The following is a 115343-nucleotide window of genomic DNA, read 5'->3' on the forward strand; positions in this document are numbered from 1 at the left end:
TTGTTGTCGACATATAGATCCATTAATGCGATGAAAGATGGCGGATTTAAGTCCGGTATTTACAATCTTGCATCTTCGGGGGAGACCTCGTGGCATGGCTTTGCCAGCTACCTTATTGAAGAGTTCAGGTCTCAGCTCGGAGATGATGCAGGTCGAGTGATCGTTAATGAAATTAGTGAAGTAACCACTGACTTTTATAAGACTGATGCAAAGAGGCCTGCATACTCCAAACTGGACGCCTCAAAATTTGAAGAAGCTTTTCAGGTGCGCATGCCTGACTGGAAATACTCATGTCGCTTATGCATTGCCGATGTAGTGTCAAGCTTGATGAGATAGCCACTGATCAGTCGCTAATTAACCTCCCTTTTAATGTTTCGATGCTTGCTGAGCAAGGAGTTATGTCTGCTGTTGTACTCAAAGCAGGAGGGACTTGTGGTTGAGTATGCTGTAGATTTGTATATGTTAAGTTGTTGAGCGGCGATTAGTTAAGGGCTTTTAAGCGCATGAGGAGTGTCAATACCGAGGGCGATGCTTGCAACCTTTCTGTGTCATGTGTGGTATATAACCCAGACTATGAATTGCTTGGTAAGTGTCTTATTTCTTTGTCGGAGTCTATTCGCCTACTTGGGGTTAGCGCCAGAGTTTTTGTCGTGAATAATTCCGAAAGCGATGCTCTGGAGCTAGAATCTTTTTTGCAGAGCTTGGGGAGCAAATGTTCTTTTCCTTTGGAGCTTGTTTCCGGGCATGGCAATGTTGGATACGCTCAGGGAAATAATATTGTTCTAGATAAGATTAAGTCAGAATATCATCTTATACTAAACCCTGATGTTGTTCTGGCTTCGGGCGCGCTGTCTAGAGGCTTGAAGCAATTGACGGGCGACTCAAGTCTGTCGCTGGTGGCTCCAGCTTCGTATGATTTTTTTGGTGGGCCCATACAGTACCTATGCAAGCGCTACCCATCCTTCCTGGTCCTTTTTCTTCGGTTTATTAAGTCGCCGTGGTTAAACGCTCGTTTTAGTCGCGCACTATCAGAGTATGAATACAGACACGAGACTGACTCTGGAGTCAGTTTTTCTCCCGAGATAGTCAGCGGCTGCTTTATGTTATGTCAAACTTCAGCTTTGAAGAAAGTTGGCGGTTTTGACGAGCGCTTTTTTTTATACTTTGAGGACTTTGATCTATCGCTGAGGATGGGGAAAGTTGGTAAAGTGGTTTATTTGCCGGAAATGAAAATTCAGCATTATGGGGGAGGCGCAGGGCGTAAAGGATGGAAGCACGTTAGGATGTTTATCGTATCTGCTGCTAAATTTTTCCATAAGCACGGCCTAAAGTGGATCTGACCTTATCAATTTTGGGGAGTAGCAATGCTTACTGCGATCATTCTCTGTGGCGGCTCAGGCACGCGCCTTTGGCCATTATCCAGAGAAACCTATCCTAAGCAGTTTTTAAGTTTGGCGGCTGATGGCAGTCTGTTGGCTGAGACAATCGCCCGAGTGGCGGCGGTTGATAGTGACGCTCATTTAAGCGTGGTCTCCAACGAAGATCATCGCTTCCTGGTGGCGGCTACATTGCAGGTGCAGTGTCCGTCAACAAAGAAAAATATCCTTTTAGAACCTTGCGCTCGCAACACTGCGCCGGCTATCGCATTGGCTGCGTTGGATGCTTTGGCGTCGGATGCGCAGGCGGTATTGTTGGTGTTGCCAGCGGATCATGTTATTCGCAATGTGCAAGCATTCGCTGATGCAGTACGCACTGGTGAGCAGGCGGCTGCGCAAGGGAAGTTGGTGACCTTTGGTATCGTACCGGATTCCCCGCATACGGGTTACGGGTATATCAAAGCGGATGTTGGCGACAAAGACTGGGCTCCGGTGGAGCAGTTTGTTGAGAAGCCGGATCTGTATACGGCCAAGAGTTACGTGGATTCTGGAAACTATTTCTGGAACAGCGGCATGTTCATGTTCCGTGCGGATCGTTACTTGGAAGAGCTGAAAAAGTTCCGGGCGGACATCTACGAGGCTTGTGCTAAAGCTTATGCTGGCAAGTCCTCTGATTTGGACTTCGTGCGCGTGGATAAGCAGGCTTTCTCTGATTGCCCGGATGACTCCATTGACTATGCTGTGATGGAAAAGACGTCCGACGCAGTAGTGATTCCTCTAGATGCGGGATGGAGCGATGTGGGCTCCTGGTCGACGCTGTGGGAGATTCAAGATAAAGACGCATCCGGCAATGTGTGTCGCGGCGATGTAATCACGGAAGACGTGGAAGGCTCTTATATCCATTCCGAAGGTCGCCTGATCGCAGCGATTGGTCTGAAGAATCACGTTATTGTTGAAACGGATGACGTGGTGCTGGTAGCTGACAAAGAGCGTGTGCAGGATGTTAAGAAGCTGGTGGCGCAGGTCAAGCAGCAGAACCGCGCTGAGCACCGCTTCCACAAGAAGGTGCACCGTCCCTGGGGGACTTACGAGGGCATCGCGATATCCGATCGCTTCCAGGTGAAACGCATTGTAGTGAATCCTGGCGGCACGCTTTCCCTGCAAAAGCATCATCATCGCGCAGAGCACTGGGTGGTAGTGAAGGGAACCGCAAGCGTCACCCGCGGCGATGAAGTCATGCTATTGAGTGAAGATCAATCTACCTATATTCCGTTAGGCGTTGTGCATCGCTTGGAGAATCCAGGGGTGATTCCGCTTGAGCTCATTGAAGTGCAGACAGGAAGTTATCTCGGTGAAGATGACATTGTGCGCTTTGAAGATACGTACGGACGATCGTAAGCCAAGACTGAAGCGCACCAGAGGGTGCGCTTTTTTACTATCTACTCAATAGTCGCAGCTCAGTGGCTGCCCAGGCATTCCTGCACTCTCTTCACCATTCCCCGATAGTAGTCTGAATACGTTGTGTATTCGCTTCCCATGGGATCTATTTCAGTGATCGCCAGGTTGGGGATTGTAAAAAAGCGGTCTATGGCTGAGGCTCGATACTGTGGCTCGACCACGATGCAGGCTTGCAAAGAGATAGCTTTGGCCTTGATATCCGAGAGATGGCGGGCGCCAGGAGAGGTTTCAGGTTGCAGCGCCACGACATCCACGACATTCAGACTTAACTCATTGGCGAAATAATTAAACCCATTGTGATAGGTAAGCAGGTTCCTGTTATTAAGCTGCTGCGCAGCCATTTGCGAAGCGTCAGCCAGCTCCCGCATCTGTGTTTGATATTTTCTAGCCAACGCCTGGTAATCGGCGCCGATGGGGTCTATCCGGGAGAGCGCTTCCGCCAAATCCAAGGCGATGGCGCCAGCTACATTCGCGCTCAGCCAGACATGAGGGTCGTGCGCTCCATCGTGGCTGTGATCATGGGAGTCGCTGTGTTTTGACTGATTAAACGCCAGCAGTAGCGTATCCTGGCTGCTCTCCAGATAACTGAGGGCGTCCACTTTCTCCAGCTGTATGTATTTCTCCAGGATTTTCGGAAGAAATCGCTCCAGCTCCGGCCCCACCCATAGAAACACGTCCGCCGCCTGCAGCCGTCGCGCATCGCTGGGTTTGAGCTGATACATGTGGGGACTGGCCATTGGTGGGAGCAAATAGTCCACTTGCACGGCGTCGCCGAATGCTTCATTGACGATCAGGCTCAATGGCTTGATTGACGTGAGTACTTTGATTTTTTCTCCCGCTTGAACGGGCATGGTGAAAAGGCAGAGCAATAACAGCGCCTGGAAAAATTGCGATAGCGAACGAATGATTAACTGCATGACTTTTGAATGATACGGCGTTACGCCTTGAGAGTTTCTGGAAAGGTTATAACATAACATTATACAAATAACCCGAGGCATTTGATAGCTATTGCGCTAAACTCTGCGCGAGTTTGATAAAATTGGTATATGCTTGTCTTAGAACGAAAATCAAGGGAATAGAATACTATGCCTCCAAAATTTGGTGCTCGCAGTGGCATATTGACGTTAACCATAAAAGACAAAGCAGTGCTTTATGCTGCTTACATGCCTTTTGTTCGTAATGGCGGTCTGTTTATTCCTACCTCAAAGAACTATCAATTAGGCGATGAAGTCTTTCTGTTGTTGAATCTGATGGATGAGCCGGAAAAAATTCCGGTGGCGGGTAAAGTGGTCTGGGTGACGCCCAAGGGCGCCCAGGGAAACCGTGCAGCCGGTATTGGCGTGCAGTTTAACAGCGATGATGAGACAGCGAAGAACAAGATCGAGACCTATCTTGCCGGAGCGTTGAACTCCGACCGCCCGACGCATACTATGTGATTGCGCGCCGTTCAGTTTATGCCGGAGGCCGGCTGATTCGGCCTCATGCTCTGAGCCAATTCCTTTTTCTACAGACCACACTTAAAGATGTTGATAGATTCCCATTGTCATTTGGATCGTATTGATCTGTCCCAGGCCGACGGCGATTTGACCGTCGCTTTGAACCAGGCGCGAGCGCGTGGTGTCTCCGGTTTCCTCTGTGTTGATATCGATCTGGATAACTTCAATGACGTCTACCGTATCGCCCAGGCTTACGACGATGTCTGGTGTTCTGCGGGCGTTCACCCATTAGCCAAAATGAACGCGGCGGATTTGAGCACTGATCACCTTACGCAGCTGGCGATGTCCGGCGATAAGGTGGTAGCTGTTGGCGAGTGCGGGCTGGATTACTACTACGATCAGAACAGCAAAGCCAACCAACAGGAAATGTTTGAAAAGCAATTGAGTGTGGCGTGCGATATCGGCAAGCCGGTCATCGTGCATACTCGGGAGGCGCGGGAAGATACGCTTCACCTGTTGAGAAAATACTCAGCTAAAGGACTGCAGGGGGTTTTGCATTGCTTCACCGAAAGTTGGGATATGGCGAGAGCCGCGTTAGATCTGGATTTCTATATTTCGTTTTCCGGCATTATCACCTTCCGCAATGCGGAAGAGCTGCGAGAGGTGGTCAAGCAGACGCCGATAGAGCGCTTGCTGGTGGAAACCGACTCTCCTTATCTGGCGCCTGTTCCTTATCGAGGCAAAAGCAATCAGCCCCAGTGGGTGGTGGAAGTTGCTCAATGTGTGGCGGATTTGAAGGGGTTGTCTTTGGATAAGACGGCGCAAGCGACCACCGACAACTTTCATCGCTTATTCAAAACGCGACAAAGCGCTGAGGGTAGCTGAAGTACGCCATGGATGAACTGACCCTGCAACTTCCCCATATTAAACTGGCGGCATTACGTTGGGGGGAAGGGCAGCCGAATAAAATTCTGGCGCTGCATGGGTGGCTGGATAACGCCGCGTCATTTTCCTTTCTGGCGCCTCGTTTAGCCGCTGCTGGCTACGAGGTCGTCGCTGTGGATCTGCCTGGTCACGGCTACAGCCAGCATCGACCACTCGGGTCCAGCTACCATTTGCTGGATTATCTCCATGAGGTGGATCAGGCGCTTATCGCTCTCGGATGGAATCGTCCTATTTTGTTAGGGCATTCATTAGGAGCGGTGATCAGCTCGTTATATGCGGCGGCGGCCCAGGATCGTATTGCCCGTTTGATACTGATCGAGGCCTTGGGGCCGGTTGCTGCGACTCCCAATGAAGTTCCCGCTAATCTAAGTAAAGCCTTGGCCAAAACCCGCACCAAATCAGGTCAGAAAAAGGTCTATTATACCATTGAGAAATTAGTGGAAGACCGGCAACGCGGCTTTGGCGGGCTGTCGGCGGAAGCCTCCCGCATTCTGGTGGAGCGTAACATTCAGCCGGTGAGGGACGGCTGGGTATGGCGTACGGATGCGCGCTTGCGTTGGCCCTCATACTTACGTTTCAGTGAAGAGCAGGTGAACGCTTATCTGCGCTCCATTTTGACGCCAACTTTGCTGGTGGCGGGGGATAAGGGGTTTATTTCGCTCGATTCTGAGAAAAATGCGAGGATTGAGGCCTTGGCGGCGGCGAGAAAAGAAACTCTTCGTGGCGGTCACCACTTGCATATGGATGGAGATGTCGACGGTCTTGCGCAAATCATCGATGATTTTTTGGGTTGATCCTGGACGCATACGATACGGATAAATAATGAAGAAAAAAGACAGTTTGCGCTTGTTGTGGGTCCTTTGGGCGGCGTTTAGCCAGATGGCGATCGCGGTCGCAGGAAGTCGCGTGGAGGATTTGTTGCCTCTGTTTCCGCTGGCGGACGTGGTTGGCGATCGTGCGGTGAATGCGCCAGAGTATCGCTTGGCGACAGGCCCGTTAGCGTCTCTCGGCAGCGTCGCGAGACCAGAAAAAGAGGAGCGGGTTAGCGGTCAACTGACGCAGAAGTCATATGAGATTCCCCAGGTGCATGAACCCAGGGAGGTGATGCAGCATTATCTCAAAGCGCTGCAGCGACTGAATGCGAACATTTTGTATCGCTGCGAAGGCCGCGATTGTGGGCGCAGCAATGATTGGGCGAACGTGATTTTCAAGCGTTCTTATCTGTATGGACTGGATGATTATCAGCAGTACCTTGCCGCCACCTTTCAGGCGCAGGACGCAGCTTATGCGGTGGCGATTTATACGGTGCGCCGCGCCAACCAGCGAGTGTTTGCGCATGTGGAGCTGGTTGAGCTGAACAACGCTGAAGTCGCTATGCAAGCGCGCAAGCGGGAGCAGATCACCATTGACGAAGCTGATCTGGAGCGACCGAGTTCTTTGAATGGCAAGCTGGGCGTCTGGCTGAGCAAAGTGAGGGCGAATCCTGCAGACTTCCAAATATTTATCGCCTCTTATAGTCACTCATCAAAGCGCACGGACGTTGAAAATTATGAGCACGCCGCCGACCTTGCTCGCAGGTTTCGCGTGTATTTAACGCAGCAGGCGATTCCCTCCGGCTCAATTCGCCTCATTGTGATAGGGCCTTTTGCGGATGAAGAGGATTTTGCGGAGAGCGCCAGTTATCTGGAGATACATACGGTTGATGCGGTCCCCTGAGCGCATAACCAAGACTTGGAGCGAATGATCGGCTATGGCGGCGAAAACAGTTGCGTTGGTGTTGGGTAGCGGTGGCGCGCGCGGATATGCGCATGTTGGCGTGATTGAGGTACTGCTGGAACGCGGCTATAACATTGTTGCGCTCTCCGGGTGCTCAATGGGGGCGTTGGTTGGCGGCATCTATGCGGCGGGCAAGCTGAGAGAGTTCAAAGACTGGGCTACCGGGCTGGATCAGTTTGACGTACTGCGCCTGCTGGATATTTCCCTGTCTTCCCCTGGCGCCATTCGGGGAGAGAAAGTCTTTTCCGTGGTGCGGGAGTTGATTGGCGACATTCGTATAGAAGATTTGCCCATCGCTTACACTGCCGTAGCTACAGATCTGCTGCATCAAAAAGAGGTGTGGTTTCAGGAAGGGCCGTTGCATCAGGCCATCAGGGCTTCAGTCGCTATTCCCAGCCTGCTGACTCCTGAAATCATTAAGGACCGCGTCCTGGTAGACGGTGGTCTTTTGAACCCCTTGCCGATCATTCCCACCATCTCCGCTCACGCCGACTATATTATTGCGGTCAATCTCAGTTATTACGATTATCAGGCTGAGAAAAAACTCTATGAAAAAACGGAGATCAAACAGGATCGCCGATTTGAGGAATGGGTTGCGGGCGTGTGGGAAAAAGCCTCGCAGTTCTTTGATCGGGAAGAAGAGGCGCTTTCCGATGCGGCAGCTTCACCCCCTGGCGCGCCAGCGATAGGCGAGCCCACGCCGAACAGCGCTGGCGGCGCGGAGGCGGTGAGTGCTGAAGATGAAGCGTCGACGGACGGCGCTATGGAAACGCGACTCAGCCTGGGCAAGTTCGACATTATGAACTTGTCTTTCGAGGCGATGCAGAGTTCGTTGACGCAATACAAACTGGCGGGATATCCGCCGGATATTCTGATCAATATTCCCAAGGGCGTATGTCGTACCTTTGAGTACCATAAAGCTCCGGAATTAATTCAACTGGGCCGGGAAATCGCCGAGCGCACCCTGGACAAACTCGCCAAAGAAGGCAAGTTAGAGGGGAATGGCGTTGAATCCGGTTAGGCGCGGCCGCCAAGCGTCGCTATAATAGGGCTCCATTTTTTCTGAGGTGTGCTGTGTTCGAACCAGAGTCTTTTCTGCAGTTGCAGACAATTCGTGATTTTATTCGTTATGCCTGGTCCCGTTTTAATCAGGAAGAACTGTTTTTTGGCCATGGCACGGACAACGCCTGGGACGAGGCGGTGCATCTGGTGTTAGGTTCGTTGCACCTTCCCTGGGACGTGGACGCCAGCATGCTGGACGCTCGTCTTGTGGATCACGAAAAGCTGGCCTTGGCCGAAGCCATCGGCAAGCGCGTGCTGCAGCGTATTCCCACGCCATATATTCTGGGCGAAGCCTGGTTCATGGGATTACCGTTTCATATCACTCAGGACGTCCTGATTCCTCGCTCTCCCATTGCGGAGCTGCTGGAAAATGATCTGCAACCCTGGCTTGAACAACCGCCGCTACGTATTCTGGATTTGTGCTGCGGCAGCGGCTGTATTGGCATCGCGGCGGCGCACGTATTCCCTGAAGCGGAAGTCGTACTGGCGGACATCTCCCCGCTGGCTTTAGAAGTGGCGCGTAAAAACGTGGCGCGGCATCACCTGGGGGATCGCTGTAAAGTAGTGGAGTCGGACATGTTCGACGCGCTGCATGGCGAATTCGATGTGATCCTCACCAACCCTCCATATGTCGACAAGCCGGATATGGACAGCCTGCCGCCGGAATATCTGCATGAGCCCGAGCTGGGGCTGGCTTCCGGGGCGGATGGTCTGGACGCTGCGCGGATTATTCTCGCTCGTGCCGCAGACTTCTTAAGCGATGGCGGGTTCATGGTGTGTGAAGTCGGCAACAGTATGGAAGCGCTGCAGAACTCCTACCCGGAGATCATGTTCATCTTCCCTGAATTCGAGAATGGCGGAGACGGCGTTTTCGTCATGACTAAAGACGATTTGCTCGGCTGTCGCGAACTGTTATAGGCGACGGCCGTCGATTAAGTTTCAAATTGCAAAAAGTGATATACCCCTATGTCTGGAAATACATTTGGCAAGTTATTCACGGTCACGACCTTCGGCGAAAGTCACGGCCTGGCTCTGGGCTGCATCGTTGATGGTTGCCCTCCAGGATTGCCGCTGACGGAAGAAGATCTGCAGGTTGACCTGGATCGCCGCAAGCCGGGAACCTCCCGCCACACGACGCAGCGCAGAGAGCCGGATCAGGTGCGGATTCTGTCGGGCGTATTCGAGGGTAAAACCACCGGTACGCCGATTGGTCTGTTAATCGAAAATACCGACCAGAAATCCAAAGACTATTCCAACATCAAAGACCAGTTCCGTCCGGCGCATGCGGATTACGCCTACTGGCACAAGTATGGCGTGCGCGACTATCGCGGCGGCGGCCGCAGCTCCGCTCGCGAGACCGCCATGCGGGTGGCCGCCGGGGCGATCGCCAAGAAGTTCTTGCAGACTGTCTATGGCGTTCGCATTCGCGGATATCTGTCTCAGCTGGGACCGATCAAAGTCGAGAAAGTGGACTGGTCTATCGTCAACGACAACCCTTTCTTTTGTCCAGATGCGGATAAGATTCCGGAAATGGAAAAGTACATGGACGCCTTGCGCAAAGAAGGCGACTCCATCGGCGCTAAAATCACCGTGGTCGCCGAAGGCGTTCCTCCCGGTTTGGGAGAGCCGATTTTTGATCGTCTGGATGCGGATCTGGCGCATGCTCTGATGAGTATCAACGCGGTTAAGGGCGTCGAGATAGGGGCCGGGTTTGACGTGGTCGAGCAGAAAGGCACGGAGCATCGTGATGAGATGACGCCGGAAGGCTTCCTGAGCAACAACGCAGGCGGCGTGTTAGGCGGCATCTCCAGCGGCCAGGACGTAATCGCTCACATGGCGCTCAAGCCGACTTCCAGTCTGCGTCTGCCGGGCCAGTCCATCGATGTGAATGGCGATCCTGTAGAGGTGATCACCACCGGGCGTCACGATCCCTGTGTGGGCATTCGCGCCACGCCGATTGCGGAAGCCATGATGGCCATGGTGTTGATGGATCACTTGCTGCGTCATCGTGGACAGAACGCGGACGTTAAAGTGGACACGCCTGATATCGCCGCCATTGCGCGGACGAAGGCGCAAGACTAAGCGACGCGTTGTCGTCGATATCCAGATACAGGCAAGGCGCATGAGGCGATTGTTCCTGCAGGGAAGTCAGGAGCCGCTAACGCCTCAGCGCTCAATTGCTTCCGGAATGTCGGGGCCTGTGCGCCCCGGTCAGCCTTGATAAAAGGATGACGCCTAAGGTTGAAAGTATTGGCGCGGCTTCTCATTGCAGAGTCTGCGTCTTGTCATCAGTTGTAACCTGACAAACGGATATCTCGTGACCAGAGAGCCCATATGGAAGCTCGCGGGCTTCTACTTTTTCTATTTCGCCCTGGTGGGCGGCATCTCGCCTTACTTCCCGGTTTATCTAGAGCATGTCGGTTTCGATGCGCTGGAGGTCGGGCAGCTCATGTCCATCCTCATGCTGACCCGTATCCTGGCGCCGAACCTGTGGGGCTGGATTGCGGACGCCACTGGCAAACGGCTTTTAATGATCCGTATGGGCAGCGCCTGCGCCACCTTCTTTTTCGCTGGGTTGCTGATCATTCAGGGCTTCTGGTGGCATGCGCTGCTGATGACTTTGTTTAGTTGTTTCTGGAATGCGGTGCTGCCGCAGTTTGAGGTGGTCACACTGCATAACCTGGGCGACGAGAGGGCGCGTTACAGCTCTGTGCGTCTTTGGGGCTCCATTGGCTTTGTCGTCTCCGTCACCAGCTTCGGCGCTCTGTTCAACCTGTATTCGGTGGCGTTGTTGCCTTGGCTATTGCTGGCGCTTTTAGTGGGTATTTTCCTTAGCGCCTGTATTATTCGCGGCGATACCGGCAAGGTGGAGTCAGCGGGGTTTACCGGCTTTCTGGGGCTGTTGAAGAATCGCTCGATTCTGTTGTTTTTCTTTATCGCCTGCCTTGGGCAGATTTCTTTCGGCCCGTTTTACACCTTCTTCAGTATTTATCTGAAATCGCTGGGCTACGACATGACCATGATCGGTCTGTTCTGGAGCGTGGGCGTGGTGGCGGAAATACTGTTGTTTTCCGCGATGCATCGCCTGCTGGGCCGCTATTCGCTGTATGTCATCGTAGTCAGCTGCCTGTTGCTGACGGCGCTACGCTGGTCGGGGGTGGCGCTGCTGGCGGAGCACTGGTGGGTGCTGGTGTTGACTCAGGCGCTGCACGCAGCCAGTTTTGGCGGTTTGCACGCCGCTGCGATTGAGTTTGTCCATCGCGCTTTCCCTAAAGAATATGCGGGGCAGGGACAGGCGATGTACAGTGCGGTCAGCTTTGGCGTTGGCGGGGCGATTGGCGCCAATGTCAGTGGCGCGATTTATGATCCCCTGGGCGCTACCTTTACCTTTCTCGCCGCCGCAGGCGTTTGTCTTCTCTCTGCAATAATTTTGATACTTAAACGCCGTAATCTTGGTTCGTTATGGGACTGACCTTCCGCTGCGTTGCGCAGCCTGGGCTGGCCTTCCTCTGAAGTGACGCCAAGGCCGCCGCCAATTATCTCCGATGCGCTGATGGCTGGCGGATAGTCGTATTGCAGGGGGCGGGAGGAAGTTTCTACTATTTTTATCAGCCTGACGGAATGGCGTTGAAACGGGCTCGCGATTAGCCGTGAGCTTTGACTTGCATCAACGGCGCTGACAGGTCGCCGCTCTACACTGGGCTAACGGCTGTAAGCAGTCGCCCTGGAATAGAGCGCAATTTTTTGCTGTGAAGTTTCAGATATGGCAATAAAATACTTCTGCCCAGCAGGGAGTTTGTTGTCGCCGGGACAGGGTAGTTACGTTCAAACCAATCAGGAATATTTGGGTGATTACTATGCAATCATACTTCGGGAACTTTGCTGACCAAGCAAAACACATGTATGAACCGGTTGGGAAAATCGGCTCTCTGGTTGTGTCCAACCTGGAAAGAGTAGCTGAGTTCCAGATGGATGCGGCCAAGTCCTACGCAGACTTGACCATGAAACAATGGAAGGATATCGCAGACATCAAGGATGTGGAGTCTCTGAAAAACTTCGCCGCCGGCCAGGCGGAGCTCGCCAGCGAAATCAGCAAGAAGTGGGTTGAAGACATGAAAGTGCTGGGCGACATGGGCATTGAGTTCAAAGACGAAGTTGAAAAAATTCTCGCCACCTCACGCAACGGCGCTGATAAACCAGCCGGTAAAACCGGCGCCTGACAGCGAATCATAGACTTTCCAAGATAAACGCCTGTCCCGCAGGCGTTTTTTCATGAGTCTGGCCGGTTCCGCGCCCGGAGTAGTTGGATTCCGGCCGACTCCTTAAGTCATTTTGGCCAGGGGGAAATGGAAATAATGAGCGACGACAAGGGAAGCGTGGCCGGTAGAGCGCTGCGCAGGGTTTTTCACGCGGTTAATACTTCCTCGGAAAATTACAGAAACTCTCTGCAGGATTTTTTAAATAAGAACTGGGACGTCAATGACGCCCAAGTGTCGGCTCTGATGGATATGCTCGGCTCCTACAGGGACATCGCCGAGCAACTGGCGCTGCATCCGGTGCGTCTCGCCGGCAAGGAATTTGAATTGGCGAAAGGGCATGTGTCCCTGCTGGGCGGCAGCCTGAAACGTCTTCTTGGCAAAAAGCCGGACCCGATCGCCATACCGGAAGATGGCGACCGCCGTTTTAGCGATCCAGAGTGGAACGATAACGTTCTTTTCGATTACCTCAAACAAGCCTATTTGTTGAACTCCAAGGCGGTGTTGGATCTGGTGGATACGCTGGAGGATTCCGGCAATCACACACACGATCAATTCATGTTCTACACCCGGCAGCTGGTCAATGCGCTGGCGCCGACCAACTTCTTTCTTACCAATCCCGAAGTGCTGCGGAAGACGCTATCCAGCGGCGGCGGTAATTTATTGGAGGGCATGAAGAACTTTTGGGAGGACTACAAGAAGAATCCCAATCTGCTCAATATCTCCATGACGGACTTTTCCGCCTTTGAAGTGGGGCGCAACGTCGCCACCACGCCGGGCAAGGTGGTCTATCAGAATGACCTGATGCAGCTGATTCAGTACGCGCCCACCACAGAGCAGGTGTATAAGACGCCGCTGCTGATTATTCCGCCCTGGATTAACAAGTACTACATTCTGGATCTCAAAGAGAAAAACTCGTTGATTAAATGGATTGTGGATCAGGGGCACACTGTATTCGTGGTGTCCTGGGTCAATCCGGGCCCGGCTCTGCGGGACAAGACGTTTGAGAGCTATATGGTGGAAGGCGCGCTGGCCGCCATGGATGCGGTGGAGAAAGCCACTGGCGAGAAGGAGATGAACGCCATTGGTTATTGCGTCGGCGGCACCTTGCTCGGCTGTACCTTGGCGTATCTGGCGGCGAAGAAGCAGACCAAGCGCATCAAGTCGGCGACTTATCTGACGACGCTGCTGGACTTCACTGATCCAGGTGGCATTGGCGTGTTCATCAATAAGCACGCGATCAGCGGCATAGAAAAGCAACTGGATAAAGCCGGCTATTATGACGGTCGCGCCATGGCCTTCAGCTTCAACATGCTGCGGGAGAACGATCTGTTCTGGTCTTTCTTCGTCAATAACTATCTGAAAGGGGAAAAACCGGCGGCATTTGACTTGCTCTACTGGAACTCAGACAGCACGAACTTGCCGGCGGCCATGCACAGCTACTATCTGCGCAATATGTACCTGGAGAACAAGTTGATGGAGCCGGGCGGAATTTCCCTGATGAATACCCCCATTGACCTGCGCAAGATCAAAACGCCGGCCTTTTTCCTCTCCACCATTCAGGACCATATCGCCAAGTGGAAGACCACCTATGGCGGCGCACGCGTGCACTCCGGTCCCACGCAATTCGTATTGTCCGGTTCCGGGCATATCGCTGGCGTGGTGAATCCCCCAAGTGCGGAGAAGTATGGTTTTTGGACTGGAGACCAGCTACCCGACGACCCGGATGACTGGTTCGCCATGGCGGAAAAACACAAAGGCTCCTGGTGGCCCCATTGGAGCGAATGGATGCAGCCTTTCACCGGAGAAAAAGTAGCGGCCCGGGTTCCAGGAGACCGCGAACTGGCCGTGATCGAAGACGCCCCGGGCACTTACGTGAAGCAGCGCATCGCCGATGTAATCGGGCATTAAGGCGCTGGCGGCGCTTCACCCTGGAGCTGTCGAAGAAAAGCTTCCGCGACCCTGCTCAGGGTGCGTCGGGAGTCGTAAATGACGCCGAGCTTGCGATAGAGATTCGTCTCCAGCGCCAGCTCGGCGACGCTGTCGTCGAGCATGGAGTCCGGCAGTACGCCCCAGCCCAGTCCCACCGACACCATCATCTTTATCGTCTCCAGATAATTAGTAGGCATGGAGGTCGCCAGCGGCAAAGACTGTCCGGCGAACAGCGATGAAATCAACTGAAACGTTACGGTGTGCGGCGCTGGCAGCAGTGCGCGATACTCTGCCAGATCGGACAGTTGTAAGTCAGTGTTGTGAGTGAGAGGGTGATCCGGCTCCGCCACGAAAACCAGGCGGTCCAGCCAAAGTTCATGGGCGGTGAAGGGCGCTTTTACCTGCTCAGGAAGCGTGACCAGCGCCAATTGCACCGATCCCGCCAATAATGCCTGCTCGGCGTCCTCCGAGGCTAAAAACTGCAGATCGAATTCCGCTTCCGGGTGGGCGCGGGAAAAGCGTCTGATTTCCTTTGGCAATCTGTGCAGTCCGATATGATGGCTGGTGGCGAGGTGCAACACCCCGGCGACGCTGCTGTGAAGATTGAGGATTTCCGCCTGCGTGTTGTCGACTTCACGCAGTATCGTCGCGGCGCGTTGGCGTAACAACTTTCCAGCGTCGGTCAATACCGCCTTGCGTGGCAGACGCTCAATCAATGGCGTGGCGAAATGCTGCTCCAGATTGGCCAGGCGCTTTGATACCGCAGGCTGAGTGACATGCAGCAATTCCGCGGCTTGTGAGAATGAGCCCGTATCTGCGATAGCCATGAAGGTCTTCAGATCGAGTAAATCCATGCTATTCCGTTTGGTTATGGAAAATATGAAAAATATGAATTGGATTTATTCTAACCTGAATACTAGCATTGCCGATACATGTCGCCCCATGACGTCGTTATCAACGGATGAGCGTGGAAGTGGCGACCCGGACGCGGATCAAGACGCAACAAAGTCCGGATAACAAATTCAAAAAGCGATGAATACTCTGAGGTAACTATCATGGCGGGCAAAACCCTCTACGACAAATTATGGGATTCCCATGTAGTGAAACAGCGCGACGACGGCAGCGCGCTTATCTATATCGATCGTCAATTACTGCACGAAGTTACCTCGCCCCAGGCGTTTGAAGGATTACGTCTGGCGGGTAGAAAACCCTGGCGCGTGGACGCTAACCTGGCGACGCCGGATCACAACGTGCCCACCACGGAACGCAGCGCCGGCGTACAGGGCATCGAAGACCCCATCTCTCGTATCCAGGTGCAGACGCTGGACGAAAACTGCGAAGAGTTCGGCATCGTTGAGTTCAAGATGCTGGATAAGCGTCAGGGCATCGTGCACGTCATTGGGCCGGAGCAGGGCGCGACCCTGCCAGGAATGACTATCGTCTGCGGCGATTCTCACACCTCGACCCACGGCGCTTTCGCCGCATTGGCCCATGGCATCGGCACCTCGGAAGTGGAGCATGTGCTGGCTACCCAGTGTCTGGTGCAAAAGAAAATGAAAAACCTGCTGATCAAAGTAAATGGTCAGTTGTCTCGCGGCGTCACCGCAAAAGACGTGATTTTGGCGATTATCGGTGTAATCGGCACGGCCGGCGGCACCGGATACGCGATGGAGTTTGCCGGCGAGGCGATAGAAAGCCTGTCGATGGAAGGACGTATGACCATCTGCAACATGGCCATTGAAGCGGGCGCGCGCGCCGGACTGGTGGCGGTGGACGACAAGACCATCGAATATGTGAAAGGTCGCCCTTACAGCCCTAAAGGAGATTTGTGGGATAAGGCCGTCGCAGCATGGCGCGACTTGAAAAGCGACTCCGACGCCGTATTCGATAAAGTCGTTGAATTGAACGGCGCTGACATTGAGCCGCAAGTAACTTGGGGCACCTCTCCGGAAATGGTCGCTGGCGTCAACAGCAGCGTTCCCGATCCGGAAAAAGCGGAAGACGCCACCGCCAAAGAAGGCATCAGCCGCGCTTTGAAATATATGGGCTTGCAAGCTGGCGCCGCGATTACCGACATCAAACTGGATCGCGTCTTTATCGGCTCTTGCACCAACTCGCGAATTGAAGACCTGCGCGAAGCCGCAGCAGTCGTCAAAGGCCGCAAGGTCGCCGCCAATGTCAAACAGGCGTTAGTGGTGCCAGGCTCTGGACTGGTGAAAGAGCAGGCGGAGCAGGAAGGCCTGGATAAAATATTTATCGAAGCGGGTCTCGAATGGCGCGAACCAGGATGCTCCATGTGTCTGGCCATGAATGCGGATAAGTTGGGGCAGGGCGAGCACTGTGCGTCCACCTCCAACCGTAATTTCGAAGGCCGTCAGGGCTTCGGCGGTCGGACCCACTTGGTCAGTCCCGCTATGGCCGCCGCTGCGGCGGTGTTCGGTCATTTTGTTGATGTCAGAGAGCTGATTTAAGGAGCGCCCCATGAAGAAATTTACTCAGGTCACAGGTGTGGTGGCGCCCATTGATCGCGCCAATGTCGACACCGATATGATCATTCCGAAGCAGTTTTTGAAATCCATTAAACGTTCCGGCTTCGGTCCGAATCTGTTTGATGAGTTGCGTTATCTGGATGAAGGGCAGCCTGATGCGGATTGCAGCAAGCGTCCGATCAACCCGGACTTCGTGTTGAACCAACCCCGTTACAAGGGCGCGAGCATCATGCTGGCCCGACGTAACTTCGGCTGCGGGTCCAGTCGCGAGCATGCCCCTTGGGCGTTGGACGACTACGGATTCCGCGCGGTGATTGCGCCCAGCTTTGCGGATATCTTCTTCAACAACTGTTTTAAAAATGGCTTGTTGCCTATTGTTTTAGATGAAAAAGAAGTGGATAAGCTGTTTGAGGAAACTTTCGCTGAGGAAGGCTATCAGCTGACCGTGGATTTGGAGCGCAAGAAAGTTATCAAGCCAGACGGGACTGAATTGTCATTCGAAGTGGATGAGTTCAGGCAGCACTGTTTATTGAAAGGGCTGGACGAAATCGGCGTCACTCTGGAAGACAGAGAAGCGATTGCTGCGTATGAAACACGCCGCAAGGCCGAGGCGCCTTGGATGTTTTTAGGCGTGCAGTCCTAGTCGACGACTGGTCCATATTTGCGAAAAGACATTAATACAAACTCCAGAGATTGAACATGGCGAAACAAGTACTGATTTTACCTGGCGATGGCATTGGGCCAGAGATTGTGGCTCAGGCGCGCAATGTATTGGATGTGGTGAACAACAAGTTTTCCCTGGGCCTGACTTTCACTGAAGGTCTAGTGGGGGGCGCGGCCATTGACGCTACCGGCGTTCCTTTGCCGGAAGAGACGCTGGCCGCTGCAAAGGCGGCTGATGCGATTCTGCTGGGCGCAGTGGGCGGACCCAAATGGGACAAACTGGACATGGCGATTCGTCCAGAGAAAGGATTGCTTGGTCTGCGCAGCGGACTGGAGCTGTTCGCCAACCTGCGTCCGGCCATTCTGTATCCGCAGTTGGCGGAAGCCTCCTCACTGCGTCCAGAAGTGGTCGCTGGTCTGGATATTCTGATCGTGCGCGAGCTGACCGGCGGCATCTATTTCGGTAAGCCCCGTGGCGTTCGCACGCTGGAAAACGGTGAGCGCGAAGGCTACAACACCTACGTTTACAGCGAGAGTGAGATTCGCCGTATCGGCCGCGTGGCGTTTGAAGCGGCGCAGAAGCGCAATAAGCGTCTGTGTTCCGTGGACAAGGCCAACGTACTGGAAGTCACCGTGCTTTGGCGCGAAGTGATGGACGAGCTGGCGAAGGAATATCCGGATGTGGAATTGAGCCATATGTACGTGGACAACGCGGCTATGCAGCTGGTGCGCGCGCCGAAGCAGTTTGACGTGATCGTCACCGGCAACATGTTCGGAGACATCCTGTCTGACGAAGCCGCCATGCTGACTGGCTCCATCGGCATGCTGCCATCCGCGTCGCTTAATTCGGCGGGCAAGGGCATGTACGAGCCTTGTCACGGCTCGGCTCCGGATATCGCGGGACAGAACATGGCCAACCCCCTGGCGACTATTCTTTCAGCAGCTATGATGCTACGCTATTCTCTCGCTGCGGAAGACGCGGCGGCGGCGATTGAGCAAGCGGTCAGCGACGTGCTGGACCAGGGGTTAAGAACCCGCGACATCGCCGGCTCCAGCGGAGAGTCCGTTTCAACTCAGGCAATGGGCGAAGCCGTGGCGAGGGTCCTGGCGGATCGCTGACCCGCCAAGTCGCACTCATACATCTGAATCAGGGGGAGTCGCCAATTCTCGGGGCTTTCCCAGTCCGTCAGCATCATTCATTGAACGCATAGAGGTCTTGAAGCAAATGAAGAAAGTGGGTCTGGTAGGATGGCGGGGCATGGTAGGCTCCGTTTTGATGCAGCGCATGCAAGAAGAGAACGATTTCGCGCACATCGATCCGATATTCTTCACCACATCCCAGGTTGGTCAGGCGGCGCCTGACTTTGGCAAACCCGCGCCAGCGTTGAAAGACGCTACCTCCATTCAAGACCTGAGTGAAATGGACATTATTATTTCCTGCCAGGGCGGGGATTACACCAATGACGTGTATCCGCAATTGCGCGCCGCTGGCTGGAATGGCTACTGGATCGACGCCGCTTCCGCATTGCGTATGAAAGACGATGCGGTCATCGTGCTGGACCCGGTTAACCGTAAAGTTATTGACCGCGCTATCGATCAAGGACGCAAAGACTTCATCGGCGGCAATTGCACCGTCAGCCTGATGTTGCTGGCCCTGGGCGGTCTGTTTGAGCAGGATCTGGTTGAGTGGGTCAGCCCGATGACCTATCAGGCGGCCTCTGGCGCTGGCGCGCAGAACATGCGCGAACTGATCAAGCAGATGGGCTCCGTTTACGACAGCGTTTCTACTGAACTGGCCGACCCCGCCAGCTCCATTCTGGAAATCGATCGTCTGGTAGCGGAAAGAATGCGCGGCGGCGAATTCCCTGTGGATCAGTTTGGCGTGCCGTTGGCCGGCAGCCTGATTCCCTGGATCGACAAGCCCATGCCTTCCGGCCAGAGCAAAGAAGAGTGGAAGGCGCAGGCGGAAGCCAACAAAATTCTGGGCAGAGAAGGGGCGCCGATTCCTATCGATGGCCTCTGCGTACGTATCGGCGCCATGCGCTGCCATAGCCAGGCGATGACGATCAAACTGCGCAAGGATGTTCCTCTGCCGGAAATCGAGCAGATGCTGGCCACGTCCAACGACTGGGCGAAAGTGATTCCCAACGACCGCGACATCTCCATGCGCGAGCTGACGCCGGCGCGAGTGAATGGCGGTCTGGATATTCCGGTTGGCCGGTTGCGCAAGCTGAGCATGGGGCCAGAGTATCTGGGCGCATTCACTGTCGGCGACCAGTTGTTATGGGGCGCAGCCGAGCCGTTACGCCGCACGCTGGCGATTTTACTGGGTAATATCTGACCTCTGGGTTTTGCGACGGCGCCGGTTTTTTGACGCAATCGGTGCCGTTAAATCTGGAAAAATTTGCATTCGTCGTTACAATACCGCTCAAGTGAAAGGCTTATTCCGATTCGCTTGAGCGGTAATCCCGCCTGACTCGGACGGAGTTATCAGTTTCCGAATAACTACCTCCGCCTTTGTTGCTCATTTCCATCTCTGGACTAAATTTAAGTGTGTGATGGCCGATATGGCTTTTTTACGCAAGCGCTTATGACGCATTATCCGCTTCTGGAGTTGGGGAAGTGGTTGATCTGCATGTAAATTGATCAACCAGACAGGCTTGTATTAAAAATCATCCGTTTGGCCGTTTTGAATAGGCCTAATTTCTTGTAAAAATGCAGGACCTAATTAATACTTAGTAGCAATATTGAAAGTTTATTCTAAACATTCTCAATCAACTGAGATTTTTAACGACATTTGACGCCGTCAGATAACCTCGGGCGGCGCCGGAAAGCTCGGCGCGCCACCTGAAGAGGTGAAGAATTAATAGAAAGGAAAGACGCTATGGTTCGCAAACTCGCGATTGCAGTATTAACAATGTCCGCGCTTTCATCGGGGGTGGCTAAGGCGCTAGGGTTAGGCGAAGCAAAAGTTTATTCATCGCTCAATCAACCGCTGAACGCGGAAATCGAGCTGGTCAGCGTTCGTGATCTCACCGAGAGCGAAATTTTGACGAATCTGGCCTCCCGGGAAGCGTTCCAGCGCGCCAACCTGGACCGGGTGTATTTCCTTTCGGATTTGCGCTTCAAAGTTTTATTCAAAGACGGCAAGGCTTATGTGCGAGTCACCAGCTCCAAGCCGGTGCGCGAGCCTTATCTGAATTTCCTGATGGAAGTGACTTGGCCTAGTGGACGACTGTTGCGAGAGTACGCGCTGCTGATCGATCCGCCTACGTTTAGCAGCGAGAGCGTGAAGCCTGCGCAGGTTGCGCCGGCCAGAACCACCACTGCCAGTGCGCCTGCTACGACAACGCGTCCTTCCACTTCAACGACCACTACCAGAACTACCGCTCCTTCCTCCTCGTCCACCTACGATGCGCCTTCTACTTCAGGGTCTTATGGACCAACAGGCGGTGACGACACTTTGTGGGAGATAGCGCTGAAAACCCGTCCTGACAGCAGCGTGTCGCCCCAGCAGATGATGCTGGCGATTCAGGATTTGAACCCGGACGCTTTCTTCGACGGCAACATCAACAAGCTGAAATCCGGTCAGGTATTGCGTATTCCTGACAAAGAGCAGGCCCAGCAGCGCAGTAACCGCGACGCGGTGCGTCAGGTCAGCCTGCAAAACCGCGAGTTTGCGGAAGGGCGCGCGCCATCTACCCGTCAGGTGGATGCGTCAGGAACCGGTCGCAATCAGACTGGCTCCGCCGCGTCGCAAACTGACGAAGACAAGTTGAGAATTATCGTCGCCAAAACTGGCGAGAATGCCTCTACGACGCCTGAAAAAGCGGGTGACTCCACAGGCTCTCGCGGCGGCACTTCGAAGACTGCTGAAGAACTGAGTCTGGCGCAAGAGAAACTGGATCAGGTCTCTCGCGAAAACGAAGACTTGAAGAGCCGCATGGAAGACCTGCAGAGTCAGTTGGAGACAATGCAGCGTCTGGTGTCGCTGAAAGATGACCAATTGGCGGCCATGCAATCGAAAGTAGGCGAAACTGGCGGCGATACTACTGCGCCGACGCTTCCCGAAGAGCCTGTTATGCCCGGCGATGAAGGCATGACTCCAGGGGAAGAGCCCATGACGCCAAGCGAGCCCTCCATGGGCTTGGGTGATGAGCCATCCACGATGGGAGAAGAGACGCCAATGTCTCCCGGCATGGAGACTCCAGAAGATCAAACTGGCATGAATACGCCGGAGACGCCAGAGCCTGTTGCGCCCGTCACGCCGACGGAGCCTGAACAGCCTCCTGTCGTAGTAGACAAAAAGCCGCCAACGCCAGCAGTTACCGAGCCGACGCCACAGCCTGAGCCGGAAAGCTGGATCGACATCATCAAGAATAATGTGATTTACCAGGCCGCTATTGGCGGCGGCGCGGTCCTGTTGTTACTGATTCTCTGGTTGCTGGCCCGTCGCGGCGGCAAAAAAGAAGCGGAAGCGGATGACGACGCTCTGGATATCGCAGACCACGATAATTTGGCGCTGGATTTGGATATCGACGCGGAAGAAGGCGAGGGCGAAACCAAAGTCGGCGGCGATGATCCCATTGCGGAAGCGGACGTGTACATCGCGTATCAGCGTTTCGATCAGGCAGTGCAAGTGCTTGACGCCGCACTGGAAGAGAATCCCAACAATCAGGAATATCGCCTGAAGTTGTTGGAAGTGCTGGGCGAAGCCAAAGAAGGTGCGCGCTTCAACGAAACTTATAACCATCTGCGCGAAGCTGGCAACACTGGCGTCGTGAACCGCGCGGATGAAATCAAATCCCGTTTCTCCGACCTGGATGACGAGCCAGGTTTGTCCTTGGACGATCTGGAAAGCCAGCTGCTGGGCGGTGATGATTTCGCCTCTTCAACAGTGGATGAAGACGAATTGGATTTGGATCTGGACGCGAACCTGGATGCGACAATTCCCAGCCAGCCTGCCGCACTGAGCGAGCCTGAAGAGCTGGAGCCCGTCGAAGAAGCCGAAGATAACCTGGATATCGACTTTGACCTGAGCGAAATCGATCTGGGCGAAACTGACAAGGAAGAGGTTGAAGAATCGAAAACTTCATCCGGTTATGACAAAGGCATTGATTACGTTTCCAGCAAAGCGCCTGCTGAGGAAGAATCCCTGGAGGACGCTTTCGAGACGGCGGATGTTTCTCTTGAGTCCTTAGAAGAAGACGGCTTTGAGCTGGCGGACGCTGAAGAGCTGGAGTCAGATTTCGAGCTGGACACCGTTGGCTTGGACGATGATCTGGAGACGCTGGATCTGGAGAGCGACCTCAGCGACGAGCTGCTGGATATGGATGCGCCCGCTGAAAGCGATGAGCTGGACGAAACCCTTGATCTGGATATGAATCTGGAAGAGGAAGAACCCTCTCTGGATCTGGATGACAGCGATCTGGATTTGTCACTCGACGAACAGCCTGCAGAAAGCAAAGACTTCACCGGCGCTGAGCTATCCAGTGATGTGGCGGAAGAATTCGTGCAACAGGTTGATGACTTGGAAGACGAACTGCCGGATTTGAGCGCGTCCTTCGACGAAGAGCCGAAAGCGGACGTCGCTGCAGAGCTGGATACGGATCTCGATTTTAATCTGGATGATGACTTTGGCGACAAGACCATCGTGCAGCCGCAGGAGCCTGCCCCGAGCGTCGCGGCGGAATCGAAACCCGCAGCCAAAGAAGGTATGCAGGACGAGTTCGTGGAAGAGCTGGAAGAAGATTTCAACTTCCTGTCCGACACCGACGAAGCCGCCACTAAACTGGATCTGGCCAGAGCCTACATCGACATGGGCGACCGTGAAGGGGCTCGCGACATCCTGGAAGAGGTTGTCGAAGAAGGCAATAACGACCAGAAGCAGGAAGCCGCTTCCTTGCTGAAGAGACTTGCATAATTCCGCTACTTTCCAATAATGCTGCCCTCATGTTTTGAGGGCGGCTTATGAATCCAACCAGTTCGAACCAGTCATTGTACCCACTTTCCAACGATCTCTTGCCGGATACCGGGCGCGTTGCGCTGGTGTTGGGCTACGACGGCTCCCGTTATCACGGCTGGCAGGCGCAGAACTCCGGCGTACCCTCCGTGCAGGCGGAAGTAGAGGCTGCTTTATCAAAAGTCGCAGACCATCCCGTTAGTGTCGTATGCGCGGGGCGCACCGACGCCGGCGTTCATGCGGTGAACCAGGTCGTTCACTTCGTGACGAAGGCGCAGCGCAGCCCGTATTCCTGGGCGATGGGCGTCAATCACTTTTTGCCGGCGGATGTATCCGTGAGCTGGGCGGGCGCGGTGTCAGAGAATTTTCATGCCCGCTACACCGCGACCTCACGCAGCTATCGCTACATTATCTACAACCATCCGATTCGCCCCGCGTGGCTCAATCGCAACGTTACCTGGAACTACCGTCCTCTGGATGTGGAAAGCATGGCCGCCGCCGGCGCGCATCTGATCGGCGAGAATGACTTCAGCGCATTCCGCGGTTCCGACTGTCAATCCAAGACGCCTTTTCGCAATCTGACCCGTCTTGAAGTGAGCAAGGTCGGCGACATGGTTGTGATAGAAGTGGAGGCGAACGCGTTTTTACACCACATGGTGCGCAACATTTCAGGTACCTTAATGGCGGTGGGGACAGGCAAGAAGCCGTCAGACTGGGTCGCGGACGTGCTGGCTTCCAAGAAGCGCTCAAAAGCCGGAGTGACGGCTCCGCCTTTTGGGTTGTACCTGACGTCTGTCACCTATCCGGAAGAGTTTGCGATTCCTTCGTTGCGGAAAGGGCCGTTTTTTCTCGGCGCCTGATTTCCTCGATTTCCCGAAGCCGCTTTAACTCGCTATAATCCCAAGCCTGTTATGCGCCGCCGAATCGCTGACTTGAACTTTTCCGGAAAAACGAAGAACAGCATAAAAAAGGAAGAGATAAAATGAATGCCCGCAACAAGCGCGTTCGCTGCAAAATCTGCGGCATCCTCGAGCTGGAGCATGCGCTGGCGGTCTCCGACGCCGGCGGCGACGCCATAGGATTTGTTTTTTATCCGCCCAGCCCCCGATACATTGATCCCGCCGCAGCCAGCCGCATTATCGCCCAACTGCCTCCCTTTATTTCTACTGTTGGTCTCTTCGTCAATCATAGCGCGGAGCAGGTGAGGGAGATTTTGAATGTCGTCCCTCTCGATGTGCTGCAGTTTCATGGCGATGAAGATAACGATTTTTGCCGCAGCTTTTCCCGTCCTTTCTACAAGGCCATTGGCGTGGGCGATGAGACGGACGTGGTTGCGGAGGCGGCTAAGTATCCGGATGCAGCGGCCTTATTGTTTGATACCCATGACCCGCAATTACGTGGCGGCACTGGAAGAGTTTTCGACTGGTCCCGCATTCGTCATGAGCTGGGCAAGCCGGTGATTCTCGCTGGCGGCCTGAATCCGTCCAATGTGGCGGAAGCTATTCGCACTGTCAGGCCCTATGCCGTTGATGTCAGCGGTGGCGTCGAAGCAAGCAAGGGCGTGAAGAGCATTGAATTAATCCAGGAATTTATAGGTGAGGTATATCGTGAGTACGAGGTTTGACGCTGAAACGCTGGCCAATATTCCGGACCATCGCGGCCACTTCGGTCATTACGGCGGCCGATTCGTATCCGAGACGCTCATGTCTTCGCTGTTGGAGCTGGAGCAGCATTACGAAAAATTGCGTATCGATCCCAAGTTCCAGGAAGAGTTCGATGCGGATCTGGCCGACTACGTCGGTCGTCCTTCTCCGTTGTATTTTGCGGAGCGTCTAACCAGGCAGGTCGGCGGCGCCAAGATTTATCTGAAACGGGAAGACCTGAATCACACCGGCGCCCACAAGGTAAACAACACCATCGGTCAGGCGTTGCTGGCGAAATACCTCGGCAAGCCGCGCATCATTGCCGAAACCGGCGCAGGCCAGCACGGCGTCGCCACGGCCACCGTCGCCGCCCGTCTGGGGTTGAAATGCGTGGTCTATATGGGCGAAGAAGATGTGCATAGACAGTCTTTGAATGTCTACCGCATGAAGCTTTTGGGCGCTGAAGTGCGCCCGGTCACCAGCGGCACCAAAACCCTCAAGGATGCGATGAACGAAGCCTTGCGGGACTGGGTGACCTACGTCGACGACACTTTCTACATTATCGGTACGGTGGCGGGCCCGCACCCATATCCCAAGCTGGTGCGGGAATTCCAGTCCATTATTGGTCGTGAAGCGCGCCTGCAGTGCATGGAAAAAGAAGGGCGTCTCCCGGATGCATTAGTAGCCTGCGTGGGCGGCGGCTCCAACGCCATTGGCTTGTTTTACCCCTTTATCGCGGATGAACAGATCAAAATGTACGGCGTGGAAGCCGGCGGGCTCGGATTGGAGACCGGGCAGCACGCGGCGCCGCTTTGCGCGGGTCGTCCCGGCGTGTTGCATGGCAACCGCACCTATTTGATGGAAGATGAAAACGGCCAGATTTCCGCAACGCACTCTATATCCGCAGGTCTCGATTATCCGGGCGTTGGTCCTGAGCATGCATGGCTCAAAGACATCAAACGCGCGGATTACGTTTCTGCGACAGACGAAGAAGCGCTGCGCGCCTTCCATACTCTGACTCGGGTGGAAGGCATCATGCCGGCGCTGGAGTCCAGTCATGCGGTGGCGTACGCCATGAAGCTGGCCAAGACCATGGATAAAGACCAGATCATCATCGTCAACCTGTCCGGACGCGGCGATAAAGACATCCATACTGTGGCCAAGCTTGACGGAATTGAATTTTAAAAAGGGTGTGACATGAGTCGAATTAAGCAATGCCTGGAGACGTTGAAGGCGAACAACAAAACCGCGTTGATTCCCTATGTGACCGCGGGAGATCCCGCGCCGCAGCACACGGTAAATATCATGCACGCCCTGGTTGAATCGGGCGCTGACATTATTGAGTTGGGCGTGCCGTTTTCCGATCCCATGGCGGACGGCCCCGTGATTCAGCTGGCCTGTGAGCGCGCGCTGGAGCACGGGACTTCTCTGAGAATGGTGCTGGGCATGGTGGAGGAGTTCCGCAAGACCAACACGGAGACCCCTGTCGTATTGATGGGATATTTGAATCCGGTGGAAGCCATGGGCGTGCATCCATTTACCGACGCAGCCAAGGCGGCGGGAGTCGATGGCGTATTGATCGTGGACTTGCCGCCGGAAGAAGCGGATTTGGCGGCGCCGCATCTGAAAGGAGCGGGGCTGGATGTCATCTTTCTGATTGCGCCCACCACTACGGAAGATCGTATCGCCGCCGCTGCGAAGTTCGGCAGCGGATACCTGTACTATGTGTCGCTGAAAGGGGTGACTGGCTCCAATGCCCTGGATATCGACGATGTGGAAAAACATGTCAGCGCCATCAAGTCTCTGACTGATATGCCTGTCGGGGTTGGCTTCGGCATCAAAGACGCGGCAACAGCGAAAGCAGTGTCGGCAGTATCCGATGGTGTAATTGTCGGTAGCGCACTTGTGAATACAATAGCGACTAATGCTGAAAATCCGGAGCAGATGCGCGCCAAAGTAAAAGAGCTGCTTAGCTCCATGCGCGCCGCGATGGACGAATAAACAAGTGAGTAGGGTTTAATATGAGTAACTGGTTAGAAAAAATTATTCCGGGAATGGGGGGGGCTCAGTCCAAGCACAAGAGTAACGTTCCCGAAGGCTTGTGGAAAAAGTGCCCTAAGTGCAGCGCCGTACTCTATCGCCCTGAACTGGAAAAAAACCTGGATGTGTGCCCCAAGTGTCAGCACCACATGCGCATCTCCGCACGTAGACGCATCGACATTTTCCTGGACGGCGCTGACAGAGTGGAGCTAGCTCCTGAGCTGGAGCCGGCGGATCGCCTGAAGTTCAAAGACACCAAGCGCTACAAAGACCGCCTGGTCAGCAATCAAAAAGCGACCGGTGAAAAAGACGCCCTGGTGGCCTTCAAGGGAACTGTCGCTGGCGTACCGGTTGCTGTGGTGGCGTTTGAATTCACTTTCCTGGGCGGCTCCATGGGTGCGGTGGTGGGCGAGAAGTTCGTTCGCGCCGTAAATGTCTGTCTGGAAGAAAACCGCGCACTGATCTGCTTCTCCGCCAGTGGCGGCGCGCGTATGCAAGAAGCGCTGATCTCCCTGATGCAGATGGCGAAAACCGCTGCGGCGCTGGAAGTGATGAAGCAGCGCGGCCTTCCATACATCTCTGTGATGACCGACCCCGTGTTCGGCGGCGTATCCGCCAGTCTCGCCATGCTGGGCGACCTGAATGTGGCTGAGCCCAATGCGCTGATTGGCTTCGCAGGTCCTCGCGTTATTGAGCAGACTGTGCGTGAAAAACTGCCTGAAGGCTTCCAGCGCAGTGAATTCCTGCTGGAGCATGGCGCGCTGGATATGATTCTTGCCCGCAATCAATTGCGTCGCAGACTGTCGATGCTCATCTCCAAAATGATGAAGCTGCCAGAGCCTGAATTTGAAAACGAAGACGATCTCGATGATGAGGAAATGGAAATACCGGAGCCGCCAGAAAACCTGGAATAAGCCGGCCTTAGCCTGATATCGGATCTCATAGCGTAGATAGGAATATGGAACCTCGAAGACTGTCTGACTGGCTTGATTATGTGTCGCAACTGCATACTCAGGTCATAGAAATGGGACTGGATCGCGTCAATGACGTATTTCGCCGACTTTGCCGCAACGCCAGGCTGGCGAAAACCGTGGTGACCCTTGCAGGAACCAACGGTAAAGGCTCTACGCTGGCGGCGGTAGAGGCGCTTGCTCTCGCCGCGGGCAAAACGGTAGGCGCTTACACATCGCCCCACATTCTGCGTTTTAACGAGCGTGTGCGCATTAATGGCGTTGATGTCAGCGACGAGGCGCTTGAAGGGGCGTTCGCGGCCGTAGAAGCGGCTCGCGGCCCATCGGCGCTGACCTATTTCGAGTTCACCACGTTGGTGGGGTTCTACTTGTTTCAACAGGCCAAGCTGGACGTGGTTCTGCTGGAAGTCGGTTTGGGCGGGCGCCTGGACGCGGTTAACATTGTCGATCCTGATCTGGCGGTGATCACCAGTGTGGATCTGGATCATCAGGAATGGCTGGGCGACTCACGTGAAGATATCGGCCGCGAAAAGGCGGGTATTCTGAGGCCGGGCATTCCTCTTGTCATCGCCGAAGACGCTCCGCCAACCAGTGTGGTGGACGTAGCAGGAAAGCTGGGGTGCGCAACCTTTATCTGGCGTCAGGACTTTACTCTCGAACGCACTGGCGATGCGTCGCAAACTCTGCAATGGCGCGGTCGTCGCAAGCATGCGGACATGGTCATTGACGGACTGAGCGATAACGGTCTGCCTATGGCCAATATGGCTGCGGCGATGCAGGCCGCCATGCTGCTGGACTTTGCGTTGTCGGAATCTCAAATCGCCGCTGCCATCGCTGACGTCAAGGTGCCGGGACGTTTCCAGTTGCTGCGCCGTGACCCGGAAGTATACGCCGATGTGGGGCATAACCCCCACGCTGCGCGCTATCTCAAACAATGGCTGGGTGGATTGCCGGTTAAAAAACCGCAGGTGGCGGTATTTTCAGCGCTGAAAGATAAGGATGTGGCGGGCATCGTCAAAGAACTCGCTGGCGTATTCGACCGCTGGTTTGTGTTTCCTCTCAATGTGGATCGGGCCATGCCGCTGGCGCAACTGGCGGAATTGGTCGAGCAGAATCAACCCGCGCCGCTGCAAACCTGCGATTCCTTGTCGGAGTGTCTGGCTCAGGCGACATCCGAAGTGGGCTCAGACGGGCGTATCGTCGCCTTCGGTTCTTTTTTCACCGTGGCGGAAATTTTTCAAAACGGTATGATGGGAACCGATGAGGGAGACGGTCGCTAAACGGATCGTCTCCACAGTCTTTTAATCCATTTGGTTTTTTCCATCATGATTTCTATTTACAGTCTCAGGGTTTTTCTATGGATGGATTAAAGCAGCGTATTGTCGGCGCTATTGTGCTGGTGTCTCTGGCGGTCATATTTCTGCCCATGTTGTTCGATAACGCCCAGCAGGAAAAGACATCCCAGATCATTATCATTCCTGACAAGCCGGAAACGCCCAATTTCACTATCGAAGAAGCCAAAGCGCCGCAACTGAGCGCAGGCGACGCCAATGCTGCAATGCCAGCGCAGCCGGTTGATACGCAAACTGGCGATGCGGTCGCGGACGAAACTTCCCGGATCTCAGGCTCCGCAGAGGAAATCGCTCAAGAAGCGGCCATGGCGGAGATGCACAATATGAGCGAATCCAAGCCGGTGGCAACGACGCCAGAGCCAGCTCCGCAAAAGGTTGTGGAGGCGAAGCCGGAGCCTAAACCTGAGCCGCAATCCAAGCCTGAACCCAAACCTGTGGTGAAGGCGGAGGAAAAGCCTGCGACGACGGTAGCTGTGGCGACCCCATCAGCCAGCGTCAAGAACGAGACCAAAGAGGCGCCTAAGGATTACAGTCTGGATAAAGACAAGTCTCCCGCCGCATGGTCAATTCAAATCGGTACGTTCAAGAATCGCGAAAGCGCTTTGAAAATTCGTAATGAACTGCATGGCGACGGCCATCCTGCATTTACTCAGGAATATCGCAGCTCAGAAGGCGAAAACCTGGTTCGGGTCTTCGCCGGGCCGGTAATGGAGCGCAGTCAGGCGGACAAGCTCAAGACTCAGGTGGATAAGCGCTACAAAGTCAACTCCCTCGTCGTGCAATATCGCCCAGGGCAATAGCCCGCCGCGACAAAGCATTAGTTTTTCTGCCCCCTCCTTTTTGCTAGAATGATGCGCCCCCGAAATCCGGGGGCTAATTACGCTATTTCCAGGATGCTATGATGATTTGGGCCGATTGGGTCATTATTGGAATTATTGGTTTATCCACGGTAGTCAGCCTGGTCAGAGGCTTCGTCAAAGAGGCGCTTTCTCTGGTTACCTGGGTTCTCGCATTTATAGTGGCGCGCATGTTTTATGTGCATTTGGCCACGCTGCTGGAAGGGCTTATCTCCGTACCTTCCGTCAGGCTGATTGCAGCCTTTGTCATACTTTTCATCGTGACGCTCATTATCGGCGCGTTGCTGAACCATTTGATTTCCGCATTGGTGAAGTCCACTGGCCTGTCCGGTACCGATCGTACCCTGGGCATGGCGTTTGGAATGATCCGGGGCGTGGTGTTGGTTGTCGTTGTCGTGGCGCTGTTGCGACTGACTCCCGTCGTACAGGACCCCTGGTGGTCGGAATCGACGTTAATTCCCCATTTTGAAAAATTGGAAGCTTGGTCGCGGTCGGTCTTCGGCGACCCCATAGCGTCTATGCTTACATAAACCGCTTAAATTTTGCGCGAGATTCAAAGACGAGGTAACCATACATGTGCGGTATTGTTGGTATTGTGGGTAAAGCGAATGTTAATCAGGACCTTTACGACGCACTCACCGTGTTACAACATCGTGGCCAGGACGCCGCGGGAATCGTTACCTTCCAGGACGACCGTTTTTTCCTGAGAAAGGACAACGGTCTTGTGCGCGACGTGTTCCGCACTCGCCATATGATGCGTCTGGTCGGCAGTGTGGGCATTGGCCATGTTCGCTACCCCACAGCGGGCTCTTCCAGTTCTGCGGAAGCCCAGCCTTTTTATGTGAACTCTCCTTACGGCATCACGCTGGCCCACAACGGCAACCTCACCAATGCGGAAGAGTTGGCTCGCGATATCTTTCGCACCGACCTGCGTCACGTCAACACCAGTTCCGATTCTGAAGTGCTCCTGAACATCTTCGCTCATGAGCTGCAGAAGCTGGGCAAACTGGTGCCGGAAAAAGACGACGTATTTGCGGCGGTTAAAGCGGTTCATAAGCGTGTGAAAGGCGCATACGCCGTCATCGCCATGATTACTGGCTATGGCATCGTCGCCTTCCGTGATCCCAACGGGATTCGCCCGGCCTGCTTCGGCAAACGGGAAACGGCGAAAGGGCCTGAGTACATGATCGCCTCCGAAAGTGTGGCGCTCAGCGCGCTGGGCTTCGAGCTGCAACGCGACATCGCTCCGGGCGAAGCGGTTTACATTGAGACTGACGGCAGTCTGCACACGCAGCAGTGTGTGGAAAACCCAAAACTAAACCCCTGTATTTTCGAGTACGTGTACTTCGCTAGACCCGACTCCATCATGGACGGCATTTCCGTCTACAAGGCGCGTTTACGCATGGGGGATTATCTGGCGGAGAAGATTCATCGTCTGCGCCCTGATCACGATATCGATGTGGTGATGCCGATTCCTGACACCAGCCGCACCTCCGCCATGCAAATGGCGCTGAGTCTGGGAGTGAAATACCGGGAGGGCTTTATCAAGAACCGCTACATTGGCCGCACCTTTATCATGCCGGGCCAAAACCAGCGTAAGAAATCCGTGCGTCAAAAGCTGAATCCGATCGCGCTGGAATTCCGCGGCAAAAACGTGCTGCTGGTGGATGACTCCATCGTACGCGGCACCACCTGCCGCGAGATCGTGCAAATGGCGCGGGACGCCGGCGCCAAGAAAGTCTATTTCGCCTCGGCGGCTCCGGCTGTGCGCTATCCCAACGTGTACGGCATCGACATGCCTTCCGCCAACGAGCTGATTGCTCACGGCCGCACGCCGGAAGAAGTGCAGGAACTCATCGGCGCTGACTGGCTGGTGTATCAGGACCTGGAAGACCTGGTGTCTTGCGCTCTGGAAGGCAATCCGAACATAGAAAAATTCGATTGCTCCGTGTTCGATGGCGATTATGTGACTGGCGATGTGAACGATGAATATCTCCAGCGACTGGAGGCTGTCCGTAACGACAGCAGCAAGTCCAAGCGCGAGCAGGAACTGATGATGGCGCAAGCGCCTCTGGACCTGCACAACGACGACTGATCGTCGGCAGCGTCTTTTGCGCATGACGCCGGTCGCTATGCCGGCGTCAGTCGCGCTACTGTCTAGTCAGTTGCACTAGGATCTATTCAGTCGCACGACTACCCATTCAGCGGTCAATTCAATAGACTGCACGGAACAACGCTATAGCGCCGGATAGGGGAGGGCGCTCTCTTGCTCTCCTCAGGCGGCCCCACTTCATATCCAGGAACAGACGATGTCAGGCAGAAAAACTGAAACCCGTGAGCTTCTGCTGCCCCCGGAGGTAGACTGGCGCGATGCTACGCAGGCGATTCGCGCGGGCCAGATCCGCACTCAGGAGCAAGAGCATGCGGAAGTGATTTATCCCACTTCCAGCTACGTTTTCAAGTCGGCGGCGGAAGCTGCTGCGACATTTGCTGGCGATAATCCCGGCAATGTCTATTCGCGCTACACCAATCCTACTGTACGCATGTTTGAAGAGCGTCTGGCTGCGTTGGAGGGAGCGGAAAACTGTGTGGCGACCGCTTCCGGCATGGCGGCGATTGTGTCCGCCTGTATGGCGCTACTGAAAAGCGGCGACCATGTGGTCTGTTCCCGTAACGTGTTCGGTACGACTCACGCCGTATTTGACAAGTACATGAAGAAGTTCGGCGTGGAAACGACTTTTGTGCCGCTGACGGACATGGACGGCTGGCGCGCGGCGATCAAATCCAATACCCGATTATTGTTTATCGAAACGCCATCCAATCCTTTGAACGAAGTGGCCGACATTGCGACTCTGGCGCAGTTGGCGCACGCCAATGGCGCTTTGCTGGCGGTGGATAATTGTTTTTGTACGCCGGTTCTGCAAAAGCCGCTGAGTCTGGGAGCGGACTTAGTGATTCACTCGGCGACCAAGTATCTGGACGGCCAGGGGCGTTGCCTGGGCGGCGCGGTAGTGGGTAACACTGCGTTAACGTCGGAAGTGCTGGCGTTCCTGCGCTCCGGCGGCTTTACCATGAGTCCCTTTAACGCCTGGGTGTTCCTGAAGGGCCTGGAGACGCTGCCAATTCGCATGAAAGCGCATTGTGAGAACGGCATGAAGGTCGCCCAATGGCTGAATGAGCAAAGCTGGGTGGAGAAAGTCCACTATTGCGGATTGCCTGACCATCCGGGCCATGAACTGGCTACGCGTCAGCAGAAAGGTTATGGCGGAGTGCTGTCATTCAAGGTAAAAGGCGGCAGAGAAGAGGCCTGGTCATTTATCGACAACACCAAGTGGATCTCCATCACCGCCAATTTGGGGGATGTGAAGTCCACTATGACGCATCCGGCGACCACCACTCATGGTCGCCTTTCCGATGACGACAAGGCGCTGGCGGGTATTTCCGATAATCTGATTCGTCTCTGCGTGGGACTGGAGGATTTTGAGGATATTCGTGAAGATCTACTGGCCGGCGCAGCGGCGTTGGGCGCTTGATTTTAGACGCCGGGGCGGCCGAAAGCCTCGGCGTTTTTCGTCTGATCCCGCCTGATACGACCGTCAGACTGTCGAAAAATGCATCTCCCGCCAACTTGAGCTAGAATAAAATCAATATAAACAAATAGATAGAGCGCAATTTTAATTTTTGGCGTTAAATTCTATTAATGCGCGGTTAAGCTGGGTTCACCTAGACTCCCGGCTTGTGTACACTACTGAATATTTAGCCAGCTAAAATCCTTATGCCAGCAGATATAGAAGACAACAGAGCGAAGCGCTACCTGGAGCAGGGGCTCCGCGAAGGGGTGTTGATCGCTTGTGTTACCATCGCCGTTTATCTGGTGTTGGCCCTGGTCTCGTATAATCCTTCAGACCCTGGCTGGACCAGCACAGGGCATCATTCCCAGGTCGTTAACTACGCTGGGCGCGTCGGAGCCTGGATTTCCGACGTATTGCTGTACTTCTTCGGCTACGTCGCCTACTTATTTCCCTTTTTGTTCGTCTTACGGTCGGTGCAACTGTTCCGTCAGCGCCATATGCGCCACCCTATCAACTGGTGGATGGTGGTTATTCGCGTAGTCGGTCTGATCGTGCTGGTGTTGTCCACCTGTTCGTTGTTGACCATGTATTCGGTCAGTGGCCTGAACTCCAGCTCCGGCGGCATTGTTGGCGCGGAAGTCGCCGGGATGGCGGTCGACACCTTCAACATTATCGGCAGTACGCTGGTATGGGTGGCGCTTTCCTTGTTCGGTTTCAGTATCGCCACCGGTTTGTCCTGGTTGAAGATCATGGACTGGGTGGGCGCCAAGACGCTGGCGTTGTTCCGTCGCATCGGCGAAGAGTTTTCGTCCGCAAAAGAGAAAATGGGAGAGCGTGCGGAAGCCCGCCGCGAAGAAAAAGCCAGATTAGAAGCCGAAGCGCCTCCCAAGCCTAAAAAGACGAAACGGGAAGTGAAAGACTATGATGACGAGGACGATCGTATTCCGCTGTTGGACTCTCGGGTTAATGTCCCTGAAGAGCAAGAGACTAAAAAGCGTTCCTTGCTGAGTTTCGGCAAAAAGAAAGCCGAGACCAAAGTTGAGCCCAGTTTGGGCGACACCATGGACGTGGATAGCGAAACGCCCGCGGACCCCGCGGACAAAAAGGTCAAGATTCTGCCGTTCCAGAAAGAAGCGGGAGGGGAGAGCAAACGAGCCAAACGCGCATCGCAGCCGTCGCTGTTTAACTTTGCGGAAGGTCCATTGCCATCCTTGAATCTGCTGGACCCGCCTGAAACCTCGAAAAAAGGCGGCTATTCTCCCGAGGTGCTGGAAAACTTATCGCGCCTCCTGGAGGTGAAATTGAACGACTTTGGCGTTGTCGCCGAAGTGGTGGAGGTGAACCCTGGCCCGGTGATCACCCGTTTTGAAATCCAGCCTGCGCCTGGTGTTAAAGTCAGTCGCATCAGCAATCTGGCCAAGGACCTTGCGCGTTCGTTGGCGGTGATCAGCGTGCGTGTGGTGGAGGTTATCCCTGGCAAGTCCGTGGTAGGTATTGAAATTCCTAACGAAAACCGCGACATCGTACGTTTGCGGGAAGTGTTGTCCTCTAAAGCCTATGACGATTCCAGCTCGCCATTGTCACTGGGACTGGGTAACGATATTGCGGGTAATCCGGTTGTCGCCAATCTGGCGAAAATGCCGCACTTACTGGTGGCGGGCACCACGGGCTCCGGTAAGTCCGTGGGCGTGAACGCCATGTTGATCAGTATGCTTTACAAGGCGACCCCGGAAGAACTGCGCCTTATCATGATCGACCCCAAAATGTTGGAGTTGTCCATCTACGACGGCATTCCCCATCTGCTCACGCCGGTAGTGACGGATATGAAAGAAGCCGCCAATGCGCTGCGTTGGTGTGTAGGGGAGATGGAGCGCCGCTATCGGTTGATGGCCGCCATGGGCGTCAGAAATATCGCAGGCTTCAACAAAGTCGTGAAAGACGCCATCACTGCTGGCGAGCCGATTCGTGATCCTCTGTGGAAACCGGGCGATAACGCGCTTGAAGAAGAGCCGCCGATGCTGACCCCACTGCCATTTGTTGTGGTGGTCGTTGACGAATTCGCTGACATGATGATGATCGTCGGCAAGAAAGTGGAAGAATTAATCGCCCGTATCGCCCAGAAGGCGCGAGCGGCGGGTATTCACTTGATCCTGGCGACCCAGCGGCCGTCGGTGGACGTTATTACTGGTTTGATCAAAGCCAACGTGCCGACCCGTATGGCGTTTCAGGTGTCCTCTAAGATCGACTCCCGTACTATTTTGGATCAGGGCGGCGCAGAGCAGTTGCTGGGGCACGGCGACATGCTGTATTTGCCTCCCGGTACCGGCTTGCCAATCCGTGTGCATGGCGCATTTGTCGACGATGATGAAGTGCACCGTGTGGTGGATGACTGGAAACAGCGGGGCGAGCCTGATTATCTGGACGAAATTCTCGACGGCGCCACTGACAGCGAGTTTGTCGCTAGTTTCGATGGCGGCGGCGACAATAACAACGGCACCGAAAAAGACGACCTGTTTGATCAGGCTGTGGCCTTTGTGACCGAAAGTCGCAAGGCGTCCATATCCGCCGTGCAGCGTCGTCTGAAAATTGGCTACAACAGGGCGGCCAACCTGGTTGACGCGATGGAGGCGGCGGGCGTGGTCTCGTCCGCAGGCCATAACGGCTCCCGGGAAGTTCTGGCTCCACCTCCTCCTAGAGACTGATATCCATGAAATTATTGAAACTACTCTCCGTGGCGGCGTTGAGCGCCGCCAGTATGATGGCGAATGCGGCGGGCGTGGATACGCTCTCCGGCCTTTTGAAAAATGTAGAAACCTTTACCGCCAACTTCACGCAAACCATGCGTTCCCAGAGCGGGCAGGTGATGCAGGAAGTGACTGGCACGTTGAAAGCCAAACGCCCAGGTTTGTTCTATTGGAAAACCAAAGCGCCTTTGGAACAGACCATCGTGACAGACGGTCAGCAGGTTTGGATTTACGATCCGGATCTGGAGCAAGTGACGATTCAGCACCTGTCGCAGCAACTTTCCAATACGCCAGCGCTGCTGCTGAGTGGAGAAGTTGGCAAGATTGATGAACAGTATCAAGTGGAAGAGCAACCGGAATCACAGCCGGGTCAGGTGGATTTCCTGCTGCGTCCGAAAGGCGTTGACTCTCTGTTCGACACACTGCAACTGAGTTTTGTTAACGATCAGCTGGTAAGTATGAAGCTGAAGGACTCTCTTGGTCAGCAAACCAGCCTTTTCTTCACTGGCGTATCAGTAAATCAAACCATTAGCGAAAAAGCCTTTCACTTTGAGATCCCTGATGGCGTAGATGTCATCCGGGAGGCGCCTTGACGCTGAACCTGTTTGAGTCGGAAGAACGTCGCCGGAGCGCGCAGTATGCGCCTCTGGCGGCGCGCATGCGTCCCCGTGTCATAGATGAGTATATCGGGCAGACGCATCTGCTGGATGCAGATAAACCGTTACGCAAGGCGCTGGAGCGCGATCAGCTGCACTCAGTTATTTTCTGGGGCCCCCCCGGCGTAGGCAAAACCTCTTTGGCCCGACTGGTGGCGGGATACACGGGGGCAGAATTTATTACCTTGTCCGCCGTGCAGAGCGGGGTTAAGGAAATTCGCGAAGTCAGCCAGCGCGCTCGCGCAAACTCACAAAGCGGGCGCAAGACCATTGTGTTCGTGGATGAAGTCCACCGTTTCAATAAGTCCCAGCAGGACGCCTTTCTCCCTTACGTAGAAGAAGGCGCTTTTGTTTTTATCGGCGCCACCACGGAAAATCCCTCTTTTGAGCTGAATAACGCACTGTTATCGCGGGCGCGGGTGTATCCATTAAAACCGCTCACCATCGATGACCTGACGGCGCTATTACAACGGGCTCTGACGGACGCTGAAAATGGTTTGGGTCAAACGCCCTGGAGCTACGACGACGACCTGTTGCGGATGATCGCTGAAGCCGCCAACGGCGATGCGAGACAGGCGCTGAACATACTTGAAACCATGTCTGATCTGGCGGACCCGGGCGAGCAGGGTGGGATTCTCTCCCGTGAGCTGCTGGCGTCGGTAATGCAGGTTTCACTAAAACGCTTCGACAAAGGCGGAGATGCGTTCTACGATCAGATCTCCGCATTGCACAAATCCGTGCGCGGCTCTAATCCTGATGGCGCTTTGTATTGGTTCGCCCGTATGTTGAACGGCGGCTGCGATCCTTTGTACGTCGCTCGTCGCGTGGTGCGTATGGCCAGTGAGGATATTGGCAACGCCGATCCGCGTGGGCTGGATCTCGCGCTTTCAGCCTGGGATGTGCAAGAGCGGCTGGGCTCCCCGGAAGGCGAGCTGGCGATTGCTCAGGCGATTGTTTATCTGGCGTGCGCGCCCAAGAGCAATGCGGTTTATAACGCGTTTAACGCGGCGATGAAGCTGGCGGCGGAGTCGCCGGATTATCCGGTTCCCGTGCACTTACGCAATGCGCCGACCAAGTTGATGAAGGAAATGGGCTACGGTAAAGAATACCGTTACGCTCATGACGAGCCTGGGGCCTACGCCGCCGGCGAGACGTATTTGCCTGACGAGCTGGATGGCCTGCGTCTGTACCATCCTGTGGAGCGGGGCCTGGAAAGCAAAGTTAAGGAAAAGCTGGAATACCTGCGGAGTCTGGACGAAGAGTATCAGAGCCGCTCCTGAACCACCTGAAATCTGTTCGTGATCATTATGAGCATTCCCCATCTTGTGTATGTTGCTCTTGGCGGTGCGTTCGGCGCTGTCAGCCGGTATTTAATTGTCGCCTGGGTGAGTAATGTGGCGGGCGCTAAATTTCCCTGGGGCACGCTGGCGGTGAATCTGCTTGGCTCTTTTCTGCTGGGGACGGCTTTTGTGTATGTGGTGGAGAAACTGCATGGACAACCTGAGCTGCGATCTTTGATAATGGTGGGCTTTTTAGGCGCGCTGACCACGTTTTCCACCTTTTCGCTGGAAGCCTGGAGCCTGATGCAAAGCGATCAGCTGTTGCAAGGTCTCGCCTATATTTTTATGAGCGTTATACTATGCCTCTTCGCCGTGGGCGCAGGTATCGCTCTGACTCGGCTTATTCTTTGATTTAAAAAAATTACTGGACGAATTCATGTTAGATCCAAAATTGCTTCGCAACAGCCTGGATGAAGTGGCTGCCAGACTAAAGACCAAACGCTATGACCTGGACGTAGACGCGTTCAGTCAATTAGAAGAGCGGCGCAAGTCCGTTCAGGTCCGTACTGAGGAACTGCAAAGCGAGCGTAAGAGTAAGTCGAAGGACATCGGCGTTCTGATGAAACAGGGTCAGGACCCTCAGCCATTGAAAGAAGAGGTGGCTAAAATCGGCGAAGAACTGGAGTCCGCAAAAGCGGAGCTGCAGGACATCCAGGACAAACTGGACGACCTGCTGCAAGGCATTCCCAACCTGCCTGACGCCGGTGTTCCTGAAGGAGCAAGTGAAGACGACAACGTGGAAGTGCGCCAATGGGGAAGCATCCGCGAATTTGATTTCGAACCCAAGGACCATGTTGATCTGGGCGAGAGCCTGGGCCTGTTGGACTTCAACAGCGGCGCCAAGCTGGCCGGCTCCCGTTTTGTGGTGATGCGCCGCGAACTGGCCAGACTGCATCGCGCGCTGGCGCAGTTCATGTTGGATATTCACACTACTGAACACGGCTATCAGGAAACCATGACGCCGTTTTTGGTGCACGCGCATGCCTTGCAGGGCACGGGACAGTTGCCCAAATTTGAGGCGGACCTGTTTAAAGTGCCAGGCGAGCATGACTTTTATCTGATCCCGACGGCGGAAGTCCCGGTCACCAATTTGGTGCGCGAAGAAATTCTGGACGCCAAAGAACTGCCTCTGAAAATGACCAGCCATACTCCCTGTTTCCGTAGCGAAGCGGGCAGCTACGGCCGTGACGTGCGCGGAATGATCCGCCAGCACCAGTTTGAGAAGGTGGAGCTGATTCATGTGGTCGCGCCGGAGCAATCTGATGCGGCGCTGGAAGAACTCACCGGCAATGCGGAACGAATCCTGCAGTTGTTAAACCTGCCGTATCGTGTTGTGGCGCTGTGCGGAGGCGATCTGGGCTTTTCTGCGGCGAAAACCTATGACATCGAAGTCTGGTTGCCGGCGCAGAAGAAGTACCGTGAGATCTCTTCTTGCAGCAACTGTCGCGACTTCCAGGCGCGCCGCATGCAGGCGCGCTGGCGTAACCCGGAAACCGGTAAGCCGGAGCTTGTGCATACGTTGAATGGTTCTGGTCTGGCGATAGGACGTACTTTGATCGCCGTGCTGGAGAACTATCAGCAGGCGGACGGCTCCATTTTGGTGCCGGATGTGCTGGAGCCATACATGGGCGGCGTGAAGGTGATCAAACCAGCTAACTGAGGTAATTGATGTCCACACAACTACAGACCTGGGATTTCCTGCCCATATCCATGAATCTACAGGGCAGGGAGTGTCTTGTAGTTGGGGACACCGAGCAGGCGGTGCGCAAAACTGACCTGCTGTTGCGCGCAGGGGCCAAAGTCCGGCTCCTGGGTGATGCGAATGCGAAGGCGCTCGTTGAGAGCGCTGACGTGCTCAACGCCATTACTCTTACTTCTGAATCCTTTCATTCTGAGCTATTGCAATCCTGCGCGATGGTTGTCGCGGCATCCGATTCCACGGACCTGAATCAACAAGTTGCGCAAGCCGCTCAGGCGCGCGGCGTTCCGGTGAATGTTGTAGAACAGCCGGAGCTAAGCAGTTTTATCTTTCCTTCTATTATCGATCGTCACCCGGTATTGGTGTCCGTCACCAGTTCCGGCGGCGCGCCTGTATTGACCCGTCTGCTACGTAACCGTCTGGAGTCGTTGATCCCTCATGGTTTTGGCAGGCTGGCGGATTTGGCGATGGAGTTCCGGGATAAAGTCCGGGCCCGTTTTGGCCATATCAACCAGCGGCGTCGCTTTTGGGAGTCCGTACTGGAAGGCGTCGTTTCCGATCTGGTGTTTTGCGGGCGCACGGACAAAGCCAGGGCGATGCTGGATGACATGTTAAGCGGCGAGCAGGCGGATACAATCACCGGTGCGGGTGAAGTGTATCTGGTCGGCGCCGGGCCTGGCGATCCTGACTTATTGACGTTCCGCGCGCTGCGCTTGATGCGTCAGGCCGATGTGGTGTTGTATGACCGTCTGGTGTCGCCGCAGATTCTGGATCTGGTGCGTCGTGACGCCAAGCGCATCAACGTGGGCAAAGCCCGCTCCAACCATACGTTGCCGCAGCAGGAAATCAACGCCATGTTGGTGGAGTTGGCCAAGGAAGGAAAACGGGTGTTGCGCCTTAAAGGCGGCGACCCCTTTATCTTTGGCCGCGGCGGTGAAGAGATCGATCAACTGGCGGATGCGGGCATCCCGTTTCAGGTTGTGCCTGGGATCACCGCCGCTTCAGGGTGCGCGGCCTATTCCGGTATTCCATTGACCCACAGAGATCATTCGCAGTCGGTGCGTTTTGTGACTGGCCATCTGAAGTCCGACACCTGCGACCTGCCATGGCATGAGTTCGTGCAGGACAATCAGACCCTGGTGTTCTACATGGGGTTGGTGGGGCTGCCTGTGATTAGTCGTGAACTGATCGCGCATGGCATGAAGCCGTCAACGCCAATCGCTCTGGTATCCCGCGGCACGCTGCCGGATCAGCAGGTTCTGGTGGGAGAGCTGGGCAATATCGCCAAGAAGGTCGAGGAGCAACAGATTCCTGGTCCAACCATCATTATTATCGGCGATGTCGTGACCTTGCGTGACCGTTTGCGCTGGATGGATTAAAGACGTCGATCAGGCTTCGCTCTTATGGGCGGGGCCAACCTGTCCTAACGAGCTTTTAGTGACTCTCCTCGTCTTCCGGACGCCATAAATACGCCTCAAGCTCCTTTCGTACCTCATTTTGCAGTAACCCCACCACCACTTCGGCGCCCGCTTGCTTGAGGATATTAATGCCAGCCCCGCAATTTTTCGGATGAGGATCGATCATGCCGACATACAGAGTGCGTATGCCTCGCTTGACCAGCGCCTGAGCGCAGGATGGCGTACGGCCTTGGAACGAGCAGGGCTCCAGAGTGACAAAAGCGATGACGTCCGCGGTCGGGCCAGGCAGATTCTGCAGCGCCATTGCTTCGGCGTGAGGTTGTCCGGGCGCGTTGGTATGGCCTGATGCGACAATCTGGCCGTTGCGCACCAGTACGCAGCCGACAGGCGGGTTGGGGCGGTAATGCGCGATGGCTTTACGGCCTTCGATGATGGCCAGCCGCATGAAACGCTCGAGTTCACTGCTTTCCATTAAACTTTCTCTCTCCAAGGGAATCAGTCAATTAAGGCTACGCTTTTTACTTGGGCGAACAGCTGCATGCCTCTCTCGATATGCAATTGATCGATGGAGCGGCGGGTGACGCGGGCGAGAATGGTTTCTTCCCCCAGAGCCAGACGCACCACTACCTGTGACGGCTCCCTGTCTACGTTGATATCGATCACCTTCACTGGAATGCAGTTGGAGATACTGCTCAACTCGGGTGGTTTCAGCGCCAGGCTGACGTCCTTGGCGTGGATGCGCAGTCTGACTTGCTGGCCAATCGGTCCCTGTTTGTGATGCACCGCCAAAACGCCTCCAGGAACGCCCAGCAGTGTTTGATGGTACTCCAGGTCATGGGCCTGAATGTTTGCGTGCACGACGGCGCTGGCCTCCTCCAGGTGCGCCAGAGGCAGGTCGGGGCGGGTGAGCAGATCGTTGATGGGGCCGCCGGCGCGGACGCCGCCATGGTCCAGCAGCACCAGATGCGAAGCCAGGCGCATGACTTCATCAGGCGAATGACTCACGTAGAAAACGGGAATGTCCAGCTGCTGAAACAGCTCATCCAGGTAGGGCAGGATTTCTTCCTTGCTTTGTAAATCCAGGCTGGCCAGAGGCTCGTCCATCAACAGCAGTTTGGGGCTGGTGAGCAGAGCGCGGCCAATGGCCACCCGTTGTCTTTGCCCTCCAGACAAGGAATGGGTGTTGCGTCCGATCAGGAGCTCCAGTTCAAGCCACCGAATGACCTCTTCCGGCGCCACTCTGCGCTCCCATTGTGGAATGCGGTGATAGCCGTAAAGCAAATTGTCCATGACCGAGAGGTGCGCAAACAAGCTGGGTTCCTGAAACACATAACCCAGGGCGCGGCGATGCGGCGGTACGAACAGGTCCGCGCTTTGCCAGACTTCGTCTTTGATTTGCAGAGCGCCTTTCTCCGCTCGCTCCAGACCGGCGATAAAGCGTAGCAGCGTGGTTTTGCCTGAGCCGGAGCGACCAAACAGGGCGGTGACTCCCTGGCCCGGCGTAGTGAACGCGACGTCCAGAGTAAAGTCGCCTTTGTGAGAGAAAAAGGAAGCGGAGATATCGTCGTTCATGCGATTACCTTCGCCGGTTTGCGGATAATCTGCAGCGCCAGCAGTACCGTGAAGGAAAAGATCAGCATGCCGGCGGAGAGAATGTTGGCTTGGGTGTACTCGATGGCCTCCACGTGATCATAAATGGCCACTGACAGAACTTTGGTCTCGCCAGCGATGGCGCCGCCGATCATGAGCACGATGCCAAATTCGCCAATCGTGTGGGCGAACACCAGCACAGCGGCGGTGATCAGGCCTGAGCGGGAAAGCGGCAATGCGACGGTCATGAAGCGATCCCAGGGAGAGGCGCGCAAGGTGGCGGCGACCTCCAACGGGCGGGCGCCGAGGGTCTCGAAGGCGTTCTGAATAGGCTGTACGGCGAAGGGCAGAGAGTAAATGACGGAAGCGACCACCAGTCCAGGAAAAGTGAAGGGCAGCACGCCCAATCCCAGAGCCTGGGTGACCTCGCCAATAGGGCCTTTAGGGCCTAACAGCAGCAGCAGGTAGAAGCCCAGCACGGTGGGCGGCAGCACCAAAGGCAGCGAGATAATCGCCTCCAGCGGACGTTTGCTCCAGTGCCGGCTCTGCGCCAGTCCCCAGGCGATAGCCGTGCCCAGCGCCATCAGAATCAGGGTGGTCAGCCCCGCCAGTTTCAGCGTGATCCACACCGCCTGCCAGTCGACCAGCCCCTGGACGCCCACTGCATTCATCTAATCAAGTTCCTTATGCCGGATATCGGGATGAAATAGGGCGTCATTATCGGCATTTCTCCTTATTCTTCAACATTGTAACCAAAGGATTCGATGATCGAGCGGGCGCGGGGGGACTTCAGATAGTCGATAAACGCCACCGCGGCCGGATTATCCTGACCTTTGGTCAACAGAACGCCTTCCTGCCGTATCGGCGCATACAGCGATTGAGGAACCAGCCAGTAGGCGCCGCGTTCGGCTTCATCCATGGCGATCACCTGCGATAGCGCGACGAATCCCAGCGTCGCTGCGCCGCTGTAAACGAACTGATAGGTCTGCGAAATGTTTTCTCCAAAAACCAACTGAGGGCGCAGCTGTTCATATAGCTTTAGTGATTGCATGGTTTTGACGGCTGCGGCGCCGTAAGGAGCGGTCTTGGGATTGGCGACAGCCAGTTTGCCTTTGTTGATTTCCAGCCACTGGCGGCCGTCTTCGCCTGGAACGGGATCTTTGCTCCATAACGCCAGACGTCCGCTGGCGTAGACGAAGTCGCTCCCTTCAACAGCTACGCCGGCGTCTATGGCTTTTTTGCTGCGTACGTCATCCGCCGCCAGAAATACTTCAAAGGGCGCGCCATTAGTAATTTGCGCGTAAAGCTTGCCGGTGGAGCCGAAGCTGGGTTTGAGACGGTGTCCGGTCTGCGCCTCGAAGTCTGGGGTCAGCGCCTGAATGGTGGACGTGAAATTGGCGGATACCGCCGCCAAAACCTCGCCTGCATTGGCCAGCGGCGCCAGAAACAAGGCGATGAACGTCGCCGCGATTGCGCGAGCGAGAGTAAAGCGTGCCAACATGTACAGATCCTTTTCGTGTTGATAAGCCCTGCATTACAGGGCGGCGTTTATGGCGGCATCGTAGAACGTTAGTTACGCTTTATGATGCCGTGGGTCATTGATTGACCGCCAGAATGATATGGGATGCTTTAATGTAAGCCTGACAGGGCGCGCCTTCTGTAAGACCCAGTTCCTCCAGACTTTGTTCCGTGATGACGGCGGTCAGCGTACGATCCCCGCTCAAGCGCACGCGCACCTCCGCGTTCACCTGACCGTGCCGAATGTCGCTGACGACGCCGCATAGACGATTGCGTGCGCTGAGCCTCAGGGTCTCGTCCGTCGCCAGAATGACAAAGCTGGACTTGATGATCGCGCTTGCCGTGCGTCCCGGCGTCAGTCCCAGATCCTGAACCGAATCCTGGGTCACTACCGCCACCAGTTCCAGGCCGTCTCCCAGGTTCAGAGCGACTTCCGCATTCACCGCGCCGGATTGCACGCGACTGACCACTCCCCGAAACTGATTGCGTGCGCTGGTTTTTATCGCCATGGCCTGAAGCACCCCGTGAATATCGTCAAAATCGTCAATGTCCCGCTGTAATCGGCTTAATAAAGCGGAGTAGTGCGCCTCCATCGCCCGATAGGCGGAGACCAGTTTGCGGCCTTGGGGCGTCAAACGCGCTCCGCCGCCTTGCTTGCCGCCGGTGGCGCGCTCCACCACGGGGTGCGGCGACAGATTATTCATGGCGTCCACGGCGTCCCAGGCGGTTTTGTAGCTGATTCCGGTCAGCTTGGCTGCTTTGGTGATGGAGCCGGCGCTGTCGATGTGTTCCAGCAAGGCGATGCGGGAGCCTCCTTGTACGCCGCGCACATTCTGGTTGAGCCAGAACTCGCCGGCCAGCTCCAGAACTTTGGCGCTGTCGCTGTTTTCACTCATGATTTTTCATCTTTCGCTCATGGCTTTTCATCCGTTGGAGAAACTTTATCCTGTTATCGAACACAACAGGCGCAGAGCCTGCCTCTCGCAGCTCGCCACCTGGCGGATGCTTCCTGGCGTTTGGTTATAACTGCTGGCGTTGGTGGAAAGCAGGCGATCCTGCTCTCAAAAAAGCGTTATATAGTATTCTATATAACGGTGATGCGATCAACTGTCATGTAAGCGGCGGCGCGGCATAGCGGGGAGGATAAACATTGCATGACCCTTTGACGACGCCGTAAACTTTGTGAAAAAAGAATGACTGATTTCACCTTCGTTTGGCGCTTATACGCCTGATGTTTTGTCTAAAATTTAAGAACAGTGAAAAAGTAAATGGAACTCATCCTCAAAGTGACTAAATGTCCCCCCGGAAGCGACATGTCTGGGGTGACTGTTACCGTCGGCAAAGACGGCGCAACCATCGGGAGAGCGACAACGAACTCTCTGGTGCTGCCGGACGCCAATCGGTATGTATCCTCGGACCACGGACGGATCGAGTTCGACGGAAGTCGATACAGCTTTATCGATATCAGCACTAACGGCAGCTATCTGAATCATCTGGGGCATCCGCTTATCAAAGGCCACCCGGAGCCGCTCAAGAACGGCGACCGCCTGATGCTGGGGCAGTATGAGCTGAAGGTGGAGCTGGCTGAACCCAGTGATGATCGGACGCAAATGTTTGCGCCTGACTCGGATATCGAGGCGACCCGAATTTCATCCGATATTGCTTCTCAAACCGCTATGTCAGATTTGGATGACTGGATCGGTTCCGGCGAGGAACCCTGGCCGGTCTACCAGCATGCGGCGAACACCACCGCCGTGCCGCCGGAGCAGGTGGAGGCGGAGATGCAGGATGATCTGGAGCCGCAGAGCGAGGCGGACGTGGATGACGGCATCCTGGACGCGGAAATCATCGAAGATGTGGAAGCGCCGACGCTGGTGAATCACGCTGCGCCGCGAGACGCGGAGGCGGCGCTTGAAGATGAATTTGAACCCGCTGCGGAGCCAGCTGCTGAAGAAGCGGCCACTGCTCCCGAACAGGATGAGCAAACCACGCAATTCAGCAAAAAGGATATGACCCCGGACTGGCTGACTCAGGCCCTGGGCATGATGACGCTGACGGAGGAAGCCCATAAGCAGGTAGTGGATAAATCCATGGACCTGCTGAGAGAAGCGGTGGAAGGAGTGCTCTCCACCTTGCGCGAAAAGCAGTCGTTGAAGAATGAGTTGCGCATCAACCAGACCCAGATTCGCGTGGCGGAAAACAATCCCCTGAAGTTTTCACCGACTCCTGAGGTGGCGTTGGAAAATCTCTTGCTGAAGCAGGGGACGACATACCTTTCCGCCGACGAAGCGATGAAAGAAGCGTTCGCCGATATTCGCGATCACCAGCGCGCGTTGTACAAATCCGTGCGCGGGCTGTACACCCGGATCATCAAATCTCTCGATCCGGAGCAGATCGTCAAGCATATCGACAACAAGCATGGTCAGCCCTGGATTGGCGGCAATCATCGCAAATACTGGGATGAATACCTGAAAGCCTATAACAAGTTGCGCAAAGACGAAGAACAGGCGTTTCAAGGTAAATTCTCCGAGGACTTCGCCAACAGCTACGAGTTCTACTTCAATCAGCTCAAGGCCCAACGCAAAAACAATAAAGCGGACGAAGACGACCTGTAAGGCGTCATTCCTCCGCTTACCTCAAGGCGCTCGCAGTGCGGGCGCCGCCGTTCTGGCAGGGTGGTCGAACGTACTCCCGTCTTCGCCTCTCTCTTAACTGTTCTATACTTCTTCAACATGAAGCAGCCCCAAAGGGCGCAATCACTCTCTCCTGCGGTATGCGTGGTATCGCAGTGCGTTGGTCATACGAACTGTATGTGTTCCCCGGGGCGAGGCCTTTAAAAGAGAGGGAGAACACATCGTGAAGATTCGTCCGCTATTCCTAACCATTTTTGGCGTGATTATCGCCAGCACCCTGGCCAACTTTTTACTGGCGTTCTATTTGCGTTCGGAAGTGACTTCGTTGAAGCAAACGACGGAAACCCGGTACGCGTCCTACCAGAGGGCGGATGAGTTGCGGCAGAGTTCGGATGACCTGACCCGACTGGCCCGTACTTACGTGGTGACCGGGGATCAGAAATACAAGCAGATGTATCAGTCTGTTCTGGATATACGTAATGGCGTCAAGCCCCGCCCTCAGGATTATCACCGCATATATTGGGACCTGGTATTAAATGCGGGGGATAAGCCCAAGCCAGATGGCGAAACAATTTCTCTGCAAAAGATGATGGAGAATCTTGGCTTCTCGCAAAAGGAATTTGACCTGCTCAAACAGGCGCAGAAAAACTCGGACGGCCTGGTGAACCTGGAAGTCGAAGCGATGAAAGCGGTGGAAGACGGTAGTTTGGAGCGCGCCAGAGAGCTGATGCATGGCCAGGACTATCATCGTGAGAAAGCCAAGATCATGCAGCCCATCGATGAGTTCTTCAAAGCGCTGGAAGCGCGCACCAGTCAACAACTCTCCGGGATTCAGAATGCGGTGTCGAACATTATTCTGGCGCTGATCTGCTTCCTGATACTGCTGACGCTCGCGGCGGCGGCGGGTTATCTGGTCGTGCTCAGGAAGATCGAAAGACCGGTGCTGAACCTTTACCGGCTGATTGGCGATGTAGAAAAGAACGCTGATTTAACGCTGCGTTCAGATTATGGCAGCCAGGATGAAATTGGCATGATGGCGAAAGGGTTCAACAGTCTGGTTGGGCGCTTCAGGGACATTCTCGGCGACGCTCGGACTCTCATTCGTCACGTGGCGGATGACTCCTCAACGGTGGCCCGTCTCACTGCGGACTCCAACGCCAGGACGGAGAGGCAGGCGAGCGAGACGGATATGGTGGCCACGGCGATCACGGAAATGACCGCCGCGATGGAGGAGATTGCGGCATCGACCAATGAAGCTAAGACTTCCGTGGAGAAGGCGACGGAATACACCTCGACCGCAAACGGGGTGGGAAGGCAGTCCATCAATAATATGACGCGTTTAAAAGCATGTTTTGACGACGCCTCAGGGCAGGTCAATGCATTGTCGCAAGAGTTTTCCCAGATTGAAAACGTACTGCAGGTCATAAAAAGCATCGCGGAGCAGACCAACCTGCTTGCCCTCAACGCGGCAATAGAAGCGGCGCGCGCTGGCGAACAAGGCCGGGGCTTTGCGGTAGTGGCGGACGAGGTGAGAACGCTCGCCAAGCGCACGCAGGAATCAACGGGAGAAATAGAGTCCAATATCGCCAAGCTCAGGGAGGGCATGGACAATACGGTTAACTCCATGGACGCAGGGATTGGCGAAGTGGCCCGCAGTAGTGAATCTGTAGCGCAGACTATGACGTCGCTGGAGCAGATTGCCTCCAGCATTGAGGCCATCAGCAACCTGAGTCTGCAAATCGCTTCTGCGACGGAAGAGCAGTCGGCGACCATCGGCTCTATTGACCAAAGCGTTGGCGCAGTGAGGGATCTGGCGGAAGAGACCTCCCAGGATCTGCGTGCATTGGAGAAAAAAGCGGAGTCCTTAAGTCAGATGACCCATGGCCTGCAGGATAAGATTCAGGTTTTCAAGTTGCCTTGAGGGAATCCATCTCCAGTACCACAAATGCATTACGGCCCTGACGTTTGGCTTGATACATCGCCTCGTCCGCGCGTGCGACCAGTGTGTCCGGCGTCAGGTTGCGCTCACCCATCGCCACTGCGACGCCAATGCTGGCGGTGATCTTGATGCGTCGGCCGTCTCCCAAGGCGACAGGCTCTTGCAGGGCAGTGTGAATTTTGCCGGCGATGTAGGCGGCGTCCTGCATCGGATGCGCCACCGCTTCCAGCACTATCACAAACTCATCGCCGGCGATTCGGGCGATGCTGTCAGTCTTGCGCACCGTCATCATGAGCCGGTCGGCTGTGACCCGGAGCAGGATGTCTCCCGCGTCGTGGCCATAGGTGTCGTTGATCGCTTTAAAATGGTCCAGATCCAGAAACATGATCGCAATGCCGGTGTGACTGCGACCGGCGTGCTTCACCGCCAGTTCCAGCAAGGTCTTGAGCCCCTGTCGATTGGGGGCGCCGGTCAGGTGGTCATGCTGCAGCTGCCAGCGCAGTCCTTTTTCGTGTTCTTTACGTTCTGTGATATCGGAAATCATGATGAAGAAGCCGCAGACCTCGCCATGACTGTTCCTGTCCGGGATGTAGTTGATTTCGTAATACTGTTGATGATCGCCCAGGGTCTGATAGTTCTCGAAACACACTTGCTGGCCGGCGAGAGCTTTTTGAATGTGAGGCCGGGCTTCTGCGTATTTGTCTTCACCCAGGATTTCAGCGATGGTGCGCCCATGTAAATCCTGGGGCTCCAGATTGAACCATCTTTTATAGACGGCGTTGTTAAACTGGTAGCGCTCCTGACTGTCGGCATAGGCGACTAATACAGGCAGGCTGTCGGTTATCGTTTTCAACTTGCGTTCGCTGCCGCCCAAAACCTTCAATGTCCCGCTGAGTTCTTCCGTACGTTGTTGAACCCGTTGCTCCAGCGATTGGTTCAAGCGAGTCAGCTCCCGCTCATGAGACGTGATGTCCTCCATCATGGCGCTGAAAGATTCAGCCAGATTGACGCCTTCTCGGTAGAGCGCCTGAGGCGGCGGCGTCAAGGAACGCTCTTTGGTGAAGCGGGCGGAGGATTGGGAAAGCAGGGAGAGAGGTTTGGTGATCCATGTCGAAGCGGACCAGACCAAGGCGATAAACAGTAACCCGAACAGCAGCCCCCACAGTAGTATCTCCCCCTGCAGGCGCTGAATTTCACCGAAAGCATCGCTGACGCTCTGGCGGATCAAAATACGCCACTGGAAGCCCGTCAAGCGCTCAAATCCGCTGCTGACGATCTGGGCGCAGAGAAACTCGCCCTCATCGGGCCATGTTATGACAAAGGAGTTGGGCTCTGTGCTGGCGATGATCGGCGGTTTTATGGGAAGCGTGGCGTGCGTCAGGGAGGAGGGCCCCATCAAAACGGCGCCTTCGTCATCAATAATCAAGGCCTCTACGGGATGTTGCTTTAACTGAGGCCGCAATACTTCGGAACTGAGCTGCTCCGCCCAGTCCCAATTCAAATGGGCCCCCAGGACGCCCTGTACCTGACCGTCAGTGGACTGGATAGGAATAGACACATCTACAAACCGCCAGGGTTCTTCCCGGGCAGGCATCATATCGGCGAGCAGCACTGCCTTGTGCACATCGCCGAAGAAAGGCGCGATCAAGCTTGTCCGCCACTTGAGAGGCGATGGCTTCAATCGCCGCAGATTGTTCGCGCACCAGAGTCTCCCGCGCCAGACTGCCTATGACGCCAGTGAGCAGGGCGGTAAGCGCGAACATCAGGAAGCCAAAAGCCAGCGTCAAGCTTGCTTTCAGCGGCAGCGCCTTGATTTTGGTGCGGCCATTGAGGGGCATGAGATTGTTTTTGCTGTAAGTAGCCTCTCTAAAAATTACCTGCTAAGACCTCTTTTCGCACAGAGCGGAAGGTAGTTACTAACCCGTAAATAAGTATCCGATCACTAAGCCATAATATATTTAAGTTCTGGATGCCCAAATAAACTTTGAATCAATGATGGCGTTCTTTTCATGCTCCGAAGGATTTTTAAAGCCATCTTTCTTAATTGGTCTGGACCTGCAATCTTCATCTTTCCCAGTCGCTGATGTTTCAAGTAGCTCCACACGGACTCATCTGGATTGAGTTCAGGGGAGTAAGGCGGCAGGAAGAATAGCTGCAACCTGGCTTCCTGTGTGGCGAGATACTCCTTTACCTTCCTGGCTTGATGGGCTGGGTGTCCATCGACGATTAGAAAGACCGGTCGTTCAGACTTATACGTCAAGTCCTCTAAAAATCCGATAAAGCTCTCCGCGTTGAGCTTGCCTTCTATCACCTTGAAATGAAACTCGCCTCTGGCCGACACTGCGGAAATTAGGTTAAGCCCAAAGCGCGCCCCTGTCGTCCTCGCTTCCGGAGTCAACCCTTTGATCGACCACGTCGTTCCGCTGTGATAGTCCGAACGAATGCTCGCCTCGTCCGCGAAGAGGATCTCCGCGTTCGCTGCTTTCGCCAACTGGCGAATGCGTGGGTATTCTTCTTGTTTCCAGCGAGCAACCCTATCTGGATCTTGCTGGTAAGCGCGAAAAAGCGGCTTCTGCGGCGTTAGCCCCATTGCCCTCAGGAGTCGTCCCACCGATACATCAGACAGGCTAACCCGAAATTTCCGCTTGATCAGGTCCCGCACCAGTCCGCGAGTCCACAGTGCATATTCAAACTTAAACTGCTGTGGCTGATATCCCACCACCCAGGTATAGATCTGGCGTAGCTGTCGACCATTTAATTTGCGGGGGCGGCCATATAGGCGTTTCGCTTTAAGTGCGTCATAGCCGCCTTCCCGATAGGCCGCCAGCCATTCATAAATACGCGGCCGGCTGAAGCCTAGCGCCCGTATAACCGCCTCCGGGCTTTCCCCCGCCTGGACTTGCTGTACTGCGCGAATGCGAATGACTTCTAGTGTTTTATGATCAAGCTTTCTTCCATCATTTGAGGGCATAGCATCCACTCTCTTTATCTAAAGTCGGGTCCATGACATGCTTGAATATAGACTATTTCTGTGTTCGCCTACTTTGTTTCGGATTAGTAATCTAGAAAGTATGGCTGCACAGTCTTGTCATCTATCGACTTAGCATATAGTTATTTTAGCTTGCATTTATCAATTCGCACCCTTCTAGAGGAATATTGGAGGGTATATATTGTATCGCTGGCAGTGGAGATAACTTGGCCACTTTGGTTGTATTAAGTGAAAGGCATACAGTTTCTCTTGACTTCTACGGCATGGTTGCTTTTGCTGCTGAAATATCCATAAGGTTTATTTTCTAAGCCTATGCATTACTGAAAATCGTAGTGATAGATGGCTAATAGGTCAGCATGTCTGGTAGGATTCTCCTCGCATTTTAATAGCTATTATTTTTTAAGCTTAAGGATGATTTTGGTTGTCTGATTTTTATGCAAATTAGATGGATTTTATTTGGTGTTTTTTAGGAGTTGAAGAATGAGATGTTCAAGGAGTGCATGTGATAGGGATGTTATAAATATTGATTGTTGCTCATGTTTTAAAAGTATTTTGTTTTCGGTGGGCTTTATATTTTTACTTTTTTCTGGTCGAGTGACTGCGCAAAACCAATCTATCGACTTGCCTCCTAAGATAGCTTCTCCTTATTATACGTCGACTTCCATAGGTATAACGAAGGGAGATACCATTGTAGAAGCCGTGCAACGATGGTGGGAGATTTATAGGGAGTATTATAATTTAAAGCCTAAAGATGGAAAAAGGTGTACGTATATATTAAGGCCGAAAGACAAGGATGATGTGGTCGCCAATGTAAAATTGGCCAATGGCTGTTATGGAGGGGTTGATGTATATGGAACACCTTCCTGTCCTACAGGATATGAGAAAGAAGGATCGCTATGCAAGGCGCATGGAGTTAACACCGATAAAAATCCAGTAGATAATCACCCCATTGTTGCACAGTCTGTCAGTCTGGGTGTTGGCAACACATTTTTAAAAGAAACTGATTATATTGCGGAAGGTAGCCCTTACTTATATTTTTCCAGGCGCTATGCAAGCCGTTCATACTCAGGCCTGAATACTGTCTCAGGTTGGAGGTGGACATATTCCAGGAGAATTAACTTTCGAAGAATTGAGGGTATCAGCGTAGCAGAACTAGTTTCTGATGATGGTGTAACGTTCTCGTTTGTTTCGGGCGATGGAGTGCATTGGCGTGCGGACCCAGATATCACCTACAAGCTTAGTCACGTAGAAGGTCCTCAAGGCGAAAGCTGGTGGGAAGTTGAAAAAGGAGAAGTTATTGAGCGTTATGGCGCTACGGGTAAGTTATTGTCTATAAAGAACAGTAAAGGTCAATTTGTAGAGTTGTCGTACTATCCGGGAAGCGAATTGCCGAAGGAAGTGGTCGACAATAAAGGAGCAAAGCTGAAGTTTTATTATGAAGGGAGCCTGTTGAAGGCGCTTGTCACTCCCGATGGTCAGGAATTTTGGTATGTATTCGATAGTGCTGTTAATTTAGTTAGGGCTTATCACAAAGCAAGCAGTGAAAGTGAGCTCATATTGAAAAAGCGCTATCTTTATAACGATGAAGATTTCATACACCACCTTACAGGTGTGAGCGACGCCAAAGGAAGAGTTGAGTTGAGCTGGTCATATGACTCTCTAGGTAGAGTCAAGTCAGCAGAAAGAGAAGCGGATGCTGTTAAATACACTTTTTCTTACAATGAAAACGGCTCTACAAGTGTTTCACAAGTTTCAGGGGGCCAGTCTCTATACTTTTTTGAAGATGCATACGGCGTACGTAGACTTAGCAATATTATTGAAGGTGAAGCTTCTGTTAGCGGTAATGAAAATAAGTCAACTTCTATAGGGCGCTCTATTACGCAAGCGGCGCCATCGGCAGCTGGAGATGTTAATAGCGCGGCAAAGTCTGCTAACGAGGGAGGGTAGCTTAGGCGTGTGAATATAACCTTATTTGTCAGAGAGGGAGTTAAGAATAAGTGGCATACTCGTGAGCTAGTCTGATGCGCGGCTTTTTCTTATTCCCGTACACCGCTCCTGCGCTAAAATGGCCGGCTCTTCGCGTGCTGGCGTTTGGGAGCCCTAGGCCATCCTTTGCTAGACTGAAAATAGATGGCAGTGTCGCGAATCAGCCTGTAACCAAGCCTATGAGAACACCGTGTCATTGATGCCGCAAAGTCGCCGATCCCTCGTCAAAATTCCTGTGTCCGAACTTCAGGTCGGCATGTATGTGGCTCAACTGGACCGCCCCTGGGAGGAAACCCGGTTCGTCTATCAGGGTTTCTTCATTTACGACTGGCGCGATATTCAGGAACTGCAGACGCAGTGTGAATTCGTCTACGTGCAGTCGGAGACGGAGGTGGTGGAGGAAGAAAAAACCGTCACCGCGCCCAGCGGCAAGAAAATCCGCACCCGGGTGAAGAAAGAAAAGACCCGTTTGGTGCACAAAGTGCCCGCCTATCGGGAGCTGACCAAAGCGACTAATTCCATGGGGCAGGCCAGGCAGACAATTCATGATGTGTTCCGCGCCGTGAAGCTGGGGCGGGATATCGATATGGCGGCGGTGACCGTCGCCGTGACGGATATCGTCGACAGCATCATGCGTAATCCTAACGCGCTGCAATGGCTTTCCCTGATCAAGGATAAGGATGATTACACCGCTGAGCATTGCCTGCGGGTCTGCGTCTTATCCATCATCATCGGACGGGAGATGGGGTTCAACGAATCCGAAATGGTGGACATTGGCGTTTGCGGCATGCTGCACGACGTCGGCAAGGTCAAGGTGCCGGATGAGATCCTCAATAAGCCGGGCAGTCTGGACAAGGATGAGTTTGAGATCATGAAGCAGCACTCCCAGTACGGCCGGGATATTCTTATCTCGCTGTCCTCAGCGCCGAAGAGCGCCGTGGATGTCGCTTACAGCCATCATGAGAAAGTGGATGGGACCGGCTACCCGCGTGGTCTGGCGGCCCACCAGATTCCACTCAAGGCGAAAATCGTCGGCGTGGTGGACGCCTATGACGCCATGACTTCCGCCCGCGTTTATAAAGACCCCATGTCGGCGCTGGAGTCTCTGCGCATCATCTATGACGTTAGAGGCAAGCACTTTGACCTGGAAGTGGCGGAATTCTTCATCAAAACCATGGGAGTGTATCCGGCGGGCCATATCGCGGAACTCAACAGCGGCGAAGTGGGAATCATCGTACGCTCCAACAATGAATATCGCCTTAAGCCCAAAATATTGCTGGTGCTGGATGAGAAAAAACAACTGCGTAAAGAAACCATTCTCGATCTCTCCATCAACTGCCTGACCGATGCAGGCAAACCGCTGCGCATCAAGGAAATTCATCCTAACGGAACCTTTGGCGTGCGCCTGGAAAATTACGTCAAGAAAGGGTTGCGGCTTGCCGAGTACGACGACTGAGCCGCAATGCGTTCAGGCGCTCTCCGCCTCAACAGTCTTCGCCTTCTTGAACTCCGCTACCATCTGATGCCCTTTGAGCGCAGGGCCCGACAGCGCGCTCAACGCCAGTTTGCCAACAAGAATGAGCGTCGCCGTGGCCAGGGCGTCGAGAAACCATATCATGGGCGTTGTCAGCCATGCTGCGTCGAATGCGGGCCTGAAAGTCTCGCCCAACGTCGTCATTCCCACCAAACCATGCAGCGCCAGGGCGATCCAGAAGCCTGAGCAATAAGGGCAACGCCAATCTTCGTAGAGTTTCGCCAGAGGGCCGGGCAGGCTCGCAATCACACGATTAAACCAGGCTCCCCATTCCGGCAGCTTTTCCCATATCAGCAAATAAATACCTAATCCCACCAATGCGGCTGAAAAATCCATGACTTCGCGTCCTCCAATACTTCTCTGAAAGATGAACCAGTAAAAACAGGGTTATGATGCGGGAGGCGCAAAAGGCCGGGTAGAGCGTCGTTTTGGGAGAAATCGGCTTATTTTTAGATTTTCGGTAATGAGGCCTGAAATCGATATCAATGCATTTGATTATATTGATGACTTGATTGCGATGGTTTTTCATCTGCATAAGTTTGCTATTTGTAATATTTAAATTGCAGTTTACTTGAAATATACAAGTAAGGATTAATCCTCTCATTAATTAGGTAATTACCGGAATAAATTCATGAAAAATCTGTTGATTATTTCGCTTTACTTCCATTCAACTGCATGAAAAATATGGTTTTTATGAAATATTGTTTTATCGGGAAGGTTTAACTTATTAATAAATAGTAATATCGTAAATTTGTTGCTGGGAAGCGGGGTTGAGGCATAATCAGGAAATTGCCGATTAAACAAGCTGTTAATATAAATTAGAAAATATAGGACTGCTTATGCCAGCTAACTTTACCTCAAGAGATTTACACTATAACGGCATAGATCGCCGGTCTGGACCTCGGCGCACTAACGCCGATCGACGCAACAGCGTTCGTTTTGAACCAGGAAATCCGGACCGCCGCCAGATCGCTGGACGTCGCGCAGGTGAGATCGGCGGTTGGGCGAGGACCACGCTGTAATCACTCAGCTTTCAATCATCATCCGCTGAGGTTGCGGCGGCTTATTCCGCCTCGTAGGTGATCAGCCGATAGCCGACGCCTTGTTCCGTCACCAGAAAGCGGGGAGAGGAAGGGGCGTCGCCGAGCTTATTTCTCAGTTTGGCCACCACAATGCGCAGGTAATGCGTATCCTCTTTGTGCGTCGGCCCCCAGATTTCCGCCAGCAGTTGCTGTTGCGTCACCACATGGTCGGGCGTGGTCGCTAGTCGCGCCAGTAATGCGTATTCCTTCTTGGACAGATGAATGTCTTCGTCGTCCAGAATCACTGAACGCTTCACAAAGTCGATGATCAGGCTGGCGGAACGGTAGACGTTGGCGGCAGGACGCAACGCAGTGGGTTCGCGATCGCGCAGCAGCACTCTGATGCGGGCGATGAACTCGCGAATGCCGAATGGCTTGGTGACGTAGTCGTTGGCGCCATTATCCAGCGCCTCTACCTTTTCTGTTTCCGAGGAGCGTACGGACAGCACCAGCACTGGTATGCGACTGCGGCGTCGCAGCTGCTTTAGCGCCTCCAGGCCGTCCATGTCAGGCAGTCCCAGATCGAGCACAATCGCATCCGGCGCTTCTGAGGACGCCAGCATTAAACCTTCCGTAGCGTTGCCCGCCTGCAATACCTCATAGCCCTCCGAGCGCAGACTGATGCGCAGGAAGCGCAGTATTTGCGGTTCATCGTCGATAACAAGAATACGCGGCTTGGTGGCGGTCAATGAAATGGGTCTCGTTGTTCAGTAAGAGTGCGAAAAACCGCAGGAGGATATAGTCCCAAGTGTAAAAGCTCAATAAGCGTCAGTGTAGCGGGCGGGGGCTTTCACTCAAAGGGCATAGTCTGACTTGCCTATGTTTTTTCCGGTATAGGTTTGCATAATGCAATTAACTGGAAAACGATTTCATAAATCCGAAAGCATCGCCAAGTCATGTGAATGCTTCGGATAACTTGACGAGGGGCGTCACCGGGTGGGCCCGGAATGCGCTTGGGCGGCGACGGTGATAGGGACGTTTGTATAGAAAAAGTGGCGATTCGGGTCTAGACCCAAAAACCGATACTTTTTTAAGTGATTTCATATCATGATTGCCGGAAATGGAGACAAATATCGCTATTTTTGCGCCGCGACGCTGGTTCTGAATACCTCAAAACAGAGCGTATTTCAGATCGTTTTTTACAAACCGGACTTCGCAAACTAGACTGCTTTTATCATATCAGCCCACGCGAGCGCACAGCTTGCCGGCGCAGGTGAAAGAGTCGAATCAAAGCGTAAAAAATTTTTACGAAAGATTGAAAACGTTTTCAAAAATGATCAAAAAATAACCCTGACCCTGTCAGAGGGATCATAAAAATAAAACGCGACCTACGTCCTGCCTACGGTGAGCGATGCGACAGACGTGAATCGGAATGGCGAAGTAAGGAGAAAGAATATGAATAAACTATCGGTATGGACCCTGTTAAGCGGATGCGCACTGATGTCCGCTCAGGCGATGGCGCAGGAAAACTATGGCGAAGCCCTGCAGAAATCCATCTACTTCTATGAAGCCCAGCAGTCTGGCGTCTTGCCGGACTGGAATCGCGTTGAATGGCGGGACAATTCGGCGCTACAGGACGGCGCTGATGTTGGGCATGATCTCAGCGGCGGTTGGTATGACGCCGGCGATCACGTCAAATTTGGCTTTCCCATGGCGGCGTCGGCGACACTGCTGGCCTGGGGCGCGGTGGAGTACCGGGATGCATACGAGCAATCAGGGCAGTTACAACACATCCTCAATAACCTGCGTTTTGTCGCCGACTATTTCGTAAAAGCCCATACCGCGCCCAATGAGTTGTGGGGGCAGGTTGGCAACGGCGGCGCGGACCACGCCTGGTGGGGCTCCGCCGAAGTCATGCCGATGGCGCGCCCGTCTTATAAAATAGACGCCAGTTGTCCGGGTTCGGATCTGGCGGGAGAAACCGCCGCGGCGCTGGCGGCGATCGCCATGGTTTTCAAACCGGTGGATAGCGCATACGCCAATACACTGCTGACCCACGCCAGCCAGTTGTATGAGTTCGCCAATATCTATCGCGGCAAATATTCCGATTGCATCACTGACGCTGGCAGTTACTACAAATCCTGGAGTGGTTATCAGGATGAACTGGTCTGGTCCGCGCTCTGGCTATATCGCGCCACCGGCGAAGCCAGCTATCTGCAGCAGGCGAAACAGGAATACCAGAAGCTGGGCGGAGAAGGGCAACAAGACGTCAAAGCCTACAAATGGGGGCATGCCTGGGATAATAAAGCCTACGGCTCTTATGTGCTGATGGCGCAGATCACAGGGGAGGCCGGCTATCAGGCGGATGCGGAGCGTTGGCTGGATTACTGGACGACCGGTTACAACGGCGAACGGGTGAACTATACCCCCGGCGGTCTGGCCTACCTGGATGTGTGGGGCACCAACCGTTACGCCGCCAACACCGCTTTTATTGCGCTGGTTTACGCCGACTTTTTGAATAACGCCGGCATCAAGGCGGAGAAAGCGCAAGCCTATTACGACTTCGGCCGCAGTCAGATCGAATACCTGCTTGGCAACAATCCGGCGGGCGTGAGTTATCAAATTGGTTATGGCGCCAACTATCCCACTAACCCCCATCATCGTACGGCCCACGGAACCTGGACCAACAACCTGCGCACGCCGGAGCAGTCGCGACATTTGCTGGTGGGAGCCTTGGTGGGTGGACCCGATAGTAACGATAACTATGCGGATGACCGTGGCGATTATGTGAAGAATGAGGTGGCCACGGACTATAACGCAGGCTTTACATCCGCCCTGGCGCGCCTCTATCTGGATTTTGGCGGCGACCCGATTCCCGATAACGCTTTCCCGCAGGCGGAAGCAAAAGACGAAGAGTTTTATGTCGAAGCCAAGCTGAATTCCAGCGGTCCCCGTTATGTGGAAATCGCTGCGCAAGTGCACAACCACAGCGCCTGGCCGGCGCGCGGCAGCGAGCAGCTGCGCTTCCGCTACTGGGTCGATCTTTCTGACGAATTCGCCGCCGGTTATGGTCTACAGGACATCAAAGTCACTACTGCCTACAGTCAGGCGACGGAGGTGAGCGGGCTGCAGCCCTGGGGCGATCCTGATGACCATATCTACTATGTGGACGCTTCTTTCCAGGGCGTGAATATCTATCCTGGCGGACAGTCCGAGTCCCGCAGGGAAGTGCAATTCAGAATTTCGCTGCCGACCAATAGCAACGCCAGCGAGTGGGGTAACGAAGGCGATCCGTCCTGGGATAGCTATGACGGCGTCTACAAAAAAGCGAGCAAAATCGCTCTGTATGACGGCGCTGACCTGGTTTGGGGCGAAGAGCTCGGCGCAGGTTGCGGCGGCGACTCCGGGGTCAACTGTCTGCCCCAGGCGCAATCATTAAGTGTGACTACCAATATGGACGAGGCGGTCGACATCACCTTGCATGGCGAAGACAGCGACGGCTCTATCGTGAGTTATGAATACGCGCAACCCGCCCATGGCGCCCTGACGGGAACAGGCCCGGCGGTCACCTATATGCCTCATGCCGGGTACCATGGCCTGGATTCATTCTCCTACACCGTGGTGGACAACGATGGCGGACGCTCGCCGCAGGCGCAGGTCGACATCAACGTGGAAGCGCCGGACCTGCCGGCGTTGGAAATCACCGATCCTGCTGACGGATTCGAGGTGAGTCCGGGGCAATCCTTCACTGTGCGCTATCGCCTGGATAACGCCGCCGGCGTGCGTTTGTATCTCAATGACGCAGTCGCTGGCGAAGGAGGCGCGTCGGGTGCGATTGAGGTCGCAGCCCCAACAGCGGAAGGAGATTACACCCTGAAGCTGATTGCGCTGTCCACCGATGGCCAGGAAATCGACGACGCTTCTGACGCAATCATGATCAAGGTCGCCGAGCCGGACGCAGGCGGGGATATCTCCTGCAGCGTCGGCGGGCTGAATGTCTGGAATACCGGCTATGTGCTGGGCGACGTCAAAGTCGTCAATAACGGATCGTCTTCTATCAACGGGTGGGAAGTCGTTCTCACCTTTGATGAACCCACTTCCATCGTGAACCTGTGGAACGGGGCCTACACGCTGTCTGCGGACGGTAAAACCCTCACCGTGAAAAATATGCCTTACAACGGTTCATTAGGGCCCGGCGCAGCGACCAGCTTTGGTCTGCAGGGCGTTCACGACGGAAGTTTCTCACCGCCAACCTGCACCGCCAGATAACTCAGCAAATTCGCCAAACTCCGACCGGAAGCGGTTCCAGCGCGCTGGATTCCGGTCAGTGGGCGGCGACATCTGAGCGATGTGTGAATTAATAAAATCTATGGAGTCAAAACATGGACTTAACGTTCAAGAAAAGACCATTGAAGGGGATGCTGCTGCCTATCGCCGCAGCGGTAAGCTTCGCCACTTTCTGTTCTCACGCCCAGGCCAGCGCGGAAGAATATAACGAGCGCTTTATGGAAATGTGGAACAAAATCCACGATCCAGCCAACGGATACTTCAGCGCCGACGGCGGACCCTACCATTCGGTAGAGACGCTTATCGTCGAAGCGCCGGACCATGGTCATGAGTCCACCAGTGAAGCCTATTCTTACTTTCTGTTGCTGGAAGCCTACTACGGTAAAGTGACTGGCGACTGGAGCAAGCTGCGCAGCGCCTGGGAAAAAATGGAAGAGCAGATCATTCCCACCCACGACATGCAGCCGACCAACAATTTCTATAATCCATCCAAGCCCGCGGCTTATGCGGCGGAACATCCGCTGCCTTCCGGTTATCCTAGCCAGTTAGAGTTTGGCGTTCCCGTCGGCGAAGACCCGATCTCGGCTAAACTGGCGCAGACCTACGGCACCTGGGACGTTTACGGCATGCACTGGCTGTTGGATATGGACAATATCTACGGCTACGGCAACCTGGGCGATGGCGTCAGCACGCCTTCCTACATCAACACCTTCCAGCGCGGTGAGCAGGAATCCGTGTGGGAAACCGTCACCCATCCTTCCTGGGAGAGCTTCAAATGGGGCGGACCTAACGGTTTCCTGCCGTTGTTCACCAAGGACAACAACTACTCTAAACAATGGCGTTACACCAACGCTCCGGATGCCGACGCCCGCGCGGTGCAGGTCATGTACTGGGCGTATCAGTGGATCAAGGAGCAGGGCAAAGATCCAGAACAGGAAATTCCCGGTCTGGTGGCGAAAGCGGCCAAAATGGGGGATTACCTGCGTCTCGCCATGTTCGATAAATACTTCAAAAAAATGGGAACCCAGGACAAGAACGCCCAGGGCGGTCGCGGCTACGAGAGCGCTCACTATCTGATGTCCTGGTATTACGCCTGGGGCGGAGCGGCGGACCCCAACGCCGGTTGGGCGTTCCGTATCGGCAGCAGCCATGTGCACTTTGGTTATCAGAACCCCATCGCCGCCATGGCGTTGTCGGAATTCGACCCGATGAAACCGAAAACCCCGGGCGCCACGGAAGACTGGGCCACTGGCCTGAAGCGCTCCATGGAATTCTATACCTGGCTGCAGTCCGCAGAGGGCGGCATCGCCGGCGGCGCCACCAACAGCTGGGACGGTTCCTATAATCCCCATCCTCAGGACCGCGCCGACGCTACGTTCTACGGCATGGTGTACGACGAAAATCCGGTGTATCACGATCCAGGCAGCGGCACATGGTTTGGCTGGCAGGCGTGGTCCATGCAGCGCGTGGCGGAATACTACTACCTGAAAGGCGACGCTCAGGCCAAGCAGTTGATGGATAAATGGGTTCCCTGGGTGCTGAACAACATCAACTGGCTGGAAGACGGCTCCTTTGAAATTCCCGCCACGTTGGAGTGGACCGGTAAACCGGAAAAATGGGACGCGGCCAACCCGAAAGCCAACGCTAATCTGCACGTGAACGTGGTGGATCATGGTCAGGATCTTGGTGTTGCGGCCGGTGTGGCCAAGGCGCTGATGTTCTACGCCGCGGCGGCGGAGAAATATGACTCGCCCCAGAATGAAGCCAAGGACGCCTCCAAGAAGTTGCTGGACGCCATGTGGGCGCACTTCCAGACCTCGAAAGGGCTGGCGGCGCCGGAAAAACGCGGCGATTACGCGCGCTTCTTTGACAAAGTCTACGTGCCGGGTGAGTTCAACGGCTCCATGGCTAACGGCGACGCCATCAACAGTGAGTCCACCTTCCTGAGCATGCGCTCGTTCTATCTGAACGATCCTATGTTCAAGCAGGTCGAAGACGCGTTGAACTCCGGTGAAGATCCCGTGTTCACCTATCACCGGTTCTGGGCGCAAACGGAAGCGGCGACCGCCTACGCCAATTACGCGTCGCTGTTCGAAGCGGACAATCCCTGTGATGAAGGCTGCGCGCCGACGGCGCAACCGCTGTCCGTCTCCACCCGCATCAACAAGGCGGTTTCCATCACGCTTAAAGGAACGGATAGCGACGGAACTGTCGTCGGTTACACCGTCAGCAAGCCGCCTCAGCATGGAACCCTGTCCGGCTCGGGCGCCAATTTGACCTATCAGCCTGAAGCGGGTTTCAGCGGCAGCGATGCATTCGAATACACCGTGACCGACAACAGCGGCGAAGTGTCCACGCCAGCCAAAGTCAGCATCGATGTCGCGGAAGCTAGCATCAGTCTGACGTCTCCCGCAGAAGGTGCTGAGTTCGAGACCGGCGAGACCGTTACGGTCAAAGTCAACAAAGAAGCAGGCTTGCAGGCGCAAGTCATACTTAACGGAGAAGTCGCGGCGACTATCGCCGGCGACAGCGATTCCGCTCCTGTGACTTTGCCGACCAGCGAAGGCGCGCACAGTCTGTTGGCGAAACTGCTGGATGAAGACGGCTCCGTCATCGCCACTTCCAATAGCGTTAGCGTGAAGACCAAGCAAGCGCCTTCCGGCGATGGTCTGACCTGTACTGTACGTGAAGATATCTGGAACAGCGGATTTGTCGCGCACATCACACTGACCAATAACACCAATGCGGTGATTGATGGTTGGACCGTGAACATCCCGCTGGGGGCGACGGATCAATACACCAATGGCTGGAGCGCGCAATACAGCGTCAACGGCTCGGTGCTGAAGGCCTCCAACATGAGCTGGAATGGGACATTGCAACCTGGCGCCTCCACCAGCATCGGCTTCCAGGGAACCCATGGCGGCGATCACGCGCCGATCAAATGCGCTGAATAAACTGAGCGCTTGCAAGGTTCATTAGAGCGACCTATTACGCCTATCGCGTCGACTGACCATTAGGTGTTGATAGCCCTTTTGGGGGACGGTAACGTCCCCTCTTTTTTTGCTTCCATTCCGCAATCTACGGTTTGGCGTAGAGAGCGAATTTGTCCTCAGACCGGCGCCCGTAAATCACCCTCGATAATAATATCGCTTCCCTCGCAGCCGGGATTCTCAATTCGATCCAACAGCATACTGATGGCGGAATGGCCCATTTGATAGGTGTCGTGATGCACGCAGGGGATGTTGAAGTCGAAGATATCCGCATAAGGCGCCTCATCGATACTGAACACCGCAGGATTGTGATTTTTGTTGTCCAATCTACGCAACGCTTTAAGCGCGCCCAGGGTAATCAGGATGTTGAGGCCGAACACCGCATCGGGCGCCTGTTCATGCTGTTTGAAGTAAGCGGTGGCGTTTTCAAACGCCGGCTGCATGGTGTAGTCGCCGTAGAGCACTTCCAGCCGGGTAGGTTCTTTACATTCAGCCAGGGCTTTTTTCAGGCCTTCGAGACGCAGTTTGGAGATGTTGGACTGCTCTGGACCCGCCAGCGCCAGGATATGGCGATGGCCTTGTTCCAGCACATAACGGCCGCCTTTGTAGCCGCTCGCAAGATTATCCAGATATACGCCAGGGAAGGGCGCCGACGGTAGACGACGGTCCACCTGCACCACGGGGATATTGGCGTGAATCAATTGCTCCAGATATTGCGGGCGGTATTCGTCATAGTCGGACACCACAGACAGAATGATGCCGTCCACCTGATAGCTGAGCATGGTCTCCATGGCTTTGTTCTCCAGCTCCGGCGATCCGTCTGTGTCGAACAGCATGATGGAGTAGTTGCGCTTTTTGGCCGCGCGGGAGATCGCCTTGATCATCTCGCTGTAGAAGGGGTTGTCCATGCTGGCGGTGATGATGCCGATCAGCCGGCTTTTGCTGCCTTTCAGGTTGCGGGCGAAGGCGTTGGGCACGTAATTCAGCTCCCGCGCCACTTCCAGAATCCGGTCCAGGGTTTCTTTTTTCACCAGTTCCGGCTTGTTCAGCGCCCGGGATACGGTGATGGTGGTCATGTTCACCCGGCGGGCGATATCGGTAATCGTTACTTTACTCTTTTTGGGCATGATGCCTCTCAAACGCTGTGTCGGTAAGGGATGCGGCGATCCCGGAATGCGTGTCGCGACTTGCTGGTTGCAATGGAAAATTCGCTATGATAGCTTAATGTTAACGTTAACATTCTCTCAATGCGAGGGATTGTTGCAGAAGTTGATATTTATTCTATATAGATGTCAACGTTAGCTTTCCCGTAGACGGAGGCTGGCTCCGCCTCCTATCTACGGGTTTGTTCGATGTGGAAATGTTAACGTTAACATTGGCGTAGAAGCCGCTTCGAACCACTAAAAATAACTAAAGGTTGAGTCATGTTGAAAATAAGTAAAACCCTTAAGACCCTAGTCGCCGGTATCGCTTGCAGTTTGGGCCTGGCATCGCCAGCCGGAGCTGAACAACTGAAAATCGGCATGTCCTTTCAGGAACTGAACAACGCTTACTTCGTCACCATGAAGAATGCGTTGGAAGAAGCGGCCAAGGATATTGGCGCAGAAGTCTACATCACCGACGCCCATCACGACGTTTCCAAACAAATCAATGACGTAGAAGACATGCTGCAGAAAGGCGTGGACATTCTATTGCTCAACCCCACTGATTCCGTCGGCGTGCAATCCGCCGTCGTGTCCGCCAAGAAAGCGGGCGTCATCACTGTCGCTATTGACGCCGAAGCAGAAGGGCCCATCGACTCTTTCGTCGGCTCTAAGAACTACACCGCCGGTTACATGGCCGGCAAATACCTTGGCGAACAATTGGGCGGTAAGGGCGAGGTGGCTATCCTCGACGGCATTCCCGTCGTGCCTATTCTTGAGCGGGTGCGCGGATTCAGCGACGCCATGCTGGAATTCCCCGACATCAAAGTGGTTGGCAAGCAAAACGGCAAGCAGGAGCGCGACGTCGCCATGAATGTGACGGAGAACATGCTGCAGGCCAATCCCGGTCTGGACGGCGTATTCAGCGTCAATGACACCGGCGCTTTGGGCGCGTTGACCGCCATCGAAGCCAGCGGTATGGACGTCAAGCTGGTTAGCGTGGACGGTCACCCGGAAGCCATCAAGGCCATGCTGAAACCTGACTCCAAATTTATCGCCACCTCGGCGCAGTTTCCTCGCGACCAGATTCGTCTGGGCCTGGCCATTGCGCTGGTGAAGCATTGGGGCTCGGAAATACCCGCCTCCATGCCAGTGGATGTGAAGCTGATCGATAAAGCCGCCGCCGCTAATTTCAGCTGGTAGGCGTTAATCCGTTTTCTGTATCTGGGAATCCGTCGCTCTGGCCTCCCGCCGACTCAAAGGCGGGCAGGGCCCTTCGACAGGCTCAGGGTGAACGGAGTGGGGTCTTTTTCGCGTTTTCCTTGCACAGGCGTTCGGCGGTGAGGGCTTTGTGTGTCGCCACAAAGTTCTCAGAAATAGCGCAGATGATGACGGTTGCTTTGGCGCAGTCATTGTCGTAACGCCATGCCGACGCTTTGGATGACGCGGTTGGAGTTGGGTCGTAATACTGGGTGTAAGAGTCATGAACAGTCTTCTTTCCCTTGAACATATCAGCAAAGGATTTCCTGGCGTACGCGCGCTCAACGATATCTGCTTTGAGCTGCAGGCAGGGGAGATCCACGCCTTGTTGGGCGAAAACGGCGCCGGCAAGTCCACGCTGATGAAAATCCTGTGCGGCGTCTATAAACAGGACGCCGGGCTAATCCTGATCGACGGCGCGCCAGTGGACTTTCGTCATTACCACGACGCCACGAACGCCGGCGTGGGCGTTATCTTTCAGGAATTCAGTCTGATTCCTTATCTCAATGCTGTTGAAAATATTTTTCTTGGTCGCGAATTGCGCAGCCCCTTGGGCATGTTGCGCAAAAAGGCGATGCGCGCGCAGGCGGAAAAAATCTGTCAGCGCCTGGATGTGAACATTGATCTGGATGCGCCGGTGGATCACCTGAGCGTGGCGGAACAACAGTTTGTAGAAATCGCCAAAGCGTTGTCCCTGGACGCCCGCATTCTGGTGCTGGACGAACCCACCGCCACCCTGACGCCCAACGAGGCGGAGCATCTGTTTCGGGTGATGCGGGAGTTGAAGGCGCAAGGGGTGGGGATGGTGTTTATTTCCCACCACATGGAAGAGATCTACGAGATTTGCGACCGCATCACTGTATTGCGCGATGGCGAAAAGATCGGCGATCGCAATGTCAGCGAAGTGGCGGTGGATGATCTGCTGGAAATGATGGTGGGACGCAAAATCAGCAATAGCTTTCCAGAGAAAACGCCGTTGCGGGATGACGGCGATATCGTCATCGACGCCCGCGCAATTCAATTACACAAAGGCGCGCCGGTGAACCGCTTTCAATTGCGCAAGGGCGAGATTCTGGGCTTCGCCGGACTGGTGGGCTCCGGACGCACGGAGACGGCGCTGGCCATGATTGGCGCACTGCCAACTTGTCGTAAAGATGTAAGCGTGGATGGCGAACCCGTCGCCATGAAAACACCGGCGGAGGCCCTGCGTCGAGGCATTGGTCTGTTGCCGGAAAGCCGTAAAAAAGAAGGGCTGATACTGCCGTTTTCCATTCGCGAAAACATCACGTTGAACAATCTCGCCAAAGTCGCCGGGGCTGGCTCTTTGATCGACCGCAAGCGGGAGAGCGAAGTGGCGGAGACATTGTCCGCGAAAGTGCGGGTGAAGGCGCCGGACTGCGAAACGCCGGTGGGCAACCTGAGCGGCGGCAATCAGCAGAAGGTGGTGATCGCACGCTGGCTGAACAACGACTGCAAGGTGCTTATCTTCGATGAGCCGACGCGGGGCATCGATGTCGGCGCGAAAGCGGAAATCTACCGTCTGATGAAGCAACTGACCGCCCAGGGCGTGTCGATCATCATGATTTCTTCCGAACTGCCGGAAGTGGTGGGCGTGAGCGATCGCGTCGCGGTTTTTCGGCAGGGAAGCATCGTCAAGATTCTGGAAGGGGATGCGGTGAACTCCAATGAAATTATGCGCTATGCAACCGGAGGCGTAAAAGATGAATAAAATGACTGGTAGCGCCGCGGCGAATGTAGAGGTGAACCTGATGCAAGGCTGGTTGAAAAAGTGGAGGAAGTCCCCCGCATTTTATCCGTTGCTCGGCTTTATCGTGATATTCGTCGCGATGGCGTTGGCGAACGAGAACTTTCTGACTACCGCCAACCTGAGCAATGTGGCGCGGCAGGTATCCATCAATGCGATTATCGCCGTGGGCATGACCTGCGCGATTCTGACCGGCGGCATCGACCTGTCTGTGGGACCGGTGATGGCGCTGTCCGGCACCATTACCGCCGGTTTGATCCTGGCGGGCTTTCCGCCGGAAGTCGCCATGGTGGGCGGCTTGCTGGTGGGCGCGTTGTTCGGCGCGGGCAACGGCGCATTCGTCGCCTACGCCAAGATGCCGCCGATTATTGTGACGCTGGCCACCATGGGCATCGCCCGCGGATTGGCGCTGATCTATACCGGCGGATATCCGATTTCCGGCTTGCCTGATTCTTTCGCGGTGCTGGGGCGCGGCGAGGTCTTCGGCATTCAGGCGCCGATTCTGGTGATGGCGGCGGTGTATCTGGTCGCCTATGTTCTGCTTAATCACATGCCCTTTGGCCGCTATGTATACGCGATAGGCGGCAATGAAGAAGCCGCGCGTCTGAGCGGGGTGAGAGTGCAGCGCTATAAACTGGCGGTCTACACCATCAGCGGCTTTACTGCGGCGCTGGCGGGCATCGTGCTGACTTCCCGTCTGATGAGCGGGCAGCCCAACGCGGGCATCGGCTTTGAACTGGACGCCATCGCCGCTGTGGTGCTTGGCGGCGCAGCCATCGCCGGCGGTCGCGGAGCGATTGTGGGCACTTTGATTGGCGCCATGATGCTGGGCGTGCTCAATAACGGACTCAATCTGATGGGCGTCTCGCCGTACATTCAAAACATCATCAAGGGGGGCATTATCCTGCTCGCCATATTTATCAGCAGAAGCCGGGACAAGTAGCCCCGGCCCGCTCTCAAAACTCGAAATCATATAACACCAACAACAGCCATTATCAGCATGGCGATGATAGGGGCATGCTGATAATCAGGGGCATGGATGCGCCTGCGCGGCGGCAAGCCGCGGGAGACAGGACCTGACACGTGCAGGGACTGTCGTTTCAGACAAATGGAAGGAAGCCATTTTTCTGCCAGATTCATAATATGGAGAATTCCGCATGTCTGCTTTACCTGAAATGATGACCGCGGTGGTCTGTCACGCTCCCAACGATTACCGCCTGGAACAACGCGCCCGACCGATAGCGGGCCATGGTGAGCTGGTGATCAAAATCGAGGCCTGCGGTATTTGCGGTAGCGACTGCAAGGCCAGCTCCGGCGCGGATATGTTCTGGTGCGGGGATAATCCCTGGTTAAAAGCGCCGGTCATTCCCGGTCATGAATTCTACGGTCGCGTGGTCGAGATGGGACCGGGCGCGGCGGAGCGTTTTAACGTCAAGTTGGGAGAGAAAGTGATCGCCGAGCAGATTGTTCCCTGCGAACGCTGTCGCTTCTGTCGTTCCGGCAAATACTGGATGTGCGAAGTGCACAACATCTTTGGATTTCAGAAAGACGTCGCTGAGGGCGGTATGGCCCAGTACATGCGCGTGCCCGCCAACGCCATCGTGCACAGCATTCCCGAGTCTGTGTCTCTGGAAGACGCTGCATTGATCGAGCCGATGGCCTGCGCGATCCACACTGTTAACCGGGCGGACATTCAATTGGACGACGTAGTGGTGCTGGCGGGCGCAGGTCCTCTGGGATTGTGCATGATCCAGGTTGCGCGACTGAAAACGCCGAAAAAACTGGTGGTCATCGACATGGTGGATGAGCGTCTGGAACTGGCGAAAGACTTTGGCGCCGATGTGGTGTTGAATCCTGCTCGCGACGATATCGACGCAGCGATCAAAGGCATGACGGACGGCTATGGCTGCGATGTCTATATCGAAGCTACCGGCGCGCCGGCGGCGGTCACTCAGGGCTTGCGCATCATCCGTAAGCTGGGGCGTTTCGTTGAGTTCAGCGTCTTCGGCGCGGAAACCACCACCGACTGGTCCGTCATCGGCGACCGCAAGGAACTGGATATCCGCGGCGCGCACCTGGGGCCGTACACCTATCCAGTGGCCATTGATCTGTTTGAACGTGGACTGGTGACCTCCCGAGGCATCGTCACTCATCAACGCAAGCTGGATGATTGGGAGAACGCCTTCCAACTGGCGTCCACCGCTGACTCCATCAAAGTGCTGCTGATACCCTGAGGAGCCGTGTCATGAATTACGTCATCGGCGTCGATATCGGCACGCAAAGCGCCAAGGCGCTGTTGGTGGCGGCGGACGGCGCCATCGTTGCGAAAGCCTCGCAGAGCTATCAAGTGGACACGCCGCGTCCGCTGTGGGCGGAGCAATGGCCGGATGTCTGGCTACAGGCGGTGTACAAAACCGCAGCTGAATGTGTGGCGACCTCTGGAGTCGACCCAGCCAGCGTTCGCGGCATCTGCGTGAGCAGTCTTTATGGCGGTTCCGGCATTCCTGTGGATGCGGATATTAAACCGCTACACCCCTGTCTGATCTGGATGGATCGTCGGGCCACCGCCGAGACGGAATGGGTTCGGGAGCATGTGGATGTGGCGCGATTGCAGGAGATTACCGGCAATGGCGTGGACAGCTATTACGGCTACACCAAAATACTGTGGCTGAAGGCCAACAAGCCGGAGGTCTGGCGTCAAACCCGCTATCTGCTGCCGCCCAATAGCTACGTCAATTACCATCTTACTGGCGAGCTGGCGGTGGACCATAGTTCCGCCGGCAATATTGGCGGCGTGTACGACCTGCAGCGTCGCCAATGGTCGCAAGAAGCGATGGATATGCTGGGCATTGAGGCGAATAAGATGCCTGAGCGACTGGCGGCGTCCGGCGAGATAGTCGGTCGCCTCACGGCGGAAGCGGGAGCGCGGCTGGGCTTGCCCGCCGATATTCCTGTGGTGGCGGGCGGCGTCGACGCGGCCATGGCGACCCTGGCGGCGGGAGTGGTGGAGCCGGGCAACCATGTCGCCATGATCGGCACCAGCATGTGCTGGGGATTCGTCAATCGGGAGACCGATGCGCGCAACGGCTTGATCAGCATGCCTTATGTGGCCAACAGCGAGCAGGACATCTATATCTTCGGCGGCGCCATCACCGCGGGCGCCTCCATCAGTTGGTTTCGGGAGCAGTTTTGTGAACAAGACCGGCAGGCCGCCCAGGCTCAGGGGGAAGCGGACGTTCATCAGTTGATGGAAAGAGACGCGGCGAAGACGCCTCCCGGCGCCAATGGTCTGGTATTTCTGCCGTATCTGATGGGCGAGCGCAGTCCAATCTGGGACCCCAACGCTTCCGGCTCCTTCGTCGGGCTGACCTTGTATCACACCCGTGCGCATTTATACCGCTCCATTCTGGAAGGCCTGGCGTTTGCGTTGCGGCACAACATTGAGTGCGGCCGACAAGGTGCGGCGCGGCTGGACCCTGAGCTGATTGTCGTCGGCGGCGCGGCGCGCTCGGATTTATGGATGCAGATCATCGCCGACGTCACTGGATATCCGGTGCTAACTATCGAGCAGGATGTAGAAGCGCCGATTGGCGCAGCGCTGCTGGCGGCGTTGGCGGGTGGATTAGTCGAGGAGGTCTCCGCCATTCGCAACTGGATCAGCCTGGCCCCCAGAGCCAGACCTATTGCGGCCAATGCAGCGGTCTACGAGCGTATGTTTCAGCAATACTGCCGGCTTTATCCAAAGCTGCGCAACGCCATGCATGACTTGAGAGCGGTAGCTCAGGAGAAAGAATAGAGCGATGAAAAGCCTGTTAAACCAATTACGCGATTACACCAAGGTTGTGGCCGACACCGGCGATCTGGAGGCGATTCGCCGCTTTGCGCCGGAAGACGCCACCACTAATCCTTCGCTGGTGTTGAAAGCGGTGCAATCCGGCGACTATGACGCCTTATTGCGGCAAAGCGTGGCGCTGGCGCGCAGATTGAATCCTCAGGATGAGGAAAGAGCTATTGAAACCGCCCAGGACAATCTGGTTGTAGCGATGGCGCAGCGCATACTGGACGCGACGCCGGGCAAGGTCTCCATTGAGGTCAGCGCCCGCTATTCCTACGACATCGACGCCACCGTCACCAAGGCGCGAGAGTTGCGACGTCTTTTGAGTCAGGTGGGCGCGCCGGTGGAGCGGGTGCTGATAAAAATCGCCGCAACCTGGGAAGGCGCACAGGCCGCGCGTATTCTTGAGCGCGAAGGCGTCAACTGCAACCTGACGCTGATTTTCAATCTGGCGCAGGCGCGCGCCTGTGCCGAGGCGGGGGCGTTTCTGGTGTCTCCCTTCGTTGGACGTATTCTGGACTGGTACAAGCGAGCGAACCCCGACATGGAATATGTCCCTGAGCAAGAGCCGGGGGTGTTGTCGGTAAAAGACATTTATCGTTATTACCGACGCTATGGGTACGCCACGATCGTAATGGGCGCCAGCTTTCGCAATATCGGAGAAATTATCGCGCTGGCGGGATGTGATCGTCTCACTATCAGTCCATCGCTGCTGGAAGCGCTGGCGGACACGCAAGGGACGTTGCTGCCGGCGCTGTGCGACGATGGCGTGCGCGCCGCGCCTCCTGAGCCTCTGACGGAAAAAGAATTCCGCTGGCTGATGAGTGAAGACGCCATGGCGACGGAAAAGCTGGCGGAGGGCATTCGTGGGTTTTATCAGGACCAGTTGAAGCTGGAAGCGATGATCCGCGAACGCTTGCGCGCAGGAGATTAAAGCTATTGTTGTAGGTCGTTGCGCGTAGGGAGTGGAAGGCCGCGTTATTTGTCATTAATGGAGACGTAGGAACGCCCTAAAAAAGCCGGATTACCGTATGGCGCGCTCGGTGAATCCGGCTCAGGCCTGAGCCGTGATGGCCTGACTCTGGTCAGGCTATTTAGTCGTAGAGGCCAGTCCGCTGGAGTCGCCGTTGGCTTCCAGGTGCGGGTCTCGCCACCATTTGTCGTCCTTGGGCAAGGGCGACGTCAACGATCCCAGAAACGCCACCAATTGCGCCAGTTCTTCTTCCGTCAAGCCTAAGGGAATGATGTCGAAGTGCGGGCGGCTGGGGTGTTGCTCGCGGTCGTAGTAGGGCGGTTTGGGTTTGTTATAGTGCTGCACCACATCCTGCAGCGTCGCGAACTGTCCCGCCTGCATGTAAGGCGCGGTCGCCGCCACATTACGCAGACTTGGGGTCTTGAAGGCGCCGACCAGCTCTGGTCCCTGTTTCTTCAGAAACGCCATTTCCTCGCACTGTTCCAGCTCGGCGTCGCTGACGGGAGACAGACAGGTGAACTCATTCTTGGTGAGGTCGTTGACGCCTTGGAAGCGACCCAAATCGACCTGTTTTACGTCTGGTTCCGGCGCGCCGATATTGTGAAACTCAAAGTTGGTGAACAATGGGCCGTTATGGCAACTGGCGCAGTTCGCCTTGCCCATGAACAGACGCATGCCCTGTATTTCATCTGCGCTCATGACGGTCTTGAGTTTGTCCTCGCCGGCTTTTTTCTCCAACAGATCAATAAACTGGTCGAAGCGGGCAGGGGGCAGCTTGAGCTTGCGCTCGTAGGCCATGATGGCTTTGCCCATATTGGCGAATACCCGGTTGACCGCTTCCTGTTGGGCGGCGCTGAGTTGCGACCAGTTCTTCTCCGCGTCACCGGCGACTTTAGGGCTGGCGGGGAGAGTCAGGCCGGAGACGGCGTCCAGATCATTGGCGTCGCCGAACAGTTTGACGTATTCCTCACGGTAGTCCGTCGCCATGGCTTTGGCCGCGCTGGTGCGATCAAGGCCGTGTTCGTTCTGATCCTCCATAGGCGACAGCGCCTGCGCCCACAGGCTGTCCGTGCGGCCGTCCCAGAATTGCCAGGGCCCATAGATGGCGCCGGGAATAGAGGGCGCGCTGCGACGGGTGGTTCCGATGGCTTGAGACTGCGGCAGGCCATCCGTGAAATACAGCTGTGGGTTATGGCACTGCGCACAGGAGACTTGTCCGTTGCCGCTCAAGCTACGGTCAAAGAAAAGCTTGCGGCCCAGCTCGGCGGCTTCTTCATTATCCGCGTATTTATTGCTGGGCGCGGCGGGCAGCTCGGGAAGAGCGGACAGGGAGAATCTGGCGATAAAGTCCCGGTCCGCATCAGTAAACTGGTAGACGTCCGAGGCGGCGACAGCAATGCTGGATATCGTCGCCAGCACGCCTGCCGCGATATGTTTGATCCTCAACATACAGCCCTCTAGAGTACGAGATTGAACACGATAGTGTCGGATTTGCCTTGGGCGGTAACGTCAAACTGAATGACCCACCAGCCCGCCATCTGGAACTTGACGCCGTCCACTTTATACACGCCGGGAGCGGACTCCGCAGTGATGCGGGGTTGCGTCGGCAGACCGTGAACGTGGCCCGGCATATGACCGGAGAATTCAATCTTGGCGTCAGTGATGGGTTCGCCGTTCATGTCCGACAACAGGAAGTTCCACTTGTGAATCTCGTTCAGTGGGGTCAGCGGTTCGGGAGAGCCTTCTGTTAGAGGCTCAATATGCGCAAAGAAATTAAGGTCGCGTGACGCCTGGAAAGTACGGATATCCAGGTCCGCCGGGGCTTGCTGTCCAGTCATCGCCGGGATTTCCAGGCTCATGGAGTCCGGCTTCACGGTTTCCGGCGTAGCGGTCATGCGATTCAACATGGAAGGATGAACGCTACGGATCTGCGTGTTATGGGCGAGCATCTGATTGTGAGACGTCTGCAAACGCATGGGGCCGGTCAGTTTCACCCAGTCGCTCCACTGCAGAATGAAGCCTTCTTCAATCAGCGCCAGGGCGTAATTCTTCAATTTGGAGCTGCTTTCACGCAGGTCTGCGCCCTGTTTCTGCCAAAGCTCCAACTGGCTGTTCAGCATATCGATTGATTGGCCAAAGGAGTCTTTCTGTTTCTTGTCTTTCAAAGACCTTTCCACCACCCGCATTTCATTCACCTGTTTGCGGATGTGGCTGGCGTTGCGAAGAACGTTGACCGAGTTTTGCTCCAGCTCTTGCGCTTCAGTAAGCAGGCGACTGGCGACCTGCATAGATAAATTGGAGATTTCAGTTTCGGGGGCGGGCGCCTGCGCGGGGTCTTCAGCGGCGGCGATACCCGGCATTAGGGTGAGCAACAAAAAAACTTGGGCAATGTGTTTCATGAACAGTCCATCTTTATGTATTCCCTTCAGTTCCCCTTTCTTGCTCTGCGGGGGCGATCTGCGTCGCCTTGGGGAAACTTCTCTGAAGAGCTTCTTATTTTATTAGGGTTCGGGGCTGGCGACGCGGTTGCGCCGACAAGTCCCGATATAAACGAAAACAGGGGCAAGTCTCCCCAACTTGCCCCTTTATCCGATCAGCCGGTCAGTTAGAACTTGATGCCCCAACTGTTCAGCGTGCCTGTATCGCGTCTGGCCTGATCCTTGACCCGAAGCTTCCACTGTCCTGCGGAATCTTTAGCGCCGACGTCGACGCTGAAGGTCTGCTGGATGTTGTCAGCGGAGCCGCCAGTGCGGTTATGCAGGTTGAACACAGTTCCATCCGGATGCAGCAGATCCACCACCAGGTCGCCTTTGTAGGTGTGGGTGATGTCCACGGTGACGCTGACTGTACCGGAAGCGCCGGAGCGGGTCACGTCAATCGGGCTGCTGATGCCGGTTCCGTTGTTATCCGGAATGGCGAATGGAGTGGTGTTCTCGTAGCTGTCTGGATCAGTGGGCGGCTCGCCGCCGTCGCCAATCTCAACCGTGTAGTCTTCCACTTCACCGTAGTTGAAGGTTCCGCAAGGGCTGGGCGCTGCGTTGTAACGCATGGCCACGCGCATACGGGTTTTGCCTTCAGCCGCAGAGGCTGGAATGTTCAGAGAACCGGTTACTGGAGACGAGGAAGCGCTGCCGGAGCTGAACACTTCTTCACCGCTGTCTTCGAAGTCGCCGTCGCCATTCAGGTCAACCCAAATCTTCCAGGACTCTTTGTAGGAGCTGCCGCTGAAAGAAGGAGTCAGAGTGACGCTGGTTTCGCCGGCGGCCAGTGCGACAGTCATGTCAGTGAAGTCGCTGTACTTGGACGAGCCGGAAGCATTGGCGAATTCGCCGATTTCCACTTTACCGATCCACTCTTCGCTGGCGTTGGCGCCAGAGGCTTCGCAGTAGTCGCTTGGATCTGGATCGGGGTCTGGATCAGGGTTTCCAATCGCGTCCCAATCTGGTTTCACTGTGAACAGACCGTTACCAATGTCGCTCAGGATGATGTTGCCGCTGGCGAAGTAGGCGTAGTTACTCCAGGTGCCGGAGAACTGCGCTGCGTTGGAGTTGGGGATCGTATCGAAATACGCCACTTCCTCCAGGTTGCCGTTGGCGATATCGTCTGCGTTAAGAATACGCAGACCTGCGCGGTAGTTGGTTTCGAACACATAACCGTCTTTGGTGTAAAGGTTGTGGTCGATCGCTTCGGTTGGGCCGACGTAACGTCCAAGCTCTACCGGATGCTGCAGATCGCTCACGTCCCAGATATAAGACGTGGTGTTGATGCCGGAGTTTTGCTCATCCAGCTCATCGTTCATGATCAACACAGAGTGGTTGTCATCGATGAACCAGCCCTGGTGCGTATACTGCGAGCCCTGGTAAGGCGTACGCGAGATCTGCTGAGGGTTGCTCTTATTGGAGACGTCTACGATGGTGATGGTGTCTTCGTTGTAGCCAACGCAGATTTCCTTGCCGAAGTAGCGCGAATCCGGACCGTTGTACACCACGCACTGAGTGTCGTGGGTATAACCGTCGGCAGAGAAACAGCCGGAGTAGGAAGGCGCAGTCGGGTTGGATACGTCCACCATGTACAGGCCGCCGCTACACTGGTTGCTGCCCACGATGTAGGCGTAACCGGTTTCTTCGTTGATGGCGATGTTGTGCGCATTGCCGAAACCGCCCAGATGCGCCGTTTCCGTCAGGGTGGAGCCTGGCGTCACGTTGCGCAGGGTGGTCAGGTCGAACACCTGCAGGCCATGAGTGCGGTTGCCGCTGCCGTCAGCGACGATGAACGCATGGTCATTGTAGGTTTTGATATCCCGCCAGGAGTCGGAGCCGTTGTTGTGTGAAGGCAGGAAGCCCAGGTAAACCGGGTTTTCCGCGTCTGTCACGTCAACAAAAGAGGTACCGTTCTCGCGGCCGACAATAGCGATTTCCTTGCCGGTCTGCGGGTCGGTGTAACCCCAGATGTCGTTCAGGTTGGCGGAGCCGCCGCCCATATCGCCTTTCGGCAAAAATGACATCAGGTCAACGTTTTTACAGGGATAACCTGCGGCGCCGCCATTCTGGCATTCTGTGCTGGCGGTGAAGCTTGCGACGGACGCCGACCCCTCATCGGCCATCATCGCACTCATCATTGGGCTTTGCGCGCCCTCGTTCGAATTGTCGTACTTAAAGCCGTCAGGAAACATTGCGCTGTGCCCCCAGGAATGAGAAGAGAGCAAGAGAGCGCTAGTCGCCGCTACAGCCTTTAAAGGAAGATTTTTCATCTTTATATTTCCTTATAACTCTGCGGTTTGAGTTTTATTAGTTCCGCTGAATTCCACTACCGACGAAGAAACGGTCATCGGGGAGAACATGACGTTATCCTTGTCTGTCGAGTACTGCGACTGGAAGCCCCAAACCCCTGTTCGGTCATCCACGTCACTCGCGTGAAATCACGCAATCTTCGCCACTACGGAAACGCCTTGTTATTGAATACGATCATTGGCTTCTGGCCTATATGTCGTTCGTCCTAATTCATCTCGGGCGTTCGTTCTAGCCGTGGCGAACCGGCTATTCAGCAATAATCGCACCATGCGCCGCTTCCCTGGAATCTGGCCTTGCGGTCAGCATCCGGACCGTGGCGGCGCTAAAACAGTGCGTTAATGCACCTTTTCGTAACACATTGATGTCACAATAGGTAACTTGAATTTACCAGTGTTAAATAAAATCGAAAATATCCGACGACTTGCGTCGCCGGATATTTACGCAGTCCGAGACTGCGGTCACATTTAAGGAATCAGATCAGACCTTGAGGGCCTGACTTAGAACACCATTTTCCAGCTGTCGATGTAGCCAGTGTCGCGTCTTGCGCGGTCAGTGACTTTCAACTCCCAGGTACCGTCGACGTTTTTGCCGCCCAGATTTACGGTGTAGGTTTTGTTCAGATTATCCGCGCTGCCGCCGGAGCGGTTGTGCAGAGTTTGAACGCTACCGTCTGGACCGACCAGCTGAACAACCAGGTCGCCGATGTAGGTGTGAACAACGTTCACAGTCACTTCAACGGAGTTGGCTGTGCCGATTTCTTTCACTTCGATCGGGCTGGAAACGCCATTGGCGTCGTTGTCTGGAATCGCATAGTCATCAGTGTTTTCGAACTCGCCGCCGCCAGGATCAGTGTCGCCGTTAAAGTCGCCGACCAGGGTTACGCCGGAGTAGCTGGAGTAGCCGCGCAGCATGACGTAGTAGTCGCCTTCGCTTGGCGCTTCGACGGTGCACACTTCATCGTTGCCGTTTTTGTATGGACGGCAGTCGTAGCTGGAGGTGCTTGGCTTGGAGCCGAACTTGACGTACATGTCAGCGTCGCCGCTGCCGCCGCTCATGGTGAAGACCAGATCGGTAGCGTCAGCTGGTACGCTCAGTTTGTAGTACTTCATTGAGCCCTGGTTGCCGGAAAGGCCTTCGATCGGCGTTGCTTTCTCCATGGTGATGACTTGATCGCCAGGATCAGTGCCGTCGCAGCTTACGCCAACTTGCTCGAACGCAGCGGTAACGTCGGCTTTGCTGTAGCCTTTGTCTTCCGCAGCGGACTCAACGCCGCAAGCGCCGTCGTTGAAGTTGGAGTTTGGCGTCCAGTAAGTCTGGTTGGCGCGCACGAATACTTCAAAGGCTTTCTTGGTGTCCCAGCCGCTGGTGGTGGCCAGCAGGTAGAAGGCTTTGTTGTAAACGCCGCTGCTGTGATGCACGTCCAGGCCGTCATAGTAGTCGCTGGCGTGGCCGATAGAGCTGCCGTCACGTGGAGGGTTGTCCATGTAACGCAGACCGTCGCCGTTTTTCATGATGGCTGCGCCGACATAGAAGTCGTTTTCGCCGTGCATGAAGAACTCAGCCGCTTCGCCGGCCATGTCGGAGAACGCTTCGTTCATGCCGCCGGGCTGTCTTTCATAGACCAGGCCGGAGTTGAACTCGGTGAAGCCGTGAGAGACTTCGTGCGCGACCACGTTGATGTCAACCAGCGGATAGAAGTAGCTGGCGCCATCGCCGAAAGTCATTTGGCTGCCGTCCCAGAAGGCGTTCTCATAGCCATTGCTGTAGTGCACGCGCAGTTTCAGCTTGGTATTGAGAGGGGAGGTGTTGAACCACTGGTTGTACATTTTGAACACTTCGATACCGAAGAAGTGTGCGTCATTCAGTGGAGAGTATGCGCCGTTGATTTCCTTGACGGTGTTTCTCGGGCAGGTGAACTGGTGGATCGAACCGCCGGAAGTGCCGTGGTTCAGGTTGATCGTTTCAACATTGGCGGTGCTCATACGACATTGGGAGTCCACTTCAAAAGTGGGATAGTCGGTGCCGTACTCGTATTTTCCAGTTTTCTGGTTGCCTCCGGGGCCAGTGGCTTCTTGATGCGCCAGGCCGTCCCAGGTCTTGATCACGTCGCCGCTATGAGCGTCGATGATGAAGAATGGACGCTTGGGATCAGGCGCGCCATTGGTTGCTTCGGAGAAATAGTTGACGACGTAGACCAGTTTCGCCTGTTCGGATTCCTGGTCGAAGTAGATCATCAGCTCGGAGGATTCATTGCGATATTGCGGCGCATTCACGAAGGTGAATCCGCTGTTGTTTTTCGCAATGTTTAGCGCTTCCTTGTCGGAAATGGTGGGGTTGGCTCCGGGTACGAAACCATTGTCCAGATCCGCTTGGATGCCCTGAATCAGGCCGCCGTTCATGTGGACCACTTCGTCGTTCGCATCGCGCACCATGATGATGTGTTCGCCGAAAACCTTCAGTCCATGATAGGTTTGCTGCAGTCTTTCATAGGTGCGGCCGTTTGCTTCGGTTCGGCTCGAAAGCTTGACTAGGCCATTCTCCCCTAACAGTCCCAAAGCAGCATCGTTGCTCAGGGAAGCCATAGATGAGCCAGACGCTAAGAATCCCGCGCTTTGATGAGTGCGGAGATCTACGCGCTCCGCCGCCATTGTATGAGCGGAAGCGAGCGTAAGGCCTACTATCAAGGCATTAAGCTTAAAGTGTCGATCAGACATGCTAAAACTCCAGTTTTAATTATTTAACCGGGTCGAAGCATACTGGCGTTCAGCGAGAAGGAAGATATATACGAAAGGAAACGATATATAAAAAGATAGGCAAACGAAATAGAACAGGCTTTGGATATAAATACACCTGATCCAATAGGATCATTTCATGCTTTGGTAAAAGTATGAAATGCAGTGAAGTGACGGCAAATAAACTTCACATTCCATGTAAAAGTCATATAAGGCTTTTAGCAAACCCGTTTGTTATCTTTTTTACGCGCTAACCCTGTCGCGTTAGAGCTATCCATACACTGCACTTGGTAGCCCTTTAATTATCCGAATCGCCAAACATCCAAGTACAGTTCTTTCCCATCCTTGTTATGGGGACGCGCCACCCAGGTCACTCATACATCTGTTTGATGAGAGGGTTAACCCTCTGAATTCCCAGGCTTGGCGACAATCCGCCAACTTGGCTGCCGGAGTCGTTCCTTGATGCGATTTTTGTATGAGTTGGTATTTCCATTCGCATCGTTTGCTGACGCCGCGGCAAGCAAGTGGAAAAAATAGTAGGTTAAAAAATTACAATCTGTCAACGTTAATAAGGACTAGGATAATCGATTATCTATAGGTATTTTCCGTAGTGGTAAAAGCCTATGTCTATGCTCAAAACACAGGTTAAGTGGTTGATTCTTTCGGTTTTTACTGATGGTATTTAATAAACGGCATTAAGTTTTGAGAACTGCCGCTCATCTCGGCCGTCGCTCTCTTTGACATAAATATTTTATCTGCGTCGGTAAATATTACGGAGATGAAATAAAGGTTCTGTTTAAAAATTGATTTCCTTTCATAGTTTCAATAGAAGAAACGTATAGTGAGAATTTGGAAAAAGCGCGCTTTACTTGCTTTTATATAAGCGAATTAATTGTGTATTGGCGGCCTGGTATTAAACCGAATGGGACAAATATCGCTTCAAAATTGGGACAATGTTTCCCTGTTATGACGCTATCCGGGTTCGGAGAAATTGTTAGAATCCCAAAAAAACGCAGGAAAAATACCTGCCTTTCGAATGACGACGCGAGTCAGGGCGTAACAGGGTCGACTGTGCGGCGGATGTCTCCGCGCGGTGGGAAGTAAAGACAAGACAGGGTGATAGTGGAGCATGGGAACGATAAACGTGAAGGATTTGCAAGGCGCGGAAGTAAAAATCCAGGCGGTTGAGGGTTACTCTCTCATGGAGCTGTTGCGAGACAACGGCTTTGAGATGGCCGCCATTTGCGGAGGCGCTTGCATTTGCGGCACCTGTCATGTTCATGTGCGCGGGGAGAACGCACGCAACTTGCCTGAACCTGCTTATGATGAAGCCGAACTGCTGGAAACCAAGCCTGATTACATCGAGGGAGTGTCGAGGCTGGCGTGTCAGATAAATTATGCGGAAGAGTTAGACGGTCTACTGTTGGAGTTGACCGAAGATAACTGATTCACGCTTATTTTTGTCCCGCCGGGTTGTGTGGCGGTGGGGCGCACGCAGGCGATTAAGGTTCGTCTTAAAAGGGATGATCACTTAATCGTTTTTATTGTCCGTGACGGTGCGTCAGCGGAACTAATCCCGCCTCCGCGTTTCCAATCTCCTGATCTCTTCACGTATAAATATCTCTATTCAGGCGCTCTGGGTGTGGGTATTTCATCTAAGTCGAAACTTGTAGGACAATAGGGTTAAGTTACGGTGACGGAAGCACTTTTTAAAAAAATATCCCGGTTTAGGCTAAAGGTTTATTTAAAGCTTCATCGAATCAGTTTACATTCTGCTCTGAGGATGAATGCTCACTCCACAAAATATCAAAAAATACTGAATAACTATTACTTCCCCTGGAACTAATAAGAACCGGGTTTGCCGGTTCATGACACCCTGAATTTCCGTGCGCGAACGTGATGCGTTCTCCGCCGGAGGCGGCGCTCTTTGCGGTTCAGCGGTAAGGCGTTGCGACTGAAAGGGTTCACCAAATGTGAATATTTAACAGCACAGACGGTTGAACCTGTTTATAACTAAAAAGATGGATCATCAGCTGTTGGAATAGGTTGCAGTTTAGTTGAAAAGACGTTGGTCGCAGGACCGACTGACCGGTAGCTGGAGGCCAGACGCCGGGCGTTAATAAAACTAAGAAAATAAGCTTTTCATTATAGTTAGGGATGAATGCACTATGGATCTTAACAGTATGTGTATTTTTACCAAGGTCGCGGAAACTAAGAGCATTACTTCCGCAAGTCAGATGCTTGGTATAAGTAAACAAACCATCAGTCGTAAAATTATTCAATTGGAGGAATCATTAGGCGTTTGCCTGATAAGGAGAACCACTCGTAACTTTGAATTGACCACCGCCGGTCAAGCGTATTTCCAATATTGCACCTGTATAGTGCAGCAAGCGGAGGAGGCCAATGCGATGGTCAAATCCCTGCAAAGCACTCCGGTAGGTGAAATTAAAGTCAGTATGCCCCTGGCGTTTAATAACAATAACGCCATGTCGAAATTGTTCACCAATTTCCTCAAGAAAACCCCGCAAGTAAAAATCGATATTCACCTCAGCAACCGCCGCACTTGTCTTATCAGTGAAGGAATAGACATGGCGTTCCGGCTGGGGCCATTGGTGGATTCGACCATGATCGCGCGGGGACTTGGCGTATTGACCTTTACTTATGTGGCGAGCCCGGAATATGTGGAAATGAACGGACTGCCTGATAATCCCAATGACGTCATTAATCACACTATTATCGCCATGCATGATTGCAAGCTTCTGGATGATTTCCGGATCAATGAGAAGATTGGCGATCGCGTGCAGATAAATGACTTTTCATTGGCGAAACAAATGGCGATGGACGGCTTTGGTATTGCTGTACTGCCGGTGTTTATGTGCGTGGATGAAATCAGAGAAGGCATTCTGATCCCCATTCAGAAAGAATGCTTCCAACCCACGCGGCATCTCAACCTGGTGTACACCCAATCCCGTCACCAACCCGCCCACGTAAGGAAGTTCATTAACCACGTTGTAGAGGAAACCCGCCCAATACCTCCCTGGGAAATATATGTCGACGATGTTTTCCCATCCCCCCATACCATGATTCCCCCGCATAAGAATGTCGACAGAGAACCGTTGCTGATGCAGAAATAGTCAAAAGTAAGCAGCGCGCCCGGAGCTTTCCGATATTGTCCCCCCTTCGGAGATATCGGAAAGCTCGCTCTTTACTTTTACCTTTGTATTTACTTGCGTCGAAAGCGTGACGGAATAGAGTCAGCAGTGTGATTGCCCGTCAATTTCTTCAAGCGCCCGATATGCGAGACAGACGTGTGAGTATTCAACCCGCTAGATTTTGACAGAGCGAAACGGCGGATATACTTCTTTATTGTCTCTTGTCACGATACTTGGGTTTATATCGATAAACTGTACTTCTCTAACTTGAGACTGAAATGCTGAAGGCGTGCTCATGCCTGTTATCTCGATAATGTAGCGAACATACACCCAGCGCCCATTGTTTCTGTGATTAAGGAATGATTCTGCATCTTCAGTGCTCATTTTCAGACTGGGGATCTCTGAAGGGTTCTCAACTGTCACCGTGATCTCACGAGGCAGTATTTCAATATTGCTACCCCCACGTAAGGTAAAGTCTTTCGCTGGTCTAAAAGGAAACGCCTCTTTATCAAAATCGTACTTTCCTAGTTCAACAGGAACCGTAATTTGATACGCGTTGTTTAAGGAGTGCTGGGCCAGTGCGCTTTCCAGCTCTAAAGTGGCTCGATGAATGTCTTTGCGGTATGAAATTTCATTGTTGCGTTGCGAAACGAACTTAATTCCAAGGTTGTGTTTTAAGTAGTCTTCTCCATATGGCGTCAGGTCCTTGACGTTGGACTCTGACAGGCCTTCCAGCATCAAGGCATGCCAGGTTAGTAACTCTTGTTTGGTTTGTGCTTCATGACGGCTGCTCTCAGAAGGCTCATAGTTTAATGGTTCCTCCGTAATAGGGTTGTTCCAGCACGATATGCACTTGCCGTCTACATACATATGGCGGCCATTCGAGGCGCATCCCGTAAGGTAAAGCGCTACCAATGTTGCTATTAGAATTTTTACTATTTTCATCGTTATCCTTAATCAAGCTTATTATGTGTTGCAGGAGTGGGTATTGAAATGAGCGCGGGTGCGCATGCAATGAGGCGCTTTTGCTCTATAAAGAAACAGTTTGTTTCGTCATCATCCATAATGTGGGGCATTCCATTTCCGGGGCTGGGTTTTACTGGGCGGTGTTCATCAATGATGACTGCCGTCTTTCGTAAGGGTATGAATAATAACTACAAATTTGGCGTCTATCTATACATTGAAAGGGAAGGATTCTTGTGATCTTTGGCGTTAGGGATTATTAATATTGGATTAATAGAGGAGGGCGATTGATGGTCGCGCAAGATAGTGACTAATGAGGAGGTATTAATTGCTTATCCTTAGCACTCAGGTTGCTGCTCTTGCGATGTATTTTAAAGCCACCGAAGAATCAATTTAAAAACGGACTTATTGATAACGCAGGCTGCTTTTTAAAGGCGCCTGCGTTGTAAAACTACTTTCTCTACCAAGAGTAAATCGTCATGTCTCGCCAGGTAAGAGACGGCAGCTGATTGTAAAGCTGTGACTACCCGTCAGCCGCTGTGACTGTGGACGCTCTCCGCCAATTGAATAATCCTAGTGAAGTCAGCAATCCCAGTATGACCAGAGAGACGCCGATATATTCGGCGGAGCTTGGCGTTTCGCCGAGTATTACATCACCGAAAAGCACTGCCAGGCCGGGCGCCAGAGACGTGAAGACGGCGGCTTGCGCTGCGCCCAGAATGGAGATGGATTTGGTGTAGCACACCAGGGCGATGGCTGCGGCGAGGACGCCTTGGAAAACGCCTTGAACCAGTAACTCCTGCCCGCTTGCCTGAAGCAGGTGAGGCTCACCGAACGCCAGATAAGCGGGAACATATATCAGCATGGATAGAACGGACACGATGGCTGCTCCGGTGACCGGCGGAACATTGTAGCGTTTGCTGTTGAGGGTGTAGGACGCCCACAGGAAACCGGACAGGACGAACACCAGGTCCCCAATCCAAGCGTTAGCGAGAGCGTCCGATGAAGTGGTGACGCTCCGATAGCCAATACTCATGATGCCCAAGGCGATCAGCATGAAACCGATCCTACGCTGTGAAGAGGGCCGATCGCCCAATAACAGGACGCTGCCCAGTGTGGCGAACAAAAAGGCGCAACCGGAAATAATGACGCCGCCATGACTTGCGGGCGCTAACGTGAGACCGCCAACGCTGATCAAAACATAGGGCGCGCCGGCGCCGGTGGTGAGGATCAGCGCCTGTCTCCAGGTCAGGCCACCCAAACCCGACTTGATGACCCAGGGCAGAAAAATCACGCCAGCTACAATAAAGCGAATGGCTGCCACATCATAGGCGGTTAAAGTCTGCTGCACGCCCAGACGGGAAATAACCGGCCAGATACCCCAAATCAATGCCGCCAGGACGCCCATGGCGATGCCTTGTCCAATACGAGCCCGCTCAATTGTCACGATTCACCTACTGCTATTTGAAACTTTTAATTGCCGAATGCCAGAACGACATTTTAGGAGGAGGGCTGGGGGGAATTTCTGCGTATTTATGATTTAGAATGTCGGAAATCCGCTTATTTTCATAATAAACGCATAAAGGAGGCGAAAATGAACGCACTGGACTCGTTTGACGTCGCATTACTCAAAGCACTGCAGGAAGACTGCCAGCAAACCTCCCAACAACTGGCGGAGAAAATCGGCCTATCGCCCACGGCGATCCAGCGTCGCATTAAGAGATTGAGAGAGCAGGGGATTATTCACAAGGAAGTGGCGATTCTGAACTCGCAACTGCTGGGTAACAGAATGACCGTTATCATTCAGGTAATTCTGGAAAAAGGCGGACCACGAATCGTCGACGCCTTCAAACGCCGCGTCATCAAATTCCCGGAAGTGCAGCAATGCTACTACGTAGCAGGGGAGTTCGATTTTGTATTAATCGTCAACGTGGCCAACATCGCCGAATACGACCTACTCACCCGCAAACTGTTTCCAGACGACATGAAGATCAGTAAGTTCTACACCATCATTGCTATCGAAGCGGTAAAAGCTGACTTGAGTTTGCCGTTGTGAGTTTTTGTTGGGTTTGGCGCAGAGGGTTATCACCATGCAGTCACTGGGAGAATGCATGTAAGCAAACTTGTAGAGAAACTGAAATTTGTGGCTCACCGGATGTCAGTAATCCGAAATGAAGGGGGAGTATTATGATTACTTTCAAATTTCCTGAAGAAAAAGAGTACGTTTCTCATTACGCTAGGAAAATGAACGACTCTAGAGCGTTAAATATACTGGAGGCGGGAGAAGCATGTTCTGAAGACGAGGCTGAATACTTAAGTCGTTTCTTTTGGCGAATGGTGGATAAATCTATTGAAGATGAAGAACAGGGTGAGCCATCTTTGTTTGTTGAATCCAACGAGTTTTGGAATGAGAAAATAATGTATTCAATATCTGGATATCTTGAAAGGCAGGGATATGAAAGTATCTGGGAGAAAGTATCAGATGAGCAATGATATCCGTCGGCAGAAGTACGCGCCTATGATTGTGGACAAAAGAGTTCAGAAAATCACCTGAACCAGCTCAGGGAGCGTAAACTCTAATGATACTGAGGCGCCCTAAGTCTCATCCTCTTTTTCGGCGGCCAACCTGGCAAATATTGAACATGCTGGGCGATTTCCCCGCGACTCCCTCCGTTCGCCCTGAGCTTGTCGAAGGGCTCTTGATGACTCGTTTCTTATTCGACAGGCGGACACCGGAATTAGTGGAACACTAACGTTAAATCCAGTTGTTTTTTCTACCCAGGCTGGTCAGTGTTTAGATTAGCGCTCTGGGAGGCCCTTCGACAAGCTCAGGGCGAACGGGGTGTGTAGAACAGGGAAATTGTTCTTTAGGGAATCTCTGAAAAACGTTGGCGACGCCGCAGGTAGTTTTTCAGAGGTTCCCTAGAGTTGGAAGAACCCTCTCTGTCGCGTCTCCTATCAACCCACCGCACAAAGCGGTGGGCGCCAACCACTCCCAAATTCTTCAAGCCGCCACGGTATTCTTCAGTGGTTCTGCGGCGGGTTTTGGTTTGGGGCCGAAGGCCAGGAGGAGGAGTGGGAGCATGATGAAGTCGAAGATGAGGGCGATGAGGAAGGTGAGGGAGGACATGATGCCCAGGGTCACGTTCATGTGGAAGTGGCTGAGGGAGAAGGCGAGGAAGCCGACTGACAGGACGACGGTGGATATCAGCAGGGCGGGGCCGATGCTGCGGAAGGTTTCCACGACGGCTTCGTTGGGCGTCATGCCCTGATCGCGGGTCAGGCGCAGGTATTTGCTGATGAAATGGACGGTGTCGTCCACCACTACGCCCAGGGTCATGGCGAAGATTAGCACGGCGGCGAAGTCCAGTGCGCCTCCGCATAGCGACCAGACGCCAAACGCCACCAGTATGGGCGCCAGGTTGGGGGCCATGGATATCAGCCCCAGGCGCACGCTGCCCAAGGTCAACGTTAACACCAGACCGATCAATACGGTGGCCAGCGCGGCGTTGATGATCATATTGTCCGCCAGACGCTCAATCATATAAGAAAACATCACCAGCACCGACACCCCCCGGCTTTTGAAACTGTGTACATTGTCCTGCAGCCATTGATGCGTGCGGTCCACCAGATTAATGATTTCACTGGAACTGGAGGAGGAGATAGTGGCGATCATGCGGGTGGAGGACTTGGCGATATTGATCTCATTGTTGATCTCCTGACCGAAGGGCAGGTTAGCTTCATAGAACAGCAGCGCCTGGGCGTTGGCTTCCTGTGAATCCGCCGTTTTATAGAACGCCTGATCGCCATTGTGCAGAGACTTGTTGACCCGCTTCAGCGTATCAGTCAAAGACGCAACATGATTGATCATGGGGTCATCGAGCAAATGCTGTTTGAACGCCTCTGCGTCTTGCAGGAAAACCGGATCGGAAATGCCCTGCTCAGCGCCGGTGTCGAGACTGAAATGAATGGTTGTGGTGCCGGCCAGACGTTGATCGATAAAGTCAGCATCGTCCCGGAATTCAGTGCCTTTCTCGAACATTTTCACCGGATGATCGTCGATCGTGAAATAGCGTAATCCATAAAGCGGCGCCGACATCAGGCCCAGAAACACCACCGCTACCAACGCCTTTCTGCGCACCAGAAATTCCCCCAGCGCCTTGCAAAGCTGACTGATCACGGAAGTGGCGGACTGATCGCGCTGAATGTTCATTAACATCATGGACGCCGGAATCAAAATCATGGAGTTGATGTAGGCGAACAGCACGCCCAGCGCGCACATGACGCCGAGATGTTGAAATGGCGGCACATCGCTGTACAGCATGGACAAGAAGCCAATGCCGGTGGTGAGGCTGGTCAGGGTGACAGGATAAATATTCTGTTGCAGCGTGTGTTTGACCGCATCATCCCGGCCTGGATAGCGGGCGCGACCGAACAGGTAGCTGAGCGCCACATGGATGCCCACCGCCACGCTGATGGTGAGAATAACGTGAGGCGCAATGGAACTGTGGGGGCTGAATTCGATACCCAGAAAACCGGTGACGCCAAAGGCCGAGAAAACCGTGAGAATCGTTGAGAACACGATGCACAACGTGACTTTCCAGGAACGGAACAGCAGCGCCATGATGACCATGAAAATCAGGAACATTAGTGGAAACAGCGTCGCCATATCGGCGCGGGCGTACTCATCGAAAGCGGCGTTGAGCATGACGATGCCGCCCAAACGAATGTCGAGGTTGGCGTAGCGTTGTTCATAGTCATCGCGAATGGAGCGCACCTTGGCGGCGGCCTCGGCGATGGCGTTTTCCTTGTCGGGAATCATCAACTGCAGATAAATGGCGGTGACCTTGCCATCGGAAGACAGCATTCTGTCCTTGATGCGCGGCTCGCTCTCGGCAATGGTCTGGCGGGAACTGAGATAGCCTGGATTATGCAGTTTCTCCGGCACAACCAGATCTTCCACCAGGATTTCTTCGGCGTCCGCCTCAATGTGCTGGAAGTTGGTGATTGAATCCACGCGGGTGACGAAATCCACTTGCCATAACTCTTCCGTCAGCCGCTGCACTGCTTCCATCACTTCCGGGGAGAACAGGTCCGCGCCCTGGGTCGCCTCTACCGTCACAATCAGCGGATCGGTGCGGGAGTAAGTGTCCAACAGATTTTCCCAGGCCACCAGATCCACATTGTCCTTGGAAAAGTACACCCGATAATCGTCATTGAATTTGATGTGTTGCAAACCCGGCGACAGAAGCACGGGCATCAACAGCAGAAACGCAATCACCCGTTTCGGGGCGGCGATGATCAGATGGGCGAGAGTGAGAGCTAGCCTGTTCATAGTGAATCACCGGATCAGTCGAAATAGTAAGTGAATGAAGCGTTGATCAATTGGTCATCGCGCAGGGGATACAATGGATCGCTGTCGTCTGGGTCGTAACCGCGTAAAGTCAGTTCCATGGCGATATTGGGGGTCAGACGACGTTTGAAGTTGAGGTGATAGACCGCCGCGCTGTGATTGAGGTCCGCAATGGCCCCGACGATCAGCGTGCTGTCGTTGTAATCGTTGGAGGCCCAGCGCACGCCGACGAAGAGATCCTGATCGAAAGGCGTCCCCAGCGCGTCATCGCCGCGAGAGTCATAGATATACTCGGCGAAAACGCTGAGGTCCGCTTGTTCTTCGGGGCGGATAAAGGTGTATTCCGCTCCCGCCACGGCGGCGAAAAAGTCTGTCGGCAACGTATAGCGCGAGCTGGACTCTTCCGTATTGTTGTAAGCGAACTCGCCTTTGTATAACCAGCTTCCCGCGGTGCCCTGCACTGTAAAACCCGTGGTTCTCACCTTGTAATACAGCGGGCGTAAATGTCCGGGCTCGGCGCCGGGAACAAATAGTGGGTCCTGGCGATAACCGTCGTAATGAAAGGCGGCGAGGTTCACCTCTCCGGTTACTTTCTCCACCCGCAGCGCGTAACTCAGGCGGTGATTGTCCCGATCATCGGTGAACAGGGCGTCGTCCTCGTCGAACTCCAGTTGTCCGCGGGTGGGATTCTCCCGGGCTTCGCGACTGGGCAGAGTGCGCTCGCGAAACCAGGGCAGCGCATACACTTCATACTGCATGGATTCCGCCTGATAGGCGTAGCGAATGCTGGGGGCGCCGAGTTTGTCCTGGCCTGCCGGATCGCCGGCGATGTCGCGCTGGTTGATCACATCCGCCACCTGCAACGGCAGAACGTTCACTGCTTCCACGGTGCTCCAGGACACATGACGCAGACCGATATTCACGATGTGGCTATCGTGGAAGTACTCGAAGTCCAGCTCCTTGAAGTCGACGCGGTGACGATTGTCGTCAACGAAATCCACGCGACCATACGGCGTGGCTTTCAGGCTCCAGTTGTGCGGGAGGTAGGTGAACAGCTCCGCCGATCCTGCCAGCGCCGCATTGCCATGATCCTGAATCGGCGCGCCTTTCTGCGGATACCAGTAAATCTCAGGGCTGAGGTAGGCGCTGGTGACGGAGATGTCCGCAGCGCCGGCGCCGAGGGGCAGGGCGATGGCTAACGCCAGGGTCGCCGCGCCCGCTCGCTGTGACGCAAATCGCAAGTGTGAGTGCCTGGGCATGAGCATCCCTTTCGCCGCCGAGGTTAAAAGCGGCGCAGGGTGTCGTTGCTCACCCGGCTCAGGTTGAAGCTGTTGAACTCGCCGCCGTCAGCGGCGCCAAACACATAGTCGCTGAGCTGCAGAATGGTTTTCTTCTTGTTCTGCAGGTTCACCATCTCAAAGTGTTTGGGACGCCAGAAGCGGTTCTCGTACTTATTCCATTCGCTCAGCGTCAGGGTTTTCAGCATGTCGCCCTTGGCGTCGTAAAACTCGATGTAACTGGTCTGATAGTTACTCTTGTCCACATGGGTGACCTGCTTGCTGTAACCGGAATAGCCATACACCGGCGTGCGTTCCACCACCCAGTAATCCGGCGTTTCGCTCAGCAGGTTGTACGTGTATTTGGACAGTTCCGTGGTGGAGATATCCTCCCAGCTGAACTCGGAGCCGACGAAAGAGCCCGACTTGTTCTGCGCGTTGATCTTCTTGGTGCGCTTGATGGTGGGCATGAACAGCCACTGATTGTCCGCGCCTTCGGACTGTTCAAAGGTAAGCATCACCGTGCCTTTGATGTCGTTGGGCTCGACGAAGATACCGATGGTTTTATCAGGCACCCCGGCTTCCTCCATCATTTTTTTGATTACCAGGCGCTTGCTGGTGCGGCCCTGGGCGTCCACCAGAGTCATTTCCATGCGCGCCTCGGTTGAGGTCCAGCCCTCGTCAATCAGGTACTGATGAGTGTAAATCTCCAGTCCTTTTTTCTGGGACTCGGACTGATGGCGCGCGGCGATCGGGTCCAGATATCCGTTGATGTTTTTCTCGTCGTAATTGCCCGCCTGAACCGCGCCGGCCGTCAGCGCCGCCGTCAGAAATGCGATGGAAAGTGCTCCTCTTTGCATGATGAATCTCCGCTGATTCCTGTGTGACCGCCGCCGGTCATCCCGCGACTCAAGCGTCGTGGGGCCGGGACAGGTGATTGATGACGTATCGGTTGGACACTACGGGTTTGAAATAACGCGCAGCGATCTTCTTGTGCTCGGGATTGTCGATGAAGCGTTGCAGGTAGTGCTCCGACTTGAAGGTCCAGATGGAAATGAAATCTCCATAACTGACATCGGGCGACACCGCTGATAAGGATTCTTCTCCCTGCAGCCGATGTATGGGGCCGCAATCCATGCTCAACAGACCTTCGGACAGGGCGGCGAGGCGATTGAGCGCCTGCTGAAAACTGTCGATATCCGCGGCGGAGGCGTCGTCCTTGAACTTCACCATGACAATGCGCTTGTAGGCGCCGCTTTCCCGGTGAGCCCGGAACAGTCGGCTGCGCAACGAGCGCAATGCGGCGGCGGGGGCGAACTTGCGTTCTTTTTCGGTGGGAGCGGTAGCGTTTTCCGTCGCCTGAATGAGAAACCGCTCGGCGGCTTCGGCGAATTCCTCTGCTGTCTGACGCATGAGTCGCCAGAGAAAGCCGTCGTTTTCCGTCCAGGTCGCCGCGCCTTGGGTAAATAACCGGGACAATCCTGTCTCCGTTCTGAATTTACCCGTCTCTGGTTTGAATCTCATACTGGGCTCCACTTCCGAAATGCGTCTGCTGCATTCCTTATCTCTCGTTAATTCAAACACTTAAATAAAGCGTTCCAACTTTGCTATCGGCCAAATTCTTAATGAGCGGGGCGCCTCTGAGCAACCGTTAATGGTGAGACATTGTGTCCCGATTTTGGTTGTAGCCAACGAGAAGGGGAGTCAATTAAGGTTTTTCAAACAGCGAAATCACGGATTGCAGGCTCATGTTATTCATCGAAGGCGAATACGAAACCATAGAAGACTGGGTAGCCGATGCGGACACCGGATACTTCAAACGCACCAAGCCGGGCTCGCAACGTCAGGACGCCGCGGTGCTTTCGAAACTGCTGCGTAAACGCAAGGCGTACAAACGCTTCCATGCGGACTGCGTCATTCCGGAAACGGATGTGGAGTACATCCTGCAGCAGGCAAGTCTGTCGCCTTCGGCCTTCAATATACAGCATTGGCGCGTGATTCGGGTGCGGCGCCAGGCGCTCAGAAACGAGATTCTGAAAGCGGCCTGGAATCAAAAGCAGATCAGCGAAGCGGCGGAGATTCTGGTGGTGTGCGCCGACAAGAAAGCCTGGGCCACTCCCGGCATGCCGTTCTGCCACAGCCGTAATCCCCAGGACCGTGCGGCGTTCGCCAACATGCTGCGTTCCATATACGCAAACAATCCTGCGCTGGAGAGAGATGAGGCCATGCGTTCCGCGAATCTGTTCGCCATGTCGGTGATGTTGATTGCGGAATCGCTGGACTATCAAAGCTGCCCCATGTCCGGGTTCAACTACAAACGGGTTTCCGAGCTTCTGCATCTGGATGAAGACAGAGTGGAGATCGCCATGATTCTGACCATAGGCAAAGGCGTCAGCCAGCCGGGGACAGGCAAAAGGCGCATTCCGGCGGCCCGTTTCACCCATGAGGACAAGTACCGGGATTGAACGGCGGGCGCAGGGACGCTTCGGCGAACTCCACTGCGACAACAATTAAAAGCACGCGAAACGAAGACTGTCTTTAGAAGGAGGCACTGTGGACACCATATTCATTATGGGCGCAACCGGATTCATCGGCGAGGAAACCGCCAGAAGCCATATCGCCAAAGGCAATAAAGTACTGGGACTGGCGCGTAGTGAAGCCAGCGCCGCCAAATTGAGATCCATCGGCGTCACGCCCGTCATGGGCGATGTCTACCGCCCCGAAGAGTGGCTGTCAAAGCTGCCCAAGATCGATTACGCCATCAATGTGCTGGGCTTTTTCACCGACGGCATGCCGGCGCGTTTCAGCGTCAGCCACGCGGAAAAGTGCTGCGAGAAATACACCCGCTGGATCAAAGTCACTATCGATCTGGCGCGCCGAAAAGGCATCAAAGCGGTGGTCAACGTCACCGGCACCACCATCTTCGAAGACATGGGCTTGGATTGGGTGACGGAAGAAACCCCCATTCGCTATACCCCCTCCGGTTTCAACCGGGTTGCGACGCCCGCCACCAAGCTGTGCCAGCAGGCGATTGCCGAAGGATTGCCGTTGATCATCGCCGTGGCCCCCAGCGTGGTATACGGCGACAAGCCCACTTCCTCCTTTGACGAAGTCTTCGTCAAGCCGCTGGAAAAAGGGCAGATGGGCGTGGTCGGCGACGGCAAGAACTACATCACCACCGGACACGTGGAAGATGTCGGTCGCGCCATCGCGCATATCACTGACGTCAAATACGCCGGCGAATTTTTTCACATCGCCGACGACCAGCCGGTCACTCAGCGCGAATTCGTCACCTCCATCGCCAGAGCGCTGGGTAAGACGCGGGTGATGACCATGCCGAGATGGCTGGTGGCGATCCTGGGCGGCAAGTGCGCGGTGGAGTTCATGACCCTGTCCCAGCGCATCAGCAACGCCAAATTGAAGAGCACCGGCTTCACCCTGAAACACCCGCGTTTTCTCGATGAAGTCGGCGATGTGGTGCGCAGCATGAGACGCGCCCGCGCAGGTCAAAAACTGCAGGCGTCGCCCGCCTGATTCCCGCAACGCCAGCAAGGAGACAAACATGGATTTTCGCTTTATCAACAATCGCCTGGATGAGTCCATCGCCATTCTGGAACTGGACGATCCGTCCGCCAACACACTGACTTACGACCTGCTGCATGAACTGGAATACAAGTTCCTGGCGCTGGAGGCGGACCCGCAGGTGCAGGCGATCGTCATCACTGGCAAGGGCGCGCGCTTTTTCTCCGGCGGAGTGAACATCGGCATGCTGCTGACCGCGGGCAAGAAGTTCAACTCCAACTTCATTCTGTACGCCGCGGAAGTGCTGGAAGCGATCACTCATTCCAAGAAGCTGATCGTCGCCGCCATCAACGGCAACATAACTGGCGGCGGACTGGAATTGGCGCTGGTGGCGCACAAGCGGGTGGCGGTGGAAGGCGAGTACAACATCGGTTTCCCGGAAGTGCGCCTGGGCGTTATCCCGGGGATGGGCGGCACGCAACGTCTGACGCGTCTGGTGGGACCGCAGACCGCGCTGGAAATGATCACCCAGGGGCAGTTCATCAGTGCGGAGCGGGCGAAAGAAATCGGTCTGGTGGATGAGATTTATCCCCAGGAAGGCTTCCTTAATCGCGCCATCGCGTTCACCCGCGAGCAACTGAACGCGCTGAAACCGGCGCCGACGCTCTCCAGCGAAACCGGCGCGGCGCTGGCGCAGAGTCTGAGCACGCCGTTCCCCGAAGGATTGGCGACCCTGCGCAAAGAGAACGGGCTGGCGCTGATTACTCTGACCGAAGCCAGCGCCTCGGCGGATGCGTTCTCCACCTTGCGCGCGCTCAACGAACGGCTGCTGGAGGCCCGCATCGACGAAGACGTATACGCCTTGGCGATCGATCTGTCTGCGGGCCTCCTGCGAGCCGACGAGCTGATTGATAACGATGACTTTGTGGTCGAGTACGGACGCAGGGTGTTCTCCCGCATCGACGGCTTCGCCCGCCTGTGCGTGCTCTACTGCAACCGCGCCATGTCGGAGCTGGAAATGGAACTGGCGCTGGCCTGCGACTTCCGCTTCTGCGATCAGGCCGGATTGACGGCGGAGGTGGCGTTGCCCACGGGCGAACTGGCGATTCTGCAACGTTATCCCAGCCAGCTTCCCGCTGCGCTCGCCGGCAAACAAGTGACGTTGGCGCGACTGGTGGAAACAGGTCTGTTCCGTTGCATCGACGAAGAAGATCCTCTGGCCTGGGTGGCGCGTTACATGACCCGGTTTCTGCCGCCCAACGGCGCCAGCACCGCCATCGGCTACGCCAAGCTGGCCATCAGTAAAGGTTATGCGGAGAGCATTCCCTCAGCGCTGCTGCTGGAGCGCCACCTGCAGGAGCAACTATTCATCGGCGCGGACAGTCAGGAAGGCATGAGCGCGTACATCGAAAAACGCACACCCAACTTTAAAGGGGCATAGGAAAATGGCCGCCATTAACGAATACACCATTGATAAGAAGTATCACGACGCGTTGATCGAATGGCAGCGCAAGAACTTCCCGGACATCGGTCTGCTGGAGAAGTATTGGGATGTCTACTTCCCGAATGATCCTGCCTGGCGCTTGACCGCCAAGCTCTCCGAAGTGAAAGCGGATCTCATCAATCAGGGCAAGTATCAGGGCGTGAAGAAGTACGCCACCGCCCGCGAGATGAAAGGCTCCATGCTGTATCAGGCGCTGCGCATCATCAAGGCCCAGTGCAGCACTGAGCTGGGCTCTATCCAGCAGCATATGGACACTGTGAACACCTGCTACACGGATAAGGCGAAGTTCAGCGTGCTGCGCATCATGGCGGAAGAATTTCGTCACGCCTATCAGATGTTCTGGGTGCTGTCTCACGACCCAAGCTGGTCCACCACCGGGTCCAGCCGCATTGCGGAAAACACTTTGGACGAGCTGTTGTCCATGAACACCGGCTCCCATGTGCTGGACGCGTTCAACATTCCTTTTACGGACTCGCTGGATAACGTCACGTTCGCCTGCTTCATCGACCGGGTGGGGCGCTTCCAGCTCACCATGCAGGAAGAGTTCGCCTACGCGCCCATGGCCGCCAGCATGCGTCCCATGCTGAAAGAAGAAGCCTTCCACCTGAAAACCGGTTGGGAAGTGCTGAAGGAAATCTGCGAAATGGCGGCGGTGGGCGAAGGCCCCTGGACCCTGGCGGACATCCAGAAAAAGATCAATCTCTGGTATCCCCGCGCGCTGGAAATGTTCGGCAGCGAGGAGGGCGGCGAGTCCAACCTCGAATTCAGTTTCAAAACCATGTCCAACAAAGAGGCGATTGGCGGTTACATCAAAGAGATCGAGTGGCTGCTCAACTCTCTTAACGCGGCCATCTTGCAGCGTCGACATCCTGAACTGAGCAAGGAGCAGGTGCGTCTGATGGCGAAAGAAACCGCGATTCTGCGGCTGCCTTCCACTCGCTTCCTGCGCTTCCGCAGCGGCGAGGGGATACATGAGTCCACTTTCGACGTGGATGGCAATCGCATCAGCCCCTTTGAATACATCAATTACCTGACCCGTGTGCTGCCGGAGAAACTGTGTAGCACGGAGTACTTCAGAAGCTACACGGACAGGATTCGTCAGGCGCTGCCGACCATGACGGCGGCGTAGACGGGGACCTTGGACAGACACGGCACATTAATACGGATGGATAAAGTTATGTACGACGTTGCAATCATCGGATCAGGATTCGGAGGCGCCGCAAGCGCCATCATGCTGGCGAAACTGGGCCACACTGTGGCGCTGATTGAGAAGGGCAAGCACCCGCGCTTCGCGCTGGGCGAATCGACTACGCCCATCATGAGTAAGACGATTCGGCACCTGGGTCAGAAATACGACATTCCCGAGTTCGTCAATCTGGCCAGTTACGACACCATCATGAACGCGCACATGCCGATCACCTGCGGACCCAAGGAGCTGTTCCACTACTTCTGGCATGAACCTGGATTGTCCTCCGCCAAACTGAGCAATGGCGCCGTGCCGGAAATCATCGTGCAGACGCCGGAAGTGGACACGCAGTTGTACCGTGCGGAGAGCGACAAATATCTGGTGGACGTGGCGATCAGCTACGGCGCGGATTATTTCGAGGAAACCACCGTTGAAGACATTGAATTCAATGACGACGGCGCGGTGATCAAGTGCTCCCGTCCAGACGGAAGCGCCAGCGAAATCAAAACCAGGTTCATCATCGACGGCACCGGCCATCGTTCGCTGATTTCCCAGCGTTACGACCTGATTGTGCCGCAGGAAGAACTGGATACGCCGCTGAAAAGCCGCAGCATTTTCACTCACTTCAAGGATATCGGCGACTTCGAAAGCAGTTTGGAATGTGATGACGCCTTTATCGGACGCACCCCGGTTCCGCGTATTCGCGGCACTCAGCACCACTGCTTCGACGGCGGCTGGATCTGGTTCATCCCGTTCGACAACGGCGTCACCAGCGTGGGGCTGAACCTGGATATCGACACCTATCCAATCAATGACAAAACCGGGGAAGAAGAATTCTGGGAGATCATCGGACGTTATCCGATTGTCGAAAAGATGTTGAAGGGACGCGAAACCTTGATGCCGTTTATCAAGACCAAACGCATTCAGTTTCGTACAAAACAAGCGGTCGGCGATCGTTGGGCCATGTTGCCGGGTTCGGCGGTAGGAGGTGATGGTTGGTTTAGTACCGGACTCGGCTTTACCTTACTTTGCGCACATCGCATCGTAGACATGCTGCATACCAAGATGCTCAAGGACGACGACTTTTCCCGTCAATATCTGGAGAACTACGAAACCGCGCTGTTCAAGGAGTGGAAGTACGTCTGCCGCATGGTGGACGGCATCTACAAGAGCATGCGCCACTTCGAAGTGTTCAAGTACTACTGCTTCTTCTGCTTCATGGGTGCGGAGAGCTTCGTGCACCGTGGCGGCATCAAACGTCCGCACGATCCCAAGTTCCTGCTGCTCAACGTCGGCGACGACAACTTCGTCGCCAAGTTCGAAGAGTTTTACACCATGGTGAAGGACCTGCACGAACGCGATGAGGTGACCCAGGAGCAGCTCGATTATCTGCGCGATTTCGTGCGCTTCGAAATGAAAGACTACAACTACCGGGATTACGGCAACCCCATTTACGGCGGCGTGCACCGTCGGTTGGACAAGTCATCCCGATACTTCGCGGAACTGGCCTGATCAACTGAGAAATGACCACGGAGAGGACAACATGGTTGCGAGTAATCTTGATCCTATAAGCGTTGATGTCGTCGTAGTGGGCGGAGGCATCGCGGGGTGCTGGACGGCGCTGAAGCTGTTGCGCAAGGGCATCCCCACCGCCATCGCCTTCTACAGCGATAGCGATCGGGGCGGCAAGCTGGGCGCTTCCGCTTTGTCGGTGGGCGCCATCAACACCTCTCCGTTGACGCGCGGGGATTATCTGGAATGGTTGACCGACCTGGGGCGCGGACAAGAGCACTCCGACGTCGGCGCCATCACCAGAAATCACCTGGCGTCGGAACTGGACGCGCTGCTGGAGTTTGACGCGCTCAAGAACATCCAATTGGGTGTGGCGCTGAAATCCGGTTCCGGTCGACATCTGTTGGCGCGGCTGCTGCAGGAAATCCGTTATCTGGGCGGCGTCGTTTTAGACAACGCCTGGGTGACCCGCATCGTCGCCGACGCCAAGCGTTGCCATGGCGTGCAGTATCAAAGCGGCGATCAAATCGGAGCGGTGTACGCCGGCGCGGTGGTGCTGGCCTCCGGCGGCTATTCCGGCCTGTTCCATGGTTCGGTGAAAACCGGCACCTACGGTTCCGTGCATGGTCGCCATCTCGCCGCCGGCGGCTGGTTGAGCAATCTGGAGTTCGTATTCAAACACGGCTACGGACAACCGGACCTGGGCACCCTGACGCCGACGGAAGAACTGCCGGGCGCGGAAATCTATGACGAGAACGGCGAACACGTGGACTGGCTGGAGCAGGAACTGTTCTACGGACGCGGCACCAGCAATCACTTCCAGGCGTTCATGACCTGGCGTAAGGGCGGCGATCTTAAATACTACGTGGACTTCCGCTATCGCGAACTGCACCGCAGCATCAAACGCATCGCCGTAGTTGGCTCCGACGACATCGAAGATATCTGCGCGGACAAAGAAGCGCTGATCGCCGGTCTGGTGGAACGCTGCCCGGAAGCCAGTCAAGACGCTCTGCGGGAGATTCTTGAAGCGGTGAACCAGCATGAACGGGAGTACAACTTTGAGACGTTCAGCGAGATCAAGGCGCTGGTCGCGGACGCCTATCCGGTGGATCGCAGCCGCATTCGTCAGATCTCTTATTTTTCCATGGGCGGCGTGGCCCACCACAAATTCAAAACCAATCTGAAGAACGTGTTCGTGTGCGGCGAAGCCATGCACGACTACGGCGCTCATCGGGTCGGGGGGTTACCGTGGGCGTTGTATCTCTGCGCCGCTAAAGTGATTTCAGAAAAGATCGACTTGCTCAAGCGGCAGGGACATTTGCTGTCTACGCCGTTCGAGTTGGATGACAAAGCGTCCGCCTATGACAAGAAGTTGGTGGCGGAGTTGCAGCAGGGATTGCAGCGCTATCAGGAAAGCGGCGTGGATGTGGAAGGCGCGGCAGCCTTCGCCGACTGGATTCGGGATCAACGACGCACGCTGACGGCGCAACACCGGGAACTGGATGACGTGGTGGCCTATCTGCTGGTGGGCGAGGCCATTATGCGCTCCTCCCTGGCCCGGCAGGAAAGCCGCGGCTGTTTCTTCCGGGACGATTTCGGGGATGAAAATCCCGCCCTGAGCTCACAACGGACGCTGACCCGCTATGACTCAGAATCCGATGAAGTACACGCGGAGCTGATCAGCGCCGAACAACTCTCCGCAATGATAGACAGAGGGCGATTAGCGATGGACGACAAATCTATGATAAGCAGCGCGGCCACAAAAAACGCGGCTTACTTTCTGTTGAAAAAGCATGTTGAAACCGGACTTGGCGGCAAAGCGGCGGTGGAGACGCTGGACGTTTCATACACTTACGACGAACTGTGGAGCCTGACCAGTCGATACGCCGGTTTCCTGAAAGCCAGCCGCATCGACGAGGGCGACCGCGTCGCGTTGCTGCTGAACGACCGTCCCGAATATCTGGCGATGTTCCTGGCGACGCAGCAAATCGGCGCCATCGCGATCCCGCTCAACACCTTCTCGAAAGAGCAGGAATTGACCCATTATCTGGAGGATTCCGGGGCCAAGCTGCTGATCACCGAAGCGGAACTGGTGGCTCGTTACTCCGTAGAGCAGATCAACGAGCAGACCCATGTGGAAGTGGTCAGCTATGAGGACATCGCCACTTCCCGCATGGAGCCGGTGGAGGATATTTTGCCGGTGAGTGATGAAACCATCGGCTTCATTCTCTACACCTCCGGCAGCACCGGCAAACCCAAAGGCGCGATTCATCGCCAGGTGAGCATGGGCTTCAGCGCGGAGAACTTTGCGCGCAAAACCCTGAAGATCAACGACCGCGACCGTATTTTCTCTTCCTCCAAGTTGTTCTTCGCTTATGGACTGGGGAACTCGCTTTACTTCCCACTGTACTTCGGCGCCACCGCGCTGTTGTGCAGCACCAAGGCGGCCCCGGAAGTAATTCGCGATATTTTGGGACAACTCAAGCCGACGGTCTTCTTCGCGGTGCCGGCGGTGTATCGGGGCATCCTGGAGGGCGGCGGCGCAACGGAAGACAACTTCCGCTCCGTACGCTTGTGCGTCAGCGCCGGCGAAGCGCTGCCGATCAAGCTGGCGCAACAGTGGTGCGCCGCCACCGGCGTGGAAGTGCTGGATGGCATTGGCAGCACTGAGGCATTGCATATCTTCTGCGTCTCCAACCATTCCTCCGCCAAGGAAAGCTATTACGGCCGCGCTGTGCCTGGCTATGAGCTTTGTGTGTGCGATGAGAACGGCAAAGTCCTGACGGAAAACGCCATCGGCGAGCTGCGGGTGAAAGGGCCCACCCTGGCGCAGGGCTATTGGAACAATCCCGCCAAGACGGCGGAAACCTTCTACGACGGATCGCTGTTGACCGGCGACCGCTATTTCGCCAACGACAAAGGCGAGTATGTCTTTGTCGGCAGACATGGCGACACCTACAAATCCTCCGGCCTGTGGGTCTCCACCCTGGAGATCGAAGCGGTGCTGGGCGAGCTGGGGGTGGTGGCGGAGTCTTCTGTGGTGGTGTTCCAGGGCAACGACGGGCTGTTGAAATCCAAAGCCTATGTGGTAGCCCGGGAAGCGGAAAGCTTCGAGGACAAACAGCGGGTGGAGACGGATACGCACCGCTTCCTGCGGGAGCGTCTGCCTAAATACAAAACCCCTCATTGCGTGGAGGCGCTGGACGAACTGCCCCGCACCGCCACCGGCAAAATCGCCAAGGCGATCCTGCGGGATATGGCTCAGGAAGTCATCTGGGCCAGACCGGTGAGAGAAAGCGCTCCAGAACGGGAGCTGAACATGGCGCAGTAGCGCCGCACTCTAAACGCCGACGTTGGGATGGGCCCGGCGCGGCGGACTAATAAAAAAACTTCCCCCAAAGAAACTGATTCCGCCTGCGGGCGGAGGAGGTGGGGGGCTCTAAACAATACTCTTACGGAGAGAAGTAGAATGAGCTTCAGTAACCCAAAGTACTATTCAAACACGGCCACACTTTACAGCGCGGCTTTGGATGAGGGTGACTACCACGATTGGAAAGACTCCATCATTACAGGCCTGATGGGATTCATCACCCCGTTCCCGGAGAAGATGCGCATCAACCGCGCGTTCGTCCGGCAGATGTACGAGGGCTACCAGCAGGAAGGCTTCAACAATATTCTGGATATCGGCGCCGGCCCCATTCCCCGAGGTCATGAGTGGGCGACCGAGGCCAATATCATGTACGTCGATCACAACCCGGACATCGTTGAGCACGCGCGCAGAAAACTGCCCGCCGGCGCCAGCGCAAGATACGAAACCTCCAGCGTCGGCGCGTTGCCAGGGCTGCTGGAAAAAGGTCTGGTGGACGGCTTCTTCGATGATTCCAGAAAAGTGGCTTTTGGTTCCAACGCGGTGTTGATGTTCGTGGACGACGCGGAAATCAAGAGCACCTTCCAATACCTGTACGACTGGTGCGCGCCGGGCTCCGTGCTGAAAATCAGCACCACTGGCATCACCGGATCGGAGAGCGACCTGCGCGCCAAGTTCATTCGCACCTTCTTCAAGAAGGTCAATGCGCCCATGCACATTCGTAACGTGGACAAGTTCTGCGAACTGTTTGCCCCCTGGAAAGTCACGCGTCGCCCCATGCCGTTGTGGGAGTGGGTGAACTGGCCGCCTTCCAAAATGACAGCGGGCATCGGTTTCGATATCTACGGTATTGAACTGCGTAAAGAGTGATTCGCGTCAGGCATGCCGAGCGGTTCGCCCGCTCTTCCCATGGATCGCGGTTAACGCACGAGGAATAAGATATGGATAACATACACAAGGACATCCCCTTCGGGAGTCCGGTTCAGGTGGGGCAGGGCGTATTCCTGCTGAAAATGCCGCTGCCGTTTCGCCTGGATCATATCAACCTGTATCTGATCGATGATCAGGACGGGTGGATTCTGGTCGATACCGGCCTGAATCATCGCGCTGTGCGTGAGACATGGGAAGCGTTGGCGGATACGGTCTTCCAGCAAAAGCCGATCAAGAAGATCCTGATCACCCATCTGCATCCGGATCATATTGGTCAGGCGGCCTGGCTGCAGCGCCGCTTCAAGGCGGACGCCTATATTTCCGAAGGGGACTGGCTGATGGCGCAGCGGCTGTGGTTTTCCCCTGCGGAAAGCGCGATTCCCCGCTACGCGGCGCACTACCGGGCGTTTGGCGTGGACGGGGAGCGTTTCGAGCAACTGATCGAAAACCGCGGCAACTATCAGCGTCTGGTGAAGGAACTGCCTTTACAGGTCAAGTTCCTGCGCACTGGCGATATCATCAGCGCGGCCAGCGGCGACTGGCGCGTGGTCAGCGGCAGCGGCCATTCTCCAGAGCATCTGTGTCTGTGGAATGAGGCCAGCCGTGAGATGATCACCGGCGACCATGTGTTGCCGAAAATCACCCCGAATATCGGCATTATCGTGGGCGGTCTGTCTAACCCACTTGAAAACTACCTGTTGTCCCTGGAGGATTTTCTGGCGATTGATTGCGCCAGATATTTCCCTGCCCATGGACTGCCTTCAGAGAACTACCATGAGCGCATCGCTGAGATCAAAATGCATCATCATCGGCAGTTGCAGAAACTTTTGAGCGGTTGCGGCGAACCGACCACTGTGTTCGAAGCGGTGGGCATGCTGTTCAATACGGAACTGCCGCCTCACCAGTATATGTTTGCGCTGGGAGAGACCGCCGCGCACCTGCGTTATCTTGAAAGCATCGGGTTGATGCATCGCGAGGGCGAGAAAACCTGGTCTTTCAAATCCGTCTCCCAAGCCGACCAGCAGAGGGAGGAAACCGCCTGCGCGTCTTCGGTGTAAGGTCATGACGGAGAGGAGCAGCGGGGTGTTCAAGGTCAGGAAAGTTCTGGTGACCGGCGCGACGGGGTTCGCCGGGAGCCATATTCTGGAAGCGCTGAGTCGAGTCCCAGGAATCCGGCCTATCGCCGCCTGCCGTCATCCCGGCGCACTGCCGGCGGAAGTCTGTTGCGAAGTGCGCGAAGGCGATTTGCGTGACGCCAATTACATCAAGGATGTGTGCCGGGGCGTGGATGTGGTGATTCACGCAGCGGCCTGGACGTCTCTGTATGGTCATCGCGAAAGTTCGCAACGCCTGTATTTCCAGCCGACCCTCGGATTGATCGAGGCGGCGCGGCAGGCGGGCGTGAAGGTTTTCATCAACACCAGCACTGCTTCCGCCGCCGCGCCGGAGCGTTCCTCGGACCCCTATAGTCCAGGCGTCGAGCCTCCTTATTGGCCGCACCTGTGTAATCTGGTGCGCATCGAAAATATCCTGCGCGGATACGCTCGCGACTGGTTTAAGGTGATTAACCTGCGCATGGGGATTTATGTCGGGCGACGTTATCGCGTCGGTTTTCTGCCGATATTGCTGCCACGCCTGAAAACACGGCTGATTCCCTGGATTCGCGGCGGCAAAACCAGCTTGCCCCTGATCGATGGTCGCGATATCGGTCAGGCGTTTTCTCTGGCGGCGCAATGGACGCCGGGAGAAAACTTCGCCGCCTTCAATATTGTCGGTTCCGGCCCGCCCAGCGTGCGTGAAGTGATCGAATACATCGCCGACCGGCATCAGATTCCCAAACCCTGTTACAGCGTGCCGTTTCCCGTCGCCTATGGCGTGGGCGAACTGATGGAGCTGATTGATCCCTTGATGCCCTTTGACCCATTGGTTACCCGCAGCCTGATTCACTTGCTGGAGGAAACCGGGGCTGACAACAGCCGCGCGACCGCTGTGCTGGGCTATCAGCCGCAGATCGACTGGCGACGCTCCATTGACGAACAAATTGAAGAAATATGCCGCCAGAAAACCCTGGCGCCTATGCATAATTTGTTGGAGACCTGAGAGTCTGTTTAAATTACGGACCTATCGGTAAGTTGTGCGCAGCCTGCGCCGCGCCGTGGATATGGGAAATGGATCGCATAATGGAATCTCTTTTGTCCTTCATCAACAATTCTGTCTTATGGCTGGTCTATATTGTTCTGGACCTGCCCGGCGAAATCAGCGCTCGCAATGCCGCAGAGCGCCATCAGCGCAACTTGAGCGCGCTGGAAGCGACGCTGAAGGAAGGTGGCCAAGCCAGCTCGACCATCATTTCCGATGGCGAGCGCATGCAGGCGGTTCTTTACTATGATGGGGAATTCAGGGCGACCCTTAAGGGGGAAGAAAAGGAGTCGACAACGATGGGTTTTCAAACCATCGACGCGCTGGATGAATACTTAACAAACTCAACGCCTTTCAGGGCGCGTGACTTTATTGCGTAACACCATGCTTAAAATAAAAAAGACGGAAAGGATTCATTATGAATAAAGACATCTGGTTGATTTATCACAAGTCCTCACTCAGCCCCCGTTCGTCCATCAATATGGACGGCTCCGATTACATGGTCGGCGTCAGCGCCGTTCCCGCCAGAGAGATGATGGAAGCCATTGAGCTATTCAAAGAGCATCTGCGGGAAGACTACATGGCCCCCATGGAGTTGTGGAAGTGCGTGAAATGGGGCTCGGGCGATTATGGTCTGGAAAGTGAAATCGGCGCGGATATCGAAGAATCCGTCACCCTTGCTCAGGCCAGCAACACCACCATCACCACCGGTATTTCCTCCGAATTTCTGGCTGACCTGGAGGAAGAGCTTGTTGTGGTGAAGTCTGAGTGATGCAAAAGTAAGACGGCAAGACGCGTTGTTCAAAATCCGTCTTCAACAGCGACCAGACGCACAAGCCCTTACTGAGTAACGCAAGTAAATGTAAGGGGCGACGAAACGGGCGCATTTGTTCAAGTGCGCTCGTTTTGCTGTGCGTGTTTACCCGTTAATCAGGCAGGTGACGTTGTCTCGTCGTCCGAATCTATCTCTATTTAAACTAGAACACCCCGACCCGCATCGTTATAATCGCCGGCTTTTTTCCAAAAAGGGGCCAGTTATGTTCGCCGGTTTTGATTATGGGACCTCCAATTGCGCGCTGGGCGTGATTCGTCGCGGAGAAGAGGCGTCATCGGAGGTGAAGTTGCTGGGCCTGGATCGGGACTCGGTGTTGCTGCCTTCCAATCTTTATGCTCTGGATCGCAGTCTGGTATGTGAATATGTCGCCGGGCGCATTGCTGATCCGGACGCCCGTGAATCCTATCTCACCTCCCGCCCTAACGCTGCCGGACAGGCGCAACGCGCCCGCCGCGAGCTGAGCATCGGTTCTGACGAACAAGTGCTGTGCGTCGGCCGGCAGGCGGTGGATCTGCACATCGAAGCGCCGGATGAAGGCTTTTATATCAAGTCTCCCAAATCTTTCCTGGGTTCTGGCGGTCTGAGTCGGCCGCAACTCGACTTCATTGAAGACGTAGTCACCGCCATGATGATATGGGCGAAGTCCCAGGCGGAGGCGAACGCGGGAGCGGAGCTGTCGCAAGCGGTGATCGGTCGTCCGGTGAATTATCAAGGAGCGGATAGCGACGCGGCGAACCGGCAGGCCATGGAAATCATGACCTCCGCGGCGCAGCGGGCGGGATTCAAAGACTTTGAATTCATGTATGAGCCTCTGGCAGCGGGCGTTAACTTCGAAAGTCGCATGCAGCAGGACCAAGTGCTGCTGGTCGTCGATATCGGCGGCGGCACCACCGACTGCTCCATGGTGAGAATGGGGCCGTCGCACCGCAATAACGACAATCGCAGCGATGACTTTCTGGCGCACTGCGGTCAGCGCACCGGCGGAAATGATCTGGATATCTACCTGACATACAAAGGCCTGATGCCGTTGTTTGGTCTGGGAACCGATAAAAAATCTGGTCTCACCATGCCCACGCAGCCGTTCTGGAGCGCCATTGAAATCAACAATGTGCGCACTCAGGCGGAATTCAGCGCCTGGCAGACCCGCGATGACATTGCGCAGCTATGCCGCGACGCCAAACGCCCGGAGTTATTGAACCGTCTGTTGCTGCTGCAGGAAGGCCGCAAGAGCTATCAGTTGGTGCGCAGCGGAGAGCAGGCCAAGATCGAGCTGTCAGACGCCGACGCCCATGAGGTGAATCTCGACTACATCGAAAAAGGCCTCAGCCAGCCTTTGGATCGCGCGATGCTGGGCGAAGCGATTCAAAATCCGCTCAACCGGATTATCGACATCGTGCGCGAGGCGCTGAAGCTGGCGCAATGCCGTCCGGACCTGGTATACCTCACCGGCGGCAGCGGCAAATCCCCGGTTATCCGCGCCGCGCTTGAGCAGGAACTTGGTGAGATTCCCGTCGTGGACGGCGACTTCTTCGGTAGCGTCGCGGCGGGCCTGACCCAATGGGCCGCTAAAATCTACCGATAACAGGCTGCAGATAAAGGTACGGATGAAGCTACGGATAAAGGCCGAAAAGTAAGGAAATAAAATGGAGCGAGTGGTCAAGAAACTAACGTTAGGATTGTTTGGGTTTTGGTTACTCGCTTTGATGGTCGCTCTGATTACATTGCGTACCTGTCCAGGCGCGATTGAATGCAGCCAGCATGACGATCGCATCCTGTTGACGTCTTTGCAAAGCGCGCTGCGTCTGTATCAGCTCGACCACGACGCACTGCCTTCAAGAGAGCAAGGATTACAGGCGTTGAAGAACGGTTATCTCGGCAAAATCCCAACCGACGCTTGGGGACAAGAGTATCAGTACTCTCCTGAGCCCTCGCATGGAGCGGAAATGACGCTGTACTCGATTGGCCCAAATGGCGTCGATGAAAAAGGCGAGGGCGACGATATCGTGAACTGGGATAAGGCCTATCCCTGCGGCGTCTTTGATCCCTGTCCTACCTTCTGTGAACGAACCCAAAATACAGCGATTCATGCAAGTATGATCTTGCTTCCTGTTATCTGTCTGTCTGGATTGGCGTGGTTGGCGATATTTGTACGACGCAGACGTCAGGTGAGAGGGGTTGAGAGAGAGTAGAGGGGGGGGTTAAATAGGTAAGCTCTTGATGGCTGGGGGGGGAAGTTATTTCAACGGTGTTCAATTTACGGGGGAGAAATTTCCAAACACCCGCTTTTTACTTAGAGTCGCGCTGCTAAGACTGGCGGGCGCTTGGCTCATTTTGGGCTATCTTCCTGTGATAGTTCGTCATCCTTGCATTCCCTTTTTTATTCCGCTTCTACCTGCATGTAGTCGATATAAGCGTTGAGTCCGTCTTCCGCTTCTTGCTGCGAAGCGTAGGGGCCGATGGGAATTTGTTCGCGGGTCAGGTAGAACCACTCGCCGTTTTCGATATAAAAACGATCTGAGCGATCGTAGCTGGGACGCTGAAGCGCGTCGTCGGTGCGTGTCATTTGGTTCATGTCTACTCCATAAGAAACTGCTGTTAGAACCGGAAAGGCGAAAAATTATACACATTTACACTTTGTTACAAAAGGGCGAAATGCCTCGCCCTTCTAAGACTTTCAGCGAATACCCGTCATTTTGACTAGGGTATTCCCTAGGGGCGGAGTCATTTTGGGACTCAGATAGGGCGCCAGTCGATTAACTAGAGTGACTTCTTTGAACTCCCAGTCTCCGACCGGCGCATCGTGCGTCGTAATACCTTGTGTTCCTGGCGATATCAGCGTACGCGGCCGTTCTTCCAGGCTTTCAACAGCTCGTCGTAAGACGCCGTAACGCCCTTGGGTTTTTCATTGGACAGTTTGGGCTTGGGCGCGCCGGGTTGGCGCAGCCAGTAGTCTGCGCCCTTGACCTCACTGGCGTCCGCGATTTTGGGCGCGCAGGACTGCAGCTCCATGTTTCTCTGAATAACCGCCATCGCCCGATCCTGCCTTTCCGCCAAAGTGTCCAGCGCCTGCTGCGGGGTTTTCTTGCCGGTGATGGCGTCCGCCAGCGTCGGCCACCAGTAGCGCGATAGCTTGGGGTAGTCCGGGACGTTGACGCCGGTGGGCGTCCAGGCTTTGCGGGCGGGACTCAAGTAGAACTCCACCAGTCCGCCCAGTTTGGGAGCGGCTTTTTGCATGGCGGCGGATCTCAAGTCGGATTCGCGAATCGGCGTCAGGCCCACCAGAGTTTTCTTCAGGGATACGGTTTTAGCGACGGTGAACTGCGCATACAGCCAGACCGCTTTTTGTCGGGTTGGGCTCATGTTTTTGGGAATGGTCCAGGAACCGGCGTCCTGATAACCCAGCTTCATCCCTTCCTGCCAATAGGCTCCGTGAGGCGAGGGCGCCATGCGCCATTTTGGCGTGCCGTCGCTGTTCACCACTGGCAGACCGGGCTTGGTCATGTCTGAGGTGAAGGCGGTGTACCAGAAAATCTGCTGGGCGATGTGGCCCTGCGCGGGAACGGAGCCAGCTTCGCTGAAGTCCATTTTGATGGCTTCCGGCGGCGCATATTTCTTCAGCCAGTCGATATATTTCTCCAGTGAGTACACGGCGGCGGGGCTGTTGGTGGCGCCGCCGCGATCCATACTGGAGCCCACCGGGTGGCAACCTTCGATGCGGATGCCCCATTCATCTACGGGCTTGCCGTTGGGCAGTCCCGGGTCTCCTGCGCCGGCCATGGAAAACCAGGCGTCAGTGAAGCGCCAGCCTAAAGACGGATCGCGCTTGCCGTAATCCATGTGTCCGTAAACCCGCTCGCCATCGATGTGTTTGACCTTATTAGTGAAGAAGTCGGCGATGTCCTCATAGGCGGACCAGTTGATCGGCACCCCGAGTTCGTAGCCGTAAATCTCTTTGAACTTCTTCTTCAGGTCCGGGCGTTGGAACCAGTCGTAGCGAAACCAGTAAAGGTTGGCGAACTGTTGATCGGGAAGCTGATAGATCTTGCCGTCGAGCCCGGTCACGAAGCTGACGCCGATAAAGTCGTTGATGTCCAGAGTGGGTAAGGTGACGTCTTTGCCTTCCCCTTGCATGAAATCGCTCAAAGCGAGAATACGCCCGGAGCGGGAGTGATTGCCGATCAGGTCGGAGTCGCTGATGAAGGCGTCATAACGGTGTTGGTCGCCAATGAACTGCACCCAAAGGCGGTCAATGACTGTGCCTTCCGGCTGCAATTCATGGTTGATCTTAATCCCGGTCAGTTCGTTGAACGCCTTCGCCAACACCTGGGATTCATATTCGTGGGTTTTAATGGTTTCCGACAGTACGTTCAGTTCGAGTCCCTGATAAGGCGCGGCGGTGTGGATAAACCAGGCCAGCTCTTCGATTTGCTGATCCCGGCTGATGGAGGAGTCCTTGAACTCGCTGTCCACCCATTTTTCCACCTGCGCGCGTTTTTGCGGCGTCAGCCTGTCGGTATAGGGGCCGGCGGCTGCGTCGGCGGTATGCAGCGCCGCAGCAAGAGTGAGAGAAAGTATAGAGACGCTAAAAGTGTTTTTTATTGTGATCATAACTACTCAACCTGTCTTCGTATTTGTTCGTTTTTATTTGAGAAAGGAAAGCGATACAGCCGGCATTCGAAATATGACGCCAATTGCAATGGATAAAATTTATACACAAAATGCCGTAATTTAAATGGCTGGCGCTGAATTATTTGTAATTATTCGTATGTGAATAGGCTAAGTGGGTGCGATGAATGAATTTTCTAAAACGAAAAATTTGGAAAAATGGCGTTTTTGTGCGCAATGTGTATAATCCAACGCCCCTTTTTTATCGGTCTCGCCTTGCTGGTGAAGGCCGCTCCGCTTCTGATCGTTCGTGGAACAAATATGTTGTTACTTTCAAAAAAACATGACTGGCTGGGAAATGTGCGAGCCGACCTGCTGGCCGGACTGGTGGTTGCGCTGGCGCTGATTCCTGAAGCGATTGCGTTTTCCATTATCGCTGGCGTTGACCCCAAAGTAGGGCTGTACGCGTCTTTCTGTATCGCCATGACTATCGCTATCGTCGGCGGCAGGCCTGGTATGATCTCCGCCGCCACCGGCGCCATGGCGTTGCTGATGGTGGATTTGGTGAAAGTTCATGGCCTGCAGTACCTGCTCGCAGCCACCTTGCTGACCGGCGTATTGCAGATACTGGCCGGGTATCTGAAACTCGGGCAGTTGATGAGCTTTGTTTCACGCTCGGTGGTGACGGGCTTCGTCAATGCGCTGGCGATTCTTATTTTCGTATCGCAATTGCCGGAGCTGACCAACGTCACCTGGCACGTATACGCCATGACCGGGGCGGGACTGGCCATCATTTATCTGTTCCCCCATGTACCGGTGATTGGTAAGAGCCTGCCGTCGCCATTGGTCTGCATTCTGTCCATGACCGCGGTGGCGGTGCTATTTGATCTGGATATCCGTACGGTAGGCGATATGGGCAAACTGCCGGATACGCTGCCAATCTTTCTGTTCCCCGACGTACCCTTGAACTTTGAAACGCTGGCGATCATTTTCCCGTTTTCCGCACCCATGGCGGTGGTGGGATTGTTGGAATCTTTGATGACAGCGACCATCGTTGACGACCTGACCGACACAAAGAGCGAAAGAAACCGTGAATGTAAGGGGCAGGGCATCGCCAATATCGTCGCAGGGCTGTTTGGCGGCATGGCTGGGTGCGCCATGATCGGTCAGTCGGTGATAAACGTTAAATCCGGCGGCCGCGGCAGGCTATCTACTTTCGTGGCGGGCTTTTTTCTGCTGGTGATGATCGCTTTCCTGGGGCCTTGGTTGTCGCGTATTCCCATGGCGGCCTTGGTGGCGGTCATGATCATGGTGTCTATCGGTACTTTCAGCTGGGACTCCATCATTAATCTGAAGAAGCATCCGCTCTCCACCAATATCGTGATGATTTCTACCGTTGCCATGGTCATCGCGACTCATAACCTCGCTTACGGCGTTTTTCTCGGTGTGTTGCTGGCGGCGTTGTTCTTCGCCAATAAAGTCAGCCACTTCATGTATGTCGAAACCGCCTTGAGCGAAGACGGCGCTCAGCGCACCTATCGGGTGGTGGGGCAGGTGTTTTTTAACTCATCCGACAAGTTCGTCGCCAACTTTGATTTCAAGGAAGCCGTGGACAAAGTCGTCATCGACCTGCATCGCGCGCACTTCTGGGATATCTCCGCCGTTTCTGCGTTGGATAAAGTAGTGATAAAGTTCCGCCGGGAAGGGGCGGATGTCGAGTTGATCGGCCTGAACGAGGCCAGCGAGACAATTGTTGACCGCTTCGGCGTGCACGATAAGCCCGAAGAGATCGAGAAAATCATGGGAGGTCATTAATGGATAACAATAACAACACGGTGTTGGCCTGTATCGACGGCTCCAACTTCAGTCGCGCCGTTTGCGATTACGCCGCCTGGATAGCGCAGCGTGTCGGCGCGTCCTTGAAGCTGTTGCACAACATCGAACATCGCGAAGCGCCCGCTGTGTCGGATCTGACCGGCAGCATTGGTCTGGGCAGCAGAGAGAAACTCCTGGCGGAGCTGACCGACCTGGAGCAGCGTCGCAGCAAGATTTTGTTGCAAGAAGGCAAACTGATGCTGGAGGCGGCGAAAGAAAGAGTGATCGCCGCTGGCGTCAGCGATCCTATCGTCAACCAGCGTCACGGCGGTCTCACCGAGGCGCTGATTGAGCTGGAGGACGATATCGGGGTGCTGGTGATGGGCATTCGCGGCGAAGAGCATGAGAGTCAGGCGGGCCGCGTTGGTGCCCACCTGGAAACCATTATTCGCTCCTTGCATCGTCCGGTGCTGGTGGTGAATGGCGAATTCAGCGCGCCTCAGCGCATCATGCTGGCGTATGACGGCAGCGAAGCCGCCGGCAAGGCGTTGAATATGGTGGCGGAAAGCCCGCTCTACAAAGACCTGCGTTGCCATGTCGTGCATGTCAGTCGCGACGGCAAGGCCAATGAGCAGGTGCTGGAGCAGGCGGCGCAACGTTTGCGGAACGCCGGCGTTGATGTCGTCACGGCCAAGCTGACTGGCGCAGTGGAGCAGGAATTATGCGACTACCAGCGTCAGCACGATATCGATTTGACTGTCATGGGCGCTTACAGCCATACCCGTCTGCGTGAACTGCTGCTCGGCAGCTTCACCGCCAAGATGCTGACAATGACGCAAAAGCCATTGTTATTGCTGCGCTAGGATTTCCTGGAGAAACAGGGATAGTTTGAACAGGATGATTTAAGAAAGAGGGAAGGCGTCCGCCTGTGCGGCGGACGCGAACTTTCTGACCCGCCGTCTAGATACGCTTTGGTAAAACGTCTTTCAGCTTGTCGTGCATGTCGCGCAGGGCCTTTTCTGTGGTGGCCCAGTCGATACAGGCGTCGGTGATGGAGACGCCATATTGCAGATCCGCCAGATCGGCGGGGATTGGCTGATTGCCGAAATGGATATTACTTTCCACCATCACGCCCACGATAGACTTGTTGCCTTCCATGATCTGATGAGTGATGTCCTGCATGACCAGCGGCTGCAGTGACGCGTCCTTGTTGGAGTTGGCGTGGCTGCAATCCACCATGATGGCTTCGCGCAGTTTGGCTTTCTGCAGTTCCTTCTCGCACAGTGCGACGCTGACGGAGTCGTAGTTCGGCTTACCGCCGCCGCCGCGCAGCACCACGTGACCATAAGCGTTGCCTTTGGTGCGGATGATGGCGACTTGTCCTTCCCGGTTGATGCCCAGGAAGGAATGCGGATGCGAGACGGAGCTCATGGCGTTAACCGCCACAGTGAGGCTGCCGTCGGTGCCGTTCTTGAAGCCGATAGGCATGGACAGGCCGCTGCTCATCTCACGGTGAGTCTGAGACTCAGTGGTTCTGGCGCCGATGGCGGACCAGGAGATGGTGTCCTGCAGGTATTGCGGAGAAATCGGGTCCAACGCTTCCGTCGCGGTAGGCAGGCCCATTTCCGCCAGCTCCACCAGCAGTTGCCGTCCCAGGTGCAGGCCTTTCTCGATTTCGAAGGAATCATCCAGGTTGGGGTCGTTGATCAATCCTTTCCAACCGATGGTGGTGCGCGGCTTTTCGAAATACACGCGCATAACCAGATAGAGAGTGTCCTTTAATTCGTCCGATAACGTTTTAAGTTTCTGCGCATACTCTTTGGCGGCCGCCACGTCGTGAATCGAGCAGGGCCCGACCACTACGAACAGACGGTGATCCTTGCGATCAAGAATATTGCGGATGGTTTCGCGACCCTCGATTACGGTTTGACCCGCTTGTTCGGACAGAGGGATGTCGCTCTTAAGCTGGTCAGGAGTAATGAGAATCTCCTGACTGTTTACATTTACGTTTTCAATCTGATTTAAGGACATGCTTGATCCCTACTTGATTTCCCGTGTCAGCACTCCAGGCGTCAGGCGAACTTCGCTTGTGGGAAAAAGAGTTCGTCAGGTCCCCGATGGCGCTGGTTTGATTTGATCCCGCCGGCGAACCCCGCGGCGCGGCCGGGCCCGGGCAGGACAAGAAGAATAGCAAGCTTGCCGGCGTTAGCCTATAGATGAATCGAGGAAATTCAGCGCGCAGTGGGAGTTTGCGGGCGGTTTAACCGCAGAATGGGAACCCGGAGACGGAATTTTCCGTCTCCGGTAGGGTCGGCGTTAGCCGACTATAGGCAACACTGGGGCAAATAGGGGAATTCGTCCAATGGACGTCTGTCCCTGCGCCGGTCAGTGCTGCGACGCTCAAGGTTTTTGATCCTGGGCGCGTTCGATCCCGGTTGGTTGCGACGCTCTCTGCGGCGGCGATCTTCGCAAAGGTTATACATCGAGTCCTCCTTGTTATTCACTGCTGTTCGGTCTTGCGGGACTCTGCTTTAAAGCATAACAGTATTAC

Annotated in this window: 90 protein-coding genes (1 of these 90 running past the window's edge); 65 read left to right on the forward strand and 25 right to left on the reverse strand. The window is 54.8% G+C overall.

Features of this window, described 5'->3' with window-relative positions:
• From rfbD to ACQYWX_RS11395, 3 genes are all read left to right on the forward strand, one after another.
• Positions 1-336 carry the 3' portion of a dTDP-4-dehydrorhamnose reductase gene (gene rfbD / locus ACQYWX_RS11385; protein ID WP_216735791.1) on the forward strand. 576 nt of this gene lie to the left of the window's left edge, so 336 of the gene's 912 nt are visible here — the last part of the coding sequence; its start codon lies beyond the left edge, outside the window; the stop codon is at positions 334-336.
• A 314-nt stretch (positions 337-650) separates the two neighbouring features.
• Positions 651-1340, forward strand: a complete 690-nt coding sequence (locus ACQYWX_RS11390; RefSeq protein WP_431688849.1) for a glycosyltransferase family 2 protein — start codon at positions 651-653, stop codon at positions 1338-1340.
• 24 nt (positions 1341-1364) lie between these two features.
• Positions 1365-2774 carry a mannose-1-phosphate guanylyltransferase/mannose-6-phosphate isomerase gene (locus ACQYWX_RS11395; RefSeq protein ID WP_431688850.1) on the forward strand — a complete coding sequence of 470 codons (1410 nt, stop codon included), beginning with the start codon at positions 1365-1367 and terminating at the stop codon, positions 2772-2774.
• A 59-nt stretch (positions 2775-2833) separates the two neighbouring features.
• On the opposite strand, the gene ACQYWX_RS11400 is transcribed toward ACQYWX_RS11395, so the two are convergent.
• The gene (locus ACQYWX_RS11400; RefSeq protein ID WP_431688851.1) at positions 2834-3751 is read right to left on the reverse strand and encodes a metal ABC transporter solute-binding protein, Zn/Mn family; all 918 of its coding nucleotides are present in this window, start codon (positions 3749-3751) and stop codon (positions 2834-2836) included.
• A 168-nt stretch (positions 3752-3919) separates the two neighbouring features.
• Here ACQYWX_RS11400 and ACQYWX_RS11405 point away from each other — a divergent pair, with 168 nt between their 5' ends.
• The 10 genes from ACQYWX_RS11405 to phaC all read left to right on the forward strand — a co-directional run bounded on the left by ACQYWX_RS11405 (position 3920) and on the right by phaC (position 14220).
• The gene (locus ACQYWX_RS11405; RefSeq protein ID WP_011396293.1) at positions 3920-4270 is read left to right on the forward strand and encodes a PilZ domain-containing protein; all 351 of its coding nucleotides are present in this window, start codon (positions 3920-3922) and stop codon (positions 4268-4270) included.
• A gap of 87 nt (positions 4271-4357) precedes the next feature.
• On the forward strand, positions 4358-5155 hold the full coding sequence (locus ACQYWX_RS11410) for a TatD family hydrolase (RefSeq protein ID WP_431688852.1): 798 nt from the start codon (positions 4358-4360) through the stop codon (positions 5153-5155).
• An 8-nt stretch (positions 5156-5163) separates the two neighbouring features.
• Positions 5164-6009 carry an alpha/beta hydrolase gene (locus ACQYWX_RS11415; RefSeq protein ID WP_216735796.1) on the forward strand — a complete coding sequence of 282 codons (846 nt, stop codon included), beginning with the start codon at positions 5164-5166 and terminating at the stop codon, positions 6007-6009.
• Between the two features lie 28 nt (positions 6010-6037).
• Positions 6038-6931: a DUF4892 domain-containing protein gene (locus tag ACQYWX_RS11420; RefSeq protein ID WP_216735797.1), complete on the forward strand. Its 894-nt coding sequence runs from the start codon at positions 6038-6040 to the stop codon at positions 6929-6931.
• A 34-nt stretch (positions 6932-6965) separates the two neighbouring features.
• Positions 6966-8012 carry a patatin-like phospholipase family protein gene (locus ACQYWX_RS11425; RefSeq protein WP_431688853.1) on the forward strand — a complete coding sequence of 349 codons (1047 nt, stop codon included), beginning with the start codon at positions 6966-6968 and terminating at the stop codon, positions 8010-8012.
• Between the two features lie 53 nt (positions 8013-8065).
• Entirely contained in the window at positions 8066-8971 is a 906-nt protein-coding gene (gene prmB / locus ACQYWX_RS11430) for a 50S ribosomal protein L3 N(5)-glutamine methyltransferase (protein WP_216735799.1), read from the forward strand.
• A 48-nt stretch (positions 8972-9019) separates the two neighbouring features.
• Positions 9020-10135: a chorismate synthase gene (aroC, locus tag ACQYWX_RS11435; protein WP_431688854.1), complete on the forward strand. Its 1116-nt coding sequence runs from the start codon at positions 9020-9022 to the stop codon at positions 10133-10135.
• Positions 10136-10370: 235 nt separating this feature from the next.
• Complete coding sequence (locus ACQYWX_RS11440; protein ID WP_431688855.1) at positions 10371-11525, forward strand: MFS transporter; 1155 nt, start codon at positions 10371-10373, stop codon at positions 11523-11525.
• Positions 11526-11952: 427 nt separating this feature from the next.
• Complete coding sequence (locus tag ACQYWX_RS11445) at positions 11953-12273, forward strand: phasin family protein (RefSeq protein ID WP_164887241.1); 321 nt, start codon at positions 11953-11955, stop codon at positions 12271-12273.
• 135 nt (positions 12274-12408) lie between these two features.
• Positions 12409-14220, forward strand: coding sequence for a class I poly(R)-hydroxyalkanoic acid synthase (gene phaC, locus ACQYWX_RS11450; protein ID WP_431688856.1), 1812 nt, complete (start codon positions 12409-12411; stop codon positions 14218-14220).
• Here the strand turns inward: phaC and ACQYWX_RS11455 are convergent.
• Positions 14217-15095 carry a LysR family transcriptional regulator gene (locus ACQYWX_RS11455; RefSeq protein WP_431688857.1) on the reverse strand — a complete coding sequence of 293 codons (879 nt, stop codon included), beginning with the start codon at positions 15093-15095 and terminating at the stop codon, positions 14217-14219. The genes phaC and ACQYWX_RS11455 overlap by 4 nt on opposite strands.
• A 201-nt stretch (positions 15096-15296) precedes the next feature.
• Here ACQYWX_RS11455 and leuC point away from each other — a divergent pair, with 201 nt between their 5' ends.
• From leuC to cysG, 21 genes are all read left to right on the forward strand, one after another.
• Positions 15297-16712, forward strand: a complete 1416-nt coding sequence (gene leuC, locus ACQYWX_RS11460; RefSeq protein WP_431688858.1) for a 3-isopropylmalate dehydratase large subunit — start codon at positions 15297-15299, stop codon at positions 16710-16712.
• Positions 16713-16722: 10 nt separating this feature from the next.
• Positions 16723-17373: a 3-isopropylmalate dehydratase small subunit gene (leuD, locus tag ACQYWX_RS11465; RefSeq protein ID WP_431688859.1), complete on the forward strand. Its 651-nt coding sequence runs from the start codon at positions 16723-16725 to the stop codon at positions 17371-17373.
• Between the two features lie 56 nt (positions 17374-17429).
• Entirely contained in the window at positions 17430-18512 is a 1083-nt protein-coding gene (leuB, locus tag ACQYWX_RS11470; RefSeq protein WP_431688860.1) for a 3-isopropylmalate dehydrogenase, read from the forward strand.
• 106 nt (positions 18513-18618) lie between these two features.
• Positions 18619-19734, forward strand: coding sequence for an aspartate-semialdehyde dehydrogenase (asd, locus tag ACQYWX_RS11475; protein ID WP_431688861.1), 1116 nt, complete (start codon positions 18619-18621; stop codon positions 19732-19734).
• A 543-nt stretch (positions 19735-20277) separates the two neighbouring features.
• Positions 20278-23316, forward strand: a complete 3039-nt coding sequence (locus tag ACQYWX_RS11480) for a FimV/HubP family polar landmark protein (RefSeq protein WP_431688862.1) — start codon at positions 20278-20280, stop codon at positions 23314-23316.
• 47 nt (positions 23317-23363) lie between these two features.
• The gene (gene truA / locus ACQYWX_RS11485; RefSeq protein WP_431688863.1) at positions 23364-24215 is read left to right on the forward strand and encodes a tRNA pseudouridine(38-40) synthase TruA; all 852 of its coding nucleotides are present in this window, start codon (positions 23364-23366) and stop codon (positions 24213-24215) included.
• 122 nt (positions 24216-24337) lie between these two features.
• Positions 24338-24979, forward strand: a complete 642-nt coding sequence (locus ACQYWX_RS11490; protein ID WP_279501893.1) for a phosphoribosylanthranilate isomerase — start codon at positions 24338-24340, stop codon at positions 24977-24979.
• Entirely contained in the window at positions 24963-26183 is a 1221-nt protein-coding gene (trpB, locus tag ACQYWX_RS11495; RefSeq protein ID WP_216735812.1) for a tryptophan synthase subunit beta, read from the forward strand. Before ACQYWX_RS11490 ends, trpB begins: the two co-directional genes overlap by 17 nt.
• Positions 26184-26195: 12 nt before the next feature.
• A complete protein-coding gene (gene trpA / locus ACQYWX_RS11500; protein ID WP_279501891.1) occupies positions 26196-26999 on the forward strand; it encodes a tryptophan synthase subunit alpha in 804 nt (267 codons plus the stop codon).
• A 20-nt stretch (positions 27000-27019) separates the two neighbouring features.
• Positions 27020-27952 carry an acetyl-CoA carboxylase, carboxyltransferase subunit beta gene (gene accD, locus ACQYWX_RS11505; protein WP_216735814.1) on the forward strand — a complete coding sequence of 311 codons (933 nt, stop codon included), beginning with the start codon at positions 27020-27022 and terminating at the stop codon, positions 27950-27952.
• 44 nt (positions 27953-27996) lie between these two features.
• Positions 27997-29289, forward strand: a complete 1293-nt coding sequence (gene folC, locus ACQYWX_RS11510) for a bifunctional tetrahydrofolate synthase/dihydrofolate synthase (RefSeq protein WP_431688864.1) — start codon at positions 27997-27999, stop codon at positions 29287-29289.
• A gap of 77 nt (positions 29290-29366) precedes the next feature.
• A complete protein-coding gene (locus ACQYWX_RS11515) occupies positions 29367-30161 on the forward strand; it encodes an SPOR domain-containing protein (protein WP_279501889.1) in 795 nt (264 codons plus the stop codon).
• A gap of 98 nt (positions 30162-30259) precedes the next feature.
• Positions 30260-30748 (forward strand): CvpA family protein, encoded by a 489-nt coding sequence (locus tag ACQYWX_RS11520; protein ID WP_011396317.1) that lies wholly within the window; start codon positions 30260-30262, stop codon positions 30746-30748.
• A gap of 44 nt (positions 30749-30792) precedes the next feature.
• Positions 30793-32313 (forward strand): amidophosphoribosyltransferase, encoded by a 1521-nt coding sequence (gene purF, locus ACQYWX_RS11525; protein ID WP_279501887.1) that lies wholly within the window; start codon positions 30793-30795, stop codon positions 32311-32313.
• 214 nt (positions 32314-32527) lie between these two features.
• Entirely contained in the window at positions 32528-33751 is a 1224-nt protein-coding gene (locus ACQYWX_RS11530; RefSeq protein ID WP_431688865.1) for an O-succinylhomoserine sulfhydrylase, read from the forward strand.
• Positions 33752-33993: 242 nt separating this feature from the next.
• Positions 33994-36492, forward strand: a complete 2499-nt coding sequence (locus tag ACQYWX_RS11535) for a DNA translocase FtsK 4TM domain-containing protein (RefSeq protein ID WP_431688866.1) — start codon at positions 33994-33996, stop codon at positions 36490-36492.
• Positions 36493-36497: 5 nt separating this feature from the next.
• Positions 36498-37127, forward strand: a complete 630-nt coding sequence (gene lolA / locus ACQYWX_RS11540) for an outer membrane lipoprotein chaperone LolA (RefSeq protein WP_216735820.1) — start codon at positions 36498-36500, stop codon at positions 37125-37127.
• The gene (locus ACQYWX_RS11545; protein WP_431688867.1) at positions 37124-38470 is read left to right on the forward strand and encodes a replication-associated recombination protein A; all 1347 of its coding nucleotides are present in this window, start codon (positions 37124-37126) and stop codon (positions 38468-38470) included. The genes lolA and ACQYWX_RS11545 overlap by 4 nt, the downstream gene beginning before the upstream one ends.
• A gap of 27 nt (positions 38471-38497) precedes the next feature.
• Positions 38498-38881, forward strand: coding sequence for a fluoride efflux transporter CrcB (gene crcB / locus ACQYWX_RS11550; protein WP_216735821.1), 384 nt, complete (start codon positions 38498-38500; stop codon positions 38879-38881).
• 25 nt (positions 38882-38906) lie between these two features.
• Positions 38907-40190 carry a serine--tRNA ligase gene (gene serS, locus ACQYWX_RS11555; RefSeq protein WP_431688868.1) on the forward strand — a complete coding sequence of 428 codons (1284 nt, stop codon included), beginning with the start codon at positions 38907-38909 and terminating at the stop codon, positions 40188-40190.
• 8 nt (positions 40191-40198) lie between these two features.
• Positions 40199-41608 (forward strand): siroheme synthase CysG, encoded by a 1410-nt coding sequence (cysG, locus tag ACQYWX_RS11560; RefSeq protein WP_431688869.1) that lies wholly within the window; start codon positions 40199-40201, stop codon positions 41606-41608.
• A 55-nt stretch (positions 41609-41663) separates the two neighbouring features.
• Here cysG and ACQYWX_RS11565 read toward each other — a convergent pair whose 3' ends face one another.
• The 5 genes from ACQYWX_RS11565 to ACQYWX_RS11585 all read right to left on the reverse strand — a co-directional run bounded on the left by ACQYWX_RS11565 (position 41664) and on the right by ACQYWX_RS11585 (position 45651).
• Positions 41664-42119, reverse strand: a complete 456-nt coding sequence (locus ACQYWX_RS11565) for a bifunctional diaminohydroxyphosphoribosylaminopyrimidine deaminase/5-amino-6-(5-phosphoribosylamino)uracil reductase RibD (protein ID WP_431688870.1) — start codon at positions 42117-42119, stop codon at positions 41664-41666.
• A 23-nt stretch (positions 42120-42142) separates the two neighbouring features.
• Positions 42143-43219, reverse strand: a complete 1077-nt coding sequence (gene modC / locus ACQYWX_RS11570) for a molybdenum ABC transporter ATP-binding protein (protein ID WP_431688871.1) — start codon at positions 43217-43219, stop codon at positions 42143-42145.
• The gene (gene modB / locus ACQYWX_RS11575) at positions 43216-43908 is read right to left on the reverse strand and encodes a molybdate ABC transporter permease subunit (protein ID WP_431688872.1); all 693 of its coding nucleotides are present in this window, start codon (positions 43906-43908) and stop codon (positions 43216-43218) included. Before modB ends, modC begins: the two co-directional genes overlap by 4 nt.
• A gap of 62 nt (positions 43909-43970) precedes the next feature.
• Complete coding sequence (modA, locus tag ACQYWX_RS11580; protein ID WP_431688873.1) at positions 43971-44738, reverse strand: molybdate ABC transporter substrate-binding protein; 768 nt, start codon at positions 44736-44738, stop codon at positions 43971-43973.
• Positions 44739-44832: 94 nt separating this feature from the next.
• A complete protein-coding gene (locus ACQYWX_RS11585; protein WP_431688874.1) occupies positions 44833-45651 on the reverse strand; it encodes a TOBE domain-containing protein in 819 nt (272 codons plus the stop codon).
• Positions 45652-46068: 417 nt separating this feature from the next.
• Between ACQYWX_RS11585 and tagH the strand changes: the two genes are divergently transcribed.
• A complete protein-coding gene (tagH, locus tag ACQYWX_RS11590) occupies positions 46069-47370 on the forward strand; it encodes a type VI secretion system-associated FHA domain protein TagH (RefSeq protein WP_431688875.1) in 1302 nt (433 codons plus the stop codon).
• Positions 47371-47611: 241 nt separating this feature from the next.
• The gene (locus tag ACQYWX_RS11595) at positions 47612-49309 is read left to right on the forward strand and encodes a methyl-accepting chemotaxis protein (RefSeq protein WP_431688876.1); all 1698 of its coding nucleotides are present in this window, start codon (positions 47612-47614) and stop codon (positions 49307-49309) included.
• On the opposite strand, the gene ACQYWX_RS11600 is transcribed toward ACQYWX_RS11595, so the two are convergent.
• Both ACQYWX_RS11600 and ACQYWX_RS11605 read right to left on the reverse strand, forming a co-directional pair.
• Complete coding sequence (locus ACQYWX_RS11600; protein ID WP_431688877.1) at positions 49296-50975, reverse strand: diguanylate cyclase domain-containing protein; 1680 nt, start codon at positions 50973-50975, stop codon at positions 49296-49298. The two genes, ACQYWX_RS11595 and ACQYWX_RS11600, sit on opposite strands and share 14 nt — an antisense overlap.
• A gap of 294 nt (positions 50976-51269) precedes the next feature.
• Positions 51270-52298 carry an IS630 family transposase gene (locus tag ACQYWX_RS11605; protein WP_431688878.1) on the reverse strand — a complete coding sequence of 343 codons (1029 nt, stop codon included), beginning with the start codon at positions 52296-52298 and terminating at the stop codon, positions 51270-51272.
• A 579-nt stretch (positions 52299-52877) separates the two neighbouring features.
• On the opposite strand from ACQYWX_RS11605, the gene ACQYWX_RS11610 reads away from it, so the two are divergent.
• Both ACQYWX_RS11610 and ACQYWX_RS11615 read left to right on the forward strand, forming a co-directional pair.
• On the forward strand, positions 52878-54263 hold the full coding sequence (locus tag ACQYWX_RS11610; RefSeq protein WP_431688879.1) for a DUF6531 domain-containing protein: 1386 nt from the start codon (positions 52878-52880) through the stop codon (positions 54261-54263).
• 238 nt (positions 54264-54501) lie between these two features.
• A complete protein-coding gene (locus tag ACQYWX_RS11615) occupies positions 54502-55758 on the forward strand; it encodes an HD-GYP domain-containing protein (protein ID WP_253938203.1) in 1257 nt (418 codons plus the stop codon).
• A gap of 12 nt (positions 55759-55770) precedes the next feature.
• Here ACQYWX_RS11615 and ACQYWX_RS11620 read toward each other — a convergent pair whose 3' ends face one another.
• Both ACQYWX_RS11620 and ACQYWX_RS11625 read right to left on the reverse strand, forming a co-directional pair.
• Positions 55771-56172: a hypothetical protein gene (locus tag ACQYWX_RS11620; protein ID WP_431688880.1), complete on the reverse strand. Its 402-nt coding sequence runs from the start codon at positions 56170-56172 to the stop codon at positions 55771-55773.
• 727 nt (positions 56173-56899) lie between these two features.
• Positions 56900-57607 (reverse strand): response regulator, encoded by a 708-nt coding sequence (locus tag ACQYWX_RS11625; protein WP_431688881.1) that lies wholly within the window; start codon positions 57605-57607, stop codon positions 56900-56902.
• 706 nt (positions 57608-58313) lie between these two features.
• Between ACQYWX_RS11625 and ACQYWX_RS11630 the strand changes: the two genes are divergently transcribed.
• Both ACQYWX_RS11630 and ACQYWX_RS11635 read left to right on the forward strand, forming a co-directional pair.
• Positions 58314-61127: a glycoside hydrolase family 9 protein gene (locus ACQYWX_RS11630; protein WP_431688882.1), complete on the forward strand. Its 2814-nt coding sequence runs from the start codon at positions 58314-58316 to the stop codon at positions 61125-61127.
• A gap of 113 nt (positions 61128-61240) precedes the next feature.
• Positions 61241-64099: a glycoside hydrolase family 48 protein gene (locus ACQYWX_RS11635; RefSeq protein WP_431688883.1), complete on the forward strand. Its 2859-nt coding sequence runs from the start codon at positions 61241-61243 to the stop codon at positions 64097-64099.
• 155 nt (positions 64100-64254) lie between these two features.
• On the opposite strand, the gene ACQYWX_RS11640 is transcribed toward ACQYWX_RS11635, so the two are convergent.
• Positions 64255-65262: a LacI family DNA-binding transcriptional regulator gene (locus ACQYWX_RS11640; RefSeq protein ID WP_431688884.1), complete on the reverse strand. Its 1008-nt coding sequence runs from the start codon at positions 65260-65262 to the stop codon at positions 64255-64257.
• A gap of 297 nt (positions 65263-65559) precedes the next feature.
• Between ACQYWX_RS11640 and ACQYWX_RS11645 the strand changes: the two genes are divergently transcribed.
• The 6 genes from ACQYWX_RS11645 to tal all read left to right on the forward strand — a co-directional run bounded on the left by ACQYWX_RS11645 (position 65560) and on the right by tal (position 73071).
• Entirely contained in the window at positions 65560-66480 is a 921-nt protein-coding gene (locus tag ACQYWX_RS11645) for an ABC transporter substrate-binding protein (RefSeq protein ID WP_431688885.1), read from the forward strand.
• Positions 66481-66760: 280 nt separating this feature from the next.
• Entirely contained in the window at positions 66761-68266 is a 1506-nt protein-coding gene (locus ACQYWX_RS11650) for a sugar ABC transporter ATP-binding protein (RefSeq protein ID WP_431688886.1), read from the forward strand.
• Positions 68259-69245, forward strand: a complete 987-nt coding sequence (locus ACQYWX_RS11655) for an ABC transporter permease (protein ID WP_216735840.1) — start codon at positions 68259-68261, stop codon at positions 69243-69245. Before ACQYWX_RS11650 ends, ACQYWX_RS11655 begins: the two co-directional genes overlap by 8 nt.
• Positions 69246-69459: 214 nt before the next feature.
• The gene (locus tag ACQYWX_RS11660) at positions 69460-70536 is read left to right on the forward strand and encodes a zinc-binding dehydrogenase (RefSeq protein ID WP_431688887.1); all 1077 of its coding nucleotides are present in this window, start codon (positions 69460-69462) and stop codon (positions 70534-70536) included.
• Between the two features lie 11 nt (positions 70537-70547).
• Positions 70548-72098 carry an FGGY-family carbohydrate kinase gene (locus ACQYWX_RS11665; RefSeq protein ID WP_431688888.1) on the forward strand — a complete coding sequence of 517 codons (1551 nt, stop codon included), beginning with the start codon at positions 70548-70550 and terminating at the stop codon, positions 72096-72098.
• Positions 72099-72102: 4 nt separating this feature from the next.
• Positions 72103-73071 carry a transaldolase gene (gene tal, locus ACQYWX_RS11670; RefSeq protein WP_431688889.1) on the forward strand — a complete coding sequence of 323 codons (969 nt, stop codon included), beginning with the start codon at positions 72103-72105 and terminating at the stop codon, positions 73069-73071.
• A 156-nt stretch (positions 73072-73227) separates the two neighbouring features.
• Here the strand turns inward: tal and ACQYWX_RS11675 are convergent, their stop codons facing one another.
• The 4 genes from ACQYWX_RS11675 to ACQYWX_RS11690 all read right to left on the reverse strand — a co-directional run bounded on the left by ACQYWX_RS11675 (position 73228) and on the right by ACQYWX_RS11690 (position 80614).
• Positions 73228-74559, reverse strand: a complete 1332-nt coding sequence (locus ACQYWX_RS11675) for a cytochrome-c peroxidase (protein ID WP_431688890.1) — start codon at positions 74557-74559, stop codon at positions 73228-73230.
• A gap of 8 nt (positions 74560-74567) precedes the next feature.
• Positions 74568-75509 carry a FixH family protein gene (locus ACQYWX_RS11680; protein WP_431688891.1) on the reverse strand — a complete coding sequence of 314 codons (942 nt, stop codon included), beginning with the start codon at positions 75507-75509 and terminating at the stop codon, positions 74568-74570.
• Positions 75510-75715: 206 nt separating this feature from the next.
• A complete protein-coding gene (locus ACQYWX_RS11685; RefSeq protein ID WP_431688892.1) occupies positions 75716-77860 on the reverse strand; it encodes a choice-of-anchor B family protein in 2145 nt (714 codons plus the stop codon).
• A 537-nt stretch (positions 77861-78397) separates the two neighbouring features.
• Positions 78398-80614, reverse strand: a complete 2217-nt coding sequence (locus ACQYWX_RS11690; RefSeq protein WP_279501835.1) for a M4 family metallopeptidase — start codon at positions 80612-80614, stop codon at positions 78398-78400.
• 1147 nt (positions 80615-81761) lie between these two features.
• On the opposite strand from ACQYWX_RS11690, the gene ACQYWX_RS11695 reads away from it, so the two are divergent.
• Complete coding sequence (locus ACQYWX_RS11695; protein WP_431688893.1) at positions 81762-82079, forward strand: 2Fe-2S iron-sulfur cluster-binding protein; 318 nt, start codon at positions 81762-81764, stop codon at positions 82077-82079.
• Between the two features lie 721 nt (positions 82080-82800).
• Complete coding sequence (locus ACQYWX_RS11700; RefSeq protein WP_216735849.1) at positions 82801-83766, forward strand: LysR family transcriptional regulator; 966 nt, start codon at positions 82801-82803, stop codon at positions 83764-83766.
• A 192-nt stretch (positions 83767-83958) separates the two neighbouring features.
• Here ACQYWX_RS11700 and ACQYWX_RS11705 read toward each other — a convergent pair whose 3' ends face one another.
• Complete coding sequence (locus tag ACQYWX_RS11705; protein WP_431688894.1) at positions 83959-84729, reverse strand: DUF4852 domain-containing protein; 771 nt, start codon at positions 84727-84729, stop codon at positions 83959-83961.
• A gap of 541 nt (positions 84730-85270) precedes the next feature.
• A complete protein-coding gene (locus ACQYWX_RS11710) occupies positions 85271-86194 on the reverse strand; it encodes a DMT family transporter (RefSeq protein WP_431688895.1) in 924 nt (307 codons plus the stop codon).
• 147 nt (positions 86195-86341) lie between these two features.
• Between ACQYWX_RS11710 and ACQYWX_RS11715 the strand changes: the two genes are divergently transcribed.
• The gene (locus tag ACQYWX_RS11715; protein WP_216735850.1) at positions 86342-86803 is read left to right on the forward strand and encodes an Lrp/AsnC family transcriptional regulator; all 462 of its coding nucleotides are present in this window, start codon (positions 86342-86344) and stop codon (positions 86801-86803) included.
• 131 nt (positions 86804-86934) lie between these two features.
• On the forward strand, positions 86935-87240 hold the full coding sequence (locus tag ACQYWX_RS11720) for a hypothetical protein (protein WP_431688896.1): 306 nt from the start codon (positions 86935-86937) through the stop codon (positions 87238-87240).
• 511 nt (positions 87241-87751) lie between these two features.
• Here the strand turns inward: ACQYWX_RS11720 and ACQYWX_RS11725 are convergent.
• The 4 genes from ACQYWX_RS11725 to ACQYWX_RS11740 are packed head-to-tail and all read right to left on the reverse strand — an operon-like array spanning position 87752 to position 92901.
• Positions 87752-90082: an efflux RND transporter permease subunit gene (locus tag ACQYWX_RS11725; protein ID WP_431688897.1), complete on the reverse strand. Its 2331-nt coding sequence runs from the start codon at positions 90080-90082 to the stop codon at positions 87752-87754.
• Positions 90083-90096: 14 nt separating this feature from the next.
• Entirely contained in the window at positions 90097-91359 is a 1263-nt protein-coding gene (locus ACQYWX_RS11730; RefSeq protein ID WP_431688898.1) for a hypothetical protein, read from the reverse strand.
• Positions 91360-91382: 23 nt separating this feature from the next.
• Positions 91383-92237 carry an outer membrane lipoprotein-sorting protein gene (locus ACQYWX_RS11735; protein WP_127969851.1) on the reverse strand — a complete coding sequence of 285 codons (855 nt, stop codon included), beginning with the start codon at positions 92235-92237 and terminating at the stop codon, positions 91383-91385.
• Between the two features lie 49 nt (positions 92238-92286).
• Positions 92287-92901 (reverse strand): Dabb family protein, encoded by a 615-nt coding sequence (locus ACQYWX_RS11740; RefSeq protein WP_431688899.1) that lies wholly within the window; start codon positions 92899-92901, stop codon positions 92287-92289.
• 224 nt (positions 92902-93125) lie between these two features.
• Between ACQYWX_RS11740 and ACQYWX_RS11745 the strand changes: the two genes are divergently transcribed.
• The 13 genes from ACQYWX_RS11745 (at position 93126) to ACQYWX_RS11805 (ending at position 108561) form a co-directional block, all read left to right on the forward strand.
• Positions 93126-93842, forward strand: coding sequence for a nitroreductase family protein (locus tag ACQYWX_RS11745; protein WP_216735855.1), 717 nt, complete (start codon positions 93126-93128; stop codon positions 93840-93842).
• Between the two features lie 88 nt (positions 93843-93930).
• On the forward strand, positions 93931-94911 hold the full coding sequence (locus tag ACQYWX_RS11750; protein ID WP_431688900.1) for an NAD-dependent epimerase/dehydratase family protein: 981 nt from the start codon (positions 93931-93933) through the stop codon (positions 94909-94911).
• A 28-nt stretch (positions 94912-94939) separates the two neighbouring features.
• Positions 94940-96340, forward strand: a complete 1401-nt coding sequence (locus ACQYWX_RS11755; protein ID WP_431688901.1) for an enoyl-CoA hydratase/isomerase family protein — start codon at positions 94940-94942, stop codon at positions 96338-96340.
• Positions 96341-96344: 4 nt separating this feature from the next.
• Positions 96345-97532: a Phenylacetic acid catabolic protein gene (locus ACQYWX_RS11760; protein WP_216735858.1), complete on the forward strand. Its 1188-nt coding sequence runs from the start codon at positions 96345-96347 to the stop codon at positions 97530-97532.
• A gap of 48 nt (positions 97533-97580) precedes the next feature.
• Positions 97581-99101 carry an NAD(P)/FAD-dependent oxidoreductase gene (locus ACQYWX_RS11765; protein ID WP_279501822.1) on the forward strand — a complete coding sequence of 507 codons (1521 nt, stop codon included), beginning with the start codon at positions 97581-97583 and terminating at the stop codon, positions 99099-99101.
• Between the two features lie 31 nt (positions 99102-99132).
• Positions 99133-102432, forward strand: a complete 3300-nt coding sequence (locus ACQYWX_RS11770; RefSeq protein ID WP_431688902.1) for a benzoate-CoA ligase family protein — start codon at positions 99133-99135, stop codon at positions 102430-102432.
• A gap of 138 nt (positions 102433-102570) precedes the next feature.
• A complete protein-coding gene (locus tag ACQYWX_RS11775) occupies positions 102571-103338 on the forward strand; it encodes an SAM-dependent methyltransferase (protein WP_216735861.1) in 768 nt (255 codons plus the stop codon).
• Between the two features lie 71 nt (positions 103339-103409).
• Complete coding sequence (locus tag ACQYWX_RS11780; protein WP_216735862.1) at positions 103410-104456, forward strand: MBL fold metallo-hydrolase; 1047 nt, start codon at positions 103410-103412, stop codon at positions 104454-104456.
• Between the two features lie 4 nt (positions 104457-104460).
• Positions 104461-105498 (forward strand): NAD-dependent epimerase/dehydratase family protein, encoded by a 1038-nt coding sequence (locus ACQYWX_RS11785; RefSeq protein ID WP_216735863.1) that lies wholly within the window; start codon positions 104461-104463, stop codon positions 105496-105498.
• Positions 105499-105578: 80 nt separating this feature from the next.
• A complete protein-coding gene (locus ACQYWX_RS11790) occupies positions 105579-105917 on the forward strand; it encodes a hypothetical protein (RefSeq protein WP_216735864.1) in 339 nt (112 codons plus the stop codon).
• Between the two features lie 38 nt (positions 105918-105955).
• Positions 105956-106309, forward strand: coding sequence for a hypothetical protein (locus tag ACQYWX_RS11795; protein WP_216735865.1), 354 nt, complete (start codon positions 105956-105958; stop codon positions 106307-106309).
• Positions 106310-106574: 265 nt separating this feature from the next.
• Positions 106575-107954 carry a molecular chaperone gene (yegD, locus tag ACQYWX_RS11800; protein WP_216735866.1) on the forward strand — a complete coding sequence of 460 codons (1380 nt, stop codon included), beginning with the start codon at positions 106575-106577 and terminating at the stop codon, positions 107952-107954.
• A gap of 61 nt (positions 107955-108015) precedes the next feature.
• Positions 108016-108561, forward strand: a complete 546-nt coding sequence (locus tag ACQYWX_RS11805; RefSeq protein ID WP_431688903.1) for a type II secretion system protein GspG — start codon at positions 108016-108018, stop codon at positions 108559-108561.
• A 188-nt stretch (positions 108562-108749) separates the two neighbouring features.
• On the opposite strand, the gene ACQYWX_RS11810 is transcribed toward ACQYWX_RS11805, so the two are convergent.
• Together ACQYWX_RS11810 and ACQYWX_RS11815 are read right to left on the reverse strand one after the other, a co-directional pair.
• Positions 108750-108944: a DUF6316 family protein gene (locus ACQYWX_RS11810; RefSeq protein WP_127969866.1), complete on the reverse strand. Its 195-nt coding sequence runs from the start codon at positions 108942-108944 to the stop codon at positions 108750-108752.
• 260 nt (positions 108945-109204) lie between these two features.
• Entirely contained in the window at positions 109205-110980 is a 1776-nt protein-coding gene (locus ACQYWX_RS11815; protein ID WP_431688904.1) for an ABC transporter substrate-binding protein, read from the reverse strand.
• Positions 110981-111298: 318 nt separating this feature from the next.
• Between ACQYWX_RS11815 and ACQYWX_RS11820 the strand changes: the two genes are divergently transcribed.
• Together ACQYWX_RS11820 and ACQYWX_RS11825 are read left to right on the forward strand one after the other, a co-directional pair.
• Positions 111299-112792 carry a SulP family inorganic anion transporter gene (locus tag ACQYWX_RS11820; protein WP_431688905.1) on the forward strand — a complete coding sequence of 498 codons (1494 nt, stop codon included), beginning with the start codon at positions 111299-111301 and terminating at the stop codon, positions 112790-112792.
• Complete coding sequence (locus ACQYWX_RS11825) at positions 112792-113655, forward strand: universal stress protein (protein ID WP_431688906.1); 864 nt, start codon at positions 112792-112794, stop codon at positions 113653-113655. Before ACQYWX_RS11820 ends, ACQYWX_RS11825 begins: the two co-directional genes overlap by 1 nt.
• A 97-nt stretch (positions 113656-113752) precedes the next feature.
• Here the strand turns inward: ACQYWX_RS11825 and ACQYWX_RS11830 are convergent, their stop codons facing one another.
• Positions 113753-114823 carry a 3-deoxy-7-phosphoheptulonate synthase gene (locus ACQYWX_RS11830; protein WP_216735870.1) on the reverse strand — a complete coding sequence of 357 codons (1071 nt, stop codon included), beginning with the start codon at positions 114821-114823 and terminating at the stop codon, positions 113753-113755.
• Positions 114824-115343: the final 520 nt, after the last annotated feature.

The organism is Hahella sp. NBU794 (assembly GCF_050749805.1).
GTDB lineage: Bacteria > Pseudomonadota > Gammaproteobacteria > Pseudomonadales > Oleiphilaceae > Hahella.

Bases quoted from the DNA above. Each gene is read 5' to 3' on its own strand.
- ACQYWX_RS11395 (WP_431688850.1), top strand. From the start codon at position 1,365: ATGCTTACTGCGATCATTCTCTGTGGCGGCTCAGGCACGCGCCTTTGG.
- ACQYWX_RS11400 (WP_431688851.1), bottom strand. From the start codon at position 3,751: ATGCAGTTAATCATTCGTTCGCTATCGCAATTTTTCCAGGCGCTGTTA.
- ACQYWX_RS11405 (WP_011396293.1), top strand. From the start codon at position 3,920: ATGCCTCCAAAATTTGGTGCTCGCAGTGGCATATTGACGTTAACCATA.
- ACQYWX_RS11410 (WP_431688852.1), top strand. From the start codon at position 4,358: ATGTTGATAGATTCCCATTGTCATTTGGATCGTATTGATCTGTCCCAG.
- ACQYWX_RS11415 (WP_216735796.1), top strand. From the start codon at position 5,164: ATGGATGAACTGACCCTGCAACTTCCCCATATTAAACTGGCGGCATTA.
- ACQYWX_RS11420 (WP_216735797.1), top strand. From the start codon at position 6,038: ATGAAGAAAAAAGACAGTTTGCGCTTGTTGTGGGTCCTTTGGGCGGCG.
- ACQYWX_RS11425 (WP_431688853.1), top strand. From the start codon at position 6,966: ATGGCGGCGAAAACAGTTGCGTTGGTGTTGGGTAGCGGTGGCGCGCGC.
- aroC (WP_431688854.1), top strand. From the start codon at position 9,020: ATGTCTGGAAATACATTTGGCAAGTTATTCACGGTCACGACCTTCGGC.
- ACQYWX_RS11445 (WP_164887241.1), top strand. From the start codon at position 11,953: ATGTATGAACCGGTTGGGAAAATCGGCTCTCTGGTTGTGTCCAACCTG.
- phaC (WP_431688856.1), top strand. From the start codon at position 12,409: ATGAGCGACGACAAGGGAAGCGTGGCCGGTAGAGCGCTGCGCAGGGTT.
- ACQYWX_RS11455 (WP_431688857.1), bottom strand. From the start codon at position 15,095: ATGGATTTACTCGATCTGAAGACCTTCATGGCTATCGCAGATACGGGC.
- leuC (WP_431688858.1), top strand. From the start codon at position 15,297: ATGGCGGGCAAAACCCTCTACGACAAATTATGGGATTCCCATGTAGTG.
- leuD (WP_431688859.1), top strand. From the start codon at position 16,723: ATGAAGAAATTTACTCAGGTCACAGGTGTGGTGGCGCCCATTGATCGC.
- leuB (WP_431688860.1), top strand. From the start codon at position 17,430: ATGGCGAAACAAGTACTGATTTTACCTGGCGATGGCATTGGGCCAGAG.
- asd (WP_431688861.1), top strand. From the start codon at position 18,619: ATGAAGAAAGTGGGTCTGGTAGGATGGCGGGGCATGGTAGGCTCCGTT.
- ACQYWX_RS11480 (WP_431688862.1), top strand. From the start codon at position 20,278: ATGGTTCGCAAACTCGCGATTGCAGTATTAACAATGTCCGCGCTTTCA.
- truA (WP_431688863.1), top strand. From the start codon at position 23,364: ATGAATCCAACCAGTTCGAACCAGTCATTGTACCCACTTTCCAACGAT.
- ACQYWX_RS11490 (WP_279501893.1), top strand. From the start codon at position 24,338: ATGAATGCCCGCAACAAGCGCGTTCGCTGCAAAATCTGCGGCATCCTC.
- trpA (WP_279501891.1), top strand. From the start codon at position 26,196: ATGAGTCGAATTAAGCAATGCCTGGAGACGTTGAAGGCGAACAACAAA.
- accD (WP_216735814.1), top strand. From the start codon at position 27,020: ATGAGTAACTGGTTAGAAAAAATTATTCCGGGAATGGGGGGGGCTCAG.
- folC (WP_431688864.1), top strand. From the start codon at position 27,997: ATGGAACCTCGAAGACTGTCTGACTGGCTTGATTATGTGTCGCAACTG.
- ACQYWX_RS11515 (WP_279501889.1), top strand. From the start codon at position 29,367: ATGGATGGATTAAAGCAGCGTATTGTCGGCGCTATTGTGCTGGTGTCT.
- ACQYWX_RS11520 (WP_011396317.1), top strand. From the start codon at position 30,260: ATGATGATTTGGGCCGATTGGGTCATTATTGGAATTATTGGTTTATCC.
- purF (WP_279501887.1), top strand. From the start codon at position 30,793: ATGTGCGGTATTGTTGGTATTGTGGGTAAAGCGAATGTTAATCAGGAC.
- ACQYWX_RS11530 (WP_431688865.1), top strand. From the start codon at position 32,528: ATGTCAGGCAGAAAAACTGAAACCCGTGAGCTTCTGCTGCCCCCGGAG.
- ACQYWX_RS11535 (WP_431688866.1), top strand. From the start codon at position 33,994: ATGCCAGCAGATATAGAAGACAACAGAGCGAAGCGCTACCTGGAGCAG.
- lolA (WP_216735820.1), top strand. From the start codon at position 36,498: ATGAAATTATTGAAACTACTCTCCGTGGCGGCGTTGAGCGCCGCCAGT.
- crcB (WP_216735821.1), top strand. From the start codon at position 38,498: ATGAGCATTCCCCATCTTGTGTATGTTGCTCTTGGCGGTGCGTTCGGC.
- serS (WP_431688868.1), top strand. From the start codon at position 38,907: ATGTTAGATCCAAAATTGCTTCGCAACAGCCTGGATGAAGTGGCTGCC.
- cysG (WP_431688869.1), top strand. From the start codon at position 40,199: ATGTCCACACAACTACAGACCTGGGATTTCCTGCCCATATCCATGAAT.
- ACQYWX_RS11565 (WP_431688870.1), bottom strand. From the start codon at position 42,119: ATGGAAAGCAGTGAACTCGAGCGTTTCATGCGGCTGGCCATCATCGAA.
- modC (WP_431688871.1), bottom strand. From the start codon at position 43,219: ATGAACGACGATATCTCCGCTTCCTTTTTCTCTCACAAAGGCGACTTT.
- modB (WP_431688872.1), bottom strand. From the start codon at position 43,908: ATGAATGCAGTGGGCGTCCAGGGGCTGGTCGACTGGCAGGCGGTGTGG.
- modA (WP_431688873.1), bottom strand. From the start codon at position 44,738: ATGTTGGCACGCTTTACTCTCGCTCGCGCAATCGCGGCGACGTTCATC.
- ACQYWX_RS11585 (WP_431688874.1), bottom strand. From the start codon at position 45,651: ATGAGTGAAAACAGCGACAGCGCCAAAGTTCTGGAGCTGGCCGGCGAG.
- tagH (WP_431688875.1), top strand. From the start codon at position 46,069: ATGTCTGGGGTGACTGTTACCGTCGGCAAAGACGGCGCAACCATCGGG.
- ACQYWX_RS11605 (WP_431688878.1), bottom strand. From the start codon at position 52,298: ATGCCCTCAAATGATGGAAGAAAGCTTGATCATAAAACACTAGAAGTC.
- ACQYWX_RS11615 (WP_253938203.1), top strand. From the start codon at position 54,502: ATGCCGCAAAGTCGCCGATCCCTCGTCAAAATTCCTGTGTCCGAACTT.
- ACQYWX_RS11620 (WP_431688880.1), bottom strand. From the start codon at position 56,172: ATGGATTTTTCAGCCGCATTGGTGGGATTAGGTATTTATTTGCTGATA.
- ACQYWX_RS11630 (WP_431688882.1), top strand. From the start codon at position 58,314: ATGAATAAACTATCGGTATGGACCCTGTTAAGCGGATGCGCACTGATG.
- ACQYWX_RS11635 (WP_431688883.1), top strand. From the start codon at position 61,241: ATGGACTTAACGTTCAAGAAAAGACCATTGAAGGGGATGCTGCTGCCT.
- ACQYWX_RS11640 (WP_431688884.1), bottom strand. From the start codon at position 65,262: ATGCCCAAAAAGAGTAAAGTAACGATTACCGATATCGCCCGCCGGGTG.
- ACQYWX_RS11645 (WP_431688885.1), top strand. From the start codon at position 65,560: ATGTTGAAAATAAGTAAAACCCTTAAGACCCTAGTCGCCGGTATCGCT.
- ACQYWX_RS11650 (WP_431688886.1), top strand. From the start codon at position 66,761: ATGAACAGTCTTCTTTCCCTTGAACATATCAGCAAAGGATTTCCTGGC.
- ACQYWX_RS11655 (WP_216735840.1), top strand. From the start codon at position 68,259: ATGAATAAAATGACTGGTAGCGCCGCGGCGAATGTAGAGGTGAACCTG.
- ACQYWX_RS11660 (WP_431688887.1), top strand. From the start codon at position 69,460: ATGTCTGCTTTACCTGAAATGATGACCGCGGTGGTCTGTCACGCTCCC.
- ACQYWX_RS11665 (WP_431688888.1), top strand. From the start codon at position 70,548: ATGAATTACGTCATCGGCGTCGATATCGGCACGCAAAGCGCCAAGGCG.
- tal (WP_431688889.1), top strand. From the start codon at position 72,103: ATGAAAAGCCTGTTAAACCAATTACGCGATTACACCAAGGTTGTGGCC.
- ACQYWX_RS11675 (WP_431688890.1), bottom strand. From the start codon at position 74,559: ATGTTGAGGATCAAACATATCGCGGCAGGCGTGCTGGCGACGATATCC.
- ACQYWX_RS11680 (WP_431688891.1), bottom strand. From the start codon at position 75,509: ATGAAACACATTGCCCAAGTTTTTTTGTTGCTCACCCTAATGCCGGGT.
- ACQYWX_RS11685 (WP_431688892.1), bottom strand. From the start codon at position 77,860: ATGAAAAATCTTCCTTTAAAGGCTGTAGCGGCGACTAGCGCTCTCTTG.
- ACQYWX_RS11690 (WP_279501835.1), bottom strand. From the start codon at position 80,614: ATGTCTGATCGACACTTTAAGCTTAATGCCTTGATAGTAGGCCTTACG.
- ACQYWX_RS11695 (WP_431688893.1), top strand. From the start codon at position 81,762: ATGGGAACGATAAACGTGAAGGATTTGCAAGGCGCGGAAGTAAAAATC.
- ACQYWX_RS11700 (WP_216735849.1), top strand. From the start codon at position 82,801: ATGGATCTTAACAGTATGTGTATTTTTACCAAGGTCGCGGAAACTAAG.
- ACQYWX_RS11705 (WP_431688894.1), bottom strand. From the start codon at position 84,729: ATGAAAATAGTAAAAATTCTAATAGCAACATTGGTAGCGCTTTACCTT.
- ACQYWX_RS11715 (WP_216735850.1), top strand. From the start codon at position 86,342: ATGAACGCACTGGACTCGTTTGACGTCGCATTACTCAAAGCACTGCAG.
- ACQYWX_RS11720 (WP_431688896.1), top strand. From the start codon at position 86,935: ATGATTACTTTCAAATTTCCTGAAGAAAAAGAGTACGTTTCTCATTAC.
- ACQYWX_RS11725 (WP_431688897.1), bottom strand. From the start codon at position 90,082: ATGAACAGGCTAGCTCTCACTCTCGCCCATCTGATCATCGCCGCCCCG.
- ACQYWX_RS11730 (WP_431688898.1), bottom strand. From the start codon at position 91,359: ATGCCCAGGCACTCACACTTGCGATTTGCGTCACAGCGAGCGGGCGCG.
- ACQYWX_RS11735 (WP_127969851.1), bottom strand. From the start codon at position 92,237: ATGCAAAGAGGAGCACTTTCCATCGCATTTCTGACGGCGGCGCTGACG.
- ACQYWX_RS11740 (WP_431688899.1), bottom strand. From the start codon at position 92,901: ATGAGATTCAAACCAGAGACGGGTAAATTCAGAACGGAGACAGGATTG.
- ACQYWX_RS11745 (WP_216735855.1), top strand. From the start codon at position 93,126: ATGTTATTCATCGAAGGCGAATACGAAACCATAGAAGACTGGGTAGCC.
- ACQYWX_RS11755 (WP_431688901.1), top strand. From the start codon at position 94,940: ATGGATTTTCGCTTTATCAACAATCGCCTGGATGAGTCCATCGCCATT.
- ACQYWX_RS11760 (WP_216735858.1), top strand. From the start codon at position 96,345: ATGGCCGCCATTAACGAATACACCATTGATAAGAAGTATCACGACGCG.
- ACQYWX_RS11765 (WP_279501822.1), top strand. From the start codon at position 97,581: ATGTACGACGTTGCAATCATCGGATCAGGATTCGGAGGCGCCGCAAGC.
- ACQYWX_RS11770 (WP_431688902.1), top strand. From the start codon at position 99,133: ATGGTTGCGAGTAATCTTGATCCTATAAGCGTTGATGTCGTCGTAGTG.
- ACQYWX_RS11775 (WP_216735861.1), top strand. From the start codon at position 102,571: ATGAGCTTCAGTAACCCAAAGTACTATTCAAACACGGCCACACTTTAC.
- ACQYWX_RS11780 (WP_216735862.1), top strand. From the start codon at position 103,410: ATGGATAACATACACAAGGACATCCCCTTCGGGAGTCCGGTTCAGGTG.
- ACQYWX_RS11785 (WP_216735863.1), top strand. From the start codon at position 104,461: ATGACGGAGAGGAGCAGCGGGGTGTTCAAGGTCAGGAAAGTTCTGGTG.
- ACQYWX_RS11790 (WP_216735864.1), top strand. From the start codon at position 105,579: ATGGAATCTCTTTTGTCCTTCATCAACAATTCTGTCTTATGGCTGGTC.
- ACQYWX_RS11795 (WP_216735865.1), top strand. From the start codon at position 105,956: ATGAATAAAGACATCTGGTTGATTTATCACAAGTCCTCACTCAGCCCC.
- yegD (WP_216735866.1), top strand. From the start codon at position 106,575: ATGTTCGCCGGTTTTGATTATGGGACCTCCAATTGCGCGCTGGGCGTG.
- ACQYWX_RS11805 (WP_431688903.1), top strand. From the start codon at position 108,016: ATGGAGCGAGTGGTCAAGAAACTAACGTTAGGATTGTTTGGGTTTTGG.
- ACQYWX_RS11810 (WP_127969866.1), bottom strand. From the start codon at position 108,944: ATGAACCAAATGACACGCACCGACGACGCGCTTCAGCGTCCCAGCTAC.
- ACQYWX_RS11815 (WP_431688904.1), bottom strand. From the start codon at position 110,980: ATGATCACAATAAAAAACACTTTTAGCGTCTCTATACTTTCTCTCACT.
- ACQYWX_RS11820 (WP_431688905.1), top strand. From the start codon at position 111,299: ATGTTGTTACTTTCAAAAAAACATGACTGGCTGGGAAATGTGCGAGCC.
- ACQYWX_RS11825 (WP_431688906.1), top strand. From the start codon at position 112,792: ATGGATAACAATAACAACACGGTGTTGGCCTGTATCGACGGCTCCAAC.
- ACQYWX_RS11830 (WP_216735870.1), bottom strand. From the start codon at position 114,823: ATGTCCTTAAATCAGATTGAAAACGTAAATGTAAACAGTCAGGAGATT.